Raw genomic sequence first — 112,062 nt, 5'->3', positions numbered from 1 at the left:
TCCCAGGAAGAGTTTTTCCACACCTTCAACGCCCTGCTTGAAGGTGGCCAGCAGGTCATTCTTACCAGTGACCGCTATCCGAAAGAAATCGAAGGCCTTGAAGAGCGCCTGAAGTCACGTTTCGGCTGGGGCCTGACGGTTGCCGTCGAGCCGCCGGAGCTGGAAACCCGCGTGGCGATCCTGATGAAAAAGGCCGACCAGGCCAAAGTCGATCTGCCACACGACGCGGCGTTCTTCATTGCCCAGCGTATTCGCTCCAACGTCCGCGAACTGGAAGGCGCGCTCAAACGCGTGATCGCCCACTCGCACTTCATGGGCCGCGATATCACCATCGAGCTGATTCGCGAATCCCTGAAAGACTTGTTGGCGCTGCAAGACAAACTGGTGTCTGTGGATAACATTCAGCGCACCGTCGCCGAGTATTACAAGATCAAGATCTCCGACCTGCTGTCCAAGCGTCGTTCACGCTCGGTAGCACGTCCGCGTCAGGTCGCCATGGCGTTGTCCAAGGAATTGACCAACCACAGCCTGCCGGAAATCGGCGATGTGTTTGGCGGCCGCGATCACACGACTGTTTTGCACGCCTGCCGCAAGATCAACGAGCTTAAGGAATCCGACGCGGACATCCGCGAGGACTATAAGAACCTGCTGCGTACACTGACTACTTGATGAACACCAGCGCAGCTTATTAAGGCAAGGGACTAGACCATGCATTTCACCATTCAACGCGAAGCCCTGTTGAAACCCCTGCAACTGGTCGCAGGCGTCGTCGAGCGCCGACAGACCTTGCCGGTGCTCTCCAACGTGCTGCTGGTTGTCGAAGGCCAGCAATTGTCGCTGACCGGTACCGACCTGGAAGTCGAGCTGGTCGGTCGTGTGCAACTCGAAGAGCCTGCGGACCCGGGCTCCATCACTGTGCCTGCGCGCAAGCTGATGGACATCTGCAAGAGCTTGCCGAACGATGCGCTGATCGACATCAAGGTCGATGAGCAGAAGCTCGTGGTGAAGGCCGGCCGTAGCCGCTTCACCCTTTCGACCCTGCCGGCCAATGACTTCCCGACGGTGGAAGAAGGCCCGGGCTCGCTGACCTGCAGCCTTGAGCAAAGCAAACTGCGTCGTTTGATCGAACGCACCAGCTTCGCCATGGCGCAGCAGGACGTACGTTATTACCTCAACGGCATGCTGCTGGAAGTCTCGGCCGGGATCATCCGCGCCGTGGCCACCGACGGTCACCGTCTGGCCATGTGTTCGATGCAGGCCGATATCGGTCAGCCGGATCGTCATCAGGTGATCGTACCGCGCAAAGGTATTCTGGAACTGGCGCGTCTGCTGACCGAACCGGACGGCAACGTCAGCATTGTGCTGGGCCAGCACCACATCCGCGCCACCACCGGCGAGTTCACCTTCACCTCGAAACTGGTCGACGGTAAATTCCCTGACTACGAGCGTGTTCTGCCTAAAGGCGGCGACAAGCTGGTACTCGGCGATCGCCAAGCCTTGCGTGAAGCGTTCAGCCGTACCGCGATTCTGTCCAACGAGAAGTACCGTGGCATCCGTCTGCAACTGGCCAATGGTCAGCTGAAGATCCAGGCGAACAACCCGGAGCAGGAAGAAGCGGAAGAAGAAGTGGGCGTTGAGTACAACGGCGGCTCTCTGGAAATCGGCTTCAACGTGAGCTATCTGCTCGACGTACTGGGCGTGATGACCACCGAGCAGGTTCGCTTGATCCTGTCCGATTCCAACAGCAGTGCGCTGGTACAAGAGTCCGACAACGACGACTCGGCTTACGTTGTCATGCCGATGCGTCTGTAAACATGCTCAGCAGAACCTAGATGTCCTTAAGTCGCGTCTCGGTCACCGCGGTGCGCAATCTGCACCCGGTGACCTTCTCCCCTTCCCCCCGAATCAACATTCTTTACGGCGCCAACGGCAGCGGCAAAACCAGTGTTCTGGAAGCCATTCATCTGCTCGGGCTTGCCCGTTCGTTTCGTAGCAGCCGTCTATTACCCGTCATTCAATACGAGCAATTGGCGTGTACTGTGTTTGGCCAGGTCGAACTGGCCGAGGGTGGACACAGCGCGTTGGGGATATCTCGTGACCGGCAGGGTGAGTTCCAGATCCGCATCGATGGGCAGAACGCGCGAAGTGCTGCGCAACTGGCAGAGATCCTGCCGTTGCAGTTGATCAACCCGGACAGCTTCCGCCTGCTGGAAGGTGCGCCGAAGATTCGCCGACAGTTTCTCGACTGGGGTGTGTTCCACGTGGAACCCCGATTCATGTCCACGTGGCAGCGCTTGCAGAAGGCCTTGCGCCAGAGAAACTCTTGGCTGCGACATGGTACACTTGACGCCGTTTCGCAAGCGGTTTGGGACAGGGAACTGTGCCAGGCCAGCGCTGAAATAGATGAATACCGCCGCGCTTACATCAAAGCCTTGAAACCAGTCTTTGAACAGACCTTGAGCGAACTGGTTGAGCTTGAGGGCTTAACGCTCAGCTATTACCGAGGTTGGGACAAAGACCGTGAGTTGAGTGCAGTGCTCGCCGGGTCCCTTCAGCGGGATCAGCAAATGGGTCATACCCAAGCCGGACCACAACGCGCTGATTTGCGTCTTAGATTGGGCGCACATAACGCCGCGGACATCTTGTCTCGTGGCCAGCAGAAGTTGGTGGTCTGTGCATTGCGGATCGCCCAAGGGCACTTGGTTAGCCAGGCCCGTCGCGGCCAGTGTATTTATCTGGTGGATGACCTGCCGTCCGAACTGGACGAGCATCACCGTCGCGCGCTTTGCCGCTTGCTGGAAGACTTACGCTGCCAGGTCTTTATCACCTGTGTAGATCACGAATTATTGAGGGAAGGCTGGCAGACGGAAACGCCAGTCGCTCTGTTCCACGTGGAACAGGGCCGTATCACCCAGACCCACGACCATCGGGAGTGAAGGCATTGAGCGAAGAAAATACGTACGACTCAACGAGCATTAAAGTGCTGAAAGGCCTGGATGCCGTACGCAAACGTCCCGGTATGTACATTGGTGACACTGACGATGGCAGTGGTCTGCACCACATGGTGTTCGAGGTGGTCGATAACTCGATCGACGAAGCTTTGGCCGGCCATTGCGACGACATCAGCATCATCATCCACCCGGACGAATCCATCACCGTTCGCGACAACGGTCGTGGCATCCCGGTAGACGTGCACAAAGAAGAAGGCGTCTCGGCGGCCGAGGTCATCATGACCGTGCTGCACGCCGGCGGTAAGTTCGACGACAACTCCTACAAAGTATCCGGCGGTCTGCACGGTGTAGGTGTGTCGGTGGTGAACGCACTGTCCAAAGAACTGATCCTGACCGTTCGCCGCAGCGGAAAAATCTGGGAACAGACTTATGTCCACGGTGTTCCGCAAGAGCCGATGAAAATCGTTGGCGAAAGCGAAACCACTGGCACCCAGATCCACTTCAAGCCTTCGGCTGAAACCTTCAAGAACATCCACTTCAGCTGGGACATCCTGGCCAAGCGGATTCGCGAACTGTCCTTCCTCAACTCCGGTGTCGGCATCGTCCTCAAGGATGAGCGCAGCGGCAAGGAAGAGTTGTTCAAGTACGAAGGTGGTCTGCGTGCGTTCGTTGAATACCTGAACACCAACAAGACTGCGGTCAACCAGGTGTTCCACTTCAACATCCAGCGTGAAGACGGCATCGGCGTTGAAATCGCCCTGCAGTGGAACGACAGCTTCAACGAGAACCTGTTGTGCTTCACCAACAACATTCCACAGCGCGATGGCGGTACTCACCTGGTGGGTTTCCGTTCCGCACTGACGCGTAACCTGAACACCTACATCGAAGCTGAAGGTCTGGCGAAGAAGCACAAAGTTGCCACCACCGGTGACGATGCCCGCGAAGGCCTGACAGCGATCATTTCGGTAAAAGTGCCGGATCCGAAGTTCAGCTCCCAGACCAAAGACAAGCTGGTGTCTTCCGAAGTGAAGACCGCGGTTGAACAGGAAATGGGCAAGTACTTCTCTGACTTCCTGCTGGAGAACCCGAACGAAGCCAAGCTGGTCGTCGGCAAGATGATCGACGCGGCGCGTGCGCGTGAAGCAGCGCGTAAGGCCCGTGAGATGACCCGCCGCAAAGGCGCGTTGGACATCGCCGGCTTGCCGGGCAAACTGGCTGACTGCCAGGAAAAAGACCCTGCCCTTTCCGAACTGTACCTCGTGGAAGGTGACTCTGCTGGCGGCTCCGCCAAGCAGGGACGCAACCGTCGCACCCAGGCCATCCTGCCGCTCAAGGGCAAGATCCTGAACGTCGAGAAGGCACGCTTCGACAAGATGATCTCTTCGCAAGAAGTGGGCACCTTGATCACCGCGCTGGGCTGCGGCATTGGCCGCGACGAGTACAACATCGACAAGCTGCGTTATCACAACATCATCATCATGACCGATGCTGACGTCGACGGTTCGCACATCCGTACCCTGCTGCTGACCTTCTTCTTCCGTCAGTTGCCGGAGTTGATTGAGCGCGGTTACATCTACATCGCCCAGCCGCCGCTGTACAAGGTCAAGAAAGGCAAGCAAGAGCAATACATCAAAGACGACGACGCCATGGAAGAGTACATGACGCAGTCGGCCCTGGAAGACGCGAGCCTGCACCTGAACGAAGAAGCTCCGGGTATCTCCGGCGAAGCGCTTGAGCGTCTGGTGAATGACTTCCGTCTGGTGATGAAGACCCTCAAGCGTCTGTCGCGCCTGTACCCGCAGGAACTGACCGAGCACTTCATCTACCTGCCAGCGGTGAGCATGGAGCAACTGTCCGATCACGCAGCGATGCAGGATTGGATGGCTCAGTTCGAAGTTCGCCTGCGCACCGTCGAGAAATCCGGCCTGGTTTACAAAGCCAGCCTGCGTGAAGACCGTGAACGTAACGTCTGGCTGCCAGAGGTCGAGCTGATCTCCCACGGCCTGTCGAACTACATCACCTTCAACCGCGATTTCTTCGGCAGTAACGATTACAAGACTGTTGTGTCGTTGGGCGCTCAATTGAGCACCTTGCTGGACGACGGCGCGTACATCCAGCGAGGCGAGCGCAAGAAGCCGGTCACCGAATTCAAGGAAGCCCTTGAATGGCTGATGGCTGAAAGCACCAAGCGTCATACCATCCAGCGCTACAAAGGTCTGGGCGAAATGAACCCGGATCAGCTGTGGGAAACCACTATGGACCCGAGCCAGCGCCGGATGCTCAAAGTGACCATCGAAGACGCCATTGGCGCAGACCAGATCTTCAACACCCTGATGGGTGATGCGGTCGAACCTCGCCGTGACTTCATCGAAAGTAACGCCTTGGCGGTTTCCAACCTGGACTTCTGATCCGGCAGGACCGCTAAAATAAAAAAGGCCAACGCTTAGCGTTGGCCTTTTTTATTGATCGTCGAAAGGTCGTCATTCGCTAGCAGTGGCCACGCTCTCGAGCCGATACCCATACCCGTAAATCGTCAGCAGTTGCCAACCGCGATCGGCCGTCAGGCCCAGCTTGTTGCGCAGGCGATAAATATGAGTATCCAGCGGGCGGGAAGATACTATTTCTTCGTGGGTCCAAAAGCGCTCATACAAGTATTCGCGGGACAAAGGTCGGCCCAGATTGGCGAACAGGCAGCGAGCGAGCCGGTATTCCCGTTCGGTCAGGCTGATGGGGGTGGCGGCGCGGGTGACGGTGAGTTCGGCGTCGTCGAATTCAAGGTCATTGAAGGTCAGTATTTCGGTGGCCGCGGCGCGTTGCAGCCCATGCCGACGAAGCACCGCGCTGACCCGAGCCATCAGCTCATTGGGACGAAACGGTTTGCTCACGTAATCGTCGGCCCCGGCGTTCAACGCCTGGACGATATCGCTTTCGGTATCGCGACTGGTGAGCATGATCGCGGCCGGTGGCACATCCATGTGTTCACGGGTCCAACGCAACAAAGCCAGACCGCTGATATCGGGCAGTTGCCAATCGAGGATCAGCAAATCGAAGGTCTCCCGCCGGAGTTGCCGTCGCAAGTCCTCTCCCCGCTCGAAACAATGCAGCGTCCACGCCTGCTCACCCGTGACGGGGATCTGTCGCAGTGTCTGTTCAACCCGGCGCAGTTCAGCGGGCTCGTCATCCAGTATTGCGACACGCATGCCGAGTGTTTCCTTCATCTCGTTAGTGCAAAGTGAAAATTCCTACGGGAGTTTAGGCTGATTGATCGAATCTGAACAATTGTGGCGAATTGCTGCGAAGGTCATTTATGCCGGTAAATTCGTTGTCGCTGAGCGGCACAGGGGCATTGGGATGTGCTCCGGCGCAGGGAGCGCCAAGTCACTTTGCAGGCCCGTCGATTGCCGGTTTTCGGCGGTAGCCTGCTCAGGGGAAACACACGGAGTGCCTGCTCGGTTCCGACACAGGGATGTGTCATCTCCAATATCCTTTGCTCCCATGGCTATCTGCCAGAGCGTCCGCTCAGGTATCGTGCGTCAAATACTTGTGTGCGTTTCCCGGCATGATTTCCATAAGAGCATAAAAGCCAATCCATGAACCCCATGACCTTATTGCTCTCACGCCGTTCTGGCGTCTGTCTCTTACTGATGGTTGGCCTGATGGGATTGTTCGCCCAGAGTGCTGTCGCCTCGGCAAAACGTCTGTCTTATATCGATCAAAACCAACAATGCCGTGGTCAACCGCTGCCGGCGACTGTCGAGCATCTGACCGGCGAAGCCTGGAAGCTGGATGCCAAAGGCAAGCAGACGCCACTGCAGGAAGGTATGTCGATCGACGAGCAGGAAGGCGTCAAAACCTCGCCTTCGGCATTTGTCAGCCTGTCCCTGGGTGATGGCTCGCGGGTGGTGTTGCCCTCCAGTTCCCATATCACCCTGCATCTCAATGAAGAACATTCGATCCCTCAGGTCATTCTAGAGCAGGGCCAGGTTGAGTCGTATGTGATCAAACGTCCCAGCGACCATGATCGCTTTCAGATCGTCACGCCGGTCGGTGTACTGGGCGTACGAGGCACGCACTTTCGGGTGCGCAACGATGACGGTGGCGAGGCGCTGCTGGAGGTTCTGAACGGACACGTGGCGGTCAACCGTGATGAGGAAACGTCGGGCTCCCGCCCTGCCCGGTCGGCTGCCAAACGGACTCAGAGCCCTGAAGACGAGGTCCAGGTCATGGCCCGTCAGGGTTTACGTATTCAGAAACAAGGCACATTGACGCCGATCGACTTGCTACCTGCCCCACGTTTGTTGGGGCAAGCCGGTCAGACGGGTAATGTGCCTGTGTGGCAATTGATCATGAAACCCATCGAAGGGGCCACGCGTTATCGGGCGCAAGTGGCTACCGACGCAGCCTTTCTGGACATCAAGCAAGAGCAGTTTTCCAGTACGCCAGAGGTCAAATTCAGCGGGCTGAAAGCGTTTTTCTACCATGTTCGCCTGTCGGCCTATGACGCTCAGGGGTTAGAGGGAGAGACCGGGGTGTATGACATTTTCTATTACCCCAGGACCACGCGTGTCCAATAGCGCCCTGGCCGACGACCGATGAAGAGACGACCAAGGAAGGATGACCGCGAGCCGACCCAGGCTCAGCGGTTGTTTCAGCGGATGGTGCGCGAGTGGCTGTGGGTCTGTCTGATCCTGTTGCCGCTGACGGCGATGCTGTCCATGAATCAGGGGCTGGCCCTGAGCAATCTGCTGTATGACAACCTGCGCCGGCTGAGTCCGCTGCCGGTAGACCCACGAATACTCATCGTCACGATCGATGACTATAGCTTGCAGCAGCTTGGCCAATGGCCGTGGTCGCGGGCCATGCACGCGCAACTGCTGGATCGGCTCGGCGCCGCGAACGTTAAAGGCGTTCTATTCGACGTTATCTTCAGCGAGCCCGATAGCCATCCCGGCAACGATCAGCTTTTGGCCCAGGCGACCTGTCGAACCGGGAATGTTTTTGTGCCGTTGCTGCGCGAAGGCGTCGCACGTTATGGACAACCCTTGGGGGAAATTGAACCGGTGGCTGCGCTGAGCCATTGCGCCAAAGGCGTCGGGCACATCAATGCCGAAGCGGACGCTGACGGGATCGTGCGCAGCGTGTATTTAAGCGAAGGCCCGGCGCAAAAAGCACGCCCGCAACTGGCTTGGCTGCTGTACGAAGAATCCCTTACCGACAAGGGAAATGTACCGATGCCTGGTACCCCGGCCCTGCCATCGGCGCAAGGCTGGCAGCGAGCCCATGAAATACGGATTCCTTTCATCCATTCCGACGCGGGCTTTCCCAGTGTGCCCTACGTCAGCGTATTGCGCGGCGAAGTCCCGCCCGAGTTGTTGCGCGATCGCTTGATCCTGATCGGCTCGACCGCTCCAGGCCTGGGCGACCGCTACGTGACACCGCAATCGGCCAGCATCGGCACCACACCGGGCATCGAGATCCAGGCGAATATCCTCAATGGGCTGCTGCAACAGCGCAACATCGTGGTGCTTGATGAGCGCTTGGCGGCGTTGCTGTCGGTGATGATTGTCGGTGAGTTGCTGGGCCTGTTGCTGGTGCGTCCGCGTCGCGCCTTATGGCTGACTTTGGGTGCAATGGCGGCAGCTCTGCTGGGCTCGGGTGTACTGTTGCGGCTCGGCTGGTGGTGGTCACCAGCGGCGAGCCTGCTAGGGATGATGCTGGGCTACCTGATCTGGAATTGGCGAAGGCTGAACGCGGTGCTCGCCTATTTCGGCTGGGAACTGGCGCGCCTGGATGGCGAGCCAAAAGTCTTTCCCGAACGTCGTCGGACCCAGGCCCCGGCCGGCGATGTGCTGCAAGGGCAAATCGTCGCGCTGGAGCAGGCCATGAGCCGGACCCGCGACACCCGACGTTTCATCGCCGATGGACTTGAATACCTGCCGGTGGCGACGCTGATCAGCGATCCGCAAGGGCGCATTCTGCTGGCCAACCGCAAGGCTCGAGAAGTGTTTTGTCATGGCCTGGTGGGCGAGGACATGCTCGAGCAACTGAGCGACTTGGGTTACCCGGTGCCGTCCAACGGAATGCCATCTGCGTTGTCGACCCTGGAGCCGCTGGAGTTTCGTGACACCCAGGCACGCAGCTTGCGTCTGGACCTGGCGCCGCTGTTGCCGGCCGAGGGTGATTCCGTGATTGGCTGGCTACTAAGCCTCACTGACTTGAGCGTCGAGCGCGATGCCGAAGAACAGCGAGCCGTGTTGCTGCGTTTTTTGTCCCATGACCTCAGGGCTCCCCATTCGGCGATACTGGCCTTGCTCGATGTTCAGCGGCATCAGGTGTCCGGCGACACTCAAGTGTTCAGTCAGATCGAGTTACAAGTGCGCAAGGCGCTGAACCTGACCGAGGCTTTTGTGCAGTTGGCAAAAGCCGAGTCCGAGGCCTATCAGTTTCAGCCGAGCATGTTCGCGATGTTGTTACTCGATACCTTCGACCAGGCCTCGAGCATCGCTCATCTGAAGAACATTCAATTACTGCATGACCTCGACGAAGACGCTGAAGCGCTGGTCCTGGCCGATCAATCGCTACTGACACGGGCTCTGTTCAACCTGTTGGAAAACGCCATCAAGTACAGTCCGGCGGGCTCGCGGATCTCAGTGCGGGTGAGTTATGCCGAAGGTTGGCTACTGTGCGAGATCGCCGATCAGGGTCGAGGGATTGCTGTCGATGAACTTCCTGAGTTGTTCAGTCAGTATCGGCGTTTTACCTCGGCTCACGACAGTGACGGCCTGGGACTGGGTTTGTCCATGGTCAAGGCGGTGGTGGATCGTCATGGCGGGAGGATTTCCTGTCGTAGCGTGGTGGGGCAAGGCTCGACGTTCAGCATCCAGTTACCGCTATTGAGCGAGTAATCCAGACGTTTTCAGCGAGCATAAAAAAACCGGCTATATCAGCCGGTTTTTTTACGTCCGAAATAAACTTATGCACCTTTTTCGACATTTTATTTGCTTAAGAAATATGTATGTAAATCATAAGCTTAAAAACTAAAAACGACGTTTTTCAACAAAACGGTACACAGGTTATCCACAGAATCTCAGACAGTCACTTGATCGGTGGCGTTGGGTGCCGCCGGGGCTGCTGGCAGCGAACCCATCTCGCGCTGCATCTGTTCGTTCCAGGCCTGCACCCGATCATTCAGGTCGGCAATGGCTCGCGGCCCGTTACCCTCGGCGTACATCGGCGCGCCAATGATCACGGTGATCACGCCTTGCTTCTTTGCCCACCCGGTTTTTGGCCAGAACTTGCCGGCATTGTGCGCAATCGGCAGTACCGGTAATGACGCATTGACGGCCAACGCGGTGCCACCGCGGGAAAACTTGCCGATCGTGCCATAGGGAACGCGAGTCCCTTCCGGGAAGATCAGTACCCAGACCTTGTCCTTGAGCAGCTCATCGCCCTTCTTCGCCACATGCTTGAGCGCAGCTTTCGGATTGCCACGGTCAATGGCGATCGGTCGCAGCATGGCCATGGCCCAGCCGAAGAACGGAACATAGAGCAGTTCGCGCTTGAGCACCTGGCTCAGCGGCTCGAAGTAAGCCGAGAGAAAGAATGTCTCCCAGGTGCTCTGGTGGTTCGACTGAATCACGCAGGGCTGGTCAGGCACGTTCTCGGCACCCTTCACTTCGTAACGGATACCCAGAAAGACTTTGCTCAGCCATAAGGCGCAGCGGCACCAGTACACGTTGATAAAGCGATAGCGCGCCTTGAACGGCAGAAACGGCGCGATAAAAAAGCTCAGGGTGCACCAGAGCAAAGAGCTGGTGCCCAGCAGCAGGTAAAAGAGGAAAGTTCTGATGGCCTGCAGTATCGACATGGCGACATTTACCGTTGCGGGCATTGCCCGCCTATTCAAGCGCACTCCCGATCAGTCCTTGGCCAGGATGTCAGAAGAGCCTTAGTTGTGGATAAGTTCCGCGGCAATCGCCGCCAGATCGTCAAAAATCAAGGTGCCTGCCGGTAGGGTCTTGCCCTGAGTCTTTTCGCCTTTCCCGGTCTTTACCAAAACTGGCTGACAGTCGACGGCTTTGGCGGCTTCCAGGTCACCGAGAGTATCGCCGACGAACCATAGATTCGTCAGCGAAACGTTGTAATGCGCGGCGATGGTTTTCAACATCCCGGGTTTTGGCTTGCGGCAATCGCAGCCATCGTCTGGCCCGTGCGGGCAATAGACGATCAGCCCGACTTCACCGCCCTGCTCCGCCACCAGCTCGCGCAAGCGAGCGTGCATGGCATCCAGGGTGGCGATGTCGTAATAGCCGCGAGCGATGCCCGACTGGTTGGTAGCGACCGCCACCGTCCAGCCGGCCTTGCTCAACTGCGCGATCGCTTCGATCGAACCGGGCAGCGGAATCCACTCTTCCACCGACTTGATGTACGCATCGGAGTCGTAATTGATCACTCCGTCCCGATCGAGAATCAGCAGTTTCAACAGCAGCCCCTTAGCCCAGCAGCGAAATGTCGGCGACGCCGAGGAACAAGCCACGCAGACGCGCCAGCAGCGCATAGCGGTTGGCTCGCACCTTGGCATCTTCGGCGTTGACCATCACCGCTTCGAAGAACGCATCCACCGGCTCGCGCAAGGCGGCCAGACGTGCCAGCGATTCGCTGTACTGACGCGCAGCCGCCATTGGCTGAACAGCCTGGTCAGCCTGCTGGATCGCCGAATACAGGGAAAACTCGTTGGCGTTGTCGAAGTACTTGGCTTCAACGACCGAAGGAACGGTGCCTTCGACCTTGCTCAGCAAGTTCGAAACACGCTTGTTCACCGCGGCCAGCGCAGCGGCTTCCGGCAATTTGCGGAACGCTTCTACCGCTTGTACACGCTGATCGAAATCCAGCGCCGAACCCGGCTTCAGGGCACGGACCGACAGGTAAGTCCCGACATCAACGCCTTCGTCTTCATAACGGGCACGCAGACGATCGAAGATGAATTCCAGCACCGAGTCATTCAGGCCGGCAGCTTTGACCTTGGTACCGAACGCATTCACGGCAAACGCCACGGCGTCGTTCAGGTCGAGGTCGAGCTTCTTGTCGATCAGGATCCGCAACACACCCAGCGCAGCACGGCGCAGGGCGTACGGGTCTTTGCTCCCGGTTGGCAACATGCCGATACCGAAAATACCCACCAGCGTGTCGAGCTTGTCGGCGATGGCCACGGCCGCACCGGTCAGGGTGGTCGGCAGTTCAGCACCGGCACCGCGCGGCATGTACTGCTCGTTCAGCGCCAGGGCGACTTCTTCCGGCTCGCCGTCGTTGAGGGCGTAGTAGTAACCGGCGACACCTTGCATCTCCGGGAACTCGCCGACCATTTCGGTCGCCAGGTCGCACTTGGACAGCAGACCGGCACGGGAAGCCCATGCAGCGTTGCCGCCAATGCGTTGAGCAATGAATGCGGCAAGTCTGGAAACACGTTCGGCCTTGTCGTAGACGCTGCCGAGTTTTTCCTGGAACACCACATTCTGCAGGCGCAGATTGAACTCTTCGAGTTTTTGCTTCTTGTCTTGCTTGAAGAAGAACTCGGCGTCGGTCAGGCGTGGGCGAACCACTTTCTCGTTACCGGCGATGATCTGCTGCGGGTCTTTGCTTTCGATGTTGGCCACGGTAATGAAACGAGGCAGCAACTTGCCGTCGGCATCCAGCAGGCAGAAATACTTCTGGTTGTCCTGCATGGTGGTGATCAGCGCTTCTTGCGGCACGTCGAGGAAGCGTTCTTCGAACGAGCACACCAGCGGCACCGGCCATTCAACCAGCGCGGTCACTTCGTCGAGCAGGCCCGGTGGCACGATCGCCGTACCTTCCTGCAGCGTCGCCAGTTCTTCGGTGCGCTTGCTGATCAGCTCGCGACGTTCGTTGGCGTCGGCCAGCACATAAGCCGCACGCAGATCGCTCAGGTAGTTGGCCGGCGAGGTGATGCGCACGCTTTCAGGATGGTGGAAGCGGTGACCACGGGAATCGCGGCCGGACTTCTGGGCAAGGATGGTGCAGTCGATGACATGGTCACCAAGCAGCATCACCAGCCATTGGGTCGGGCGAACGAATTCTTCTTTGCGAGCACCCCAGCGCATGCGCTTGGGGATAGGCAGGTCGTTCAGGGAGTCTTCAACGATGGTCGGCATCAGGCTCGCGGTCGGCTTGCCGGCGATGCTTTGGCTGTAGCGCAGTTTTGGACCGCTCTGATCGATCTCGCTCAGGTCGACGCCGCACTTCTTGGCGAAGCCCAGGGCTGCTTGAGTCGGGTTGCCTTCGGCATCGAACGCGGCCTGACGTGGCGGGCCGTCGAGGTTGATGCTGCGATCCGGCTGCTGGGTCGCCAGCGCGGTGATCAGCACGGCCAGACGACGTGGCGCGGCGTAGACGGTTTTGGTTTCGTAGTTCAGGCCGGCAGCTTGCAGGCCTTTGTCGATACCGGCCATAAACGCTTCGGCCAGGGTATTCAGGGCTTTGGGTGGCAGTTCTTCGGTGCCCAGTTCAACCAGAAAATCTTGAGCACTCATTGTGCAGCCTCCAGCTTGGCCAGTACTTCATCACGCAGGTCCGGGGTCGCCATCGGGAAGCCCAGCTTGGCGCGAGCCAGCAGGTAGGCTTGCGCAACGGAACGCGCCAGGGTGCGTACACGCAGAATGTATTGCTGACGCGCGGTCACCGAGATCGCCCGGCGCGCATCCAGCAGGTTGAAGGTGTGGGAAGCCTTCAACACCATTTCGTAGCTCGGCAACGGCAATGGCTGATCAAGTTCGATCAGGCGCTTGGCTTCGCTTTCGTAGAAGTCGAACAACTCGAACAGCTTCTCGACGTTGGCGTGTTCGAAGTTGTAGGTCGACTGCTCCACTTCGTTCTGGTGGAACACGTCGCCGTAGGTCACCTTGCCGAACGGACCGTCAGCCCAGACCAGGTCGTAGACCGAGTCCACGCCTTGCAGGTACATGGCCAGACGCTCAAGACCGTAAGTGATCTCGCCGGTCACCGGGTAGCACTCGATGCCGCCCGCTTGCTGGAAGTAAGTGAACTGCGTCACTTCCATGCCGTTGAGCCAGACTTCCCAGCCCAGACCCCAGGCGCCCAGCGTTGGCGACTCCCAGTTGTCTTCGACGAAACGGATGTCGTGCACCAGCGGGTCGAGACCCACGTGCTTGAGGGAGCCCAGGTACAGTTCCTGGAAGTTGTCCGGGTTCGGCTTCAGGACTACCTGGAACTGGTAGTAGTGCTGCAGACGGTTCGGGTTTTCGCCGTAGCGGCCGTCAGTCGGGCGACGACTGGGCTGCACATAAGCGGCGTTCCAGGTTTCCGGGCCAATGGCGCGCAGGAACGTGGCAGTGTGGAAAGTGCCGGCGCCTACTTCCATATCGTAGGGCTGAAGTACCACACAACCTTGCTCGGCCCAGTATTGCTGGAGGGCGAGGATCAAGTCTTGGAAGGTACGCACGGCTGGCGTAGGCTGGCTCACGAAATTCACCTGTTTCTTGGGCTGCGATTTAAAGAGCGGGAGTATACCCGATTCGGTCCTGCGCACGCCCCCTGGAGCCTTATGCCACGCTGCTTTTGGTGTACCGAAGATCCGCTGTACATGGCTTATCACGATCAGGAGTGGGGCACGCCGCTACGCGATGCGCAGGGTTTGTTCGAGTTGCTTTTGCTCGAAGGGTTCCAGGCCGGGCTTTCCTGGATCACCGTGTTGCGCAAACGAGAGCGTTATCGCGAGGTGCTGTTTGGTTTCGACGTGCAGCGTGTGGCACAGATGAGCGACGCGGAAATCGATGAATTGATGCTCGATCCGGGGATCATCCGCAATCGCCTCAAACTCAACGCGGCCCGGCGTAATGCCCAGGCCTGGCTGGCGCTGGAGGACCCGGTGGCGTTTCTCTGGTCGTTCGTCGGTGGCACGCCTGTGATCAATCATCTCAAGGATCGCAGTGAAGTGCCGGCCGTGACACCGGTTGCCGTCGAGATGAGCAAAGGCCTGAAAAAAGCCGGATTCACGTTCGTCGGCCCGACCATTTGTTACGCGTTGATGCAGGCCTCGGGCATGGTCATGGACCACACCCGGGATTGCGATCGCTACGCCACCTTGGCGAACGGCGGTTAGAATAGCCGCCTCGCGCACAGCACAAGATCAGGAGTGACCTGTGGATAAGTTGAAAGGCGCCTTGCTGGTAGGCGCTCTGCGTCTGTTTGCCCTGCTTCCTTGGCGGGCAGTGCAGGCGGTGGGTTCAGCAATTGGCTGGATCATGTGGAAAACCCCCAACCGTTCCCGCGACGTGGTGCGGATCAACCTCGCCAAGTGCTTCCCGCAGATGGACCCGGCCGAACGCGAGCGTTTAGTCGGACAGAGCCTGAAAGACATCGGCAAGTCCCTGACCGAGAGCGCCTGCGCATGGATCTGGCCGGCCCAGCGTTCCATCGACCTGGTGCGCGAAGTCGAAGGTCTCGATGTGCTTAAAGACGCCCTCGCCTCCGGCAAAGGCGTGGTCGGCATCACCAGCCACCTGGGCAACTGGGAAGTGTTGAACCACTTCTATTGCAACCAGTGCAAACCGATCATTTTCTACCGTCCGCCCAAGCTCAAGGCGGTGGATGAGTTGCTGCGCAAGCAGCGGGTGCAATTGGGTAACCGAGTAGCCGCTTCCACCAAGGAAGGCATCCTCAGCGTGATCAAGGAAGTGCGCAAAGGGGGGGCAGTGGGCATTCCGGCTGACCCGGAACCGGCCGAATCCGCCGGGATCTTCGTGCCGTTCTTCGCCACTCAGGCCCTGACCAGTAAATTCGTGCCGAACATGCTGGCCGGCGGCAAAGCGGTCGGCGTGTTCCTGCATGCCCTGCGGCTACCGGACGGTTCGGGTTACAAAGTGATCCTCGAAGCCGCCCCGGAGGCTATGTACAGCACCGATACCGAAACCTCCTGCGCGGCGATGAGCCAAGTGGTCGAGCGCTATGTGCGGGCTTATCCGAGCCAGTACATGTGGAGCATGAAGCGCTTCAAGAAGCGTCCGCCAGGCGAAGAACGCTGGTACTGATGCTGCTGTGGATAATCCCCGGTAAAAATCAAAAGATCGCAAGCTCCTACAAAAGGCGCGGCGTACACCCAGTAGGAGCTGCCGCAGGCTGCGATCTTTTGATCTTTGGCCTGAGTTGCCTCTGATCAGTGCGCCTGACGCTCAAGCTTTTTCAAAAACACCGTCATTTCCTTCTCGGCCTGTTTGTCGCCATGGTTGCGGGCGGCTTCCAGGCCCTGTTCCCAGGCCTGACGTGCCGCCGCGTAATCCGCCAGCGCCAGATGGGCCTTGCCCAATAGCTTCCAGGCCGCCGAATACTTCGGATCGAACTCGACGCAGCGCTGGAAATGCTCTGCGGCCTTGGCATTTTCACCCAGATCCAGATAACCCTTGCCCAGGCCGAAGCGCAGCAGCGAGTTATCCACACCCTTGGCGAGCATTTTTTCCAGGGATTCGATCATGGTGCTTCCTCAGTCAGTGATCGTTCCCACGCTCCGCGTGGGAATGCAGCCCGGGACGCTCTGCGTCCCATTCAAAGCCGAACGCGGAGCGTCCGTTGAGGCATTCCCACGCAGAGCGTGGGAACGATCATCAGAAGAAGCTCAACCCCACATGAAACAGCTTCTCCACATCCCGAATATGCTTCTTATCCACAAGGAACAGAATCACATGGTCGCCAGCTTCGATCACTGTGTTGTCGTGGGCGATGATCACTTCTTCGTCGCGGATGATCGCGCCAATGGTGGTTCCTGGTGGCAGGCCGATGTTTTCAATGGCCTTGCCGATCACCTTGCTCGACTTCGAATCACCGTGGGCGATGGCCTCAATGGCTTCCGCCGCACCTCGACGCAATGAGTGCACGCTGACGATATCGCCGCGCCGCACGTGGGCCAGCAAGGTGCCGATGGTCGCCAATTGCGGGCTGATGGCGATGTCGATGTCGCCACCCTGGATCAGGTCGACGTAGGCCGGGTTGTTGATGATCGTCATCACCTTCTTCGCGCCCAGGCGCTTGGCCAGTAGCGACGACATGATGTTGGCTTCGTCGTCGTTGGTCAGCGCCAGGAAGATATCGGCGTCGGCGATGTTCTCCTCGATCAGCAGGTCGCGGTCGGAGGCACTGCCCTGCAACACCACGGTGCTGTCGAGGGTGTCCGAGAGATGGCGGCAGCGGGCCGGGTTCATCTCGATGATCTTCACCTGATAACGGCTTTCGATGGCCTCGGCCAAGCGCTCGCCAATCTGCCCGCCGCCAGCGATGACGATACGTTTGTAGCTCTCATCAAGGCGGCGCATTTCGCTCATCACCGCGCGAATGTTCGCTTTGGCGGCGATGAAAAATACTTCATCGTCGGCCTCGATCACCGTATCGCCCTGGGGCAGGATCGGCCGGTCACGACGGAAAATCGCCGCAACGCGGGTTTCGACGTTCGGCATGTGTTCACGCAACTGGCGCAATTGCTGACCCACCAACGGACCGCCGTAATAGGCTTTCACTGCCACCAGTTGCGCCTTGCCTTCGGCGAAGTCGATTACCTGCAACGCACCCGGATGCTGGATCAGGCGCTTGATGTAGTTGGTAACGACTTGCTCCGGACTGATCAGCACGTCGACCGGAATCGCTTCGTTATCGAACAGTTCGGCGCGGGTCAGGTACGCGGCTTCGCGGACCCGGGCGATCTTGGTCGGTGTGTGAAACAGAGTGTGAGCGACCTGACAGGCCACCATGTTGGTTTCGTCACTGTTGGTCACTGCAACCAACATGTCGGCGTCGTCGGCGCCGGCCTGACGCAGGATGGTCGGCAGCGAACCGCGACCCTGCACGGTGCGGATGTCCAGCCGATCGCCGAGGTCACGCAGGCGTTCGCCATCGGTGTCGACCACGGTGATGTCGTTGGCCTCGCTGGCCAAGTGTTCCGCCAGCGAACCGCCGACCTGCCCTGCGCCGAGGATGATGATTTTCATCCAGTCACTCCCTTAAAACCGGTTAACCGCGCGCGGCGGCAATCTTGATCAGCTTGGCGTAGTAGAACCCGTCGTGGCCGCCTTCCTGGGCCAGTAATTGGCGACCATGGGGCTGCTTGATGCCGGCCTGACTGGCGATGTCGAGTTCACGGGCACCCGGTGTGCGAGCGAGGAACGCTTCGATGACTTCGGTGTTCTCGGTTGGCAGCGTGGAGCAGGTGGCGTAAAGCAGAATGCCGCCCACTTCCAACGTTATCCACATGGCATCGAGTAGCTCGCCCTGAAGCACCGCCAGCGCGGCGATGTCATCGGGTTGGCGGGTCAGTTTGATGTCCGGGTGACGACGGATCACCCCGGTGGCCGAGCACGGCGCGTCCAGCAAAATGCGCTGGAACGGTTTGCCGTCCCACCAGGTCGCGGTGTCGCGGCCGTCGGCGGCGATCAGTTCGGCGCTCAGGCCCAGGCGTGCAAGGTTTTCCCGCACCCGCACCAGACGCTTGGCTTCCAGATCCACCGCCACCACGCCGGCCAGTTTGGGCTCGGCTTCAAGGATGTGGCAGGTCTTGCCGCCCGGTGCGCAGCAGGCGTCCAGCACCCGTTGGCCTGGCGCCAGGTCCAGCAGGTCGGCGGCCAGTTGCGCGGCTTCGTCCTGCACGCTGATCCAGCCTTCGGCGAAACCCGGGAGGCTGCGCACATCGGCGGCTGCGTCGAGGATGATGCCGTCCTGACTGTAAACGCAGGGCTTGGCAGCGATGCCAGTGTCAGTCAGCAACCCGAGATAAGCATCGCGGGTGTGATGGCGACGGTTGACCCGCAAAATCATCGGCGGGTGAGCGTTGTTCGCCGCGCAAATGGCTTCCCACTGCTCAGGCCAGAAGGCTTTGAGGGATTTTTGCAGCCAGCGCGGGTGAGCAGTGCGCACCACCGGGTCGTGTTCCAGCTCGGCCAGCAGCGCTTCGCTTTCCCGTTGGGCGCGGCGCAGTACGGCGTTGAGCAAGGCTTTGGCCCACGGCTTTTTCAGTTTGTCGGCGCAACCGACGGTTTCGCCGATGGCCGCGTGGGCCGGAACCCGGGTGTAGAGCAGTTGGTAGAGACCGACCAACAACAGCGCCTCGACATCGGCATCAGCTGCCTTGAACGGCTTTTGCAGCAACTTGGCCGCCAACGCCGACAAACGTGGCTGCCAGCGAGCCGTGCCGAACGCCAGGTCCTGGGTGAAGCCGCGATCGCGGTCTTCGACCTTGTCCATTTGCGTCGGCAGAGAACTGTTGAGTGAGGCTTTTCCGTTAAGAACAGCAGCAAGAGCCTTGGCGGCAGCCAGACGTGGATTCATTGAGCGTCCGCCGCTTGACCGAGAACGGTGCCGACGGCGAATTTCTCACGACGGCTGTTGAACAAGTCGCTGAAGTTCAGCGCCTTGCCGCCGGGCAATTGCAGACGGGTCAGGCACAGCGCCTGTTCACCGCAGGCGACGACCAAGCCGTCCTTGCTGGCACTGAGGATTTCACCCGGCGCGCCCTGCCCTTCGGCCAGGCTCGCAGCCAACACTTTCAGCGCTTCGCCGTTCAGCGTGCTGTGGGTGATCGGCCAAGGGTTGAAGGCGCGAACCAGACGCTCCAGCTCAACCGCCGGACGGCTCCAGTCAATGCGTGCTTCGTCCTTGTTCAATTTGTGTGCGTAGGTGGCGAGGCTGTCGTCCTGCACTTCGCCTTCCAGAGTGCCTGCAGCCAGGCCGGCAATCGCCTGCACCACGGCCGGTGGGCCCATCTCTGCGAGGCGATCATGGAGGCTGCCGCCGGTGTCTTCCGCGCTGATCGGCGTGGTGACTTTGAGCAACATCGGCCCGGTGTCGAGGCCCAGCTCCATGCGCATCACGGTCACGCCGCTTTCTCTGTCGCCCGCTTCGACGGCGCGCTGGATCGGCGCCGCACCGCGCCAGCGTGGCAACAATGAGGCGTGGCTGTTGATGCAACCCAGGCGCGGGATATCCAGCACCACTTGCGGCAGGATCAGGCCGTAGGCGACCACCACCAGCAAATCCGGTTTCAGTGCGGCCAGTTCAGCCTGAGCGTCTTCGTTGCGCAGGGTCGGTGGTTGCAACACCTGGATGTTGTGCTCCAGAGCCAACTGCTTGACCGGGCTCGGCATCAGCTTCTGCCCACGGCCTGCCGGACGGTCCGGTTGGGTGTAGACCGCAACGATCTCGTAAGGACTGTCGAGCAGAGCCTTGAGGTGTTCGGCGGCGAATTCCGGGGTACCGGCAAAGACAATGCGCAGTGGCTCAGTCATGGGAAGCTCTCAATTACAAAGCAGTCGCAAAAGAAAAAGGCTTGCCGCAGCAAGCCTTTGAAAGAAGGGCATCAAGCGTTCTGGCGATGGAGCTTTTCCAGTTTCTTCTTGATCCGGTCGCGTTTGAGCGTGGACAGGTAATCAACGAACAATTTGCCGTTGAGGTGGTCGCATTCATGCTGGATGCATACCGCAAGCAGGCCTTCGGCGATCAGTTCGTACGGTTGGCCGTCGCGGTCCTGGGCCTTGATCTTGACCTTTTGCGGGCGATCGACGTTTTCGTAGAAGCCCGGCACCGAGAGGCAGCCTTCCTGGTACTGGTCCACCTCGTCAGTCAGGACTTCGAACTCGGGGTTGATGAACACTCGCGGTTCGCTGCGGTCTTCGGAGAGGTCCATTACGACGATACGTTTGTGCACGTTGACCTGGGTCGCGGCGAGGCCGATGCCTGGCGCTTCATACATTGTTTCAAACATGTCATCGACCAACTGACGCACTTCGTCGTCCACTACAGCCACTGGTTTGGCGATAGTACGCAGGCGCGAGTCGGGGAATTCGAGGATGTCTAAAATGGCCATAAGCTCAATTGCTGCACGTGTGAGGTAAAGTCGGGTCGATGGCCTGGCGAGTCCGAGGATGCAGGCTACCGTTGTGAACGTAGCTTCCCGCTTTTCAATAATGAGCCGGAAGCGAGCCACGAGGGCTCTGGCGTTTCACGCGAACGTACATAATAAAGGGATTCACCGCATGAGGAAATCACTACTCGCCTTGCTCCTTCTGGCCTCGGCCGGTTTTGCGCATGGGCAAGTGCAACTCAGGGAAGGTTTTCCACAGCAATACACCGTGGTGGCAGGGGACACACTCTGGGACATTTCCGCCAAATACCTGCGTGAGCCATGGGAGTGGCCGCAGCTTTGGCAGGCCAATCCACAGATCGAAAACCCCAATCTCATCTATCCGGGCGATACGCTGTCGCTGGTCTACGTCAACGGTCAGCCACGCCTGACCCTCAATCGCGGCGCTTCCCGGGGCACCATCAAGCTTTCGCCACGAATCCGCAGCTCGCCGGTGGCCGATGCCATTCCGAGCATCCCGCTGAAATCGATCAACAGCTTTCTGCTGAGCAATCGCATCGTCGACAAGGCGGAGGATTTCGACAAGGCGCCCTACATCGTCGCCGGCGATGCCGAACGGGTGCTCAGTGGCACCGGTGATCGAATTTTCGCGCGTGGCCATTTCGACCCGGCACAACCGGTGTACGGCATCTTCCGTCAGGGCAAGGTCTACACCGATCCGCAGAGCAAGGAGTTTCTGGGGATCAACGCCGACGACATCGGTGGCGGCGAGATCATTGCCACTGAAGGCGACGTCGCCACCCTGGCCCTGCAACGCACCACTCAGGAAGTGCGACTCGGCGACCGCTTGTTCGGCGGCGAAGAACGCTCGATCAATTCGACCTTCATGCCCAGTGCCCCGACAACCGAAATCAACGGCTTGATTATTGATGTGCCGCGTGGGGTCACCCAGATCGGCGCGCTGGATGTCGTCACGCTGAACAAAGGGCAGCGCGATGGCCTGGCCGAAGGCAATGTGCTGGTGGTGATGAAAACCGGTGAAACCGTGCGTGACCGGATTACCGGTCAGCCATTGAAAATTCCCGACGAGCGGGCCGGGCTGCTGATGGTATTCCGCACCTACGACAAGCTCAGCTACGGGCTGGTCCTTAACGCATCGCGCTCCCTGGCGGTGATGGACAAGGTGCGAAATCCTTAAGCCTGCTAACAAGTTACCAACAGAGTTATCCACAGCTTATTCCCGATTCGACGGGACTATATAACGATCAAGGATGATCCATGTCGCTGTCTGCCTGTACGTCCATTTCCCCTGCGGAACTGGAAGCTCGTTTACGCCTGCACCGTTTGCCGGGACTCGGTCCTGCGCGTTTCAAGAAGTTGCTAGAGGCCTTCGGCTCTGCCTCCAAAGCCATCAGCGCACCGGCTAGCGCCTGGCGTGCATTGGGCCTGCCACTCGCCTGCGCGGAAGCCCGGCGCTCCAGCGAAATTCGTGACGGCGCCAGTCACGCATTAGCCTGGTTAGAGCGCCCGGGCCAGCATTTACTGATGTGGGACCAACCTGACTACCCCGCGTTGCTGGCGCAAATAAGTGATGCGCCGCCGCTGTTATTCGCCGCAGGCGATCCGGGAATACTGGAAAAACCACAGCTGGCGATGGTCGGCAGCCGTCGTGCTTCGCGACCGGGCATGGACACCGCCGCCGCGTTTTCCCGCACGCTGGCCGGCGCCGGTTTTGTCATCACCAGCGGTCTGGCCCTGGGCATCGATGCTGCGGCGCATCAGGCGGCTCTGGATGTTGGCGGGCAAACGGTCGGCGTACTTGGCACGGGGCTGGAAAATTTTTATCCACAGCGAAATCGGCGACTGGCGGATACCATGATCGCCTCGGGAAGCGCGGTCCTTTCGGAGTTCCCGCTGGACGCCGGCCCTTCCCCCAGCAACTTCCCCCGGCGCAATCGAATCATCAGCGGTTTGTCCCTCGGCGTGCTCGTGGTCGAGGCGAGTGTTGCCAGTGGTTCGTTGATCACCGCGAGGCTGGCGGCGGAACAGGGGCGTGAGGTGTATGCGATTCCAGGATCGATCCATCACCCTGGGGCAAAGGGTTGCCATCAACTGATCCGCGACGGTGCGGTGCTGGTGGAAACCATAGAACACATCCTTGAGGCCTTGCGCGGCTGGCAACGGCTGCCGTTATCCACAGAAACACCGACGGAAACTCACCCGCTGCTCATATTGCTCCATGCAGCGCCCCACACCAGTGAAGCCTTGGCGGTCACCAGTGGCTGGGCGTTGTCAAAAGTGCTGGCAGCGCTGACGGAACTGGAAATGGACGGCCGGGCGGTCTGCGAAAGCGGCCGATGGTTTGCGCGGGTAAACTAGGTTTTATAAGCAAGATCGGTAAACTGCGCAGAGTCTTATTCCGGAGAGTCTTTCATGGTCAACAGTTGGCGTGTGCAACAAGCCGCACGAGCCATTCGCGCAGGCGCGGTGATTGCCTACCCAACCGAAGCGGTCTGGGGCCTGGGTTGCGACCCATGGGACGAAGAGGCGGTCTATCGTCTGCTGGCGATCAAGGGGCGGTCGGTGGAAAAAGGGTTGATTCTGGTGGCCGACAATATTCGCCAGTTCGACTTCCTCTTCGAAGACTTCCCTGAATTGTGGATGGACCGCATGGCCAGCACTTGGCCGGGCCCGAACACCTGGCTGGTGCCGCATCAGAATATGTTGCCCCAGTGGATTACCGGTGTGCATGAAACGGTGGCGTTGCGGGTTAGCGATCACCCATTGGTGCGGGATTTGTGTGCGTTGGTCGGGCCGTTGGTTTCAACCTCGGCCAACCCTCAGGGACGACCGGCGGCGCGGACGCGGATTCGCGTGGAGCAGTATTTCCGCGGGCAGGTTGATTGGGTGCTGGGTGGCAATCTGGGTGGGCGCAAGAATCCGAGCGTGATTCGCGATCTGGCGACCGGCCACGTGGTGCGCCCGGATTAATGTGGCGAGGGGGCTTGCCCCCGTTCGGGTGCGAAGCACCCGCCAATGAGCGCTGTGTTCTAGCTGACAGACCGCATTATCACGTTGGGGACTGCTACGCAGTCCAACGGGGGCAAGCCCCCTCGCCACAGTCTGGTGTCAAGGCAATAGAATCGTCGAGCCAGTCGTACGCCGCGCCGACAATTCGATCTGCGCTTTGGCCGCTTCAGCCAATGGATACCGCTGGCTGATGTCCACCGTAAGCTTCCCGCTGATGATCATCTCGAACAGCTCATCGGCCATGCTTTGCAGGTTTTCAGCGTTGTTGGCGTAGGTCGCCAGGGTCGGCCGGGTCACGTACAGCGAACCCTTCCCCGCGAGAATCCCCAGGTTCACTCCGTCTACTGCGCCCGAAGCATTACCGAAACTCACCACCAGCCCCCGAGGCGCGACGCTGTCGAGCGACGTCAGCCAGGTATCTTTGCCTACGCCGTCGTACACCACCGGCACTTTTTTACCGTCAGTCAATTCCAGCACGCGTTGTGCGACGTTTTCATGGCTGTAATCGATGGTCGCCCAGGCACCATTGGCTTTCGCCAGGGTGGCTTTCTCTGCTGAACTGACCGTGCCAATCAGCTTCACGCCCAAGGCCTTGGCCCATTGGCAGGCCAGGGAACCGACGCCCCCCGCCGCTGCGTGAAACAGGATGGTTTCGCCACCCTTGAGTTCATATGTCTGACGCAGCAGGTACTGCACGGTCAGGCCTTTGAGCATCACGCCGGCGGCTTGTTCGAAGCTGATGGCATCTGGCAGATGCACCAGATTGGCTTCCGGCAATACATGAACGTCGCTATAAGCGCCCAATGGCCCACTGCCGTACGCCACGCGATTGCCAATTTTGAAGCGGGTGACTTCGCTGCCGACTGCTTCGACCACGCCCGCGCCTTCAGCGCCCAGGCCTGACGGCAAGGCGGGTGGCGCATAGAGGCCACCGCGGTAATAGGTGTCAATGAAGTTCAGGCCGATAGCCTTGTTGGTCACGCGCACCTGCAGCGGGCCGGGTTCGGCGGGCTGGTAATCGACATGCTCAAGCACTTCGGGACCGCCATGGGCGCGGAACTGGATACGCTTTGCCATCTGCACTTTCCTTAAGTATTAGCTTCTAGAGTTGTAGCGCCAAGCGCCCTATCGGACTCTTAAAGCTTGACCTTCGTCAACTGCGACGGCACAAGGTGCAGTGTTATCCTACGCAGCAATTTGCCGCCGGCCTGTATGAGCGCCGCGTAGCTTTGCCCGATTCAAGGTGATGCCATGACTACCCGCACCGAGGCCGTAAAAGCCTACCTGCTCGACCTGCAAGACCGCATTTGCGCTGCCCTGGAAGCTGAAGACGGCGGAGCGCATTTCGTCGAAGACGCCTGGACCCGCCCTGCCGGCGGTGGCGGTCGCACCCGGGTGATCGAAAACGGTGCGGTCATCGAAAAGGGCGGCGTCAACTTTTCCCACGTCTTTGGCAGTGGACTCCCACCCTCCGCCAGCGCTCATCGGCCAGAACTGGCCGGCCGAGGCTTCGAAGCCCTGGGCGTGTCTTTGGTGATTCACCCGCACAATCCCCATGTACCGACGTCCCACGCCAATGTGCGCTTTTTCATCGCTGAAAAAGAAGGTGAAGAGCCGGTCTGGTGGTTCGGTGGCGGCTTCGACCTGACCCCTTATTACGGTAATGAGGAGGACTGTGTGCACTGGCACCGCGTCGCCGAACAGGCCTGCGCGCCGTTCGGGCCAGACGTCTACCCGCGCTACAAAGCCTGGTGCGACAGTTACTTCCACATCAAGCATCGCCACGAGCCGCGTGGCATCGGCGGCCTGTTTTTCGATGACTTGAACGAGTGGGACTTCGACACCAGCTTCGCCTTCATGCGCGCCATCGGCGATGCGTTTATCGACGCTTACCTGCCAATCGTGCAGCGCCGCAAGAACGATGCGTTCACGGCCAAACAGCGTGAATTCCAGGAGTTTCGCCGTGGTCGTTACGTCGAGTTCAACCTGGTCTATGACCGCGGCACGCTGTTCGGCCTGCAATCGGGCGGGCGTACCGAGTCGATCCTGATGTCGCTGCCACCGCAAGTGCGCTGGGCCTACGACTGGAAAGCCGAGCCGGGCAGTGAAGAAGCGCGCCTGACCGAGTACTTCCTGCAAGACCGCGATTGGTTGGCCAAGGCCTGATTCCAGGGTTTGAGTTTTTGCATCGTCGGGGCTGCAGTCAAGATCGCAGCCTTCGGCAGCTTCTACGGTTGAGGAATGTAGATGGATCGTTACGTCGTATTCGGTAATCCGATTGGCCACAGCAAGTCGCCGCTGATCCACCGTCTGTTCGCCGAGCAGACGGGGCAAAAACTGGACTACAGCACCTTGCTGGCGCCCCTCGATGATTTTTCCGGCTGTGCCCAGGCATTTTTCCGTGAAGGGCGTGGGGCGAATGTGACGGTGCCGTTCAAGGAAGACGCCTATCGTTTGGCGAACAGCTTGACCAAGCGAGCGCAGCGGGCCGGCGCGGTGAATACCCTGAGCAAACTGGCCGATGGCAGCCTGCTGGGCGACAACACCGATGGCGCCGGGCTGGTACGGGACCTGACGGTCAATGCCGGTTTCAGTCTCAAGGGCAAACGCATTCTGCTGCTCGGGGCCGGCGGTGCGGTGCGCGGGGCGCTGGAGCCGTTGCTGGCGGAGCAACCGGCGTCAGTGATCATCGCCAACCGCACGGTGGAAAAAGCCGAATTGCTGGCCGAATTGTTCGCGGATCTGGGGCCGGTATCGGCCAGTGGTTTCGATTGGTTGCAGGAGCCGGTGGACCTGATCATCAACGCTACGTCGGCGAGCCTGTCAGGCGATGTACCGCCGATTGCCAGCAGCTTGATCGAGCCGGGCAAGACGGTTTGCTACGACATGATGTACGGCAAGGACCCGACCTCCTTCTGCCGCTGGGCCAGCGAGCACGGCGCGGCGGTGGCGATGGATGGCTTGGGAATGTTGGCCGAGCAGGCGGCGGAAGCTTTCTTCCTGTGGCGCGGTGTGCGCCCGGATACAGCGCCAGTGCTGGCCGAACTCCGACGGCAATTGGCCGCTTAGTTCTCTGTGGCGAGGGAGCTTGCTCCCGTTGGGTTGCGAAGCGACCCTGAAATCTGCGGGCGCTTCGCACCCCAACGGGGGCAAGCCCCCTCGCCACAGGGCGGTGTTTATTCCAGGGTTGGGTGTTTCAATCCTCGAAGCGGATCGGGCATTTCTCCGTGCCTTCGAGCTTTCTCAATTCCTCCACCACTTGCGGTCGTGCCCGCCGCAGGGTCAGGCTGCGATCCTGGCGCAGCAGCCGTCGCGCTTCCTGGTGCAGCATTTCCACGCCCGAATAGTCGATGAAGTTGATCTGCTGCGCCTCGATCACTACCCGCGCGCCGTGCATCCGTTGCAAACGCACTTGCAGGTAATGGCTGGCGCCGAAAAAGATCGAACCGCCGACTCGCAGAATGTCTTCGTCGCCCTCACGCCAATGCTGCACCCGAGGTTGCGAGGTGCGTTTGAGGTAAAAGAACAACGACGCCAGCACTCCGGCGTAGATCGCCGTTTGCAACTCCAGCAACAGCGTCGCGACACAGGTCAGCGCCATGACCAGAAACTCGGCACGGCTGACCCGCAACAACGCGCGAATGCCGCGATGGTCGACCAATCCCCAAGCGATCAACAAAATGCTGCCGGCCATGGCCGGGATCGGAATGTGCGCGATCAATACCGCACCGAAGATAGCGAATAGGGCCACCCACACCGCGGAAAAGACCCCCGCCAACGGTGAGCAGGCACCGGCGTCATAGCTCAGGGCCGAGCGGGTGAAGGAACCGGCTGACAGCGACCCGGAAAAAAACGCACCGACCATGTTCGAAAAACCCTGCGCGCGGACTTCTTGATTGGCGTCGAGCAACTGTTGCGAACGCGCCGACAAGGAGCGGGCAATCGACAGGCTCGTCACCAGCCCGAGCATGCCGACCGCCACCGCGCTGGGCAGCAGGCGCAACACCAGATCCAGATCCAGCGGCAACGGGCTGAAGGGCGGCAGCCGTCCGACAAAGGCGCTCACCAACTGCACATGGCCGAACATCGCTGGCCACAGCCACACCAGCAATCCGCTCAAGGCCAGAGCGATCAACAACGTCGGCCAGCGCGGCACCAGCAGTTTCAGCGCGATGCCCACCCCGACCGTGGCCAGACCCAGTACCAGCGAGGGTTTGTCCACCTCACTGAGATGACTGAACAACAGCAGCAGGCTGTTCAGCGCCGTGGCCTGGTTGGGCACATCCAGCCCAAGCAAGTTCGGCAGTTGCCCAATGGCAATCACCACCGCTGCGCCGAGGGTGAAGCCCAGCACCACCGAGTGAGAGACGAAATTCACCAAGGCGCCGAAACGCAGCAAACCCAGGAGCCACTGGAATATGCCCGCCAGGAGTGTCAGAAGCAGGATCAGCGTGACGTAGTCCTGCGACGCGGGGACGGCCAGAGGACTGACGCTGGCGTACAGGACGATGGAAATGGCCGCCGTAGGACCGCAGATCAAATGCCACGACGAACCCCAGAGGCAGGCGATCAGCACCGGGATAATCGCGGCGTACAACCCGTATTCCGGTGGAAGACCGGCGATCAGGGCGTAGGCAATGGATTGTGGCAACGCGAGAATCGCACCGCTCAGGCCGACGATCAGGTCACGACCGACGCTGGCGCGGGTTTGCCGGGGCAACCAGGTCAGGAAGGGGAAGAGTGAATGACGGCTGGGGAAGGCCATGGGTCCTCTCGGGCGGGGTTTTGCGCAAGGGTAGCAGGACGAGACACCGATCGCTGATCGTTCCCACGCTCCGCGTGGGAATGCCGCCATGGACGCTCCGCGTCCGCTTCTGAATGTGACGCGGAGCGTCACGGGATGCATTCCCACGCGGAGCGTGGGAACGATCGGCGCAGGGAGTTACAGCTTCGCTTTCACGGCCGGCAATGCATCCTTCCCGTCAACGGTCTTCACACCGTCCAGCCACTTATCCAGCACCGCCGGGTTGGCCTTGATCCACGCCTTGGCCGCCGCGGCATTGCTGATCTTTTTATTCACCACCTCGGCCATGATGCTGTTCTCCATTTCCTGGGTAAAACTCAGGTTGGTGAGCAGTTTGCCGACATTCGGGCAGGCCTGTGCATAACCTTTGCGGGTCAGTGTATAAACGCTGCCGGTGTCGCCGAAGTACTTCTCGCCACCCTTCAGGTAATGCATTTTCAGTTGCACGTTCATCGGGTGGGGTGTCCAGCCGAGGAAGGTCACGAACTTCTGTTTCTTCACGGCGCGAGACACTTCGGCCAGCATCGCCTGCTCACTGGACTCAATCAGTTTCCACTGACCCATATCGAAATCGTTCTTCTTGATGATCTCTTGCAGCGAAATGTTCGCCGGGGCGCCTGAGCCGATGCCATAGATCTTCTTGTCAAACTTGTCGGCGAACTTGTTCAAGTCATTAAAGCTATGCACACCCGCGTCCCAAACGTAATCCGGAACCGCCAGCGTGAACTCGGTGCCGTCGAGGTTCTTCGCCAGTTGAGTAACGTCGCCATTGGCCACGAACTTGTCGTAGAAGCCCTGCTGCGCCGGCATCCAGTTACCCAAAAACAGGTCCACCTGGCCATCCTTCAGGCCGCCGAAGGTGATTGGCACCGCCAGCGTGTCGACCTTGGCCTTGTAGCCCATGCCGTCCAGCAGAAACCCGGTGATGGCGTTGGTTGCAGCGATGTCGCTCCAGCCAGGGTCGGCCATTTTCACCGTCTCGCAGCTTTGCTCGGCGTAGGCCGAGGCACTGCCCAGAGCCAGAAGCCCGACCGTCAGTACTGTGGATAACCTTTGCATGGACTTCCCCTTAACGTTATTGGTTTTGGCAGGGTTGTGGATAACGTGCTTTACGTTCCAGATCGTCGAGGTCGATGTGGTTGCGCATGTACTGCTGACTGGCGTCCACCAGAGGCTGGTGATCCCAGCTCTTCAGCTTGCCGATGGTCAGGGCGTCGGCGACGAAACGCCGGCGTCGCTGACTGGCGAGCACCTGTTGGTGGATCGACGGGATATCCCATTTGGCGCGCGCTTCGGCGATAAACTCATCGAAAAGCTGCCGATATTGCGGCGATTGGCTGAGTTCTTCCTGTTCCTTCGGGTCGTTATGTACATCGAAGAGTAGGCAAGGGTCGTCTTCGCTGTAGATGAATTTGTAGGCGCCACGGCGAATCATCATCAACGGGCTGATGGTGCCTTCGGCCATGTACTCACCAAACACTTCGTCGTGACCGCCCTGCCCTTGCAGATGCGAAACCAGAGAGCGGCCGTCCAACGGCAGACCAGGCTCCAGTGAGCCGCCGGCCATTTCCACAAACGTCGGCAGCAGGTCGGCAGTGGACACCGCTGCGCTGACCCGCCCAGCCCCGAATTGCCCCGGTGCACTGATCAACAGCGGTACACGGGCAGCCATTTCGTACCAGTGCATTTTGTACCAGAGGCCGCGCTCGCCGAGCATGTCGCCGTGGTCACCGGAGAATACGATGATGGTGTCATCGATCAGCCCGGTTTCCTCGAGTGTTTGCAGAAGTTTGCCGACGTTGCTGTCGATATAGCTGCACGCACCGAAGTAGGCGCGGCGCGCGTCGCGAATCTTATCCACAGGCAGCGGCTTGTCCCACAGGTCATAGACCTTGAGCAAACGCTGGGAGTGAGGATCGAGTCCGGTTTGGGCCGGGGTTTCCGGTAAAGGGATGTCGGCGTCGTCGTACAGATCCCAAAAAGCTTTGGGAATCGTGTACGGATCGTGTGGGTGAGTCATCGACACGGTCAGACAAAACGGCTGATCGCCCTCCTCGCGGATGTGGTCGAACAGGTATTGCTGGGCCTTGAATACAACCTCTTCGTCGAAATCCAGCTGATTGGTGCGCACGCACGGCCCGGCTTGCAGGACCGACGACATGTTGTGATACCAAGTTGGACGCACATCCGGCTCATCCCAGTTCACCGACCAACCGTAATCGGCCGGGTAGATGTCGCTGGTCAGGCGTTCTTCGTAGCCGTGCAACTGGTCCGGGCCGCAGAAATGCATCTTGCCCGACAGTGCGGTGCGATAACCAAGGCGCCGCAGGTAGTGGGCATAGGTCGGAACATCGGCGGGGAAGTCGGCCGCGTTATCGTAGGCGCCGATCTTGCTCGGCAGCTGACCACTGACCAGAGTAAAACGCGACGGCGCGCAAAGAGGGCTATTGCAATAAGCGGCGTCGAACACCACGCCTTCGGCGGCGAGGCGGCTGAGATTCGGCAGTTTGATCGGCGAAGGGCCGTAGAACGGCAACATTGGCGCGGCCATTTGATCGGCCATGATGAAAAGAATATTTTTGCGCTTCATGTGATCGCGGCATTCCATAGTGGATATTTATGCGAGAGTGCTGTGATCGAGCATGGAGTCCATAATCTTTGTGGTAAAGCCCATGCCAGGCAATGACTAGGATAAGCACAGCTTATGTATGACGCCCTCGGTGATTTGTCCCTGGACCTGCTGCGTGCCTTTGAAGCCGCAGCCCGGCAGCGCAGCTTCACCGCCGCCGCGGTGGAGCTCGGCACCACGCAACCGGCCATCAGTCAGCAGATCAAGCGATTGGAAGAACAGCTCGCTACACGGTTGTTCGATCGTATCTATCGCGGTATTGAGCTGACTGAGGCCGGCACCATTCTGTTCGAGCAAGTTCAGCTCGGTTTGCAGAATATCGAAGCAGGATTGAGCGCAATCAGCGCACAGCAACAGCACGAAGTGTTGCAAGTGGCCACTGACTTTGCCTTCGCCGCGTACTGGCTGATGCCGCGTCTGCACCGCTTCCATACCGCCAACCCTCAAGTGGACGTCAGCCTGGTTACCAGCGAACGCAGCCACAACATGCTGCGTACCGATATTGATGTGGCGGTGCTGTTCGGCGATGGCCGGTTCAAGCAGGGTGAGAGCCACTGGCTGTTCAGCGAAGAGGTGTTTCCGGTGTGCAGCCCGCTGCTATTGAAGGACCGTGCCCTGCCCTTGCCGGCCCAGTCATTGCTGGAGTTTCCGTTGTTGCACCTGCGAGGCGAACACAGCAGTAACTGGTTCGACTGGAGCGGCGTGTTTCGCGAGCTGGGGATCACATCGGCCCCGGCTCCGGGGCAACTGCGCTTCGACAATTACACCTTGCTGATTCAGGCGGCGATTGGCGGCCAGGGCGTTGCGATCGGTTGGCGGCACCTTGTGGATAACTTGCTGGCGCAAGGTCTGTTGTGTCGCCCGATTGCCGACACGGTGATTTCCAGGCTGGGGTATTACGTGGTCCTGCCCCAGCGCAAACGACGTGGGGCGTTGATTCAGCTGTTTGTGGATTGGTTGATGGCGGAACAGGCCTGCAGTGCGCAATCGCTCAATGGTCTTCCTTTACCTTCGATTGCGGTGTGAGTGCGAAAAGATCGCAGCCTTCGGCAGCTCCTACGCGCCTGTGGGCGCTGCCGAAGGCTGCGGTCTTTTACTATTCCGAAGTCCCAACAAAACTCACATACTCACCCACATGCAGGTTCAGGTGTAGCTCATCGGCAATCCCTACGGCTACCCTGTTCAGCCGTTCCAGCGCTGCGGCCAGACCAGGTTCCAGGCTACTGCTGACGTGGCTGAAATGCTCGATGGTCAGCCCGGGCACGCGCCGTGGTGCATTCACCAAGGTCCAGTGCAAAGAGCTGCTCTGCAGAGACTCGCGGATTTCTTCGGCGGCGTGGCGTTGCAACGGGTCTTCGATTTCCGGGTCGTCCAGCACCTCGAAATCGCCCACCACAAACAGCCGGGCAATGCCTGCGGCCTGCATGCCGTCGATCAGTGCATCCACCGCCAGCACCTCCTCGACCGGGCCGGGCACGATGGATTTTTCGATGTGTTCACTGTTCATCGGCAACCCTGGCGCATCGAGCAGGCAGATCACCGCCGAACAGCCGGCCACGCTCTGCTTGACCCGCTTGGCATCGAACAGATCGCCGGTCTTGGTACGCAAACCCGGGCGCGGCGCGAGCGCGTTCAGGTCATCGAGAATCGCGATCACTTCATGCTGGCGCCGCAGCATTTCAGCCATCAGCGCACTGCCCAGGCTACTCATGGCACCATAAAGCACCACCTTCACCACTGGGGTTTCGGCATTTTTCATGGATGTGCTCCGTACTTGCTGCCTATATAGCGTGTGACCTGCGGGAAGCGGGGTGGGTTCGACAAGTAGTTTTAGAGGGGGGTTGAGATGCAACAGATCAAGGGTTACCACGCCCATGTCTACTTCGATGCCAGCACCCTGCCACAGGCTCGGGCCTTGTGTGAGCAGGCAGCGCAATTGTTTCCACTGAAGATGGGGCGCGTGCACGAGCGCCCGGTCGGCCCGCACCCGGACTGGAGCTGCCAATTGGCTTTCGAGCCGCAATACATTGGCGAGGTGTTGCCGTGGCTGGCGCTCAACCGTAAGGGTTTGGTGGTGTTCCTGCACCCGGACACGGGCGACGATCTGCTCGACCACACCGAACATGCGATCTGGATGGGCGCGATCCGGCCGCTGAACTTGTCTATTTTCTAATCAGAGTTGTTCTTGGGCCTCACCGGGCAAGTGCTCGTCCAGATGCAGCCACGGCAAACGGCTGTCGGTCCAGATATGCCGCTCGGCCGGGGCTTGTTCGGGATGGTCAAGGGTGGCGATGGTCACGTCGATGCTCTCGGGGCTGAGCTTCGTCACCAACGCCAGTTGTGCCCCACAATTGCGGCAGAAATACCGCACGCAGGTGGACGAAGACTCATACCGGGACGGCGTACCCGCCATCCATTCAAATGCTGAGGCGGGCACGGTGATCCAGGTGGTCACGATTCCACCGCTGACCCGCCGGCAAATTGAGCAATGGCAGTGCGCGATATCGTGCAATGGCCCGCTGAATTGATAGCGCATTTGTCCGCAGTGGCAGCCGCCGGTGTGAAGTTTGCCCATGTCTTTTGCTCCTGACCCGTGTTTACGGACTCTCAACCCGGCCGACGACCGGTCGTACATTCGGTCAATGCTTTCACTCGCGAAAGCTGGCTGAAAGCTTCCCCGATTAGGATCGCCCTCACTGCCGGCAACAGACCGGTTGGCCAATGCGAGTGTTTTATCGCCCGCCCGGTCCATTAAACAACAACAATGGTGATTCTGATGTCCGCTACTACCCGCCTCTTCGCTGTCACTCCGCCCGTACGTCTCGTGCTTCCCGTTCTGCGCTGACCCCATCCGGTTCGCCATTCCCTAGCCGCGCTACGCCTGGAGTATTCCTATGCTGACTTTCCTTGGCTTCGCCATGGTCATCACGTTCATGTTCCTGATCATGACCAAGCGCCTGTCCGCGCTGATCGCTCTGATCATCATCCCGATTATCTTCGCCCTGTTTGGCGGTTTCTCGCCGAAGATCGGTCCGATGATGCTTGAAGGCATCACCAAGCTCGCGCCGACCGGCGTGATGCTGATGTTCGCCATTCTCTACTTCGCCCTGATGATCGACTCCGGTCTGTTCGACCCGGCCGTGCGCAAGATCCTCAAACTGGTCAAGGGCGACCCGCTGAAAGTTTCGGTCGGTACCGCCGTACTGGCGCTGATCGTGTCCATGGACGGTGACGGCGCGACCACTTACATGATCTGCGTAGCCGCCATGCTGCCGCTCTACAGCCGCATCGGCATGAGCCCGCGGATCATGGCCGGTCTGATCATCCTCGCCGGCGGCGTGATGAACATGACCCCTTGGGGCGGCCCGACGGCTCGTGCGGCCAGTGCGCTGCATGTCGATCCGTCCGACATCTTTGTGCCAATGATTCCAGCAATGCTGGCCGGCGTGGTGGCTATCCTGGCGATTGCCTACTTCTACGGTAAACGCGAGCGTGCGCGTCTGGGTGAACTGCACCTGGTCGGTGATGAAGTCGATCACAGCGAAATCAGCGTTTCGCAGTTCCCGGATGCCCGTCGTCCAAAGCTGATCTGGTTCAACGGCGCCTTGACCCTGGGGCTGATGTGCACGCTGGTCGCCGGCCTGTTGCCGCTGCCAGTGCTGTTCATGGTGGCGTTCAGTATCGCGATGATCGTCAACTACCCTTGCCTGCAAATGCAGAAGGATCGCGTTGCGGCCCACGCCGGTAGCGTGCTGGCGGTGGTCGGGTTGATCTTTGCCGCGGGTATCTTCACCGGTATCCTGTCGGGCACCGGCATGGTCGATGCCATGTCGAAAAGCCTGCTGGCGGTTATCCCCGATTTCCTCGGCCCGTACCTGGCTGTGATTACCGCGCTGGTAAGCATGCCGTTCACGTTCTTCATGTCGAACGATGCATTTTATTATGGCGTGTTACCGGTACTTGCCGAAGCCGCCAGTCATTACGGTATAACCGCGGTGGAAATGGCACGTGCCTCGATCGTCGGTCAGCCCGTCCACTTGCTGAGCCCGCTGGTACCATCGACTTACCTGTTGGTGGCCCTGGCCGGTATCGAGTTCGGTGATCATCAGCGGTTCACCTTGAAGTGGGCAGTGCTGGTTTGCCTGTGCATACTGGTCGCTGCATTGCTGATGGGGATTTTCCCGCTGTTCAGCACTCTATAAGCCCAAGACTCACCATGACGGGTCCAGGCTTTGTTGTTTGAAGCCTGGGCCCTTTGTGGTTTAAACACTCGCTCAAAGGAATACACATGGAATGGCTGACCAACCCTGAAATCTGGGTTGCCTTCTTCACCCTGACTGCCCTGGAGATCGTCCTGGGCATCGACAACATCATCATGATCTCGATCCTGGTCAGCCGCATGCCCAAGCACATGCAGGCGCGCACCCGGATTTTCGGCCTGGCGTTGGCCATGATCACGCGGATCCTGTTGCTGCTGTCGATCACCTGGGTCATGCGCCTCACCGCCGACCTGTTCGAAGTGTTCGGCCAGGGTATTTCCGGGCGTGACCTGATCCTGTTCTTCGGTGGTCTGTTCCTGCTGTGGAAGAGCTCGCAAGAGATGTACCACGCGCTGGAAGGTGAAGATGAAGTCGGCGACGAGCCTTCGGGCAAGGGCGGCAATTTCCTGTACACCATCATCCAGATCGCGATCATCGACATCGTGTTCTCGCTGGACTCGGTGATCACCGCGGTGGGCATGGTGTCCCACGTACCGGTCATGGTCGCGGCGATTGTCGTTGCAGTACTGGTGATGATGTGGGCTTCTGGCACCATCAGCGAGTTCATCGACAAGCACCCGTCGCTGAAGATGCTGGCGTTGTCGTTCCTGTTGCTGGTCGGTACCGTGCTGATTGCCGAATCGCTCGATGTGCACTTGCCAAAAGGCTACGTCTACTTCGCCATGGCGTTCTCGTTGGCGGTGGAAGCGATCAACATCAAGATGCGCACCGCGATGATGAAAAAGAGGAAGCAGCAGGAGCCAGTGAAACTGCGCAAGGATGTTCCGGGGCAGTAACCGGTCCCAATGGGGTCTCTGTGGCGAGGGAGCTTGCTCCCGCTGGGCCGCGAAGCGGCCCTGAAACCAGTCACTGCGATTACTCAATAAAACCGCGGAGGCCTGTAATGCGGCTGCTTCGCAACCGAGCGGGAGCAAGCTCCCTCGCCACAAGAACAAAGGGCCTACGGCCCTTTGTTCGTTTCTGAAGCAAACTGTTTTCATGACAGTTTTGTTTCAATCGCCTCTTTAGCTATGCGATGCTGGCGCCCAGACCGTTAGCCAACTACAGCTTATGTAAAGAACGTAGAAAAACGCGCGGCACCGTCGACTTGCCCCACTGGGGCGCTACCACCACAGGGGGCCTGCATGCTCACCCTGCTCAATTTGTTATCGGCCGTGGCCCTTTTGATCTGGGGCACGCACATCGTTCGAACCGGCATCCTGCGGGTTTATGGCTCCAACTTGCGCCACGTGATCGCCCATAACATGTCCAGGCGCTGGCTGGCGTTTGTCGCCGGGATCATGGTGACCGCCATGGTCCAGAGCAGCAATGCCACCGCCATGCTCGTGACCTCGTTTGTCGGTCAGGGCCTGATGGCGCTGACTCCGGCTTTGGCGACCATGCTCGGTGCCGACGTGGGTACCGCGCTGATGGCGCGGGTACTGACTCTTGACTTGTCGTGGCTGTCGCCGCTGCTGATTTTCCTCGGGGTGATTTTCTTTCTGTCGCGCAAGCAAACCCGGGTCGGACAGATGGGCCGGGTCGGCATCGGTCTGGGGCTGATCATTCTGGCGCTGCAACTGATCGTCGAGGCCGCCGCGCCGATCACTCAGGCGCAAGGGGTGAAGGTCATCTTCGCCTCCCTGACCGGCGATATTCTGCTCGATGCCTTGGTCGGCGCGCTGTTTGCGATGATTTCCTACTCCAGCCTGGCCGCCGTTTTGCTGACCGCGACCCTCGCCGGTGCCAGCGTGATCAGCCTGCCAGTGGCCATCGGCCTGGTGATCGGCGCCAACATCGGCAGTGGCATTCTCGCCTTCCTCAGCACCAGCATGCAGAACGCGGCCGGCCGTCAGGTGGCGCTCGGCAGCCTCTTGTACAAACTGATCGGCCTGCTACTGATCATTCCGGTGCTCGACCCGTTGGTGCACTGGATCGACAGCCTCGACTTCAGCCCTCAGGAAATGGTCATCGGCTTCCACCTGCTCTACAACACCGTGCGTTGCCTGATCCTGTTGCCCAGCGTCGGGCCGATGGCCAAGCTCTGTGCGTGGTTGCTGCCAGAGCGGCCAGACATCAATGGCACGGCCAAACCACGGCATCTCGACCCGACCGCCTTGGTCACCCCGAGTCTGGCGCTGGCCAATGCTGCCCGAGAAACCCTGCGCATCGGCGATCTGGTCGACAGCATGCTCGAAGCCATGCTCGCCGTGCTGCGCGGCAAGCAGACCGCCGTCACCCAGGAAATTCGTCGCCTGACCGATGATGTCGAAGCGCTCTACAGCGCCATCAAACTCTATCTGGCACAAATGCCCCGCGAAGACCTCAGCGAGCAGGACAGCCGGCGCTGGGCGGAAACCATCGAGCTGGCGATCAATCTGAAACTCTCCAGCGACCTGATCGAACGTATGCTGCGCAAGGTTCAGCAGCAGAAAACCTCGCAACGCCGGTCTTTTTCCGAGGTGGGCCTGGAGGAGTTGGCGGGGCTGCACAGTCAGCTGATTGCCAACCTGCGTCTGGGGTTGTCGGTATTTCTCAGTGCCGACCCGGAAAGTGCTCGCCAGTTACTGCGTGAGAAACGTCGCTTTCGCGCACAGGAGCGCCGTCTGGCCCACGCTCATGTCAGCCGTTTAAACCGTAAGATCGTACAAAGTATCGAGACCAGTTCGCTGCACCTGGAACTGATTGCTGACATGAGACGCTTGAATTCGTTGTTCTGCAGCAGCGCCTATGCAGTGTTGGGTACTTCGGATACTGGCGCTCTGGCGGTCGACGATTTGACTGACATCACTCATTCACCCTGAACGTCCACAGTTGCCTGAAGTCTGTTGAACTTACGCGGGTCGTACGGAAATTCGTTATGCGTTGTCTGCTGTTCGCTTGTCTGCTGCTCGGCTCACTGCCTTCATTTGCCCTGGATCGCTTTCAGGTCGAGGGCTACACGTTGCGCAACGGCCTGCAATTGGTCCTCAAACCGGGCACCGAGCGCGGGCATGTGGCAATCCGGTTGGTGGTTGGCGTGGGCCGGGATGATTTCAGCTGTGCCGACAAGGAACTGCCGCATCTGCTCGAACATTTGCTGTTCAGCGGCATCGACGCCACCGGCGAAGGCGGCCTGGAAGAACGCATGCAGGCCCTGGGCGGTGAATGGAATGCCTACACCAGCAATGCCGACACGACCTTCGTCATCGAAGCCCCGGCGAAAAACCAGCGCAAGGTCCTCGACCTGTTGTTGGCGCTGCTGACCCAGACCCGTATCGACGACAATGCGATCAACGTCGCCAAGCAAGTGGTCGAGCGCGAAGACGGAGGTCATTACTCACACCTGCAACGTTGGCTGGATCGCCAGGATCTGGGGCACACCGCCAGTAATCAGTTGGCGGTGGAACTGGGCCTCAAATGCCCCGAGCGCGCGCAAGTCGATCACCTGACCCGCGAGCAACTGGAGAAGGTGCGCCAGGCCTGGTATGCGCCCAACAATATGACCCTGATCGTGGTCGGCGACCTGGACCGCCTCCTGCCGGCCTATCTGGAACGGGCCTATGGCGCACTCGAAGCGGTTGAGCCTAGCACTCACCTGCCGCTGCCAGACATTCAGGCCAGCGCGGCCCATGAGCGCAATTTGAGTAACGGTTTCGTCGGTGGCGGTGCCAAATTGCATTGGCTGGTGCCGGAACCGGTGCTGGAAGACCAGCACGACGAAACCTTCGACCTGCTCAAGGACTATCTGGATTGGGCGCTCTATCGCCAGTTGCGCCTGGTTCATGGATTGTCTTACGGGCCTTCGGCCGAGCGCGAGGTGTTTGGCGGGGTGGGTTTCATGAGCCTGAACGCCGACCTTGATCGCGGCGACGTGCTGGCAGCGGAACAGGTGCTGGATGAGCTTAAAGCCGATCTGCTCAAGAACGGCCTCGACGCCGCCACCTTCGCCCGTCTCAAGCAAGCCGCCATCGCTCGCCAGGCCTGGGCCGTGCAAGGCAACAGCGCCCTGGCGGACTATTACTGGAGCGCTCTTGGCGACTACGAGGACGGCCATTTCGTCAACCCGGCCAAGGCGCTGCAAGACGTGACACTGACCGAGGCGAACAAGGCAATGCGCGAGTTGCTGCTGCAGCCGGGGTATCTGCGGATCGAGAAGCCGCTGATGAGTTATGACCAGGTGATGTGGGCGATTGTCGGGGGATTTGGACTGATGGTGCTCGGGTTATTGGCTTGGCGCGTCCATCGCAGACGATAGCCAATCCCTGTGGCGAGGGAGCTTTGTGGCGAGGGGGCTTGCCCCCGTTCGGCTGCGCAGCAGTCGTAATATCGTTGATGCGGCGTGCCTCGTAAACCGGGGGAGGCTTTTTTCGGGGCCGCTTCGCAGCCCAACGGGGGCAAGCCCCCTCGCCACAGGGCCCCTCGGGCGGTACCCTGTCGAGGATTTTTCCCACGACTATTGTGAATCGCCGAATGCCGAACCTGACCCTGTACGTACAGCGCCTCCTGGAGTTGATGAAGCGCTATCCCGGGGTCATTGCGCTCGGCGGCTTCATTTCAGGGGTCGGCAGCTTCATGCTGGTGGATCGCCAACAAGGTCTGGCGACGTGGATCACCACCATCATGCTGATCAGCTGGGTCTGGTTGATGCTGGAAAACAGCCTCACCAAGCTGTTCGCCAGGGTCTTCAAGCGCGAAATACCCCAGCCACTGCTGCGTTACGCAACGCAGATGATCCATCAGGAAAGCCTGTTCTTCGTCCTGCCGTTCTTTTTAATCACCACCACCTGGAACAGCGGCCAGTTGTTCTTCACTGGATTACTGAGCATGGCGGCGCTGATTTCGATCATCGACCCGCTCTACTACAAATGGCTGGCACCGCGCCGCTGGGCGTTCCTGGCACTGCACACCCTGACCCTGTTTGCGGCCCTGTTGACCGCCCTGCCCGTCATTTTGCACCTGACCACCGCCCAGAGCTTCAAGCTGGCGCTGGGCATTGCCATGTTGCTGTCGTTCCCGAGCCTGGCCTCGATCTTCCCGATTCGCACTGTGCGCAATGCGCTGGCGATCCTCAGCATCACCGTCGGCATCGGCGCCGCTGGTTGGGTGCTGCGCTCCTGGGTTCCACCGGCGACGCTGTGGATGACCGATGTGGCGATCAGCACCCAAATGCAGGACCGCACCCCCGGCAAGAGCCTGGAGGAAGTCAGCGCCGAACAGATTCGCGGAGGTGGGCTGTACGCGTACACCGCGATCAACGCTCCGCGGGGTCTGGCCGAGCGGATTTATCACGTCTGGATATTCAACGGTAAAGAAGTCGACCGTATTCCCCTGGACATCCACGGCGGGCGCAAGGAAGGCTACCGCGCCTGGACCCACAAGCAGAACTTCCCCGGCAACCCCGCAGGTAAATGGCAGGTTCGGGTGCTGACTGAAGACGGTCAGTTGATTGGCGTGTTGCGCTTCAAAGTCATGGACAGCACACCCATCAAAGAAAAGTAACGCGGTTCGTGCTATTAGTCAGATCTGCGTAATAGCCGAACAAGCACGGAGCTTATGACTAGCAGCACAATGCCTGGCAGTGCCCGACTGGACACCTCGCACAGCCCTGCCCTGTTGCGGGTCACGGGTGACTGGACGCTCGCCCATTACGCCGATCTCAGCCGCCTGAGTGAAAAGCTCCGTGGCCAATACGACAACAACACCCACATCGATCTCAATGGCCTCGGCGCGCTCGATACGGCGGGTGCGTCATTGTTGGTGGAGCTGCTGGGGGCCGAGCGTCTGGGCAAATCTGCCGAACACCCCGATTGCACCCTTTCCTCCGCGGATCGCGCCTTGTTGCAGACGGTGTACTGCTCGCTGACCGATTTCTGCGTGCCGATCAAAGAACCGGAAATCAGCGTCGGCATTCAACTGCTGACCCGTATTGGCCGTGCGGTCGACGCGGTCTGGCAGGACACGTTGCAACTGTTGGGTTTCGTCGGCCTGATCCTGGAAACCATCGCTCGCGGGTTGTTTCGGCCCAAACGCTGGCGTCTCACACCGATGGTCGCTCACATTGAACAGACCGGCCTCGACGCCGCGCCCATCGTCGCCTTGCTGACGTTTTTGGTGGGGGCTGTGGTGGCGTTTCTCGGGGCGACGGTGCTGGCGAGTTTCGGTGCGAGTATTTTCACCGTGGACCTGGTGGCGTTCTCTTTTCTGCGGGAGTTCGGCGTGTTGCTCACGGCCATCTTGATGGCCGGCCGCACCGCCAGCGCGTTCACCGCGCAGATCGGTTCGATGAAGGCCAACGAAGAGATTGACGCGATCCGCACCCTTGGCCTCGACCCGATGGAGTTGCTGGTAGTACCCCGCGTCCTGGCGTTGCTGGTGGCGCTGCCGATGTTGACCTTTCTGGCGATGGTGTCAGGGATTGTCGGCGGTGGCGTGGTCTGCGCGCTGTCGCTGGATATCTCGCCGGCGATGTTTCTGTCACTGCTGCAATCGGACATCGGTGTTCAGCACTTTCTGGTGGGGATCGTCAAAGCGCCGATTTTTGCGTTCCTGATTGCCGCCATCGGCTGCCTCGAGGGCTTCAAGGTTAGCGGCAGCGCCGAGTCCGTCGGCGCGCACACCACGTCCAGTGTGGTGCAGTCGATTTTCGTGGTGATCGTGCTCGACGCCGTGGCTGCGTTGTTTTTCATGGAGATGGACTGGTGAGTCGTTTACCCCGAGCGCCTTCAGAGGCGGTGATCGAAGTCCGTGGGCTGTGCAATCGCTTCGGCCGCCAGAGCGTGCACGAGAACCTCGACCTGGACTTGTACAAGGGCGAGATTCTGGCGGTGGTCGGCGGTTCTGGCAGCGGCAAATCGGTGCTGCTGCGCAGCATTGTCGGCCTGCGTCAGCCCAGCGAAGGGCTGGTGAAGGTCTTCGGCAAGAACTTGCCGAGCCTGTCGGAACACGAGCGCTCGCTGGTTGAACGGCGGTTCGGTGTGTTGTTCCAGAAAGGCGCCTTGTTCTCTTCGCTCACCGTGACCGAGAACGTCGCCCTGCCCCTGATTGAACACGCCGGCCTGAGCCGTGCCGACGCCGAGCACCTGGCGGCAGTGAAAATGGCGTTGGCCGGGCTGCCGTTGTCGGCGGCCGACAAATACCCTGCTTCACTGTCCGGCGGCATGATCAAGCGCGCGGCCCTGGCCCGAGCGCTGGCGCTGGACCCGGACATCCTGTTCCTCGACGAGCCCACCGCCGGTCTAGACCCGATTGGCGCCGCAGGCTTCGATCAACTGATCCTGACTCTGCGCGATGCCTTGGGCCTGAGCGTGTTTCTGGTGACCCACGACCTCGACACGCTCTACACCATCACCGACCGGGTGGCAGTGCTGGCGCAGAAGAAAGTGCTGGTGGCGGACGCCATCGACAAGGTATCGGAAACCGATGATGCGTGGATTCACGAATACTTCCATGGCCCTCGCGGCCGCGCGGCGCTGACGGCCGCTAACCAGCTCAATGAGGTCTGACATGGAAACCCGAGCCCATCACGTATTGATTGGCCTGTTCACCGTCATAGTGGTGGCAGGCGCCCTGCTCTTCGGTCTGTGGCTGGCCAAATCCAGCGTCGATACCGAATTCAAGGATTACGAAATCGTCTTCAACGAGGCGGTCAGCGGCCTGTCCAAGGGCAGCGCCGTGCAGTACAGCGGGATAAAGGTCGGCGACGTGGTGATGCTACGCCTGGACCCGAACGATCCGCGCCGGGTGTTGGCGCGGATTCGCCTGGGCGGAGACACTCCGATCAAAGAAGACACTCAGGCCAAGCTGGCGCTGACCGGGATCACCGGGACCTCGATCATCCAGCTCAGCGGCGGCACGCCACAAAGTCCGACGCTCAAGGGCAAGGACGGCAATTTGCCGACAATCGTTGCATCGCCCTCGCCCATTGCCCGGTTGATGAATGACAGCAACGATCTGATGGCGGGCGTGAACGTGTTGATGCACAACGCCAATCAGTTGTTTTCCTCGGAGAACGTCGGGCGTATCAGCAGCACCCTGGAGCACCTGGAGCAAACCACCGGCACCATTGCCGATCAGCGCGGCGATATTCGTCAGGCGATGCAGCAACTGGCTTCGGTTGGCAAGCAGGCCAGCGCCACCCTGGAACAGACCACCGCGTTGATGCGCAACGCCAACGGCCTGCTCAACGATCAGGGCAAGCAGATGTTCGGCAGTGCCGAGCAAGCCATGAAGTCCCTGGAACAAAGCAGCGCGACCATCAACACGTTGCTCTCCGCCAATCAGGATTCCCTCAACAGCGGCATGCAGGGCCTCAATGGCCTGGCGCCGGCGGTGCGTGAGCTGCGCGATACCTTGAGTTCGTTGCGGACCATTTCCCAGCGGCTTGAGGCCAACCCCAGCGGTTACCTGCTGGGCAGCGACAAAAACAAGGAGTTCACGCCATGAAACTGGCTCATCTCGCCCTCCTCGCCGGTTTTGCGTTGATCGCTTCCTGTTCGATTTTCCCCAAGACCGAGCCGTCCGATGTCTATCGACTGCCGTCGGCACAGCGCGACGCGTCGGCCCAACACGGCACGCCGCAGCGCTGGTCGTTGCGGCTGGCCAAGCCTCAAACCAGCGAAGCCTTGAACAACCCGAAAATCGCCGTAATCCCTCAGGGTGATCTGATCAGCAGCTACAAGGCTTCACGCTGGAGCGATCCGGCACCGGTGCTGTTGCGCAATCGTCTGCTCGATGGTTTCCAGCGTGACGGTCGCGTGCCGTTGCTCAGCACCGATGACAGTAATTTCCAGGCAGACCTGGAACTGGGCGGCAACCTGCAAGCGTTCCAGACCGAGTACCAAGGTACGGCTGCGAGCGTGGTCGTGCGCCTGGATGCGTTGTTGGTGCGTGGGTATGACCAGCGAATCCTCGCCAGCCGACGCTTTGAAGTGCGTCAGCCGTTGAGCGATGTGAAGGTGCCGGCGGTGGTGACCGGTTTTGGTTTGGCCAGCGACCAGTTGACGGCGCAGGTAGTGGCCTGGACGGTGGAGCAAGGTCAGAATGTTGCGCCGCCGCTGAGGCCTTGAAGACCTACACACACATCAGTGTGGGAGCGAGCCTGCTCGCGATGAGGTCGGCACATTCAACAATTCTGTTGGCTGTTAAACCGCCATCGCGAGCAGGCTCGCTCCCACAGGGTTCTTTGGTTTAACCAAAGAACCAGTAGCACACCCCGATCGCGCCAAGCACCCCCGCCAACTCCGCCAGCAACGCACACCCCACGGCATGTCGTGCACGCTGAATGCCCACCGCGCCGAAGTACACCGCCAGTACATAAAAGGTTGTTTCAGTACTGCCCTGAATCGTCGCCGCCACCAGCGCCGGGAAGCTGTCGACTCCAGAGGTTTTCATGGTTTCGATCAGCATTGCCCGTGCGGCGCTGCCGGAGAAGGGTTTGACCATGGCCGTCGGCAGCGCGTCGACAAAGCGGGTGTCCCAACCGGCCCACTCCACCAGATGACGGATCCCGTCCAGACCGAAATCCAGTGCCCCGGATGCTCGCAGCACGCCCACGGCACAGAGCATCGCCACCAGATACGGCAGCAGGTTCTTGGCCACGTCGAAGCCTTCTTTGGCGCCTTCGATGAACGCCTCGTAGACCTTCACTTTGCGTAATGCGCCGATCACCAGAAACAGCATGATCAGCCCGAACAGCGTCACGTTGCCGAGGATCGATGACAGGCTCGCCAGAGCGGTCGCCGAGAGCGTCGCCAGCAGCGCCATGAACGCACCGAGGGCCAAGGCACCGGGAATGAAGTAGGCGAGCACCACCGGATCCCACAGGCGCAGACGCTGCATGAACGCCACCGACAACAAGCCCACCAGGGTCGAACAACTGGTGGCCAGCAGGATCGGCAGGAACACCAGGGTCGGATCGGGCGCACCTTGCTGGGCGCGGTACATGAAGATGGTCACCGGCAGCAGCGTCAGGGACGAGGCGTTGAGTACCAGGAAGAGGATCTGCGCGTTGCTGGCGATGGTGTCGCTGGGGTTGAGCTCTTGCAGCGCCTTCATGGCTTTGAGGCCGATCGGCGTGGCGGCGTTGTCCAGCCCCAGGCCGTTGGCGGCGAAGTTCAGCGTGATCAGGCCAATGGCCGGGTGACCGGCCGGCACTTCCGGCATCAGGCGCAGGAATAGCGGGCCCAGCGCCTTGGCCAGCCATTCGACGATCCCGGCCTTCTCGGCAATTCGCAGAAAGCCCAGCCAGAGAGTGAGGGTGCCGAACAACAGGACCATGACCTCGACCGACAATTTGGCCATGGCGAAAATGCTTTCCACCATCGCCGCGAAGATCCCGGCGTTACCGCCGATCAGCCATTGCGCTAGTGCCGAAACGGCAGCCACGATGAAGAAGCCAAGCCACAGGCCATTAAGCATCAGTCAAATCCCCCGGAAGATGCGGCGAATGATAGCGGGGTAGACAGAAACGACAAACCCCGGATTTCTCCGGGGTTTGTTTAGTACCGCTAGCAAAAGACCAATGTGGGAGCGGGCTTGCTCGCGAAGAGGCCGGAACATTCAACATCTTTGTTGACTGATCCACCGCTTTCGCGAGCAAGCCCGCTCCCACAGGTTTTGCATCAGTTGCTGGAAATTTCGCCAACCGGCAGCTTTTCCTTGCTGCGCCAGTGCGGCAGGGAGTTCCAGTAGCGCTGGCCCTTGGCGTCGTCGTACATGCCTTCCCAACGTGCGATGACGAGCACGGCGAGGGCGTTGCCGATCACGTTCAGTGCGGTACGGGCCATGTCCATGATGCGGTCGACACCGGCGATGAACGCCAGGCCTTCCAGCGGAATACCGACGCTGCCCAAGGTGGCCAGCAGCACCACGAAGGACACGCCCGGTACGCCGGCGATGCCTTTGGAGGTGACCATCAGTGTCAGCACCAGCAGCAACTGTTGGCTGATTGACAGGTCGATGCCGTAGAGCTGGGCAATGAAGATCGCCGCGATACTTTGGTACAGGGTCGAACCGTCGAGGTTGAACGAGTAGCCGGTCGGCACCACGAAACTGCAAATGGCTTTCGGCGCGCCGTAGGCTTCCATCTTCTCGATCACGCGCGGCAGCACGGTTTCGGAACTGGCGGTGGAGTAGGCCAGTACCAGCTCATCCTTGAAGATGCGCATCAGCTTGATCACCGAGAAACCGAACAGGCGAGCGATCAGGCCCAGCACCACAAAGGCGAAGAAGGCGACGGCGAAGTAAACCAGGACGACCAGTTTGGCCAGCGGCAGCAGAGAGGCGAAACCGAAGTTGGCCACGGTCACCGCGATCAATGCGAACACGCCGATCGGGGCGTAGTTCATGATCATGTGGGTGACTTTGAACATGCTTTCCGATACGCCCTGGAACATCTTCACCAGCGGTTCGCGCAGGTCCGATTGCAGGCTCGACAGACCGAGACCGAACAACACGGAGAAGAAGATGATCGGCAGCATCTCGCCCCGGGCCATGGCCGCAAAGATGTTCGACGGGATCAGGTTGAGGATGGTCTGGATGAACGCGTGTTCATGCTGCACCTCGGCGGCAGTGGCCTGGTACTTGGAAATATCCACCGTACCCAGGGTGCTCATGTCGATGCCGCTGCCCGGATGGACCACGTTGGCCAGCACCAGACCGACCAGAATGGCGATGGTGGTGACGATCTCGAAGTAAATGATGGTCTTCAGACCGATGCGACCGAGTTTCTTCGCGTCACCCACGCCAGCGATGCCGACGACCAGCGAGGACACCACGATCGGGATCACGATCATCTTGATCAGACGGATAAAGATATCGCCTGCCGGTTGCAGTACGTTGCTGATCCACCAGGCTTTTTCGGCACTGAAATGGTTGAGCAGTGCACCAATTGCTATCCCCAGAACCAGACCGATGAGGATCTGCCAGGCGAGGCTAAGCTTTGCCTTCTTCATATCTTTACCCTTACTTGCGTTTGACTCAGGCTGATGCATGAACTGAAACGCTCAATGGCGAACACGTCTTGCATCGGCCCCCGTATAAGGTCCCCGCGAGCGAGCATTTACAGCTCTCAGGCAGCGAAAAAGGCGCAACTATTCCGATGCAGGGAAGCGCCGTCTAATGCCGTAAACGCCTACCCTATGCCGAATCGGCATGAGATTTTCTAACTGAAACCCGCGTCCCAACCGGTTTGAATGCGACATTCAGGCGGGCATAAGTGCCGTATGCCGGCCATTTCAGCGCAGGACGAAGGTTTTTAAATAAGCGGAAATTTAGGAAAAAGCCTACGTTTGGCTGCGAATTCTCTTATCGGGAAAGTCGGAGCTTTCTCGATATACGGTCACGAAGAAACACCGCGAAACGGTTTTGCGGGGAATATGCACCAATAACAGATGAGCTGAATGCTCTAGATCAACGTTTTGCACGTTGAAGCTCCGCAAGTTCGTCGAGCCGTTCTGGCCCCGGCGAACTTGCGTCGCAGCTTTGCTTGACCCGGCCCTTGCGCAGGTACTCCCTGTACCCGTAGGTCACTCCGACCCTGAAACAATCAGAACGTCCCGACCCCTTGGTCATGCGTCTACCGTCCTCGGGTAGCGCAGTGGAAAAAGGCGCTGTGGCCTCTTTCGTGTTTCGAAACTCAGTACCCGTGGATCTTTTTTAATTGGCACTGCCGCCCAGAAGCAGGGCGGCTGCCAATGACTTTAACGAAATGCTCATGGTCAGCCTCGACCGCGGCGGCCAAAGAAGAAGGAGGCAATGAACATCACCAGGAATACGACAAAGAGAATCTTGGCGATACCCGTGGCGGTGCCCGCGATACCACCGAAGCCCAATACTGCAGCGATGATGGCAATGATCAGGAATGTGATTGCCCAGCTCAACATGGTGATTCTCCTTACGCTTCTATTTAAAGGTGTTGCTTGTGGTGCTTATCCCGGCGCGTTGAGCGCGCCAAGTTCGTTTATTTAAAACACCCAACGCTCCTGAGGCGTCTCGTCCACAGGCTGGGCCTGGTCGACGTCCATCATTCGCATCGAGTCGCTGTCAGCCAGGTTGCTGCTGACCGAGCTGAAATGGGTTTGGGGTGCGTGTGGAATCGACAGGTGCGGCGTCTCTGGCTGCTGGCTCTGTTCCCAGCGCAAGAACTGCTGGCCGCCAATCAAGGTGATCAACAATGCCAGCAGGGCGAACAATCCTTGCTGGATATGCAATGGCGAGATACGCAATTGGACGGCACCTTGGCGATTCATCCTGAAGTTCCTCCCTCTAGGGGTAGGTTGGCGGGCACTGATTTATTAAATGCCCTGATTACTCAGACACCTGCAGCCTGCATGCCACCTTTTTTGTCAGGTTTAATCTGATTTAAATCAATGAGTTACATGATTTGTGAGAATAGGTTTGGACGCATCCTGCACGATGGCCCATTCAAGGCCGTGCGTAATGCACGATGGATTCGCCAAAACGTTCAATATTTTTGGAATTGAAGGAAGGGCGCGGATGTCAGAAAGGGACGCAGGCAATTACCGAAGAACGGTTAATGAATAAAAAATTAAATAAATCAGTTGGTTATCTTGTTATGAAGTAGATAGCACCGCTGATATGGTCGAAATCGGCCACAATCAATCATGCAACTTGCCCGATTTTTCCGGGCCTAACCCATTTCAACAATTAAAGGAGCGCAGGAACATGGAATCAGCCACTGAGCATCAAGGCCGCATTCTGTTGGTAGACGACGAGTCCGCCATCCTTCGAACCTTTCGCTATTGCCTCGAAGACGAAGGCTATAGCGTGGCTACGGCGACCAGCGCGGCTCAGGCTGAAGCCTTGTTGCAGCGCCAGGTTTTTGATCTGTGCTTCCTCGATTTGCGTCTGGGCGAAGATAATGGCCTTGATGTGCTGGCTCAGATGCGCATCCAGGCGCCATGGATGCGGGTGGTGATCGTCACTGCTCACTCGGCCGTGGACACTGCCGTGGATGCGATTCAGGCCGGTGCCGCCGACTATCTGGTCAAACCTTGCAGCCCCGATCAGTTACGCCTGGCCACTGCCAAACAGCTGGAAGTTCGGCAACTCTCGGCGCGCCTGGAAGCCCTCGAAGGTGAAGTGCGCAAACCCAAGGAGGGCCTGGATTCCCACAGTCCGGCGATGAAAGTGGTGCTCGAAACAGCGCGCCAGGTCGCCAGTACTGACGCCAACATCCTGATTCTCGGCGAGTCCGGCACCGGTAAAGGTGAACTGTCACGGGCAATTCACGGCTGGAGCAAACGCCAGAAGAAGTCCTGCGTCACCATCAATTGCCCATCCCTGACTGCCGAATTAATGGACAGCGAGCTTTTCGGCCACAGCCGAGGAGCATTCACCGGTGCCAGCGAAAGCACGTTGGGTCGTGTCAATCAAGCCGACGGAGGGACACTTTTTCTCGACGAGATCGGCGATTTTCCCCTGACCTTGCAGCCAAAATTGCTGCGTTTCATTCAGGACAAGGAATACGAGCGCGTGGGCGACCCGGTGACCCGTCGCGCCGATGTGCGAATCCTCGCCGCCACGAACCTCAACCTGGAAGACATGGTTCGCGATGGTCGTTTTCGTGAGGACTTGCTCTATCGTCTCAACGTCATCACCTTGCACCTGCCGCCGCTTCGCGAGCGCCGAGAAGATATTTTGAACCTGGCTGACCGCTTCCTGGCGCGCTTCGTCAAGGAATACTCGCGTCCAGCCCGGTGTTTCAGCGACGAGGCGCGCGAAGCGCTGCTCAGCTACCGCTGGCCGGGCAACATTCGCGAGCTGCGCAACGTGGTGGAGCGCGCGAGCATTATTTGTCCGCAGGAGCGGGTAGAGCTCAGCCACTTGGGCATGGCCGAAACCCCGACCAACCACACGCCACGAATTGGTGCTGCGCTGAGCCTGGATGAATTGGAAAAAGCTCACATTGGCGCGGTTCTCGCCACGGCCGACACGCTGGATCAGGCGGCCAAAACCTTGGGTATCGATGCCTCGACCCTGTACCGCAAACGCAAGCAGTACAACTTGTGAGTCGTAACCGATGAAACTGGCGATGACGTTGCGCACCCGGCTGTTTCTGAGTATTTCCGCACTGATTACTGTGGCGCTGCTTGGGCTCTTGCTCGGGCTGGTCAGCGTGATGCAGATGGCAGGGACTCAGGAAGCCCTGATCCGTGACAACTTCGTCACGCTGGATCTGGGATTGAAGCTGCGTCAGACCCTGGGTGATCAACTGATCATCATGCTCGACGAGCAACCGGACCCTGCGGCGTTCGAGGCGTCCAAGCAGCATTCCCTTGAATTGTTTGACGAAGGCATTGCTCGCGAACCGTCCAGCGAGGGTGCCCAGTATGGTTTCAAAAAGGCCAAGGCTGACTATCAGAACCTACTGCGGTCCTTTGATCTTTCCAGTGCTCCTATCCAGGTCGTCGGTGGTGAAGGGGATCTCGCGGAAAAATTCAACGCGTTGCGTAACGGTTTGATCTTTGAACAAAAACGCGCACTGGATAACATCACTGAGATCGAACGCAAAGCCCGGGAGCGAGCACTGTTGATTGCCGGCCTGCTTGGGTTGGTCGGGGTGGGGGTGCTGTTCATCGGCTTCATTACCGCCCATGGGATCGCCCGGCGGTTCGGGGCTCCGATCGAGGCCTTGGCCGCAGCGGCTGACAACATCGGCCAGGGTAATTTCGAAGTGGCCCTGCCGATTTCTTCCGCGGTGGAAATCAACCAACTGACCCACCGCTTCGGCATCATGGCCGAGGCCTTGCGTGAGCACCAGGCTACCAATATCGACGAACTGCTCGCCGGTCAGCAACGCTTGCAAGCGGTGCTCGACAGCATCGACGACGGTTTGCTGATCATTGATCGTCAAGGTCATCTTGAGCACCTCAACCCGGTGGCTCAGCGTCAGTTAGGCTGGGACACCGATCGTCTCGGCCAAGGGCTGGGTACGGCGCTTGAGCGTCCCGAACTGGATGAACAACTGCAACTGGTATTACGCGGTGGCACCCTGGAACGAGCGCCGGACGACCTGAGCATCGAAGTCGATGGAGAGTCGCGATTGCTGACATACAGCCTGACGCCGGTCAGCCATACCCAGGGGCATATTCTCGGCGCTGTGATGGTGTTGCATGACGTTACCGAACAGCGGGCTTTTGAAAGAGTGCGCAGCGAGTTCGTCTTGCGCGCCTCCCATGAGTTGCGCACACCGGTTACCGGGATGCACATGGCATTCGGCCTGTTCCGCGAGCGGACGCATTTTGCCGAAGACTCCCGCGAAGCTGACCTGCTGGACACCGTCAACGAAGAAATGCAGCGCCTGATGCAGTTGATCAACGACTTGCTGAATTTCTCTCGCTATCAAAACGGCCTGCAAAAACTCACCCTGGCACCATGCTCCATCGAAGACTTGCTGGATCAGGCCCAGACACGTTTTGCCCGCTTGGCGCAGGAGAAGGGTATCGAGTTGCTGGTGGAAGTGCAGGGGCCGTTGCCGCGGTTGCAAGCCGATCAGGCGCAGCTGGAACGGGTGCTCGACAACCTGATCGACAACGCTTTGCGCCATACCGCCCACGACGGACTGATACGTTTGCAGGCCCGGCGCCATGGTGAACGGATGATTATCAGCGTCGAGGACAACGGCGAAGGCATTGCCTACGGCCAGCAGGGACGGATCTTCGAACCCTTCGTTCAGGTCGGTCGCAAAAAGGGCGGTGCCGGGCTGGGTCTGGCGCTGTGCAAGGAAATCGTGCAGTTGCACGGCGGACGGATGGGTGTCTATTCGCGGCCGGGGCAGGGGACGCAGTTCTACATGGCGCTGGCGATATAAGCCGGTGCCCTCTCAGGCTTCGTCATCCTGGCGTCGCGTAGTCAGTCGGCGGCCACGGGTAATCAGTTCGATGAACTGCACGGCGCTCAGGGCGTGGGCGAACAGCCAACCCTGACCGAATTTCACCCCTTCGCTGCTCAGAAACACCGCTTGGGCTTCATGTTCAATGCCTTCGGCAATCACCTTGAGTTGCAGCGCCTGAGCCATGCGAATGATGTGCGGTGCCACGCCGCTGCTGGCGGCGTCATGCCCCAGCGCGTCGATAAATGCCTTGTCGATTTTCAGGCAGTCCACCGGTAGGGTTTGCAGGTAGGCGAGGCTGCAATAGCCGGTGCCAAAATCGTCGATCAGCACTTGATGCCCGACATCCCGCAGGGCTTGCAGGTTTTCTCTGGCCACCACCACGTCCACCAATCCGCGCTCGGTCACTTCAAAGGCAATTTGCCTGGCCGCTACCCGGTGCATGCTCAGCAGACGCGCCATCACCTGACCGATACGCGGCACCATGACATCGCAGGCCGCCAGGTTGACCGAGATGTAAAGCTGCGGATTGGACCGCAACAGTTGCCCGAGCTGTTCCAGCAGGCGCTGTAACACGAAGTCGGTCATCTGGCGAATCTGGCCGGTATTCTCCGCCATCGGAATGAACAGATCGGGACTGGTCAGCGTGCCGTCCGGCCTGCGCCAGCGCAGCAGGGCTTCAGCGCCGACGCAGTTGCGGCTGTCGAGGTCGAAGATCGGTTGATACAACACCTGTAGCTCGCCTCGCCGCATGGCGCCTTGCAGTTCGGCATCCAGCGACTGACGCTGGCGTACCAGCAAAAACACCAGAATGCCTACACAGGCACTCAGCGCCAGGCTGGCCGGCAGTAGCCACCACCATACCGCTGGTACATGCATTCCGGTACGTGGGGTGATCAGTACCAGTTGGTATTCGGGGGTGTTAGTGGGCATTCGGTAAATCAGGCGGGTAGGGGTGACTTGCAGCGCATCGGGGCTTTTCGGGGGCCAGGGCTCCGCGGGGGGCCAGGCCTGAGCGACACCGAGCACCGGAATCGCCCGGGTGCCATGGTCGAGCACCACCAACAGGCTGCTCCCCGGAGACAGATCGACCATGTCGGTCAAATGCCCGCGGGACGTCGCAACCCGGAAATTGCCACGCCCAAGCATCAGTGCGGCGCGGTTCTCATCGGGTTCGGTGGTGGTGTTCAGCCAATAGCTGTAGGTGGGACCCTTGATGTCCGGCGGTCGGATCAGCGATACCCCTTCCTGGCGGGGGCGGTTGGAGCAGGTTCGAGCCGTGTCCATATAAGCGGCTTCATAAACGAAGCGGTAATTGAAGCTGACCTGCTGCAGGGTGGCGATCATTTCGTCATCGCAACCTCGCAGCGGTTGCGCTTCCAGGTCATCGAGGCTTTCGCGCAATTGCCCGAACAGCTGCTCCAGCCGGACCAGAAAGCGTTCTCCCTGGGCATTCATTTCCTGGCTTTCGTTTTGCTCAACCTGATGCATCGCCACGAACAAACTGCCGACCGTTAGAAGCGTTGCGCTCAAGGCAGTAGCCAGCATCGCCAAAAACCAAGGGCGATAGAACCAGCTATGCAGTCTCTCCCGAGCAGCAGGCATCATGGAATATCCGAAGAATTACCAATGAGTTATAGCTGCTGATTTGGAAAAAGCGCTGACCGTCGGGCGGGCGTCATTATTTTGTCTGATTCAACACCTGAAGAATCGCCGCGGTCTGGGCGTCCGGTGTCCCATCGAAACGGGAAGGGCGAAAATGCAGCTGGAAGGCCGCCAGCACATTGCGTGTCGCTACATCCAGTTCGCCGGTTTGCGGCGTGGCATAGCCCAAGCGGGCAAGCTGCGCCTGAAACCAACTGATGCTGGGTAATTGCACCGCGAACTGCGCTTGCTGTCGCGCCACGGCCTGCTCGTTCGGCCATATTCCCAGGCCTTCGGCGGCCAGGCGCTTCCAGGGGAACAGCGGGCCGGGGTCGAGCTTGCGCATCGGTGCGATGTCGCTATGGCCAATGATATGACGGGGGCTGATGCCTTGGCGCTTACTGATGTCTTTGAGCAGGAAGATCATCGACTGAATCTGGGCTTCGCTGTAGGGATACCAAAGACGCCCGTTCGGGGTGTCCTCAAAGCCCTGATTGACGATCTCGATACCAATGGAACTGGAGTTGAGCCAGGTCCGGCCTTGCCATTCGCTTTCGCCTGCGTGCCAGGCCCGGGAATTTTCATCCATCAGCTTATAAATAGTGGCGCGCTTGTCGTCGCTAATCAGGTAGTGGCTGCTGACCTCGCCATGGGTCAGCAATTGCAGCGAGGTTTCCAGGGATGCGGAGGTGTAATGCATCACCACGAACTGAATACGACTGTCGTAATTGGCTGAACGATGACTGGTATCGATTCGGGGGCCGCTGGCACAACCGGCCAATAGAAGCAGCGAGGCAATAAAAACAAGACATTTCATGGTGGGAGGCAGTACACGCAAGACAATAATGCAACAGTGTAACGGTATTGCCTTGCGCGTAGATGGCAAAAAATGCTGTTTTAAACAAAATGGAACAATTAGCTATCAGCCCGCTTCTACTCGATTCCGGCCATTGTTTTTCGCCCGATATAGCGCCTGATCGGCTCTTTTAAGTACCAGATCGCTGTGTTCGCCTGGTCTGAAGGCGGTCAATCCCATGGAAATGGTGATGGTGACTCGCTCGCCCTTGAAGTGGAACGGGCAGGCTTCGATCGATGCGCGCAAGGTTTCCAGTAGTTTCGCGCCGACCATAGGAAGTGTGGCAGGCATCAATAGCACAAACTCCTCACCGCCAAATCGGGCAATGAAATCAGTTCCACGCAGACGCTTGCGTAGCACGTTGGCGATGATTTTCAGCACCTTGTCGCCCGCCAGATGGCCATAGTTGTCGTTGATGCGTTTGAAATGGTCGAGGTCGAGCATTGCCAGCAACAGGGTAGTGCCATGTTGTTGCCATTGACCTATTTCGTGCTCCAGGCGTTCGCTCCAGGCTGCTCGATTGGGTAGACCCGTCAGTGGATCGATCAGCGCCTTCTGACGCTGTTCTTCGAGATGCTCACGGTAGCCCAGGGCTTCCTGCTCCATGTGGGCAACCCTTTCGGCCAGGCTTTGCAGGCGGGCCGCTACTTCCTGCTCACGCTCATCACGCTGCTTCTGGTGTTGGTCCATGGTGCCGAGCAGGCCTTCGAGATGGTTTTCCAGCACATGCTTGAGATCATCAAGGTCGGCCGCTTCCTGCATGCTGCTTTGCAAGCCGTCGACTTGCTCGCGAATCTGCGTGTCCATATCCCGCGCGGCTGAGCGGTTGTCGGCGTGGCCTTCGCTCGCGGCTTGCAGGTTGCTCTGGAAAGACTCGAGGCGTTCGTTGAGTTGCTTCAAATAGGCTTCGAATTCGTGCTGGCCGCTGTCGGTGATTGCCAGCATCAATGTGGCCAGGTCATCGAGAATTGGCAGCAGTTCGTACCAGTTCAAGCCATTTTGAAGACGATCGCGCATCGCCTCGGCTTGCGGACGATGGCGCTCAGGCAGCGCCAGGTCATCGAGAAGGCCCAGCAGGGTGTCTTCGATGTGCTTGGCGACAGAGCTATAGGACGGCTCCGGCGAGTCCGGCAGGGCATACAGAATATCGTGCCCGGACGGCTCTGGATCGATGGCCACCGGAATGAGCTCATCGGGATTGATTGCCGACAGAACCTGAGTGGCCGGTAGGGCGATCGCCGGAACCGGCTCTTGTGGTTGCTCGATATCGGGCCGGGTTTGTAGCTTCTTGACTTGGCTGCTCGTAGCTTCTGGCTCAAGGATGGGTGGCTCAAACGCCACGCCTTCAGCCGCAGGTGGCTCGGGGGGGGCAGCGGCGGGCATCGCGGCTTCGACGGTTGGCAATACCCCTTGCGGTTTATCGGCGGCTGGCGCGAGATTGACCGTCGCTTGTGGGGGCTCGGCCGGCGAGGCTGCAACCGGTTCGACAGGTTGCGGGGCAGGCATTTGCGATTCGGGCACGGCGAGCTGTGGCGCGGTCTCTTCCGTTTCCCTACTGAACAACCGCTGCAGAAAACCCGGGCGATCAGGTTCGGCAGGGTTCTCCAGCAGGTTCAAGGCTTTGCCTTGCAAGCTGCTCAGCTCGCTAAGCAGCAACGGGATTTCGCGAGCCTGGCTTACGCGTCCGTCCAGTTGCTTGGCGAAATTCTTCAGTGGCCGGCTCACTTCCCGGGGCAGCGGCAACGCTTGCAACTGAGAGACCAGCGCTGTCAGGGCGGCACTGACTTGATTGACCCGGGTTTCCCGGCGCTGCTCGGAGTCGAGCACGGCTCTTTCCAGGCGTGGCAGCAAGGCAGCCAGGCCGGCGTCCATGTCATCGGTGCGTACGACTTCGCGCATTTCCTTCATGCATTGGTCAACGGCGCGATCGGTACCTTCCGCGGCCAGGGTGCTGCGCACCAGCCCGCGACGCAGCAAGTCGAGCCGGGCGTCCCATCGACGTTCCAGTTTTTCTTGTTGTTCGATGCTTTTGAGGTATTTCTCTTTCCAGCGCTGTGCTTCGTCGCTCATTCAGGCAGGACTCAACGCGGGCAATGCATCGGCCGTGAGCGAACCCGGCAGACGAATCTCTACCGCGACCGGCAGGTGATCGGAAATGGGCTGTGCCAGCACTTCGACCTTTTCAAGGGTCAGGGTGGGGCTGAGCAGAATATGGTCCAGGCAACGCTGCGGGCGCCAGCTGGGAAAGGTCGCTTCCAGTTGCGGCGCGAGCAGGCCTAGATCACGCAACGGGGAGTTTTGCAGCAAGTCACTGGCATGGGTATTCATGTCGCCCATCAACACCTGGTGTTTATAACCGCCAATCAACTCGCGGATGTAGGCCAGTTGCAGGCTACGGGCGCGAGCGCCCAGTGCCAGGTGCATCATCACCACCACGAGTGCCTCCGGACCTTCGCCGAAGCGCACCAGAATGGCCCCGCGACCCTTGGGCCCCGGCAGCGGATGATCTTCAATCGCCCACGGGCGCAGGCGGCTGAGCACACCATTGCTGTGCTGGCCGAGATGACCGAGGTTGCGATTGAGTTGTTGATACCAATAGGGGAAGGCGCCGAGCTGCGCCAGGTGTTCGACCTGATTGACGTAACCTGATCGCAGACTGCCGCCATCGGCTTCCTGCAAGGCGACCAGATCGAAGTCGCCCAGCAGATTACCGATTTTTTGCAGATTGTCGGCACGCCCGGTGTGCGGCAACAGATGCTGCCAGCCGCGGGTCAGATAGTGCCGATAGCGCTCGGTACTGATACCAACCTGGATATTGAAACTGAGCAAACGCAGACGGCTGTCCACGGGCAACCCCGTCGATTCCAGGTGATGCTCGTTGACCCGCGGATGATGCAGGCCAACGATGCGTTCAGTTCCCCAGCGGCGCATGGCAGGTGCCGCGCTTAGTTGGCGACGGCCTTGGTTGCCGCTCGCTCTTTGGCAACCAGTTGGTCGGCCAGTTTCAACGCTTGTTCGGCACCGCCAGCAGAGCCGATGTCAAAGCGATACTTGCCGTTGACGATCATGGTAGGCACGCCGGAGATTTCATATTTCTTTGCAAGCTCTTTGGCTTTGTTGATTTGGCCCTTGATGGCGAAGGAGTCGAAGGTGGCCAGGAACTTGTCCTTGTCTACACCTTGGGTCGCCAGGAAGTCCGCCATGTCTTCTTTGTCGGTCAGTTTCTTGTGTTCTTTCTGAATCGCTTCGAAAACTGCCGCGTGAACCTTGCTTTCGACGCCCATGGCTTCAAGGGTCAGGAACATCTGGCCGTGTGCGTCCCAAGGGCCGCCAAACATGGCCGGAATGCGCACGAAGTTCACGTCGGAAGGCAGTTTTTCAACCCATGGGTTAATGACGGGTTCGAAGGCATAGCAATGCGGGCAGCCGTACCAGAACAGCTCCACGACTTCGATCTTGCCAGGCGCGGCCACCGGGACCGGATTGCTCAGTTCGACATAGGGCGCTTCAGGTTTTTCGGCGGCTTGGGCAGTCATGCCGAACAGGCTGGCAGCGACGAGCGCGGCGCTGATGATCAGATTACGCATGCTTTACTCCTGGACAATTGGGTCGCCTCGCGCGACCTGTTTTCAGACAGATCCTGGCGGGCTTGAGTTTGTAGTGTAACGGCAGCGGCCATAAAAAAGGGCAGCCAAAGCTACCCTTTTTATGTTTGCATCGACGGATTAATCGAGTGTTAACGTTGCTAGAGATGTACATCTCTAGCAACGCTTGTTCGATCGATCTCAGTGCAAGCCTTGAATATAGCTGGAGACTGCGGCGATATCTTCGTCGCTCAGCTTTTTGGCGATGCTCTGCATCGGTTTGGTATCGCCGTCGTTGGTGCGGCCACCTTCTTCTTTTCTGAAGTCGGTCAGTTGCTTGCCGACGTACTGGGCATGCTGGCCGCCCAGATGCGGGAAGCCTGCAGCGGCGTTACCGGTACCGTTAGGTGAGTGGCAACCAGTGCAGGCGGGCAGCCCCTTGGCCAGGTCGCCACCACGGAACAGTGCTTCACCGCGAGCCACGACTTTCGGGTCGGCGGCGCCAACGCTGCCTTTCTGGCTGGCGAAGTAGGCGGAGATATCAGCCAGGTCCTGATCGCTCAGGTTGGTCAGCAGGCCGGTCATTTCCAGTACCGTGCGTTTGCCGGACTTGATGTCGTGCAGCTGCTTGTTCAGATAACGCTCGCCCTGACCTGCCAGTTTCGGAAAGTTAGGCGCCATGCTATTGCCATCCGGGCCATGACAGGCGCCACATACTGCGGCTTTCGCCTGACCAGCAGTCGCATCACCTGCAGCATGGGCAATACCGGAGATCCCCACGGTCAACAGCAGACTCACGATCAATTTGTTCATCAGCTAATCCAACTACGGCTAAGGGTTAAAGAGTTATGGACCGGGTTTACTCGCTCATCCACTGGATGATGGCTCGGTAATCCTCGGCACTGCAGTCCATGCACAAACCACGCGGCGGCATCGCCTTGAAACCCTGGGTCACGTGTTGCACCAGCGTCTCCATACCTTTCGCCAACCTCGGCGTCCAAGCTTCCTGATCGCCCTTGCGGGGCGCCATGGGTAGTTGGCCGGAATGACAGGCACCACAAACACGGTTGTACACAGCTTCCGGATCCTGTGTAGCCTGAGCGCTGTAAAGCGGCATCAAGACACCGGCAGCTAGCAGCCATTTCGTCATAAAACGACCTTTTCAGGGTTGAGAGCGTGCTGCGTTCTAATGCGCAATCAAGGTTAATCGCTCTCGTGAACTTCATCCTACGCTGGGACAAAGCGCACACAAAATCTGCGGCATTATATACTGGCGTCACTGAAACGGAAACGACACTGCTTGCCGCGTCCATTCCCGGCGCCGCCCACATCGGAAATCCCATGCAACTCAAGAACCCCATCCTCGGTCTGTGCCAACAGTCCACATTCATGCTCAGCGCCGCCAAAGTCGATCAATGCCCCGACGACGAAGGCTTTGAAGTGGCCTTCGCCGGGCGTTCCAACGCCGGCAAGTCCAGCGCATTGAACACCCTGACACACGCCAGCCTGGCGCGGACCTCGAAAACTCCGGGTCGCACGCAGCTGTTGAACTTCTTCAAGCTAGACGATGAACGCCGTCTGGTCGACCTGCCGGGTTACGGTTATGCGAAAGTACCGATCCCGTTGAAGCTGCACTGGCAGCGTCACCTGGAAGCCTATCTGGGCGGTCGCGAGAGTTTGAAAGGTTTGATTCTGATGATGGACATCCGTCATCCAATGACCGATTTCGACCTGCTGATGCTCGATTGGGCCGTCGCCAGCGGCATGCCGATGCATATTTTGCTGACCAAGGCAGACAAGCTGACCTATGGCGCGGCGAAAAACGCGCTGCTCAAGGTTCAGGCGCAAATCCGCAAGGGCTGGGGCGATACGATCACAATCCAGCTGTTTTCGGCACCCAAACGCATGGGGCTGGAAGACGCCTACACTGTACTGGCGGGCTGGATGGAGTTGGCGGACAAGGGCAGCGAGGCTGCCGAGTAAGGCTTTACAGGTGAAAAGCCAGGCAAAAAAAACCCCGGACTTCATATGGGGAGGGAGAAGTTCCGGGGTTCAAGTTCCGGACCGCTAGGGCGGGGTCCAGATATCTGCCAACACTTAACACAACATAGGAGCATCGAAGGGCTTCACCAGCCATTCAGTATCTCTGAGTGGCGGTTCACGGATTTAGTTCAGACTATTTTCAAAAACCATTGGAAATAATCGATGTCATTTTCCGCACTATAGCCCTTCGTTATTTTGTGCTGCGGCATAAGGCCGCAGCACAGGCGTCGTTCAGGCCGATCAGTGCGCTTCATCCCAGTTATTGCCTACGCCTACCTCGACCAGAAGCGGTACATCCAGTTGGGCGGCGCTGCTCATGTGCATGCGAATGTCCTCACGCACCTGATCGATCAGATCCTCACGTACCTCAAGCACCAATTCATCGTGTACCTGCAAGATGACTTTGGCGTCCAGGCCTGACGAAGTCAGCCAGTTATCCACTGTTACCATGGCTTTCTTGATGATGTCCGCCGCGGTGCCTTGCATTGGGGCATTGATTGCCGTGCGCTCGGCAGCTTTGCGCAGAGCCTGGTTTTTCGCGTTGATTTCCGGCAGGTAGAGACGACGGCCGAAGATGGTTTCGACGAAACCTTGCTCGGCGGCCTGGGCGCGCGTGCGCTCCATGTATTCCAGTACGCCGGGATAACGGGCGAAGTAGCGGTCGATGTAGGCCTGGGACTGTTTACGGTCCACGCCGATCTGCTTGGCCAGGCCAAACGCGCTCATGCCGTAGATCAAACCGAAGTTGATGGCTTTCGCGCTGCGACGCTGATCGTTGGTGACTGCGTCCAGCTCGACGCCAAACACCTCTGCGGCCGTTGCCCGGTGTACATCGAGGTTGTTGCGGAAGGCGTGCAGCAAACCTTCGTCCTTGGCCAGATGCGCCATGATCCGCAGTTCGATTTGCGAGTAGTCCGCGGCCAGCAGCTTGTAGCCTTTCGGCGCGACGAACGCCTGACGAATCCGACGACCTTCGGCAGTGCGAATCGGAATGTTCTGCAGGTTCGGGTCGATGGACGACAAACGTCCGGTGGCGGCGACGGCTTGCTGGTAAGACGTATGAATGCGCCCGGTGCGAGTGTTGATCTGCTCTGGCAAACGGTCGGTGTAGGTGCTTTTGAGCTTGCTCAGCGAGCGGTATTGCATCAGCACCTTGGGCAGCGGGTAGTCCTGTTCGGCCAATTCGGCCAACACCGCTTCGGCGGTCGAGGCCTGGCCCTTGGCGGTTTTGCTGAGTACGGGCAAGCCGAGCTTTTCGTAGAGGATCACGCCCAGTTGCTTTGGCGAGCCCAGGTTGAATTCTTCACCGGCAATGGCAAAGGCCTCGCGCTCAAGGGCGACCAGTTTCTCGCCCAGTTCGACACTCTGGATGCCCAGCAGGTTGGCATCCACGAGCGCGCCCTGGCGTTCGATTCGGGCCAGAACCGGCATCAGCGGCATTTCAATCTCGTTGAGCACTTTGCCCAGGCTTGGCGTTGCTGCCAGTTTTTCCTGCAATGCCAGATGCAGACGGAAGGTGACGTCAGCGTCTTCGGCGGCATAGGGGCCTGCCAGCTCAAGAGAGATCTGGTCGAAAGTCAGCTGTTTGACGCCTTTGCCCGCGATCCCTTGAATGTCGCTCTTGCTTTGGCCCAGGTACTTGAGCGCCAGGCTGTCCATGTCGTGGCGGGTGGCCGTCGAGTCCAGGACGTAAGACTCGAGCATGGTGTCGTAGGCAATGCCCTGAACAATAATCCCGTTGCTCTGATCGCCACCGATGGCGCAGTTGGCGAGGATATTGGTTTCGAACTTGGCGTGTTGGCCGACTTTCAGCTTATTCGGGTTCTCCAGCAGCGGCTTCAGCGCCAGCAGCACAGTGTCGCGATCCAGTTGCTCCGGCACACCCATGTAGGAATGGGTCAGCGGAATGTAGGCCGCTTCGTTGGCCGCGACGGAAAACGACAGGCCCACCAGTTGTGCATGCTGGGCATCGCTGCCGTTGGTTTCGGTGACGAAGGCAATCAACGGCGCCTTGTCGAGCTTGTCCAGCCAGGCCTCGAAGTGCTTTTTGTCGAGGATGGTTTCGTACTTCGCCTCGGCGGCGCCCGGCTGTTCCTGGGTGACCTCGACAATTTCCTGACCCGAGCGCTTCGCGTCGCGCTGGTTTTCTTCGAACCAGCTTTTGAATTCCAGCAGGGTGTAGAGCTCGGCGAGTTTGTCGTGATCCGGCTGGCCCATTTGCAGGTCATCGAGACCGATGTCCAGCGGTACGTCGATCTTGATGGTTGCCAGTTGATAGGAGAGGAACGCCATCTCCTTATGCTCTTCGAGCTTGGCCGGCAAGGTTTTGGCGCCGCGAATCGGCAGGGTCGGGACGATGTCGAGCTGTGCATAGAGCTCGGTCAGGCCGCCATTCACGCCGACCAGCAGGCCGGAAGCGGTCTTGGGACCGATACCCGGAACGCCCGGGATGTTGTCGGACGAATCGCCCATCAGTGCCAGATAATCGATGATCTGCTCGGGAGCGACGCCGAATTTCTCCTTCACGCCTTCCACGTCCAGCGCGCTACCGGTCATCGTATTGACCAAGGTAATGTGCCCGTCGACCAGTTGCGCCATGTCCTTGTCGCCGGTGGAGATCACCACCGGACGGTCGGCGGCCGCACTGCTGCGGGCCAGGGTGCCGATCACGTCATCGGCTTCGACGTTGTCCACGCACAGCAATGGAAAGCCGAGGGCCTTGACGCTGGCGTGCAGCGGCTCGATCTGGACCCGCATGTCGTCGGGCATGCTTGGGCGATTGGCCTTGTATTCGGCGAACATCTCGTCGCGGAACGTCCCGCCCTTGGCGTCGAATACCACGGCGAACGGGCTGTCCGGGTACTGCTTGCGCAGACTCTTGAGCATGTTCAATACGCCCTTGACCGCTCCGGTCGGCAGGCCTTTGGACGTGGTCAGCGGTGGCAGCGCATGAAAAGCGCGGTACAGATAAGAAGAACCGTCCACCAGGACGAGGGGGGCTTGGCTCATGAGCAGGATCAACCTTTTCGGCGGGTCCGGCGCTAGAATAGCGGGACCGTTGACGACAAAGGGACAAGGTTATCATGCGCACACTAAATCGCTTGTTGCTGGCTGGCTTGTTTGCAATCACTCCATTGGCTGTCATGGCGGCGGACGATGCGCCCTCGGCAGACCCGGATGTAACAATCCGCACGGAAGGCGATAAAACCATTCAGGAGTATCGGCAAAATGGTTTTTTGTATGCCATCAAGGTGACCCCGAAAGTCGGCAAACCGTATTTCCTGGTGCGCGCTGATGGCTCCGACGGTAACTTCATCCGCTCGGACCAGCCGGATATGCTGATTCCGTCGTGGAAAATATTCGAGTGGTAAACCGCTCCTAACTTAAATCGGCGCCGGCAGTCGCGGCGCCCGTACTGGCAGTTTTAACCATGTCTGTGTTCACCCCCCTGGCTCGGCCCGAGCTGGAAACCTTTCTCGCCCCTTACGGGCTTGGCCGCCTGCTTGATTTCCAGGGGATCGCCGCCGGTAGCGAAAACACCAATTTTTTTATCAGCCTGGAGCAGGGTGAGTTTGTCCTCACTCTGGTCGAGCGCGGTCCGGTGCAGGAGATGCCGTTCTTCATCGAGCTGCTCGACGTGCTGCACGACGCCAACCTGCCGGTGCCTTATGCCCTGCGCACCACCGACGGCGTCGCGTTGCGCGAACTGGCCGGTAAACCTGCGCTGCTGCAGCCCCGTCTGGCGGGCAAGCACATCAAGGACGCCAACGCGCAGCATTGCGCTCAGGTCGGCGAGCTGCTGGCTCATCTGCACCTGGCGACCCAAGCCAACATGATCAAACGCAAAACCGATCGCGGCCTGGACTGGATGCTGGAAGAGGGCACGCAGTTGCTTTCGCACCTGAATGCCGAGCAAAGCGATTTGCTGCAACGGGCGCTGGATGAAATCACACAGCAGAAGACGAAAATTCTGGCGCTGCCGCGGGCCAACATCCACGCCGACCTGTTCCGCGATAACGCGATGTTCGAAGGCACGCACCTGACCGGGTTGATCGACTTCTACAACGCCTGTTCCGGGCCGATGCTCTATGACGTGGCGATTGCCTTGAACGATTGGTGTTCGGACGAGCAAGGGCAGCTTGATGGTGCTCGGGCGCGGGCATTGCTGGGCGCTTATGCTGCGCTAAGACCGTTTACTGCTGCCGAGGCCGAGCTATGGCCGACCATGCTGCGCGTGGCGTGCGTACGGTTCTGGTTGTCGCGGTTGATCGCCGCGGAGTCTTTCGCCGGGCAGGACGTGTTGATTCACGATCCGATGGAATTTCAGTTGCGGCTGATGCAGCGGCAGAAGGTCCACACACCGCTGCCTTTCGCCCTCTAAATTGTGGCGAGGGGGCTTGCCCCCGTTGGAGTGCGAAGCGCTCCCCAGCAATTCATTGGGGGGCTCATGTGGGGCTGCTTCGCAGCCCGACGGGGGCAAGCCCCCTCGCCACAGTTCTACGGGACGCTTACAACGACTCCAAACACCCCGCCAAATCATTCCCCAGCTTTTCCAACACCTGCTCATACCCTTGAGCGGTCGCTGGCGTGTACCCGCCGAGCGCATCCAGTTCCGCCAGTTTCACCGGCAGCCCGGCCACCAGGGTTTCTGCCAGGCGCGGGCGCAGCGGTGGTTCGCTGAACACGCAAGTCTTGCCGACTTCCTGCAACCGAGTGCGCATCGCCGCGACGTGCTGGGCACCGGGTTGTACTTCGGCTGCGACACTGAATACGCCAGTGTGCTTGAGGCCGTAAGCGTCTTCGAAGTAGTCGAAGGCTTCGTGAAACACGAAGTAAGGCTTGCCCGCGATTCCCGCCAGACGAGCCTTCAGGCGCAGGTCCAAAGCATCCAGACGCTCATCGAACACCTTGAGATTGCTCTGGTAGCGCGCTGCGTTGGCCGGATCGGCGGCACTCAGATCGGCGGCCATTTTGGTAGCGATCACGCGGGCGTTGATCGGTGACAACCACAAATGCGCATCCAGGCTGCCGGGGCGGTGATCGTGGTCATGCTCATCGGCCTCTTCGGCGTGGGAATGGTTATCTTCGGCGAAATGTCGCAGTTTCAGGCCAGGCAAATCCTGTACCGCGATGCTGGGCAACGTACGACCTTTCAGCACACGGGGCAGGAAACCTTCCATGTCCGGACCGATCCAGTAGACCAGATCCACCGATTGCACTTTCCGTACATCGGATGGGCGCAAGGCATAGTTATGGGGCGAGGCGCCGGGCGGCAGCAAAACTTCCGGAACCGCTACGCCGTCTTGCACCGCCGCGGCTATCAGCTGCAGAGGCTTGACGCTGGTGAGGACTTTAACCTCGGCTTGAGCTGAGCCGATCAGCAGAAAACTTGCGACAAATGCGACAAAGATAGAAAAAAGTCGGGACACGATGACCACTCGAAGAGGCGAGAACGGGTAACATAATAACGTCTCTCACAAAACTCGTCGCCGCTCATGCCTAAAACACCGATTGCCAGCCGTCCCCACGACCACTCTCATTGCGTGCATAGCGCATTGTCTGAGGCCGATGTCTTGTGCGCACGTCAGGGGCTGCGTCTGACCGCTTTGCGCCGGCGAGTGCTGGAACTGGTGTGGCAAAGCCACAAACCGTTGGGTGCCTATGACATTCTGGCGGTGCTCAGCGAGCAGGACGGCCGTCGCGCCGCGCCTCCTACCGTGTACCGAGCGCTGGATTTCCTGCTGGAAAACGGCTTGGTACATCGCATCTCCTCGTTGAACGCCTTCGTCGGCTGCAATCACCCGGAACACGCCCACCAGGGGCAGTTTCTGATTTGCCGCGAATGCCACGCCGCCATCGAACTCGAACAGAAATCCATCAGCGACGCGATTATCGATAGCGCCAAAGATGTCGGATTTATCGTCGAAGCCCAGACCGTTGAAGTCATCGGTCTCTGCTCGGGTTGCCAGGGGGCTTGATGAGCAACGCGCTGATTCGCCTCGAGCAGGTGGCCGTCACCTTTGCCGGGCAAAACGTGCTGGACAACATCGAGCTGAGTGTCGAGCCGGGGCAGATCGTTACCTTGATCGGCCCTAACGGTGCCGGCAAAACCACGCTGGTGCGCGCGGTGCTCGGCCTGTTGAAACCGGACAGCGGCAGCGTCTGGCGCAAGCCGAAGTTGCGCGTCGGTTACATGCCGCAAAAACTCCATGTCGACCCAACCCTGCCGCTTTCGGTGCTGCGCTTCTTGCGTCTGGTGCCGGGCGTGGACCGGGCTCGGGCGTTGGCCGCCCTCAAGGAAGTCGGTGCCGAACAGGTCATCGACAGCCCGGTGCAAAGTGTTTCCGGTGGCGAAATGCAGCGGGTGCTGCTGGCGCGGGCATTGCTGCGCGAGCCAGAATTGCTGGTGCTTGATGAGCCGGTACAAGGCGTCGACGTGGCCGGTCAAGCCGAGCTCTACAGCCTGATCACACGCTTGCGTGATCGTCATGGTTGCGGCGTTTTGATGGTCTCTCACGATTTGCATCTGGTGATGAGCACCACCGACCAAGTGGTGTGCCTGAATCGCCACGTTTGCTGTTCCGGACATCCCGAGCAGGTCAGCGGCGATCCGGCATTCGTCGAGCTGTTCGGAAAAAACGCACAAAGCCTGGCGATTTATCACCACCATCACGACCACGCCCACGACCTGCATGGCTCGGTGGTCAGCGCGGTCCCGTCCACTCACGTTCATGGAGATAGCTGCAAGCATGGCTGATTTTCTGCTCTTTGCCCTGCTTGCAGGTCTGGCCCTGGCGCTGGTCGCGGGGCCGTTGGGTTCGTTCGTGGTCTGGCGGCGCATGGCCTATTTCGGCGACACCCTGTCCCACGCGGCGCTACTCGGCGTGGCGCTGGGTTTCCTGCTGGATGTCAGCCCGACCGTTGCCGTCACGGTAGGCTGCTTGTTGCTGGCGGTATTGCTGGTGACGTTGCAACAACGGCAACCGTTGGCGTCCGACACGCTGTTGGGAATTCTCGCACCGAGTACGCTCTCGCTTGGCTTGGTGGTACTAAGCTTCATGCATGAAGTGCGGATCGACCTGATGGCCTATCTGTTCGGCGATTTGCTGGCGATCAGCCCGACCGATCTGGCCTGGATCCTCGGCGGCAGCGCGGCGGTGCTGGTATTACTTGTAACGCTATGGCGACCCTTGCTGGCGATCACGGTGCATGAAGAGCTGGCCAAGGTGGAAGGTTTGCCGGTGGCGGCGTTGCGTCTGGCCCTGATGTTGCTGATCGCCGTGGTGATCGCCGTGGCGATGAAAATCGTCGGCGTGTTGCTGATTACTTCGTTACTGATTATTCCGGCGGCTGCGGCACAGCGTCACGCCCGCTCGCCGGAGCAGATGGCACTGGGCGCGAGCCTGCTGGGCATGCTCGCGGTGTGTGGCGGGCTGGCGTTGTCCTGGTTCAAGGACACCCCGGCCGGCCCGTCGATTGTGGTGGCGGCCGCTGCGCTGTTTCTGCTGAGTTTTGTCCTGCCCCGTCGAGGGGTGTAGACTTGCTCGTTTTTTGCGCAAATAGAGAGTCGCAGGAATGAAGCCGTTCGCCTCCCGTTATCTGCTCCTTGTCGCATTTTCGCTGCTGCTGGGCGCTTGCCAAAGCACGTCACCGGCGGCCACCGAGGCCCCCGATGCGCGGGCCACGGCGATCGCACAGCTGGAACAAAGCCTGGCCAGCAGCGAACTGGCCACCGCCGAAGGACAATTGGCGGCTTTGCAGGCCGAGTCGCCCAACGATCAATCCCTCGAGCAGTACCAGCGGCAATTGGCCGAAGCTTATTTGCTGCGTAGCCAGATCGTGTTGCAAAAAGGTGATGTGAATGCAGCCGCCACCGCCCTCAGCCGTGCCCGGGTATTGATGCCCAAGGCCCCGGCGCTGACCGGTGGTGTCAACAGCGCCATAGTCCATGCCCGCAAGGCAGAACTGGATAAAGCCGAAGCGGCTCTCAAGGCTGCCGAAGCCAAACCTCAGGCCAAAGTCATCGACCCAACGGCTGAAAGCACTACGGTGGCGTTGAACCTCACCGATATGAGCAAGCTTCGTCGTCAACTGGATGCCATCGCCGCCGATGTGGTGAATTACCAGTGCGACGTGAGCATTCAGGCACCGCGCACTCAGGATTACCCATGGCTGGCCACGCTGCTGACCAAACGGGTGAAGAAGCTGGATTCGGAGTTTGATCTGAAGCTGGAGAAGCAGATTCTGCGCAACATTCCGGCGCAGATGGTTTTGAGTCCGCGCAAGCCATAAAAGCTTCGCGGGCAAGCCTCGCTCCTACAGGTTGGTATCGTTTCCGTAATCAACGAACGACACTAAACCTGTAGGAGCGAGGCTTGCCCGCGAAGGCGTCCTCCTATTCGATAAAAATCCTTAAGCCGGAACCGCCTTGGCCTTTGGCTCCCTACCTTTGATCGCGTTATTGCCAAATGGAAGGTTGAATGCGGAATAAATGCTAATAACCTCTATACGGACAGGCTAAAATGCCCGCCCGGCTAACCGCTGATCCTTTTCTAACGCGCCCCACAAGGTTCGCTACGTGATCGAGTTTCAAAACGTCCACAAAACTTACCGCGTCGCCGGTAAGGATATTCCCGCCCTGCATCCGACCAGTCTGACGATTGAGAACGGTCAGGTCTTTGGCCTGATCGGCCATTCCGGCGCGGGAAAAAGTACCCTGCTGCGTCTGATCAACCGCCTGGAGAACGCCAGTGGCGGCAAGATCATCGTCGATGGTGAAGAAGTCACCGCGCTGGACGCCAATAGCCTGCGGCGCTTCCGTCAGCAGGTCGGGATGATTTTCCAGCACTTCAACCTGCTGGCGTCCAAAACCGTGGCCGACAATGTCGCGCTGCCGCTGACCCTCGCCGGTGAACTGTCCCGTAGCGAAATCGACCGGCGTGTGGCGGAGTTGCTGGCGCGGGTCGGCCTGGCTGACCATGCGAAAAAGTACCCGGCGCAATTGTCCGGTGGTCAGAAGCAGCGTGTCGGCATCGCCCGCGCCCTGGCGACCAAACCGAAAATCCTGCTGTGCGATGAAGCCACCAGTGCCCTGGACCCGCAAACCACGGCGTCGGTCCTGCAACTGCTGGCCGAGATCAACCGCGAGCTGAAACTGACCATCGTCTTGATCACCCACGAAATGGATGTAATCCGTCGGGTCTGCGATGAGGTGGCGGTGATGGACGCCGGCAAGATCGTCGAACAGGGCCCGGTGGCAGAGGTGTTCCTGCATCCCAAGCACCCGACCACCAAGCGCTTCGTGCAGGAAGACGAGCAAATCGACGAAAGCGAACAGCGCGACGACTTCGCTCACGTACCTGGGCGTATCGTGCGTCTGACCTTCCAGGGCGAAGCGACCTACGCGCCGTTGCTGGGGACCGTTGCTCGGGAAACGGGCGTGGACTACAGCATCCTGGCCGGTCGCATCGATCGCATCAAAGACGTCCCTTATGGGCAATTGACCCTGGCCGTCACCGGTGGCGACATGGAAGCGGCGTTTGCTCACTTCACCGCAGCTGACGTCCACATGGAGGTGCTGCGCTGATGGAAGTCCTGATGAGTTTCTTTTCCAATATCGACTGGTACGAAATCTGGCTGGCTACCGGCGATACCCTGCTGATGCTCGGCGGTTCGCTGCTATTCACCGTGCTGTTGGGCCTGCCGCTGGGCGTGCTGTTGTTCCTGTGCAGTCCGCGCCAGTTGCTGGAAGCCAAAGGCGTGTACGCGATGCTGTCGCTGCTGGTGAACATTCTGCGTTCGCTGCCGTTCATCATTCTGCTGATCGTGATGATTCCGTTCACCGTGTTGATCACAGGTACCTCCCTGGGTGTCGCCGGCGCCATTCCACCCTTGGTGGTGGGCGCCACGCCGTTCTTCGCACGACTGGTGGAAACCGCCTTGCGTGAAGTGGATCGCGGCATCATCGAGGCGACCCAGGCCATGGGCGCGACGACACGTCAGATCATCATCAATGCCTTGCTGCCGGAAGCCCGCCCGGGCATCTTCGCGGCGATTACGGTGACAGCGATTACACTGGTGTCCTACACGGCAATGGCCGGTGTGGTCGGCGCTGGCGGCTTGGGCGACCTGGCGATCCGTTTCGGTTACCAGCGTTTCCAGACCGATGTGATGGTTGTGACGGTGGTGTTGCTGCTGATGCTGGTTCAAGTGCTGCAAACCGTTGGCGACAAATTGGTTGTCCACTTCTCACGTAAGTAAGTCATGAGCCGGCCATTCGCTGGCAGGCGCCAAACGGGCGCCTCACAAGGAGTTAGCTGAATGAAAAAACTACTCGTCGCGTTCGCTGCCGTTGCAGCCTTTTCCGCACACGCTGCCGACACCCTGACCGTCGCGGCCACCCCGGTGCCTCACGCGGAAATCCTCGAGTTCGTTAAACCGGCCCTGGCCAAAGAAGGCGTGGACCTGAAGGTCAAAGTCTTCACCGACTACATCCAGCCGAACGTGCAGGTGGCCGAGAAGCGTCTGGACGCCAACTTCTTCCAGCACCAGCCGTACCTGGATGAGTTCAACAAGGCCAAGGGCACCAACCTCGTCAGCGTTGCCGGTGTACACCTGGAGCCGCTGGGCGCTTACTCCAGCAAGTACAAAGCGCTGACCGAGCTGCCGGGCGGCGCCAACGTGGTGATTCCGAACGACGCCACCAACGGCGGTCGTGCGCTGTTGCTGCTGGCGAAGGCTGGCCTGATCAAGTTGAAGGATTCGAACAACATCCTGTCGACCGTGAAGGACATCACCGAGAACACCAAGGACCTGAAATTCCGTGAACTGGAAGCCGCGACCATCCCACGCGTGCTGACTCAGGTCGACCTGGCGCTGATCAACACCAACTACGCGCTGGAAGCCAAGCTTGATCCGTCCAAGGACGCACTGGTTATCGAAGGCAGCGACTCGCCGTACGTGAACATCCTCGTTGCCCGTCCGGACGACAAGGACAGCGCCGCGATGCAGAAACTGGTTGCTGCCCTGCACAGCCCGGAAGTGAAAGCCTTCATTCTCGAGAAGTACAAAGGCGCGGTATTGCCGGCGTTCTGATGTTGAAGGGGACGCAGAGCGTCCCTGGCTGCATTCCCACGCGGAGCGTGGGAACGATCAAAAACGGGGACGCATTGATTGCGTCCCCGTTTTTTTATGCCTGAAACACCAATCCTGTAGGAGCCAGGCTTGCCGGCGAAGGCGCCCGTGAGATCGCCTTCGCCGGCAAGCCTGGCTCCTACAGAGGGTGGTGTTGGTTACTCGCGCTTGAGCATCACCGGCAACTGCGCCACCAGTTTCTGGTTGTTCAACGGTGCACGAATGAAGCCGCGCTGAGTCCCGTCCGGCCCGATCACTGCGAGGTTGCCGCTATGGTCGACGGTGTAGTTCGGCTTACTGGTGTCCGCAGGAATAAACGGAATGCTCACCGCATTGGCCAGCTTCTGAAGGTCTTCGACCGAGGACGCAGTCAGCCCGATGAACTGTGGATCGAAGTAGCCCAGGTATTGCTTGAGTTGCTTGGGCGTGTCGCGGTTCGGGTCGACGCTGACCAAAACGACCTGCAACTTGTCCACAGCATCCGCCGGCAGTTCACTCTTGATCTGCCGCAGTTGGGCGAGGGTGGTCGGGCAGATGTCCGGGCAGAAGGTGTAGCCGAAGAACAACACACTCCATTTGCCTTTCAGCTCGTTGATCGCTACCGGCTTACCGTCCTGATCGGTCATCTTCACGTCCGGCAGGTTACGGCTTTGGGGTAACAGGATGATCCCCGCATCGATCAGTGCCGTCGGGTCGCCCTGGTTTTTTCCGGTCAGTACTTTGTTGATGGTCAGGCCCAGGATCAGCGCGATCAAGGCGACGAGAATGAAGACGGTTTTCTGGGTTCGAGTCATAGGTTCAACAGTAAGTAGTGGTCTACGAGCAGCGCGATAAACAGCAGGAACAAGTAGTAAATAGAGTACTTGAACGTGTTGATCGCCGCGTGCGGCCGAGTGCCACGGTACAGCACCACGGCCCATTGCAGAAACCTCGCGCCCAGTGCGAGGGCACAAATCAGGTAGAGCACGCCGCTCATGTGGATCACGTAGGGCATCAGGCTGACAGCCAGTAGCGCAAAGGTATAAAGCAGGATGTGAACTTTGGTGTAGTGCTCGCCATGGGTCACCGGCAGCATCGGAATGTCAGCCTTGGCGTATTCCTCTTTGCGGTGAATCGCCAGCGCCCAGAAATGCGGTGGAGTCCAGGCGAAGATAATCAGCACCAACAGCAATGGTTCGGCGCTGACATGGCCGGTGGCGGCGGTCCAGCCGAGCAGCGGCGGGGCCGCACCGGCAAGGCCGCCGATGACGATGTTCTGCGGCGTCGCGCGTTTCAGGAAGCCGGTGTAAACCACCGCATAACCGAGCAAGGAGGCGAGGGTCAGCCATGCCGTCAACGGGTTGGTGAAAGCTAGCAGCAGAGCTTGGCCGAGCACCGCCAGCACCAGCGCGAAAGTCAGCGCAGCGGTTGGAGAAACCCGGCCTTCGGCCAAGGGGCGCTTGTGGGTCCGGGCCATGACGGCGTCGATGCGCCGATCCACCACATGGTTGACCGCCGCCGCACCGCCGGCACACAAGGCGATCCCCAGATTGCCGAACACCAGCACCGTCCACGGCACCCCGGCGCGGGTCGCGAGAAACATGCCGACCAGCGAGGTGATGAGCATCAGCACCACCACTTTCGGCTTGGTCAGCTCCAGGTAATCGCGCCAGATTGCCTGACTGTGACGTTCGCCGATCAGGGTCGCCATGGCATTTCTCCTTTTATTGTTATGGGCCCGGCCGAGTGTTTACGCAGACTGAGACGCCAGCGCACAGCGGGCTGATGCTTGACCCGAACCAGGCTGGTTCGCGCGTGATAATTGACCAGCACCATCGTCAGCAACAGCGCTGCGCCCCCGGCGTTGTGGGCGACGGCCACCGGCAGCGGTAAGTGAAACACCACGTTGCTGATACCCAGGGTGATTTGTGCGGCAAGGGCGATCAGCACCATGGCGGCCAGGCGCGTCATGCCGACGACCTTCAGTTGCCAGGCCAGACCGAGCAGAACGAGGGTGACCAGTAGCGCGCCAATACGGTGAGTCAGGTGAATCGCGGTGCGGGCATCGCTGTCCAGTTGCCCGCCCAGGTAATTGGGGCCGATGTGTTGGGTCAGGTGAAAGCCGTTGGCGAAATCAGTCGGTGGCAGCCATTGCCCGTGGCAGGTTGGAAAGTCGATGCAGGCCACCGCCGCGTAATTGGAGCTGACCCAGCCACCAAGGGCAATTTGCAGGATCACCAGCAACAAGCCGGCGGTCGCCCAGTGCTGCAAACGCCGTGGCACGGTTAGCGCCGGCAACACGCCGGACAGTCGCAAGGTCAGCAGAAACAATAGGCTCAAGGTCGCAAAGCCGCCAAGTAAATGCCCGGTGACCACTTGCGGCCAGAGCTTGAGCGTCACCGTCCACATGCCGAATGCCGCTTGGGCGAACACCACCGCCAGCACAAACAACGGCAGTTTCACGGGCTGCCCCGGGTGATGACGATGGGTCCAGGCGCGGCCCGCCAGCACCGCGATCAACAGCCCTAATGTGCCGGCGAAGTAGCGATGAAGCATCTCGTTCCAGCCTTTGTTGGCTTCCACCGGCGCGTCGGGGAAGTGCAGTTCGGCATGGGCCAGTTGGGCTTCGCTGTTCGGCACGCTGATAAAGCTGTAGCAGCCGGGCCAGTCCGGACAACCAAGACCCGCATGGGTCAGGCGGGTGTAGGCGCCGAGCAACACCACAATCAGTGCCAGCAAGGTGGCAAACAGCGCGAGGCGAAATCCAGGTTTGGCCATGACGATGCCCTTATCCGATGTTCGACAGTTTCAGCAAATGGCGCAGGTCGTTGAGCAGGTCCTTGCCCTTCACCGTCGGGTCGTAGCGCAGCACCAGGTTGCCGTGAGGGTCGATGATCCACAGGTGCGGCGTGTCATTGCTCTGAGCGCCTTTGCTGTAGGTCGGCGGGTCCAGGGAATAACGTTGCAGCTGCGGGTACTCACGTTGAAGTTTAGTCTCGTAATCGCTGTTCAGCGGCTGCGCGATGGCCAGCGCATGGCTGGCGCGGGAGGCATCGCGACCGAGGCCGATCTGGATCTGGCGCGCCAGATACACCAGCTGCTGGCAGTCCACCGAACAGTCCTTGGGCGCTGTCACCAGTAACTGCCAGCGGTCCTCTTGCGCCGGTACGCCGATGTCGGCGCGGGTCTGGCCGTTGCCGATCAGTTCACCGTGATAACTGCGGCCCTCCGGCACCCAGAACTGCAATTTGTACATGCCGGTGGCGAGGATCATCGGACCCACCACTCCCAACAGGATCAGTAACAACTGCAAGCGCCCGCGCCGACGATTTACCGGTGCTTTCGCTTCAGACATGCCGGGTGGATTCATGGCCGCTCCCATTATTGTTCTCCTTTGCGTTGTGCCATCCGAGATAGAGGTAAAGGCCGAGCAGGGCTATCGACAGGGCGAACCACTGCACGGCATAAGCCAAGTGTTTTTCCGGCCCCATGGCCACCACCGGCCAATCGGCCTGGTAGGTCGCGGGGCCGCTTTGTGCGCGTAATTCGTAGGCGAAACCGTCACGGTCAAGCGCCGTCCAGAGCCTGGCCGGTTCAATGGCGGTGACCAGTTGTGGCCAGGTCGTGGCGTCTGGGTCGGTATGCAACTGGAACGTTGCGCCGGGGGAAACGTAAACCGAGGCGTCGAGGCTCAATGCCTGAGTCGGTGTGGTGAATGACGGCGGTGTGCGCCGATCCGGCCACGGCAACCAGCCGCGATTGACCAGCAGCCAGAGCCCGGTTGCCCGATCCTGAAACGGTTGCAGCAGCTCGACCCCGACCTTGCCGTCGCGCTGACGGTTGTCCAGCAGCAGGCTGTGTTCGGCATCGAACTGGCCGTGCAGGCGAACCCGGCGGAAGGCCGGATCTTCGGTGTGTTGCAGTTCCGTGCTGGCCATCGGTTCGGCCGCCCGGCGCTCGGCGTAGCTTTGCAGCAGCGCGCTTTTCTCCGCGGCCCGGCTCAACTGCCAGAACCCGAGTGACACCAGCAAAGGCAGCAGCATCGCAACCACCAGGGTTGGCAGGAGGCCCGGCCGGAAGCGTTTCATGGCGTTGCCAGAAAGTCGGTAATCGCGATAGCTATACTCAAATGCATCGCCTGTCCCCCGGAGTGTCACCATGCTCAAAGCAGCCATCGTCCTGATGCTGATTGCCACGGTTGTCAGCCTGTTCAGCGGCCTGTTTTTTCTGGTCAAGGACGACAGCCACTCGAATCGCCTGGTCATCGCCTTGAGTGTTCGTGTTGCGCTGGCCGCCACCACTGTCGGCTTGATCGCCTGGGGTTTTTTCAGCGGCCAGTTGGTGTCTCACGTGCCTTGGTAGTCATGAAAGCCAAGGTTCAGAGCACGTAGACGAAAACGAACAGACCGATCCACACCACGTCCACGAAGTGCCAGTACCAGCTCGCCGCCTCGAAGGCGAATTGATGGTCGGCATCGAAGTGCCCGCGCATGATCCGCATCAGCATGACGAACAGAATGATGGTGCCAATGGTCACGTGGGCGCCGTGGAAACCGGTGAGCATGAAGAAGGTCGCGCCGTAGATGCCGGAGCCCAGAGTCAGGCCCAGTTCGTGGTAGGCGTGCAGGTATTCTTCGGCCTGGAAACCGAGGAACGCGCAGCCGAGCAACACGGTCAGCGCCAGCCAGATTTTCAGTGCGCCGCGATGGCCTTTCTTCAAGGCGTGGTGAGCAATGGTCACGGTGACGCTGGAGCTCACCAGCAGCACGGTATTGAGCAGCGGCAGGCCCCAGGGGCTGATGACTTCCTTGGGGGGAGGAAAGAGTTTCGAGTCCGGGTTGTTCAGCAGCGGCCAGGTGAATTCAAACGTCGGCCACAGCATGTGAGCGAGGCCTTTGGTGCCTTCACCGCCCAGTGCCGGGCCCGTGATGTTGCGCACATAAAACAGCGCACCGAAAAAGGCGATGAAGAACATCACCTCCGAGAAAATGAACCAGCTCATGCCCCAGCGGAACGAGCGGTCCATCTGTGCACTGTACAACCCTGCGCGACTTTCCTTGATCACCGTACCGAACCAGCCGAACAGCATGTAGGCCAACAGCAGTCCGCCGACGAAAAAGATCAGCGGGCCGTGGGATTCCGGCCGCGCAGCCTTCAGGTCGTTGAACCAGGTGGCCAGGCCGAACACCGTGACGAACATGCCGACCGTGGCGATAATCGGCCATTTGCTCTGGGCCGGAACGTAATAATGTTCATGAGTTGCCATTTATTGTTCTCCTTATCGGGCACGCTTTAACGTCTAGCCGCCGGTGCTTGCTGCAACAGCCACGGGCGGATGACGTGCGGTGATATCGAACAGCGTGTAGGACAGCGTCAGGTGCTTCACTTCCTTGGGCATGTCGCGGTCAACAATGAACCGTACCGGCATCTCGATTCGCTGACCGGGCTGCAGCACTTGCTGGGTAAAGCAGAAACATTCGGTCTTGTGGAAGTACGCGGCTGCGTTACTGGGCGCGATGCTCGGCACTGCCTGAGCACTCATCGGGCGATCAGTCGGGTTATGGGCGATAAAAATCATCTCGTTCACCGCCCCGGGATGCGCGACCAGTTCATCGCCCTTGGGATAGAAATCCCAGGCCATGTCGGCGGCGTTGGTCGACAGAAACTGCACGCGAACCTGCCGCGAAACGTCGACCGTTTGCTCGCCTTCATACTGCCCGGAGGTTTTGCCATTGATGCCGAACGCCTTGCACATCACGTCGTAGATCGGCACCAGGGCAAAGCCGAAGACAAACATCGCTACCACCACCAGCAACAGGCGGGTGACCAGTTTCTTCATCGAGATCGAATCAGCCATGGTGCTCAACCTCTACCGGGAACCCTGTGGGAGCGGGCCTGTGGCGAGGGGGCTTGCCCCCGTTTGAGTGCGTAGCACTCACAAAATCCTGGAACATCAGAGATTTTGGGGCTGCTTCGCAGCCCAACGGGGGCAAGCCCCCTCGCCACGAGCAAGCTCCTACAAGGCCGAGGTGTTTCATTTCACTTCCGGCGGTGTGGTGAAGGTGTGATACGGCGCCGGCGATGGAATGCTCCACTCCAGGCCTTCGGCCCCATCCCACGGTTTGGCCGGTGCCGGCTCGCCGCCACGAATGGTCTTGATCACGATGAACAGGAAGAAGATCTGCGTGGCGCCAAACATGAACGCGCCGATCGACGACACCATGTTGAAGTCGGCGAATTGCAGGTTGTAGTCCGGAATCCGCCGCGGCATGCCCGCCAGGCCCACGAAGTGCATCGGGAAGAACGCCAGGTTCATGCCGATGAATGACAGCCAGAAGTGCAGCTTGCCAAGGGTCTCGTCGTACATGTGGCCGGTCCATTTCGGCATCCAGTAGTAGGCCGAGGCGAAGATCCCGAAAATCGCCCCGGGCACCAGCACGTAGTGGAAATGCGCGACCACGAAATAGGTGTCCTGGTACTGGAAGTCCGCCGGGGCGATGGCCAGCATCAACCCGGAGAACCCGCCAATGGAGAACAGGATGACGAACGCCACGGCGAACAGCATCGGCGTCTCGAAGGTCAGCGAGCCTTGCCACATGGTGCTGGCCCAGTTGAACACCTTGACTCCGGTGGGCACCGCGATCAGCAGCGTGGCGTACATGAAGAACAACTCGCCCACCAGCGGAATGCCGACCACGAACATGTGGTGCGCCCAGACGATGAACGACAGGAACGCAATACTCGCCGTGGCGTAGACCATCGAGGTGTAGCCAAACAGCGGCTTGCGCGAGAAGGCCGGAATGATCGAGCTGACGGCACCAAAGGCCGGCAGGATCATGATGTACACCTCGGGGTGACCGAAGAACCAGAACACATGCTGGAACAACACCGGGTCTCCGCCACCGGCGGCACTGAAGAAACTGGTGCCGAAGTGGATGTCCATCAGCATCATGGTCACGCAGCCGGCCAGCACTGGCATCACTGCAATCAGCAGGAACGCGGTGATCAGCCAGGTCCAGACGAACAGTGGCATTTTCATCAGCGTCATGCCGGGGGCACGCAGGTTGAGGATGGTCGCGATCACGTTGATCGCCCCCATGATCGAACTGATCCCCATCAAGTGGATGGCGAAAATGAAGAACGTCACGCTTTCCGGCGCGTAGGTCGTCGACAGCGGGGCATAGAAGGTCCAGCCGAAATTCGGCCCGCCGCCAGGGGTGAAGAGGGTCGATACCAGTAGCAGGAATGCTGCCGGCAACAGCCAGAAGCTGAAGTTGTTCATTCGCGGCAAGGCCATGTCCGGCGCGCCGATCATCAACGGGATCATCCAGTTGGCGAGGCCTACGAAAGCCGGCATCACCGCACCGAACACCATCACCAGACCGTGCATGGTGGTCATCTGGTTAAAGAATTCCGGCTGGACGATTTGCAGTCCCGGCTGGAACAGTTCGGCACGGATTACCATGGCGAACGAGCCACCCAGCAGGAACATGGAGAACGCAAACCACAGGTACAGCGTGCCGATATCCTTGTGGTTGGTGGTCAGCACCCAGCGCATCAGGCCTTTGGCGGGGCCGTGGGCGTGGGCGGTGCCGGTATGAACATGGTCATCGACTACAGCAGTCATGTCCTGTCTCCTGCAAACGGATGGGCTGGGCGGGCCGGGGCGTCATGCCCCGAGCGGTTCCTTACATGCGCAATTAACCGGGTCATTTGCTTTCCGCCTGTTTCAGCTCCAGCACTTCTTTAGGGGTGACCATGTCGCCTTTGTTGTTGCCCCAGGCGTTACGTTCGTAGGTCACGACCGCTGCGATATCGACTTCCGAGAGTTGCTTGCCGAAGGCCGCCATGGCGGTACCGGGCTTGCCGTGGAAGACAATGCTCAGGTGATCCTTGATCGGTCCGGTGGCGATTTTCGAGCCCTTGAGTGCCGGGAACATCGGCGGCAGGCCCTGGCCTTCAGCCTGGTGACAGGCCACACAGGTGGTGTGATAGACCTTGTCACCGCGCTCCTTGAGCTCGTCGAGGGTCCATTCCTTGCTGGTCAGCTCTTTGAGCTGCGCAGCTTCCGCCTTGCGCTCGCCCAGCCAGGTTTCGTAATCGGCCTTTTCCTTGACCTCGACCACGATCGGCATGAAGCCGTGATCCTTGCCGCACAGTTCGGCGCATTGGCCACGGTAGATGCCGGGCTTTTCGACACGGGTCCAGGATTCATTGACGAAGCCCGGGATCGCATCGCGCTTGACCGCGAAGGCCGGCACCCACCAGGAGTGGATGACGTCGGCGGAAGTCACCAGGAAGCGCACCTTGGCACCGATCGGCAACACCAGCGGCTTGTCGACCTCCAGCAGGTAATGCTCGCCCTTGGTTTCCTTGTTGTGGATCTGATCGGCGGGAGTGGTCAGGTTGCTGAAGAATTCGACGTCCTGACCCAGGTATTTGTAGTGCCACTTCCACTGGTAACCGGTGACCTGGATATCGATATCCGGCTCAGTGTTGTCGTACATCTGGATCAGGGTGGCGGTTGCGGGGACCGCCATGGCCACCAGAATGAGCAGGGGCACGATGGTCCAGAGAATTTCGACGGTGGTGCTTTCATGAAATTTTGCGGCCACCTGCCCCGTAGAGCGGCGGTGGACCATCATCGACCAGAACATGGCGCCGAAGACGATGATGCCGATCACTACACAGATCCAGAAAATGGTCATGTGCAGGTCGAATACTGCGTGACTGATTTCAGTCGCTCCAGGCGCCATATTCACAGTCCAGGCCGCTTGTGCCTGACTGAAAATCGACCACAACAGGAGGCCCATCCAGACATGTGGATGTCGCATCATTGCGGGTTCCCCTTATAGTTCTTTTTATCCCGCCGGCTTTCACCTGCGGCAAGGGAGCGGCTTTTTCAGACTACGAACTTGAATCGCCGAGCCTTGCTGCATATGCAGTCGGGCGTCATCAGCTAACTCCATTCAGATCCGAGTATAGACAGCGACTGCCACCTCGCAATGCGATGACGTAAATCGGCTGAAACAGGTTGGACTTGCGTTCCATGTCACGAATGGAGAAGGATGCAGACGAGTGGTGGCAAATCGATATAACGTAGACGTCTCAAGGATGAAATAATTATGACAAATGCGTCTTAGGCTTTTTCATAAGCCAGCTAAGTTATGTCTTCCCTATTTCATTGCCTTGTTTCCTGGAGTTTTCATGAACACCGCCGCATTGCGCGAGCAGATCCAAAAAGCCCAACAACACGAGGCCGAGACCGGCCTGTTAACTCGACAACTGGAAACCCAACTGCCGCACCTTCATTCCGCCATCCAATTGCCGGATGTCGACGCCAAGGGCGTCATGACGCGTTTTGTGGCCGCGTATATAGAACAAGTGCCGGACCTGCTGGACGCAGCCAATGAAGTCGCCAGGGAAGCGGGCATCGAGTCGCAGATCAAGCCGGTGCTGACAATCGCGGAGCAGTTTTTCCTCCAGCCGCCGGCAATCATGGCCGGTCACGTCGGCCTGGACAGCCTGCTGGACGAAGCCTATCTGGCGCATCGGTTGGTCGAAGAGGTCAACGATCTGTACATCAAGCATTTTGGTCAGCCATTGATCCCCTTGGACATGACAGTTGCCAACCTGATTGCCCACCAACTGATCGGCGAGGAATTTGCCAATCAACTGGATGAGGCGGTGCATCACGCTGTGGACGAGATGCTTAACGATGAAAGTTTTGCGCTGGAGTCAGTAGAGGCCTACCGCGAGAAACTCAACAGCCCGGACACCGGCGCTGCGTGGAAGCGCTGGCCGTGCCTGTCGCGCCAATTGGGCGTGGGCCTTGAGCTGGATCAGCCAGCGGCGTAAGCCAACGGGAAGAACCAACACCTGTGGGGGCGGGCTTCTGTGGCGAGGGGGCTTGCCCCCGTTGGGTCGCGAAGCGGCCCCAAAAGCTTTGCGACTGCTTCGCAGCCGAACGGGGGCAAGCCCCCTCGCCACAGAAGTCCGCCCCTCAAGGTTACTCAGCCGGTGGAACCTACTCCGGTTGTGGTACGTAACCGTCCTTCAAGCCTGCGCTTCAATCCCCGCGCTTCAATTAACAGCTTCGAGCCCTTGGCCGCATTGGCCCGGCCCCACTCCTCAAGCAATTCCAGACACGAGTGATCGATATAGCTCAGGTTGTTGAGCGGCACATGCACCGTTGCACCTGCCGGAATGCTCCCCAGCACTTGGGTCAGCGCCGGTACCTTGAGGAAGGTCGCCGCCCCCACCAGTCGCAGCTCCATCTCGCCGTCTGCCGGCAGATCGATCAGGCTGATTTTCAGGCGCGAAGCCTTCCAGGCCAGTTTGGCCAGTGTCAGGCCAAAGCCGATCAGCACGCCGGTCAGCAGGTCGGTGAAGATGATTGCCAGTGCGGTCGCCGCATAGGTGAACATCGGCATCCGGCCATAACGGCCCAGACCGCGAAAGGCCTTGAGATCTACCAATTTGAAACCGGTGTAAACCAGAACCCCCGCCAGACTCGCCACCGGAATGCTTTGCAGCACGCTCGACAGCAGCAGCACGAAAGCCAGCAACCATAGGCCATGAAACACCGTCGACAGTCGGGTGGTGGCGCCGGCCTGAACGTTGGCCGAACTACGCACGATCACCCCGGTCATCGGCAGCGCGCCGAGCAACCCGCAGAGCATGTTACCTACACCTTGCGCCGACAATTCGCGGTCAAAGTCCGAGCGCTGGCCGCTGTGCATACGGTCCACGGCTGCGGCCGAGAGCAGGGTTTCGGCGCTGGCGATAAAGGCCACGGCGAAGGCAGCGATCAGCAAGGCCGGGTCTGCGAGATTGAGCAAGTCTGCCGGGCGCAGCCAATCGATGGCTTCCGCCAGGTTGGCCGGAACTTCCACACGTTTGACTTGCAATGCGAGCACCAGGCTGGCGACCGTTGCCAGACCAACCCCCAGTAAGGCTCCAGGAACGAAACGCAGGGAGTGCGGGCGGAATTTTTCCCACAGCCACATCACGGCAATGGTCGACAGTCCGAGCAAACCCGCCTGCCAGCCAAACGACGGCAAAGCCTGAATCACCGCAGTGGGGAAGGCTGCCAGGTTATCCAGCCCCGAAGGCTTGGGCACGGCATCGAGCATCACATGCACCTGTGACAACACGATCAGCACCCCAATCCCGGCGAGCATGCCGTACACCACCGCTGGAGCGGTGACCCGAAACCAGCAACCCAGTTTCAAACGCCCGGCCACCAATTGCAGAAAACCCGCCAGCAGCAGGATCGGCCCGAGCATGGCAATGCCATGTTGGCGCACCAGTTCGAACACCAACACCGCCAGACCCGCTGCCGGGCCGCTGACTTGCAGCGGCGAACCGGCAAGCCAGCCGACCACCAGGCCCCCGATAATGCCGGTGATCAGGCCTTTGGACGGCGGCAGCCCCGAGGCGATGGCGATGCCCATGCACAAGGGCAGGGCGACCAGAAATACAACCACCGAAGCCAGCAGCTCCCGTGGCAGAACAGCTTTTAGTTGAGCGGCACGCATTGTGACTCTCCCGGAGTTTTTTTCAGGCGTGGCAAAGCCGTGCCGCCAGATCGGCAGCCTCGGCTAAACCATACTTAGGAGGATTTAGAAGCGCGCTTTGGGCGTCGCCACCGGAATGGGATGGCTGCCATCGAGCGGCAGGAAACAACCCTGATCCGCATCGTAAGCCTGGATTTCGCTGGTTTCGATGTTGTAGACCCAACCATGGATAAACAGCTGACCGTTTGCCATGCGCGAGGCCACCGATGGGTGCGTTCGCAAATGTTGCAACTGAGCAATCACATTCTCTTCGGTGAGGATGTGCATGCTCTCGTTTTCATCCGTGCAATGGCAGTTGTCCTGGACCATGGTTTTTGCCACTTCGGCATGACGCAGCCAGGCTTTGACCGTCGGCATCTTTTCCAGGCTCTGCGGGTTGAGCACCGCGCGCATGGCGCCACAGTCGGAGTGCCCACAGATGATGATGTGCTGTACGCCGAGAGCCAGCACCGCGTATTCGATGGCCGTGGAAACACCGCCGTTCATTTGCCCATAGGGCGGCACGACGTTGCCGACGTTGCGGGTCACGAACAAATCGCCGGGAGCGCTTTGGGTAATCAGTTCGGGAACGATGCGTGAATCGGCACACGCGATGAACATCGCCCGAGGCCGCTGGGCCGTGGCGAGTTTTTTGAAGAGTTCTTCCTGCTGCGGAAAGATCTCGTGATGAAAGTGCAAAAAGCCGTCAACGATATGCTGCAGCGCTGCATCGGCGGTTTCCGCCTCCGGTTGGGCTGAAGCCGACGCAGCCAACGGCTGTTTATCCTTGTCACTCATGATTCATCCTCTTTGGCGGAGTCAGGGAATTTTCCCGTTTTGTCCGGTATGAAGCCAGTGGCTGTTTAAAAAACATCCAGGTCGAAGAGTCAGACCCGTCAGTCACTCGATGAACAAGGTAGCCGTTGAAACTTAACTCAAACTGAATAAAAACGCTCTAGAACGAGTATTCCAAGTCACAAAAAACGTGACCGGCGCGAAAAGCGGTGTCGTGTTCACTACTCAACCATAGGGCCAATTGTCCTTAAATCAACGACATTTGGCGGCCCGGCGGACAAAAGGATTCGCAATCCAGATTGAAACCTTCCCGACGATTGAGCCCCAGGCGCTTGATGGTTTTGGCAAAGCGTTGTGCCAGCAGGTCGGCAAACGGCCCTTCACCGCGCATTCTGGCACCGAATCGGCTGTCATAGAGCTCATCCCCACGGCTTTGGCGGATCAGGCTCAACACATGAGCTGCACGCTGAGGATAGTGGGCGGCCAGCCACTCTTCGAATAGCGGCGCCACTTCCAGCGGCAAGCGCAACATCATGTAGGCCGCACTCTGGGCACCCGCAGCATGAGCTTCGGCCAGCAGGCTTTCGAGTTCGCTGTCGTTGATCATCGGAATCATGGGTGAACACAAGACACCCACCGGAATCCCGGCTTCGCGCATCACCCGGATCGCCCGCAGCCGTGCCTTGGGTGCCGCGGCGCGCGGTTCGAGGATACGTTTGAGTTCATCATCCAGCGTGGTCAGGCTGATCATTACCGCCACCAGCCTTTGCTCGGCGAGTTCAGCCAGCAGGTCCAGATCGCGAAGAATCAGCGAGCCTTTAGTGATGATGGTCACCGGGTGGCGGTAACGCAGCAGCACTTCCAGGGTTTTACGGGTGATTTTGTGTTCGCGCTCGATCGGCTGATAAGGGTCGGTATTGGAGCCAAGGTTGATCGGCGCGCATTGATAGCCGCGTTTGGACAGTTGTTCTTCCAGCACGTCGGCGGCGTTGGTCTTGGCGATCAGTCTGGTTTCGAAATCCAGCCCCGGTGACAGATCCCAATAGGCGTGACTGGGCCGTGCATAGCAATAGATGCAGCCATGCTCGCAGCCGCGATAGGGGTTGATCGAGCGATCGAACGGCAGGTCTGGCGAGTTATTGCGGGTGATGATGGTTTTTGCCGTCTCGATGCGCACCTCGGTGCCTTGGGTGATTGGCGCTTCCTGATACCAGCCGTCATCCTCGGCCACGGAACGGTTAGGCGCGAAGCGGTTGTGCGGGTTGGTGGCGGTGCCGCGACTGCGGGGTGGCAAGGGAGTGTTCATCGATTAATGCTCTTCACTGTATGTGCATACAGTAAACGAGGCGGGGAAAAGCGGCCAGTGCCGTTCGGCACCTGAGCATTTGATCAGCGTCGAGCGCCTGTATTAACTGTTCAATAATGCATCTTGCTGCAACTCGATGAAATATATAACGGATAGTCTGAAATTAATAAGCTCAGTATTATCGACTGCACACGAAGTCTTCGTGGATACTTATTAAAAGGAATTAATCTATGTCGTTTTTTAATCAGCGTGGTATCTTTTTGCAATTGCTGGCCCCCAGTGTTGTCAATCCAAATGAAGCGCGAGTATCGATGCAACTTGCCCGTAAAGAGTTGGGTTGGGATGAGGTCAACGAGGTACAGACAGAGGCCCTGGTCGATTCCGTCTACGTAGAGGCCGTCTCCAGCGATGGCGGCGGGTCGTTCAGCATAAAGTCGGTCAACAGCGATGTGGACGGCGATGGTGATATCGACAGCGACGACAAGGCAAAACTGTTGGCTTTGGCCAAGGCTTATTCCAGTATTGTAAATCCTTGACTTTATAGTGCCAGGCCTGCATGAAAGTTCATGCAGGATTGGTTTGTTTTATTTAACGCTTAGAGGCGTGATTGCAAGGTGCAATTGGTTAAGTACTGAAGATAAACCGAGCTGGCGGATAAAACCTGGATTTCCCGTCAACGCAGCTTCAAAAGACTGATTCACATTTCTTTGACGGTCAGCTCACAGACCTTTGACCGTTCAGGACTGAAGCTGGGTGCCATCTTCCCACCTCTTCCTGAACAGTTACCCAAACATGCCTCTAGCGCGTTATATATCTGCGATGTGTTTGTCGCTGGTCTCATTGTTCAACCTGACGTTGGCCCTCGCTGACGACAGCTCCTCGCCCCGTCCTGCGGAGTGGGCTCAACCAGTGGAGAGGCAACACAATCTCTTTGAGATGTCCCCGATGCTCTATCGCAGCGCATTGCCTGACGCTGGCTCGGTGCAATTGCTGGAAAAACTCAACGTCGGGACTGTAATCAACTTCCTGTCCGAACCGGACTCAAGCTGGTTGTCCGCACCCGGTATCACTCAAGTACACCTGCCTTATCGCACCAATCATGTGGATGATGCGGATGTACTCAAGGTGCTGCGTGCGATTCAAACTGCCGAATCAAAAGGGCCGGTGCTTATGCACTGCAAACACGGCTCGGACCGCACAGGCCTGATGGCCGCGATGTACCGGGTGGTGGTGCAAGGCTGGAGCAAGGAAGATGCCCTGAGCGAAATGACCCAAGGCGGCTTTGGTGACAGCACGCATTTCAAGGATGGTGTGCGTTACATGATGCAGGCCGATATCGACAAACTTCGTACGGCGCTGGCCAATGGTGATTGCAGCACCAGTCCGTTTGCCAGTTGCTCGATGAAAAACTGGTTCAAATCGGCCCATGTCGAGTAAGTAATACCTCCCACTGCATTGCGCAGTGGAAGGTGATTTTCGGTACTCAGTGTTGCTCGTCTGGTTTCTTCTTCAACTTCGGGTTCGGGAAAAACTGCACGGCCTGAACCTTGGCGTCCGGCACCTTGAGTGCCGAAGTATTGACCCGCGTGCCCAATTCCTTGGGCACCGACAGACCTTGTTCATTCAGCGTATCGGAATAACCGCAGGCCACGCACTCGCGATGCGGAACTGTGTTTTCGCTCCACATCATCAACTTGTCCGGCTCGCTGCAGGCCGGGCAGACCGCGCCGGCGATAAAGCGTTTTTTGGTGATCACAGATTCCTCACTCATGCTGCCGCGTCCTCACTCAGGCCGCTATGGCGCAAGAGTGCGTCAATCGATGGCGCACGGCCACGGAAGTCGACGAACAGCACCATTGGTTCCTGAGAACCGCCCCGCGCCAGGATCGCTTCACGGAAGGCGCGACCGGTTTCGGCATTGAGCACGCCGTCTTCTTCGAATTTCGAGAAGGCATCGGCCGACAATACTTCAGCCCACTTATAACTGTAGTAACCCGCCGCGTAACCGCCGGCGAAGATGTGGGCAAAGCTGTTGGGGAAGCGGTTGTAGGCCGGCGGACGCATGACCGAGACTTCGTCGCGCACGCCTTCGAGCACTTGCAGCACGCTGCGGCCGTCGCCGTGGGTGGCGTGCAGTTCGAAGTCGAACAGCGAGAATTCCAGTTGGCGGACCATCATCAGGCCGGACTGGAAGTTCTTCGCCGCGAGCATTTTCTCCAGCAGGTCCTGAGGCAACGGCTCGCCGGTTTCGTAGTGACCGGAAATCAGCGCCAGACCTTCCGGCTCCCAGCACCAGTTTTCCATGAACTGGCTTGGCAGCTCGACCGCATCCCAGGCGACGCCGTTGATGCCAGACACGCCTGCATGCTCGACGCGGGTCAGCAGATGATGCAGGCCATGACCGAATTCGTGGAACAGGGTGGTCACTTCATCGTGAGTCAGCAGGGCCGGTTTACCGCTGTCGGCCGGGGTGAAATTGCACACCAGGTTCGCCACCGGGCTTTGCAGCACGCCATTGATCGTGCGGCGATGATCGCGGGCGCCGTCCATCCAGGCGCCGCCGCGCTTGTTGGCGCGGGCATACAGGTCGAAGAAGAATCGGCCGACGTGCTGGCCGTTTTCCTTGATTTCGAACAGGCGAACGTCCGGATGCCAGGTGTCGAAGCCTTTCAGCTCGGCGATCTCGATGCCGTACAGGCGCTGGACGATGCTGAACAAACCACCCAGAACCTTGTCGATCGGGAAGTACGCGCGAAGGGTTTCCTGGGCGACGCTATAGCGCTGTTCGCGAAGTTTTTCACCGTAGAAACCGCTGTCCCAGCTTTGCAGGTCCGGGCAACCTTGTTCGGCGGCGTAGGCCTTGAGCTGTTGCAGATCCTGGGCGGCGAACGGCTTGCTGCGTTTGGCCAGGTCGCGCAGAAAACTCAGCACCTGATCGTTGGACTCGGCCATTTTGGTGGCCAGGCTCAGCTCCGAGAAGCTGGTGAAGCCCAATAGTTTTGCCAGTTCCTGACGCAGGTCGAGAATTTCTTCCATGACCGGGCCGTTGTCATTCTGACCGGCATTCGGGCCTTGGTCCGACGCACGGGTGCAGTAGGCGGCATAGACTTCTTCACGCAGGGCGCGGTCCTGGGCGTAGGTCATCACCGCGTAGTAACTCGGGAATTCCAGGGTGATCAACCAGCCATCCAGCTCTTTGGCTTGCGCGGCGGCGGCCATTTGCGCCTTGGCCGACTCGGTCAGACCGGCGAGGGCGGCTTCGTCGGTGACGTGCTTGGTCCAGGCCTGGGTGGCGTCGAGCAACTGGTTGGAGAAGCGGCTGCCCAGCTCCGACAGTTTGCTCTGCACGTCGGCATAACGCTTTTGTTCGGCTTCAGGCAGGTCGATACCCGACAGACGGAAGTCGCGCAAAGCGTGTTCCAGGATGGTTTTCTGCGCCACATCGAAACCGGCGGCCTCAGGGCTGTTGGCCAGCGCTTCATAGGCTTGAAACAGTTCACGGTTCTGGCCCAGCTCGGTGGCGTAGGCGCTCAGGGCCGGCAGGCAGGACTCGTAGGCTTCGCGCAACTCGGCGCTGTTGCACACGGCATTGAGGTGGCTGACCGGGCTCCAGGCGGCGCCCAGACGATCGTTGAGCTCATCCATCGCCAGCACCAGGCCGGCCCAGGTCGGTTGTTTACCCTGGGTTTTGAGGATGTCGACGATGGCAGCGCGGTTGTCAGCCAGGATCTTTTCAATGGCCGGTTGCACGTGTTCGGCACGGATCGCCGAGAACGGCGGCAGGTCGTAGGACTGCAAAAGAGGGTTGTTCACGCTCACGGTTGGCACCTTGGCTGGAAAACATGCGGGAAGAAACATGGCCCCATCTTAATTACAATCGACGCTCACCGCAGCTATCAGCAAAAGAGAGAGAGCCTATCGTGACCCTTCGCAAGTATCAGAACCACACGCCGCTGCTGGGTAAAGGCGCCTTTGTCGACGGCTCGGCGGTGGTGATCGGCGACGTCGAAATCGGCGAAGACAGCTCCGTCTGGCCGCTGACAGTGATCCGCGGCGACATGCACCGCATCCGAATCGGTGCGCGCACCAGCGTGCAGGACGGCTGCGTGTTGCACATTACCCACGCCGGACCATTCAATCCCGATGGCTTCCCGCTGCTGATCGGTGACGATGTGACCATCGCGCATAAAGTCATGCTTCATGGTTGCGCCGTGGGGAACCGGATTCTGATCGGCATGGGCAGCATCGTCATGGACGGTGCGGTGGTCGAGGACGATGTGATCATCGGTGCCGGCAGTCTGGTCCCCCCGGGCAAGCGCCTGGAAAGCGGGTTTCTCTATGTCGGTAGCCCGGTGAAACAGATCCGACCGCTGACTGACAAGGAAAAAGCCTTTTTCACCTACAGTGCGGCGAACTACGTGAAGCTCAAGAATCTGCATCTGGCCGAAGGCTACGACCAGCTCTAAGCCGCTTGATAATGGAAAGTGTCTCGCTATTGCTCAGGAATTTTCATGCATTACCAAACCGTACTGTTCGACCTTGATGGCACGCTGACCGACCCGCGCGAAGGCATTACCCGCTCCATCCAGTTCGCCTTGGGCAAACTGGGGATCGATGAGCCGGACCTGACCAGGCTCGAGCACTTCATCGGTCCGCCGTTGTTGCAGGCGTTCATGCAGTTCTACGACTTCGACGAGCCCAAGGCCTGGGAAGCGGTGAGTTTCTATCGCGAGCGCTTCAAGGTCACCGGTCTGTATGAAAACCGCGTGTTCGACGGCGTCACGCCACTGCTGGAAACCCTGGTTGGGCAAGGGCGACAGCTGTACATCGCGACCTCCAAACCATGGGTTTTCGCCCAGGAAATCGCCCGGCACTTCGACTTCGCCAGGCATTTCAAAGTGATTTACGGCAGTGAGCTGGATGGCACGCGGACCAACAAGGTCGAGCTGATTGCGCACTTGATGAGTGAAGAAGGCCTGGACCCGGCCAATACCCTGATGATTGGCGACCGTAAACACGATCTGATCGGCGCTCGGAGCAATGGACTGGACGCGGCAGCGGTGGGTTATGGGTTTGGCAGCCGGGAAGAGTTGAGCGCCGAAGCACCGGCGTATCACTTCGAGACGCTGGAGCAGATGCATCAGGCGTTTTTGCAGCGTTAGTTGAATTGCCTTCGCGGGCAAGCCTCGCTCCCACAGGGTTTTATGTCTGGCCAAAGGGCATTGGCATACTCCGATCTAATGTGGGAGCGGGCTTGCCCGCGAAGAGGCCCGCTCAGCCACCGGGACTCGCTGATCCGGCCAACACGTTCAACGCCGCCTTACGCTCCCCAACCGGTAACGCGCCCAATTTCTCCACCGCCGCATAAAACCTCATCCAATCCCCATCGACCTGTTTAAACAATGCGGCAAACGCCGGTACCCATTGGTCATACAAACCAAACGGGAGCAGCCGGGCGTTGTTCATCGGGGTGTTGATCCAGGCATCGTAGCGTTTGTTCCCGGCCCATTGGCTGTCGCGTAGCGTCCGGTATTCACGGCGCAATTGTTCGAACTCTGCTGCTTTGCGCTCGCGCATTTGCTCGGCAGGCAGTGGCAAGGCGTATAGCTGCTCCAGCCTCTTGCGGGTGTCCAGAACCAATTGGATGAACTGATCGCGTTGCTGCTCCAACGCTCGGTTATCCGGTGGCAGGCCACGGAATGCACGCCATTGACGAGTGCCCTCCTGCTCGACGAAGGTGGCGAAGGACTCGTTGAACTCGGTGTCGTCTTTCACATAAAAACGTTGATGGGCGAGTTCGTGGAAAATCAGCGTGGCCAACCGTTCGTCGCCCCAACCCATCATTGAGCTCATGATCGGGTCGTTGAACCAACCGAGCGTCGAATAGGCCTCGACGCCGCCAATCGACACGTCCATACCTTGCAATCGTTGCAAAGCGGCCTCACCGCGGGCAGCACTCTGTCTGTAATACCCGCGATAGGCGACGCAGCCAGCGATGGGGAAGCAATGGTTGTGCGGCTTCAGCGAAAACTCCGGCGTGGCAAAGACGTTCCAGACTACAAACGGTCGGCCGATGTCGGCGTATAGGCGATAGCTCTGGTTGTCCGGCAGGTGCAAGCGCTGGCTGGCGAATGTCCGGGCCTTTTGTGATTGGGCCAGATGGGCGCGCAATTGCTGATCGCGACCGGGATCGGCAATCACACTGGAAACCGGCTCCCGTGCCCGCAGCAAGTGCAGCTGACCACTGGCCAATTGGCCGTAATAGCTGATGCTGGTGCAGCCGTTCAATAACAAAAGAAACATCCCCGGAAACAAAATGCGTAAAACGCGATCAAGTAACCCAAGGCTTGGACGCGGCCTGATCAAAATAAAAACATCCCTGGAAAGTCTGCCCGCAAGACTATCCCGCCTATTGGAGCTCCGCTATGCGCAAGTTGATGCTGACGGGAGGCCTGCTGATGCTGGCCGGTTGTGCTGGACTACCCACCCCTGATCCTTCACAGGCATGGATCGATCTGGATACACGGCAGGAAGACACCGCGCTGCAAGCGGTGGAAGTCGATGACAAGGCTTCCATCGATAAGCGCTACTTCGAGGTGCAGCCGGGTAGCCATGAGCTGACGGTTCGCTACTTGTTCGCAGTCCAGCCGACCAACATTGGCCCTGACGCCGAGCCGCTGTGGCGCGACTGCCAGTTGAATGTGAAATTCAAGGACTTCAACGCCGGTCAGCGATATCAGCTGCAAGCGGGGTATATCGGCTTTCGGCCGTGGGCGAAGCTCTATGATCAACAGCGAAAAGTGATTGGACAGGGCACACCGGCAGGCTGCCAACGTACTTGATCGACGCTATGCTGAATTATCAGTCCTTGGGAAATTCATCATGCGCAGGTTGTTGCTGTTGCTCGCTGCAGGCGCCTTTGTCGGTTGCACGAGTCCGTTGCCGGCGGTCGATCCGCAGATGGCCTGGGTCGACTTCGCTACGCCGAGCCCCGGCGGGAAACTGCTGATGGCCGATCGGCTGGACAACCAGCGGCTGAGCGATGGGCGCTACTTTCAGGTCACCCCGGGTAGCCATGAACTGAGAGTGCGTTTCGATTTTGAAGTGTTTGGTGGTGGCTCAGGCTTGATGAATGCTCCGCTGGAGCGGCTGTGCTACCTGACCATCAATTACGACCATTTCGAGGCCGGCCAGCGTTACCTGCTGGAAGCGCGTTCTATAGCGTTCACCCCCAGCGCCCGGCTCTACAATGCCAAGCGGGAAATTGTCGCCGAAGATCGGCTGGCCAACTGCGTCATGTGAGACGAATCAACGGTCATTTTTTTGGTAGATGATTTTCTTGGTTCCGCCTTCGCATGAACCGACGACCATGTTCTGATCGTGCACTTCGTCGTTGGTGACGATTTCCAGGGTGTAGGACGAGACGTTATTGGCCTGGATCTTGGCTTCGATCTCGGCCTTGAGTTCCTCACAGGATTTCGGTGCCGCGAGGGCCGATGTGGCCAGCGTGCAACAGATAACCGCCAAGGCAAAACGTTTCATGGTTGAAGCTCCCTTAAGGCAGCGCGCATGGTGATGCGCTGAAGCTGCTGTCATTTATTCGACCACAGTTTTGTCTGTCAGGTTATGTTTCAGGACAAAAAAAGACCGCAACCTGCGCAAGGGAGCCCGCGAAGGCTGCGATCTCAGCTAGCGTATCAACCCATTGTTATCAGCTGACCAACGTCGCATCCAGACTGATTTTCGCATTCAACACTTTGGACACCGGGCAGCCTTCTTTGGCTTTATTGCTCAGTTCCTCGAATTGCGCCTGGGTCGCCCCGGGGATTTTCGCCTTGAGAATCAGCTTTACCGCGGTGATTGCAAAGCCACCGTCTACCTGGTCCAGGGTCACTTCGGCGTTGGTGTCGATGCTGTCGGCCTTGAGGCCGGCATCGCCGAGAATCATTGAAAACGCCATGGAGAAACAGCCCGCGTGAGCCGCGCCGATCAGCTCTTCCGGATTGGTGCCTTTACCCCCTTCGAAACGGGCCTTGAAGCCGTAGGGGGCTTCTCTGAGGACGCCGGTTTCCGTGGAAATCGAGCCGATACCGGTTTTCAGATCACCTTCCCAATGAGCCGATGCTTTCTTTGTGATAGCCATGTCTGCCTCCTCAAGATCCGGCGCGAAACGTCGCGCCTTCGTGGTTTTCGGTTACCAGGGTTCTGAGGATAGACCGTCAGGCAAAGTTCACCTCATCTGATCGGTCCTCTAATCGCGTAGGATTTTTGTCTCTCCTATTGAAACTCGGGTATATGCCCTCATTGCATAGAACACGCTTATAGACTCGGCAGGTTTTCGTTCGTGAAAAAACCTGCTTACCCATTGGAGAAGCAGGTTCATGAAACGACTATCCGATATCAAGTTCTCGACCCTGGATCTGGTGCCCGTGCGGGAGAACGGCAGTGCGGCCCAGTCCCTGCACAATTCTTTGGATCTGGCGCGGCACGTCGAAAAATTCGGCTACAACCGCTTCTGGGTCGCCGAGCACCACAACATGGACGGGATCGCCAGTTCGGCGACCTCGGTCCTGCTGGGCTATCTGGCTGGCGGCACTTCGACCATTCGTGTCGGGTCGGGGGGCGTGATGCTGCCCAACCACGCGCCACTGGTGATCGCCGAGCAGTTCGGCACCCTTGAAAGTCTGTACCCGGGACGGATCGATCTGGGCCTGGGTCGCGCGCCTGGATCCGATCAAATGACCGCTCGCGCCTTGCGCCGTGAGCGCTCCGGCAGTGCCGATGACTTCCCGCAAGACGTGACTGAACTGATGCGCTACCTCGGCCCACGTACGCCAGACCAGCGGATCATTGCCATGCCGGGTACCGGCACGAATGTCCCGATCTGGTTGTTGGGTTCGAGCCTGTTCAGTGCGCAGTTGGCGGGTGAGCGCGGTTTGCCCTACGCCTTCGCTTCACATTTCGCACCGCGTTTCATGCATGAGGCGATTCGCGTCTACCGCAACCACTTCAAGCCTTCAGCGGTTTTGGATAAGCCTTACGTGATGCTCGGCGTGCCACTGGTGGCTGCAGACACTGATGAGCAGGCCGATTACCTGGCCACTTCGGTCTACCAGCGGATTCTCGCGTTGATGCGTGGCCAGAGCCTGGTGCAACGTCCGCCAGTGAAGACCATGGACGGTCTGTGGCTGCCTCATGAGAAAGAAGCGGTCGGTGATTTCCTTGGCCTTGCCATGGTCGGCAGCCCGCAGAAAATTCGCGCCAAGCTGGAAGTGCTGATCGAACAGACGCAGGCCGATGAGCTGATTTTTACCTGTGACCTGTACGAACATGCCGATCGCGTGCATTCCTATGAGTTGTTGGCGCAGGTCATGAAGGGCTGAGGCGCAAACTGCAGCCACAAAAAAGCCGACGCCATTGCGTCGGCTTTTTCATTTTCGAGGGCGGTCAGCCCTGTTTGTAGACGATTTGCCTGGAGCCTTTTTCACAGGTGCCAACGACTTTCCCGTCAGCAGCAGCGCCTTTATCGACGATCTCCAGTGTGTAATTGGAAACACCTTTGGCATCCAGTTTCGCTGAGATTTCGGCTTTCAGCTCGTCGCACGACTTGCCTTGGGCAAAGGCTGTGCCCGCAAGGCTCAACAAACCTATCGCCAAAATAAACTTCTTCATGGGTTGCACTCCCTGGTCGGATCAATAGGGGGAGCGCATCCAGCTATCGGCCGGACGCACTCACCACGTAGCGCTTTGCCATTCCCTATGGCATTCGGCCGGCGCGCAAGTTCAGAAGACTGGCTTAAGCTCAGCTACTGGCAATCCGGAATCCGACTTTAAGCGTCACCTGGAAGTGTGCCGCTTTGCCGTCCTTGATGTGCCCGCGGGTTTCGGTCACTTCGAACCATTCCATGTACTTCAGACTCTTGTTGGCTTCGGCCAGGGCATTGTTGATGGCGTCTTCAATGCTGGTGGTGGATGAGCCAACCAGCTCGACTTTCTTGTAGGTGTGATGGTCAGTCATGGCGTTCTCCTAAGGGTGTGAATTACAGCCTAGCAGTGATTTTTCTTATTTCTTCTGTCGACCAATCCGAGGGGGATTTCAGATTTACTGCACTTTCTCAAACCCCTGAAGTCCCAACCAACACACGCAACTCAAACAATGCAGGAGATTCACCATGGCCAACACCTCGTTACGTAAAGCCTCATTGCAAAGCATGGAAGCCGAGATCGAGAGTCTGCTGAAATCGTTGGAAAGCCTGAAGGACGACGCCTCGGACGAATCGCGTAAAACCCTTAAAACGCTGAAAATCAACGCCGAAAACGCGCTGAAGCATTCGCGTCATCTGCTCTCCGATGCCTATGAAGAGGTCAAGGTCAAAACCCGTGAAACCGGGATCGCGACACGTGACTACGCCCAGGAACACCCTTGGGCTACAGCCGGTGTCGCAGTCGGTGCGCTGGGTCTTCTGGCGGCCTATCTGCTGTGCAAGCGCGGTAATTAAGGTGCCTGACGCAGTTCGTTTTTAAGCCACTGCGCCAATTGCCGAGCGCGCCCGTCCGCGGCGCGCTTGGGTAGCCACAACGCCAGTTGCGCCGGGGTTTCACAGAAACCCCATGGCGCAACCAGGCGACCGGCTTTCAAATCCTCGGCCACCAGCGGCTCGGGCGCGATGGCTACACCCAGCCCGGCCACTGCCGCCTCCAGCAAATAATACAAATGCTCGAACCCCTGACCATACTTCAGCGCCTTGCCGTCGAGGCCGCTTTGCTGTGCCCAACTCGGCCAGGCTTGCGGACGTGAGGTGGTATGCAGCAAGGGTTCGGTCAGCAGGGCGTTTGCCGGTGCGCTCTGCAGCCTTTCGTAGCCGACGAATCGTGGGCTCATGACCGGGCCGATGCGTTCGCTGGCCAGTTCATAAACTTGCATGTCCGCCGGCCATGGCGGCTCGGCAAACACCAGCAAAGCGTCCAGGCCGGGCCGCCGTGGATCGAGATCGCCTTCGCCAGCCGACAGGTGCAAACGCAGATCCGGCAGATCCGCATTGAGCCGCCCCAAACGCGGAATGAACCAGCGCGCCAGCAGGCTGCCCGAGCAGCCGAGCACGAACGGTGCATCGGCGGTGCTTTGGGTCAGTTCGGCGCAAACGCTGCGCAATCGCTCGAAGGCTTCACCGCTGACATCGCGCAAACGGACACCGGCATCTGTGAGTTTCAGGCCGCGCCCATCCTTGATGAACAGGCTCACGCCGAGGTGTTCTTCCAGTACCTTGAGCTGTCGGCTGACCGCACCATGAGTGACGTGCAGCTGTTCGGCGGCCTGACTGACGCTGTTCAGGCGGGCAGTGGCTTCGAAGGCGCGAAGGGCGTTCAGCGGAGGAAGGTCGTGGCTCATGGTATCTGTGAGTTTTTCTGACAGGTTGCGGCGATCTTATCGGTTTTCAGTGCGGGATGTCAGGGGTAGAGTGAACCCCATCGTCACCTCTCGAATACAACTGGAGCGACCCATGACCCAGACTAACCTGCGCAACGGCCCCGACGCCAACGGCCTGTTCGGCGCGTTCGGTGGCCGTTACGTCGCCGAAACCCTGATGCCGTTGATCCTCGATCTGGCCCGCGAATACGAAGCGGCCAAGGAAGATCCGGCGTTCAAAGAAGAATTGGCCTACTTCCAGCGTGATTACGTCGGACGTCCAAGCCCACTGTATTTCGCCGAGCGTCTGACAGAGTTCTGCGGCGGCGCGAAGATTTACCTCAAGCGCGAAGAGCTGAACCACACCGGCGCGCACAAGATCAACAACTGCATCGGCCAGATCCTGCTGGCGCGGCGCATGGGCAAGAAACGCATCATTGCCGAGACCGGCGCTGGCATGCACGGCGTGGCGACCGCTACCGTGGCTGCGCGTTTCGGCCTCGATTGCGTGATCTACATGGGCACCACTGACATCGAACGTCAGCAAGCCAACGTGTTTCGCATGAAGCTGCTGGGCGCTGAAGTGATCCCGGTGGTCGCCGGCACCGGCACCCTCAAAGATGCGATGAACGAAGCCCTGCGTGACTGGGTCACCAACGTCGATAGCACCTTTTACCTGATCGGCACCGTCGCCGGCCCGCACCCGTATCCCGCCATGGTACGTGACTTCCAGGCTGTGATCGGCAAGGAAACCCGCGAGCAGTTGCAAGCCCAGGAAGGCCGTCTGCCCGACAGCCTGGTGGCGTGCATCGGTGGTGGTTCCAACGCCATGGGCCTGTTCCACCCGTTCCTCGATGACAAGAGCGTCGAGATCATCGGCGTTGAAGCCGCCGGTTACGGCATCGAAACCGGCAAGCACGCGGCCAGCCTGAACGGCGGCGTACCGGGTGTACTGCACGGCAACCGTACCTTCCTGTTGCAGGACGACGACGGCCAGATCATCGACGCTCATTCGATCTCCGCCGGTCTCGACTATCCAGGCATTGGCCCGGAACACGCCTGGTTGCATGACATCGGCCGCGTCCAGTACACCTCGGTGACCGACGACGAAGCCCTCGACGCATTCCACAAATGCTGCCGCCTGGAAGGGATTATTCCTGCACTGGAAAGCGCCCATGCCCTGGCCGAAGTGTTCAAACGCGCACCGACGCTGCCGAAAGATCACCTGATGGTGGTCAACCTGTCCGGGCGTGGCGACAAAGACATGCAGACTGTGATGCACCACATGGAACACTCTCAACAAGAGCAATCCAAGCAGGAGAAACACTGATGAGCCGCCTGCAAACGCGTTTTGCCGAACTCAAGGAACAGAACCGCGCCGCCCTGGTGACCTTTGTGACCGCCGGCGATCCGAGCTACGACACGTCTCTGGCGATCCTCAAAGGCTTGCCGGGAGCGGGTGCCGACGTGATCGAGTTGGGCATGCCCTTCACCGATCCAATGGCCGATGGCCCGGCGATTCAACTGGCCAACATTCGTGCCTTGGGCGCCAAACAAAACCTGGCGAAAACCCTGCAAATGGTTCGCGAGTTCCGCGAAGGCAATAGCGAGACTCCGCTGGTGCTGATGGGTTACTTCAACCCGATTCACATGTACGGCGTGCCACGTTTCATCGCTGAAGCCAAAGAGGCCGGTGTCGATGGCCTGATCGTGGTCGACTTGCCGCCCGAGCATAATGGCGAGCTGTGCGACCCGGCACAGGCGGCGGGCCTGGACTTCATTCGCCTGACCACTCCGACGACTGATGACGTGCGCTTGCCGACTGTATTGAACGGCAGTTCCGGCTTTGTTTACTACGTGTCGGTGGCGGGTGTGACCGGTGCGGGTGCGGCGACTCTGGAACATGTCGAAGAAGCGGTCACCCGTCTGCGTCGCCATACTGATCTGCCGATCAGCATCGGTTTTGGTATCCGTACTCCAGAGCAAGCGGCGTCCATCGCGCGTCTGGCCGACGGTGTGGTGGTGGGGTCGGCATTGATCGATCACATCGCCAATGCCTCGACGCCGGATCAGGCTGTGGAGGGCGTACTCAGCTTGTGCGCAGCCTTGTCCGAAGGCGTGCGTAAAGCACGGGTCAGCTGAAGGTAAAGTTCCTCATACAGCGGAATTAGAGTCTCGCGGCACAGACTAAACAGTAAGACCGAGGGCTTCAGAACTACGTTCTGGAGCCCACAAAAAGATCGCAGCCTTCGGCAGCTCCTACAGAGGTATCGCATTCCCCTGTAGGAGCTGCCGAAGGCTGCGATCTTTTGCTTTCAGGGCAACTCCAACCCACCCGCGGCCTTGTGCAGCTTGCGCAAATGTTCGCCAACCTGCTTCAGGTTGGCTTCGTTGGCGGCCATTTCGGCGGCACGACTCGGCTCGAGCAACGCTCTCACTTCCTTGTCGAGATCCCCGGTCAGCGCTTGCAGCTGCTTCTGGCGCAGGTTGCTTTCCGACTCCAGACGCGTCCACTCGTTCGCTTGCGGCAAACCATAACCACCGGTGCCGAGCAGTTCGGCCGGACGGCTGAGGAAGCCGCTGTTGGCGAGAATCTCCTGCAAGGTCGCATTGGCCTTATCCATGCCGCCATTCTTCAGTTCCCGAGCACCCAGATAACGTTGCTTCACTTCGTCCTGGGCCAGCACCATCTGCTGACGGAAACTGGCCTGCTCCAGCAGCAGTAACGCCGCACTGGTGCGCAAATCAGCCTGATCAATCCATTTGCGGCGCTCTTCAGCTTTCAAGGACAGCCAGTCCTCGACCTTGTCCTGCTTGATCGGCAAATGCTTTTTCAGCACTTCGAACATCGCTTGATAACGCTCGCGGAAGGAGTCAAAGCGATAGCCCAGGCGCAGTGCTTCGCGGGGATCATCCAGCACGCTGGTGTTTGCCAATCCACGGCCCTTGAGCACTTCCAGCAAGCCGTTGGGCATGATGCTGTCGAGGCCGACCAGTTGCGCATTGTTGGTGCTGCTGCGCAGTAATTTCAGGCCTTCTACTGCGCAGTTGTTGGACAGGAAAAAATAGTTGCCATCGTAACTCCAGTGCATCTCCGCAGCGTGTTCCACCACGTCTTCGATCTCGCTGTGCGACAGGTTCAGCGGCACCGATGCCAGGCTGCGCAGTTCGGTCTTGGTGTATTCGTCGATCACCTGGGCCAGCGGCAAGACAAACAGGCGCGATGGGTATTTACCCACCAGCCCATCCCAGCTCGACAGCTGTAAGTCACCGACGAAGGCGCGGTAGGACAGCACCAGATGCTGATCCAGATCCAGTCGACAATCCGGCCCGCGAGGCCGACCCGGTGCGCAGATCACCAGTCGCAGCATGCTGTGACCCCAGCGGCTGACCCAGTTCTGGTTGGCTTCGGCCAGTAGATAGTCAACCGCGTAAACCCGCTCCGGATCGACCTGACCCAGAGGCTGCTTGGCGAAGTCGTTACCCGCATTGAGAAAGGCAAATGATTGGGCGCACGTATCTTTTGCGGCAGGAGCCCAGCCGAAATGCTCTTTGTAGTAGCGATACAGCGCAGGGCGACGGCAGGCGTAACTTGGGTCGAGGAGGAAGTACTCCATGTTGACCGCGACGAACTCCTTCGGGCTGCTCGTCTCGTAGATGTCCGGGCTGCGCGCAATCTGTCGGTTGTACTGTTCGCGCTCGCCGCGCCGACCGACGTATTGCGGCCAGCCGGCCAAATCCAGCAGACGAGGGTCATCGCTGAGGGTCCAGCGTCTCTCCGTCTGCCCACGGCATTGATCGGGGATGCCGATCAGCCCGGAGCTGCTGTTACGTTGCGTGCAACGCTGGATCAGCGTGCGCTCGGCGGCTGGCCACAGGCGCGCACGGTCATAAATGTGGGTGAGTTCGTGCAACACCGTGGCGAGCATTTCCCGGCGCACGGTACCGTGGGGACGATACGTTTTTTGGGTCGCGGCGCTGCCGTTGGTGAGGCTGGCGAGCAGATTGCGATTAAGGTCCAGCTCGGACACCAGCGACGCCTGGCCGTAGGCATCGCTCGGCATGTCGTCGGTCCAGCCGACATCAATGCGCCGGTCCAGTTGCTCGATGAAGCGCGGCGGTAACGCCTGCATGGCTTCGTCAAGCAGCGCCTGACTGGCCTGCTGTTGTGCGGGGCTCAGACCGTCGGTCTTGAGCCGTAATTGCAGGCTGGCCTGAGCTGTGTTGCCAAGCAGCAACACAACCCCGGCCAGCAGCCAGGCGCCGAGTGACTTCACAGTGCGAGAATGGCTTCGGCGAGAACCTGATCACTGGCGTCGCGGGCTTCCGGCACGCGAGTGCGCAAGGTGTCGAAGGCCGCTTCCAGGTGCGCACCACGGATTTCACCCTCGCTGGCGACGAAACTGGCTGCATCGTCGTGGGCTTCACGGACGATCTTCGAATCGCGGATGGACGTGGTGGTGTCGGAAGTGAAATCAAGCGTGCGTTCGGATGCACGAATGATGATGTTACTGGTGGCTACCAGGGTTTGCGCCTGGGCCACATTGGCCAACAACAGCAGGCCAAGGGTGGCAGCAATCAGCGGGCTACGCATGGAACGACTCCGGAGGAACAAGGGATAACTATTGGACGAGAATTGCTTGCGCCAGTTCAAGGTCGCTGGCGTGAAGTTTTGGCTGGGTCCGGCGCAGGTAAATCAACGCGGCCTCCAGTTGTGATCCTCGCAGTTGACCGTCACTGGCAATGAACGCGGCAGCGTCATCCCGGGCGGCGATCAGCAGTTTATGGTCGAAGGGCGCGGAGGTCACCATGCTGGTGGCATAACCACTGGCCACGGTGCCTTGCGTAGACAGGTTGAAAGCATCGAAGGCATGGGCCGAACCCGACCAGCAAGCCGCAAGAAAAACCGTAGTGATCGAAATACTTGAAAGAAAACGCATGAGACTCGATAGCTAAAAGCGAGTCCCAAGGCTAGCGCAATGCCCGGGCTAGAGCCAGCGCCGAAACATTGGGACACCTGTAGGAGCGGGCTTGCTCGCGAAAGCGGTCTGTCAGGCGACATCAATGTTGGATGTGCGACGCCTTCGCGAGCAAGCCCGCTCCCACACGGGTTGCGTTTAACTGATCAGCATTAGGGCGTGCCCCGCATCAGAGCTGTCGCTTAGATCGTCAGGATGGCCTGGGCCAGCTGTGCGTCGGTCGCATTCAGTTGTGGAGCCTGTTGGCGGATATGGTCGAGAGCACTTTCCAGTTTCACACCACGAATGGCGCCTTCACTGGCGACGAAGCTAGCGGCATCGTCACGGGCTGCACGGACGATTTTGTCGTCGCGAAAGGAGGACGAGACATCCGACGTTGCGTCAGAGGACGCCTTCAGTCCACCGACAATGGAATCGGTGGTCACGATAAAGCTGGTGGCGTGGGAATTGGCAGCAACGGCAAGCAGGGCGGCAGCGCTGAGCAAACGAAGACGGGACATGGGGTAGCTCCTTTGGATAGACCGATTTAGAAGTGGCTCAGGATCAGACGCCTGTCGTAAAGCGATCGCCACGTTCTATCTGGATATTAGGCCTGTGCACCTCGGTTAGAACAGTCCCGTCTGTTAATGGAGAACGCTAGCGCCAGAACGGTTTGTCCACTTCATGGATGCGGTCTGCATGGCTGATGCCCAAGTCCGAGAGCTGTTGATCATTGAGTTGGCCCAGTAACCGTCGGGTGCGAGCCCTTTCCAGGCTGTCGGCGAACGCTCTCAGCAATCCTCGAAGCCTGGCCAAGCGGGGCTTCGCTTGCGGTGTGACGATGGAAACATTTAGTAAGTTATTCATGGACGCGGTCCTTTTGCCAACTTGTCGGGATTCAATGGTGACCCCCGTACGCCTGCGGGCACAGACACACTCCGATGAAATTGTACTGGTTCAATTTGTTAAATGTATAAACTGTACCTGTTTAGGGTTATCTCTTCTGTACGGCCCAATGTGAACGCACCAAAACGACAAAACCCGTCGTGGTTTCCCACGACGGGTTTTGTTTGTTCAATTCGGGGTGCTGGCGGTGGATCCGGAGGATCAGAGCCAGCGACGCTAACTTAGCGCCAGAACGGCTTGCTCAGCTCTTCGTAGCGTTGTGCTTCGCTAATCCCGGCGTCAGCCAGCAGACGCGAATCCAGACGAGCCAGTTGATGGCGGCTGGAGATGCGGCGCTGCCACAGCATCAGGTTGGCGATAACGCGCAGAGGCATGGAAGCCTGGGTTTTTGCAGCAGTATCTTCGAAGAACAGTTCGGAACTGAGTGTACGTTCCATGGTTGACATCCTTCCGCTTATGGCGGGATTAGGTAGTGGTTTAACTGATGCCAATGATCCTCTCGTTTGGCCAGTCTCTGTAGATACAGTTCACCTGTATTGTGAGAGACCAGTTAACTGTTAAACGGCAGTGTACTGGTCTAAATTGAGGCAACTGTACTTGTCCGCACCAATATGATGCATTTTTGATCCTTTCTTAGTAAAAGGTAGGCAAATGCCGTAGGAAAAGACCGGTACAGCAGTACAGTTTTTGACGATGCTGAGTGTTATCACCGCGAGCTAACGAAACTGTGTTTGCGTCAGCTGCAATCTGTATCAATTACACCGCTAGCATGCGCCCGGTTTCTTCCAGGTTTATGTGCCAACTCAGGGCATCACGCAGGATGTGCGGGGTATGCCCGCCGACTGCGCAAGCGGCAGTGAAGTAGTCATTCAAGGCTGGTCGATAGTCCGGGTGAACGCAGTTGTCGATGATGACACGGGCGCGCTCACGCGGGGCCAGGCCACGCAAGTCGGCCAGGCCTATCTCGGTCACGAGAATGTCGACGTCATGTTCTGTGTGGTCGACGTGGCTGACCATGGGGACCACGCTGGAAATCGCGCCACCCTTGGCAATCGACTTGGTGACAAAGATCGCCAAGTGCGCATTGCGCGCGAAATCGCCGGAGCCGCCGATGCCATTCATCATCCGCGTGCCGCAGACGTGGGTGGAGTTGACATTACCGTACAGGTCGAACTCCAGCGCGGTGTTGATGCCAATGATGCCCAGGCGTCGCACCACTTCGGGATGGTTCGAGATTTCCTGAGGGCGTAGCACCAGCTTGTCCTTATAGTGCTCCAGATTCCCGAACACATCGGCATTGCGCCGGCTCGACAGAGTGATCGAGCTGCCCGACGCAAAGCTCAGCTTGCCGGCGTCGATCAGATCGAAAGTCGAATCCTGCAGCACTTCGGAGTACATGGTCAGGTCTTCAAACGGCGAGTCGATCAAGCCGCACATCACCGAATTGGCGATAGTGCCGATACCGGCTTGCAACGGTCCGAGCTTGTTGGTCATGCGACCGGCAGCCACTTCTTGTTTGAAGAAATCGATCAGGTGGTCAGCGATGGCCTGTGTGTCGCTGTCCGGCGGCAAGACAGTGGACGGCGAGTCGGACTGGTTGGTGATCACGATTGCGACGATTTTTTCTGGCGGTATCGGGATGGCGGTACTGCCGATGCGGTCGTCGACCTTCACCAGCGGAATCGGGGTGCGGGTCGGCCGGTAGGTCGGGATATAGATGTCGTGCAGGCCTTCGAGATTCGGGTTGTGAGCCAGGTTGATCTCGACGATTACGTGCTTGGCGAAAATCGCGAAACTGGCCGAGTTGCCTACCGAGGTGGTCGGCACGATATGGCCCTGCTCGGTGATTGCCACGGCTTCGATCACCGCGATGTCCGGTAGCTTGAGTTGTTGGTTACGCAGTAGCTCTACGGTTTCCGACAGGTGCTGGTCGATGAACATGACTTCGCCGGCATTGATCGCCTTGCGCAGGGTGCTGTCCACCTGGAACGGCATGCGTCGCGACAGTACGCCGGCTTCAGTCAGTTGTTTGTCGAGGTCGTTGCCCAGGCTGGCACCGGTCATCAGGGTGATTTTCAGTGGCGTGACCTTGGCGCGCTCGGCCAGGGCATGAGGCACAGCCTTGGCTTCGCCGGCTCGGGTAAAGCCGCTCATGCCGACGGTCATGCCGTCCTGAATCAGAGCGGCAGCGTCGGCGGCGCTCATCACCTTGTCCAACAACGAAGGCAAGCGAATACGGTCACGGTACATAATTATTTTCTCGGGGCAACGGAAGCAAGGTGTGCAGTCTAGTGAATTTGATGAGCCTGCGTCCCGCTACCAAGGTCGCATTCGAGGCGTCTATTCTGGGTCTTTCAGACAAAACACCGTTACAGGATCGGTAACAGCCACAAACAAAAACGCCCCGACGAGTCGGGGCGTTTCAGGTTGCCGAAGGGGATTACTCGACGGCTTTGACCATGTCTTCGATGACTTTCTTGGCGTCGCCGAAAACCATCATGGTCTTGTCCAGGTAGAACAGTTCGTTGTCCAGACCGGCATAGCCGCTGGCCATCGAACGCTTGTTGACGATGATGGTCTTGGCTTTGAACGCTTCGAGAATCGGCATGCCGGCAATCGGCGATTTCGGATCGTTCTTGGCCGCCGGGTTAACCACGTCGTTGGCACCCAGTACCAGCACCACGTCGGCCTGACCGAACTCGGAGTTGATGTCTTCCATCTCGAACACCTGGTCGTAAGGCACTTCGGCCTCGGCCAGCAATACGTTCATGTGCCCAGGCATCCGACCGGCAACCGGGTGAATCGCATACTTCACGGTCACGCCGCGGTGAGTCAGTTTCTCGGTCAGTTCTTTCAGCGCGTGCTGCGCGCGAGCCACCGCCAGGCCATAGCCCGGAACGATGATCACGGTGTCGGCGTTGGTCAGCAGGAAGGTAGCGTCGTCAGCCGAACCGGATTTCACCGGGCGGGCTTCTTTCGAGCCTGCCGGGCCAGCGGCATCTGCTGTGTTGCCGAAACCGCCGAGCAGCACGTTGAAGAACGAACGGTTCATCGCCTTGCACATAATGTACGAGAGGATCGCACCGCTTGAGCCCACCAGCGAGCCGGCAATAATCAGCATCGAGTTGTTCAGCGAAAAGCCGATACCCGCTGCTGCCCAGCCGGAGTAACTGTTGAGCATCGACACCACGACGGGCATGTCTGCACCGCCAATCGGGATGATGATCAGCACGCCCATCACGAAGGCCAGGGCCAGCATCAGAGCAAACGCGCTTAGATTGCCGGTCAGCATGAAGGTGATGCCCAGTGCCAGCGTTGCCAGACCCAGCAGCAGGTTCAGCTTGTGCTGACCGCTGAACTGTACTGGTGCGCCCTGGAACAGGCGGAACTTGTACTTGCCCGACAGCTTGCCAAACGCGATCACCGAACCAGAGAAGGTGATTGCACCGATGGCAGCGCCGAGAAACAGCTCCAAGCGGTTACCGGCAGGAATCGAATCCCCCAGTTCCTTGACGATGCCCAACGATTGCGGCTCGACCACCGCCGCGATGGCGATGAACACTGCGGCCATACCGATCATGCTGTGCATGAAGGCGACCAGTTCCGGCATCTTGGTCATTTCAACGCGCTTGGCCATGATCGAACCGGCGGTGCCGCCGACCAGCAGACCGACGATGACGTAACCGATGCCCGCAGTAGCAAGCTCTGCACCCAGCTTATAAATGAGGCCGACCGTGGTGAGGATCGCCAACGCCATGCCGAGCATGCCGTAGACATTGCCGCGCCGCGATGTGGTTGGGTGCGACAGGCCTTTGAGGGCCTGGATGAAGCAGATCGACGCGATCAGGTAGAGCGTCGTTACCAGATTCATGCTCATTACTTGGGCGCCTCTTCTTTTACGGCTTTCGGGGCTTTTTTCTTGAACATCTCAAGCATGCGACGCGTTACCAGGAAGCCACCGAACACGTTCACTGCCGCCAGAGCCACCGCCAGGGTGCCCATGGTCTTGCCCAGTGGGGTTACGGTCAAAGCTGCCGCCAGCATGGCGCCGACGATCACAATCGCCGAAATGGCGTTGGTCACCGCCATCAACGGCGTATGCAGTGCAGGTGTAACGTTCCATACCACGTGATAACCGACATAAATCGCCAGCACGAAGATGATCAGGTTGTAGATACCGGGGGAGATAAGCTCTTCCATCGTCTGAATCCCTGCTTAGGCGTTTTTGCGGATGACTTGGCCGTCGCGGCACATCAGGCACGCGGCGACGATGTCGTCTTCGAGGTTCACTTCAAACTGGCCTTCTTTGTTGAAGACCAGCTTCAGGAAGTCCAGCAGGTTGCGCGCGTACAGCGCCGAAGCGTCGGCCGCGACGGCGCCGGCCAGATTGGTCGGGCCGCAAATGGTCACGCCATTCTCGACGACCACCTGATCAGCCACGGTCAGCGGGCAGTTACCGCCCTGAGCGGCCGCGAGGTCGATGACCACGGAGCCTGGCTTCATCTGCGCCACGGTTTCCGCGCTCAATAGCGTCGGCGCCTTGCGGCCCGGGATCAGTGCAGTAGTAATGACGATGTCAGCCTGCTTGGCGCGTTCGTGCACGGCCAAGGCCTGGCGCTGCATCCAGCTGGCCGGCATGGGGCGTGCGTAACCGCCGACACCGACGGCGCATTCGCGCTCTTCATCGGTTTCGTACGGCACATCGACGAATTTCGCACCCAGAGATTCGATCTGTTCCTTCACGGCAGGACGCACGTCGGACGCTTCGATGACTGCACCCAGACGTTTCGCCGTGGCAATCGCCTGCAAACCGGCTACGCCAGCGCCAAGAATCAACACGCGCGCCGCTTTCACGGTGCCCGCAGCGGTCATCAGCATCGGCATGAAGCGTGGATAGTAGTGAGCAGCCAGCAACACGGCTTTATAGCCGGCGATGTTCGCCTGGGAGGACAACACATCCAGGCTCTGAGCGCGGGAGGTGCGCGGCGCGGCCTCCAGTGCGAAAGCGGTAATGCCGCACTCAGCCAGCTTGGCAATGGTTTCATTGCTGAACGGATTGAGCATGCCCACCACAACGGTGCCGCTTTTTATCAGCGTCAGTTCGCTGTCGCTGGGGGCGACCACCTTGAGAATCAGCTCGGCGCCAAATGCATCATTGGCGCTGCCAATGGTTGCGCCTGCCGCTTCATAAGCACTGTCGACAACGCTGGCATTGATGCCGGCGCCGCTTTGCACAGTGACTTTATGACCCTGGCCGATCAGCTTTTTGATGGTTTCCGGGGTTGCAGCAACCCGTGTTTCACCCGTCTGGGTTTCGAGAGGAACACCAATGTGCACGTCAAATCTCCTGCGTGATCTTATTGAGTAAACCCAGGCACTTCGGATGGTGCGGCTGGGGCGGCCGATCAGCACGATCCCGCTAAATCAGGGCGGGGCGCGGCATTTTGCAGGCGAACTTTGTGCCCTTCAAGGGATTATGACGGGTGACGGAAAATTAACTACAAGTCACCCCGTGACCGAATGTCGCACTGGTCGGTGCAATCCCTTGCAGGCCGTGGCTTGTGAGGATTCTGTCCAAAATTCAAGAATTTACACATCGGCACGGTGAATGAGGTGTCATTGCCTTCCAATGGAGGCTCAAGGCCACGTATTCAGGCCTTTGTAGGACGTTTGTGCTACTCCTCAGTACAGTCTGCCAATATGCGACAAATACTTATATCTGTAGTGCTTTTGTTTTCCTGACTACGGGGTCAGCTAATAAGTGTGAGCCTTTATCCTTCTAGGCTGTAGCTTTGTGCCTGATTCACCAGCCAATCGCGAAATGCCTTTAAAGAGGCTGATTCGACCTTTCGCTCGGGAATCATCAGGTAGTAGGCCTTAATGCTCGATAGTGCCTGGGCGTTGGCAATCACCAGGCGCTTCTCTGCTAATTCGCGCTGAATCAGGAACGGTGGAATCAGCGCGATCCCCATATCGTGCATCGCAGCTTGAGCAAGCATGGAGAATAGCTCGTAACGCGGCCCTGTCATGTCTCGCGGGATATTCAGGTTTTGAGAGTTGAACCACTGGCGCCAGGCATAAGGGCGGGTGGTCTGTTGTAGCAGGGGCAGTTCGGCGATTTCACTGGGGGTCAGATTGGTTTTTTTTCCCAGTAACGTGGGGCTGCACACCGGCATCGGATTTTCGCCCATTAGCCTGTGGGACTCGGTACCCGGCCAGTCGGCGTCGCCGAAATAGATCGCGGCGTCGAAGTCGGTGTCGGCAAACAGGAAGGGGCGCGTGCGATTGGTGAGGTTGACCGTCACTTCCGGGTGTTTGTGCTGAAAATCCTTGAGTCGAGGCAGCAGCCATTGAGTGCCGAAGGTTGGCACCACCGCCAGTTCGATCATGTTGGCGCCTTGCTGGCCCATCACTGACAAAGTATCGCGTTCAACCGCGTCGAGTTGGGTGGCCACTCGGCGGCTGTAGGAAAGCCCGGCCTCCGTCAGCTTCACTCCGCGCCGCGAGCGTCGGAACAGTTCGACGCTGAGGAACTCCTCAAGGCTGGCGATCTGTCGGCAAATCGCTCCCTGCGTGAGGGAAAGTTCCTGGGCGGCCTTGGTAAAGCTCTCGTGGCGCGCTGCAGCTTCAAAACTGATCAGGGCGGTTGTACTGGGGATCTTCCTGCGCATGTACGTCAACCTCACTAATACATCGCATATAGGCTATTTTTGCGACGTTACGGAGTGAGAAATTAGCACAACAGTATGCAAAATCCTCGTTTGTCGTGAAGCCAAACCCGGCCTAGGATCACTCCACGTTATTTGACCCGATTCGAGAGGACTCACTCATGGGCGGTAAAGCTAGCTTCAACTGGATCGATCCCCTGCTGCTGGATCAACAGCTCACTGAAGAAGAACGCATGATTCGCGACACCGCTCAGCAGTTCGCTCAGCAGAAGCTCGCGCCGCGCGTTCTCGAAGCTTTCCGTCATGAGAAGACCGACCCGGCGATCTTCCGCGAGATGGGTGAAGTGGGTCTGTTGGGTGCGACCATTCCTGAGCAATACGGTGGCAGCGGCCTGAATTACGTCAGCTACGGTCTGATTGCTCGCGAGGTTGAGCGTGTCGACTCCGGCTATCGCTCGATGATGAGCGTGCAGTCGTCGCTGGTCATGGTGCCGATCAACGAATTCGGTACCGAAGCACAGAAGCAGAAGTACCTGCCGAAGCTGGCCTCGGGTGAATGGATCGGTTGCTTCGGTCTGACCGAGCCTGACCACGGTTCCGACCCGGGCGCGATGATTACTCGTGCACGCAAAGTGGAAGGCGGCTACAGCCTCACCGGCAGCAAAATGTGGATCACCAACAGCCCGATCGCCGATGTGTTCGTGGTTTGGGGCAAGGACGACGCGGGCGACATTCGTGGTTTTGTTCTGGAGAAGGGCTGGAAAGGTCTGAGCGCTCCAGCGATTCACGGCAAGGTTGGCCTGCGTGCATCCATCACCGGCGAGATCGTCATGGACAACGTGTTTGTCCCTGAAGAGAACATCTTCCCGGATGTCCGTGGTTTGAAAGGTCCTTTTACCTGCCTTAACTCGGCGCGTTACGGCATTTCCTGGGGCGCACTGGGCGCTGCCGAGTTCTGCTGGCACACCGCTCGCCAGTACACCCTGGATCGTAAGCAGTTTGGTCGTCCATTGGCGGCCACACAGTTGATCCAGAAGAAGCTGGCTGACATGCAGACCGAAATCACCATGGCGCTGCAAGGCTGCCTGCGTCTGGGTCGTATGAAGGATGAAGGCACTGCTGCCGTCGAGATTACTTCGATGATGAAGCGCAACTCCTGTGGTAAATCCCTCGATATCGCCCGCATGGCGCGCGACATGCTGGGTGGCAACGGCATATCCGATGAGTTCGGTGTCGCTCGGCACCTGGTCAACCTGGAAGTGGTGAATACCTATGAAGGTACGCATGACGTCCATGCGCTGATCCTCGGTCGCGCGCAGACCGGCATCCAGGCGTTCTATTAATAGGAGAACGGTCATGGGCGCGATTTCGCATCTACGGGTACTGGATTTATCGCGGGTGCTTGCCGGGCCCTGGGCCGGGCAGATCCTGGCGGACCTTGGCGCCGAAGTCATCAAGGTCGAGCGCCCGGGCAATGGCGATGACACGCGCGCCTGGGGGCCTCCGTTTCTTAAAGATGCCTATGGCGAGAACACCAGCGAGGCGGCCTATTACTTGGCCGCCAATCGCAATAAGCAATCAGTGACCATCGACTTCACGCGGCCAGAGGGGCAGCAGCTCGTGCGTGAGCTGGCGGCGAAGTCGGACATCCTCATTGAAAATTTCAAGGTCGGTGGCCTGGCGGCTTATGGGCTGGACTATGAGTCGCTCAAGGCGATTAATCCGAAGCTGATCTATTGCTCGATCACTGGATTCGGTCAGACAGGTCCGTATGCCAAGCGCGCGGGTTACGACTTCATGATCCAGGGCTTGGGCGGTCTGATGAGTTTGACCGGTCGTCCCGAAGGCGATGAAGGCGCGGGCCCGGTGAAAGTCGGTGTGGCGCTGACAGATATTTTGACCGGGCTCTATTCAACGGTGGCGATCCTGGCGGCCTTGGCTCATCGGGATCAGGGCGGTGGCGGTCAGCATATAGACATGGCATTGCTGGATGTTCAGGTGGCTTGTCTGGCCAATCAGGCGATGAATTACCTGACTACAGGCGTTGCGCCTAAACGCCTGGGCAACGCTCACCCGAATATCGTGCCTTATCAGGACTTTCCTACAGCCGATGGCGACTTCATCCTCACTGTGGGTAATGATGGGCAGTTCCGCAAGTTTGCGCAGGTGGCTGGTCAGCCGCAGTGGGCGGATGATCCGCGTTTTGCGACCAACAAATTGCGGGTGGCTAACCGAGCAGTATTGATTCCGCTGATTCGCCAGGCGACCGTGTTCAAGACTACTGCTGAGTGGGTGGTGCAGCTGGAGCAGGCAGGCGTGCCATGCGGACCGATCAATGATCTCGCTCAGATGTTTGCCGATCCTCAGGTTCAGGCGCGGGGGTTGGCCATTGAGCTGCCCCATGCTTTGGCCGGGATGGTGCCGCAGGTTGCGAGCCCGATACGTCTGTCCGAGACTCCGGTGGAGTACCGTAGTGCGCCTCCTTTGTTGGGTGAACACACGCTGGAGGTTCTGCAGCGGGTGTTGGGTCTGGATGCCGGAGTCGTTGCTGGGTTCAAGGCGTCTGGAGTGCTCTGAGCATTCCTTCTATATAGCAGGGCTGGTTTTGCTCTCCTATATAGAGGGGAATGCGCAGTTTTCCGGCGTTCCGCAAGTTATTGATAGAAAAGCGTAATTAGAGGTTGACGGCAGATTCTGGACGTCTATAATTCGTCCCACTTCCGGCGCAGTCGAAACGGAAAACTCCTTGGCAAACAAAGAGTTACGCAGTTTTCGGCAGCGGTTACGCTTCAGTTCATCGAAGCCAGAAGGAGTTGGTAAGGCAGTGTGTTTTCGCCTTATTGACG

General features: G+C 59.0%; 110 protein-coding genes (1 of these 110 only partly in view). 50 read left to right on the top strand and 60 right to left on the bottom strand.

The window, feature by feature from the left end:
* The 4 genes in view from dnaA to gyrB are tightly spaced (at most 39 nt apart) and all read left to right on the top strand, a layout consistent with a single transcriptional unit that may run on beyond the window.
* Positions 1–669, top strand: the 3' end of a protein-coding gene (dnaA, locus tag ACZ9IM_RS18800; protein ID WP_008007897.1) for a chromosomal replication initiator protein DnaA. It extends 852 nt beyond the left edge of the window; 669 of the gene's 1,521 nt are visible here — the last part of the coding sequence; its start codon lies beyond the left edge, outside the window; it ends in the stop codon at positions 667–669.
* Between the two features lie 39 nt (positions 670–708).
* Complete coding sequence (dnaN, locus tag ACZ9IM_RS18795) at positions 709–1,812, top strand: DNA polymerase III subunit beta (RefSeq protein ID WP_007903001.1); 1,104 nt, start codon at positions 709–711, stop codon at positions 1,810–1,812.
* 20 nt (positions 1,813–1,832) lie between these two features.
* Positions 1,833–2,936 (top strand): DNA replication/repair protein RecF, encoded by a 1,104-nt coding sequence (gene recF, locus ACZ9IM_RS18790; RefSeq protein ID WP_008007898.1) that lies wholly within the window; start codon positions 1,833–1,835, stop codon positions 2,934–2,936.
* A gap of 5 nt (positions 2,937–2,941) precedes the next feature.
* Complete coding sequence (gene gyrB / locus ACZ9IM_RS18785; RefSeq protein ID WP_007902994.1) at positions 2,942–5,359, top strand: DNA topoisomerase (ATP-hydrolyzing) subunit B; 2,418 nt, start codon at positions 2,942–2,944, stop codon at positions 5,357–5,359.
* Positions 5,360–5,431: 72 nt separating this feature from the next.
* On the opposite strand, the gene ACZ9IM_RS18780 is transcribed toward gyrB, so the two are convergent.
* Entirely contained in the window at positions 5,432–6,151 is a 720-nt protein-coding gene (locus tag ACZ9IM_RS18780; protein WP_427626046.1) for a response regulator transcription factor, read from the bottom strand.
* 456 nt (positions 6,152–6,607) lie between these two features.
* Between ACZ9IM_RS18780 and ACZ9IM_RS18775 the strand changes: the two genes are divergently transcribed.
* Positions 6,608–7,525 carry a FecR family protein gene (locus ACZ9IM_RS18775; protein WP_427626047.1) on the top strand — a complete coding sequence of 306 codons (918 nt, stop codon included), beginning with the start codon at positions 6,608–6,610 and terminating at the stop codon, positions 7,523–7,525.
* A gap of 18 nt (positions 7,526–7,543) precedes the next feature.
* Positions 7,544–9,856 carry a CHASE2 domain-containing protein gene (locus ACZ9IM_RS18770; protein WP_476224676.1) on the top strand — a complete coding sequence of 771 codons (2,313 nt, stop codon included), beginning with the start codon at positions 7,544–7,546 and terminating at the stop codon, positions 9,854–9,856.
* A 182-nt stretch (positions 9,857–10,038) separates the two neighbouring features.
* Here ACZ9IM_RS18770 and ACZ9IM_RS18765 read toward each other — a convergent pair whose 3' ends face one another.
* From ACZ9IM_RS18765 to glyQ, 4 genes are all read right to left on the bottom strand, one after another.
* Positions 10,039–10,818 carry a lysophospholipid acyltransferase family protein gene (locus tag ACZ9IM_RS18765; RefSeq protein WP_427626049.1) on the bottom strand — a complete coding sequence of 260 codons (780 nt, stop codon included), beginning with the start codon at positions 10,816–10,818 and terminating at the stop codon, positions 10,039–10,041.
* A gap of 81 nt (positions 10,819–10,899) precedes the next feature.
* Positions 10,900–11,439 (bottom strand): D-glycero-beta-D-manno-heptose 1,7-bisphosphate 7-phosphatase, encoded by a 540-nt coding sequence (gene gmhB, locus ACZ9IM_RS18760; protein WP_162830932.1) that lies wholly within the window; start codon positions 11,437–11,439, stop codon positions 10,900–10,902.
* Positions 11,440–11,443: 4 nt separating this feature from the next.
* Positions 11,444–13,498 carry a glycine--tRNA ligase subunit beta gene (gene glyS, locus ACZ9IM_RS18755; RefSeq protein ID WP_476224675.1) on the bottom strand — a complete coding sequence of 685 codons (2,055 nt, stop codon included), beginning with the start codon at positions 13,496–13,498 and terminating at the stop codon, positions 11,444–11,446.
* Entirely contained in the window at positions 13,495–14,448 is a 954-nt protein-coding gene (gene glyQ / locus ACZ9IM_RS18750; protein ID WP_003213601.1) for a glycine--tRNA ligase subunit alpha, read from the bottom strand. Before glyQ ends, glyS begins: the two co-directional genes overlap by 4 nt.
* Positions 14,449–14,529: 81 nt before the next feature.
* Here glyQ and tag point away from each other — a divergent pair, with 81 nt between their 5' ends.
* On the top strand, positions 14,530–15,087 hold the full coding sequence (gene tag, locus ACZ9IM_RS18745) for a DNA-3-methyladenine glycosylase I (RefSeq protein ID WP_476224672.1): 558 nt from the start codon (positions 14,530–14,532) through the stop codon (positions 15,085–15,087).
* 40 nt (positions 15,088–15,127) lie between these two features.
* A complete protein-coding gene (locus ACZ9IM_RS18740; protein ID WP_008007909.1) occupies positions 15,128–16,015 on the top strand; it encodes a lysophospholipid acyltransferase in 888 nt (295 codons plus the stop codon).
* Between the two features lie 125 nt (positions 16,016–16,140).
* Here the strand turns inward: ACZ9IM_RS18740 and ACZ9IM_RS18735 are convergent, their stop codons facing one another.
* From ACZ9IM_RS18735 to def, 5 genes are all read right to left on the bottom strand, one after another.
* On the bottom strand, positions 16,141–16,455 hold the full coding sequence (locus ACZ9IM_RS18735; protein ID WP_008007911.1) for a tetratricopeptide repeat protein: 315 nt from the start codon (positions 16,453–16,455) through the stop codon (positions 16,141–16,143).
* Positions 16,456–16,585: 130 nt separating this feature from the next.
* Entirely contained in the window at positions 16,586–17,959 is a 1,374-nt protein-coding gene (gene trkA / locus ACZ9IM_RS18730) for a Trk system potassium transporter TrkA (RefSeq protein ID WP_008076315.1), read from the bottom strand.
* Between the two features lie 22 nt (positions 17,960–17,981).
* Positions 17,982–19,292, bottom strand: coding sequence for a 16S rRNA (cytosine(967)-C(5))-methyltransferase RsmB (gene rsmB / locus ACZ9IM_RS18725; protein ID WP_427626051.1), 1,311 nt, complete (start codon positions 19,290–19,292; stop codon positions 17,982–17,984).
* Entirely contained in the window at positions 19,289–20,248 is a 960-nt protein-coding gene (gene fmt / locus ACZ9IM_RS18720) for a methionyl-tRNA formyltransferase (RefSeq protein ID WP_427626052.1), read from the bottom strand. The genes rsmB and fmt overlap by 4 nt, the downstream gene beginning before the upstream one ends.
* A gap of 71 nt (positions 20,249–20,319) precedes the next feature.
* The gene (def, locus tag ACZ9IM_RS18715; RefSeq protein ID WP_007902944.1) at positions 20,320–20,826 is read right to left on the bottom strand and encodes a peptide deformylase; all 507 of its coding nucleotides are present in this window, start codon (positions 20,824–20,826) and stop codon (positions 20,320–20,322) included.
* Positions 20,827–20,995: 169 nt separating this feature from the next.
* On the opposite strand from def, the gene ACZ9IM_RS18710 reads away from it, so the two are divergent.
* The 3 genes from ACZ9IM_RS18710 to tsaC all read left to right on the top strand — a co-directional run bounded on the left by ACZ9IM_RS18710 (position 20,996) and on the right by tsaC (position 23,814).
* Positions 20,996–22,021: a LysM peptidoglycan-binding domain-containing protein gene (locus ACZ9IM_RS18710; protein ID WP_063342017.1), complete on the top strand. Its 1,026-nt coding sequence runs from the start codon at positions 20,996–20,998 to the stop codon at positions 22,019–22,021.
* A gap of 80 nt (positions 22,022–22,101) precedes the next feature.
* Entirely contained in the window at positions 22,102–23,202 is a 1,101-nt protein-coding gene (gene dprA, locus ACZ9IM_RS18705) for a DNA-processing protein DprA (protein WP_427626054.1), read from the top strand.
* 54 nt (positions 23,203–23,256) lie between these two features.
* A complete protein-coding gene (tsaC, locus tag ACZ9IM_RS18700; RefSeq protein WP_008007923.1) occupies positions 23,257–23,814 on the top strand; it encodes an L-threonylcarbamoyladenylate synthase type 1 TsaC in 558 nt (185 codons plus the stop codon).
* 138 nt (positions 23,815–23,952) lie between these two features.
* Here tsaC and ACZ9IM_RS18695 read toward each other — a convergent pair whose 3' ends face one another.
* Positions 23,953–24,930 carry an NADPH:quinone reductase gene (locus ACZ9IM_RS18695; protein ID WP_427626055.1) on the bottom strand — a complete coding sequence of 326 codons (978 nt, stop codon included), beginning with the start codon at positions 24,928–24,930 and terminating at the stop codon, positions 23,953–23,955.
* A gap of 174 nt (positions 24,931–25,104) precedes the next feature.
* Between ACZ9IM_RS18695 and hemF the strand changes: the two genes are divergently transcribed.
* Together hemF and aroE are read left to right on the top strand one after the other, a co-directional pair.
* The gene (gene hemF / locus ACZ9IM_RS18690; RefSeq protein ID WP_008076302.1) at positions 25,105–26,019 is read left to right on the top strand and encodes an oxygen-dependent coproporphyrinogen oxidase; all 915 of its coding nucleotides are present in this window, start codon (positions 25,105–25,107) and stop codon (positions 26,017–26,019) included.
* 81 nt (positions 26,020–26,100) lie between these two features.
* Complete coding sequence (gene aroE / locus ACZ9IM_RS18685; RefSeq protein ID WP_427626056.1) at positions 26,101–26,922, top strand: shikimate dehydrogenase; 822 nt, start codon at positions 26,101–26,103, stop codon at positions 26,920–26,922.
* A gap of 127 nt (positions 26,923–27,049) precedes the next feature.
* On the opposite strand, the gene ACZ9IM_RS18680 is transcribed toward aroE, so the two are convergent.
* The 3 genes from ACZ9IM_RS18680 to betC all read right to left on the bottom strand — a co-directional run bounded on the left by ACZ9IM_RS18680 (position 27,050) and on the right by betC (position 31,247).
* Positions 27,050–28,618 carry a SulP family inorganic anion transporter gene (locus tag ACZ9IM_RS18680; RefSeq protein ID WP_476224671.1) on the bottom strand — a complete coding sequence of 523 codons (1,569 nt, stop codon included), beginning with the start codon at positions 28,616–28,618 and terminating at the stop codon, positions 27,050–27,052.
* Between the two features lie 177 nt (positions 28,619–28,795).
* Positions 28,796–29,716, bottom strand: coding sequence for a choline ABC transporter substrate-binding protein (gene choX, locus ACZ9IM_RS18675; protein WP_476224670.1), 921 nt, complete (start codon positions 29,714–29,716; stop codon positions 28,796–28,798).
* Positions 29,717–29,732: 16 nt separating this feature from the next.
* Complete coding sequence (betC, locus tag ACZ9IM_RS18670; RefSeq protein WP_427626059.1) at positions 29,733–31,247, bottom strand: choline-sulfatase; 1,515 nt, start codon at positions 31,245–31,247, stop codon at positions 29,733–29,735.
* 114 nt (positions 31,248–31,361) lie between these two features.
* On the opposite strand from betC, the gene ACZ9IM_RS18665 reads away from it, so the two are divergent.
* Positions 31,362–32,312, top strand: a complete 951-nt coding sequence (locus tag ACZ9IM_RS18665; protein ID WP_427626060.1) for a choline sulfate utilization transcriptional regulator — start codon at positions 31,362–31,364, stop codon at positions 32,310–32,312.
* 70 nt (positions 32,313–32,382) lie between these two features.
* On the opposite strand, the gene ACZ9IM_RS18660 is transcribed toward ACZ9IM_RS18665, so the two are convergent.
* A complete protein-coding gene (locus ACZ9IM_RS18660; RefSeq protein ID WP_476224669.1) occupies positions 32,383–33,045 on the bottom strand; it encodes an NAD(P)-dependent oxidoreductase in 663 nt (220 codons plus the stop codon).
* Between the two features lie 87 nt (positions 33,046–33,132).
* Here ACZ9IM_RS18660 and ACZ9IM_RS18655 point away from each other — a divergent pair, with 87 nt between their 5' ends.
* Positions 33,133–33,459, top strand: a complete 327-nt coding sequence (locus ACZ9IM_RS18655; RefSeq protein ID WP_427626062.1) for a DOPA 4,5-dioxygenase family protein — start codon at positions 33,133–33,135, stop codon at positions 33,457–33,459.
* Here the strand turns inward: ACZ9IM_RS18655 and ACZ9IM_RS18650 are convergent, their stop codons facing one another.
* A complete protein-coding gene (locus tag ACZ9IM_RS18650) occupies positions 33,460–33,861 on the bottom strand; it encodes a GFA family protein (RefSeq protein WP_427626063.1) in 402 nt (133 codons plus the stop codon). It abuts the gene before it with no gap.
* Positions 33,862–34,180: 319 nt separating this feature from the next.
* Between ACZ9IM_RS18650 and ACZ9IM_RS18645 the strand changes: the two genes are divergently transcribed.
* The 9 genes from ACZ9IM_RS18645 to ACZ9IM_RS18605 all read left to right on the top strand — a co-directional run bounded on the left by ACZ9IM_RS18645 (position 34,181) and on the right by ACZ9IM_RS18605 (position 44,592).
* The gene (locus ACZ9IM_RS18645; protein WP_427626064.1) at positions 34,181–35,488 is read left to right on the top strand and encodes a CitMHS family transporter; all 1,308 of its coding nucleotides are present in this window, start codon (positions 34,181–34,183) and stop codon (positions 35,486–35,488) included.
* An 86-nt stretch (positions 35,489–35,574) separates the two neighbouring features.
* Positions 35,575–36,342 (top strand): TerC family protein, encoded by a 768-nt coding sequence (locus tag ACZ9IM_RS18640; RefSeq protein ID WP_008076283.1) that lies wholly within the window; start codon positions 35,575–35,577, stop codon positions 36,340–36,342.
* 348 nt (positions 36,343–36,690) lie between these two features.
* On the top strand, positions 36,691–38,349 hold the full coding sequence (locus ACZ9IM_RS18635) for a Na/Pi cotransporter family protein (RefSeq protein WP_008076282.1): 1,659 nt from the start codon (positions 36,691–36,693) through the stop codon (positions 38,347–38,349).
* A gap of 56 nt (positions 38,350–38,405) precedes the next feature.
* Complete coding sequence (locus tag ACZ9IM_RS18630) at positions 38,406–39,782, top strand: M16 family metallopeptidase (RefSeq protein WP_427626066.1); 1,377 nt, start codon at positions 38,406–38,408, stop codon at positions 39,780–39,782.
* 215 nt (positions 39,783–39,997) lie between these two features.
* Entirely contained in the window at positions 39,998–41,026 is a 1,029-nt protein-coding gene (locus ACZ9IM_RS18625; RefSeq protein WP_123495538.1) for a DUF5924 family protein, read from the top strand.
* A 54-nt stretch (positions 41,027–41,080) separates the two neighbouring features.
* Positions 41,081–42,229: an ABC transporter permease gene (locus tag ACZ9IM_RS18620; RefSeq protein ID WP_032830765.1), complete on the top strand. Its 1,149-nt coding sequence runs from the start codon at positions 41,081–41,083 to the stop codon at positions 42,227–42,229.
* Positions 42,226–43,029, top strand: a complete 804-nt coding sequence (locus ACZ9IM_RS18615) for an ABC transporter ATP-binding protein (protein WP_063342006.1) — start codon at positions 42,226–42,228, stop codon at positions 43,027–43,029. The genes ACZ9IM_RS18620 and ACZ9IM_RS18615 overlap by 4 nt, the downstream gene beginning before the upstream one ends.
* 1 nt (position 43,030) lies before the next feature.
* Positions 43,031–43,969: an MlaD family protein gene (locus tag ACZ9IM_RS18610; protein WP_063342005.1), complete on the top strand. Its 939-nt coding sequence runs from the start codon at positions 43,031–43,033 to the stop codon at positions 43,967–43,969.
* Positions 43,966–44,592, top strand: coding sequence for an ABC-type transport auxiliary lipoprotein family protein (locus ACZ9IM_RS18605; protein WP_476224668.1), 627 nt, complete (start codon positions 43,966–43,968; stop codon positions 44,590–44,592). Before ACZ9IM_RS18610 ends, ACZ9IM_RS18605 begins: the two co-directional genes overlap by 4 nt.
* A gap of 121 nt (positions 44,593–44,713) precedes the next feature.
* Here ACZ9IM_RS18605 and ACZ9IM_RS18600 read toward each other — a convergent pair whose 3' ends face one another.
* From ACZ9IM_RS18600 to ACZ9IM_RS18585, 4 genes are all read right to left on the bottom strand, one after another.
* Entirely contained in the window at positions 44,714–45,943 is a 1,230-nt protein-coding gene (locus ACZ9IM_RS18600) for a nucleoside recognition domain-containing protein (RefSeq protein ID WP_427626071.1), read from the bottom strand.
* A 203-nt stretch (positions 45,944–46,146) separates the two neighbouring features.
* Positions 46,147–47,478 carry a glutamate/aspartate:proton symporter GltP gene (gltP, locus tag ACZ9IM_RS18595; RefSeq protein WP_427626072.1) on the bottom strand — a complete coding sequence of 444 codons (1,332 nt, stop codon included), beginning with the start codon at positions 47,476–47,478 and terminating at the stop codon, positions 46,147–46,149.
* A 765-nt stretch (positions 47,479–48,243) separates the two neighbouring features.
* Positions 48,244–48,408 (bottom strand): DUF1328 domain-containing protein, encoded by a 165-nt coding sequence (locus ACZ9IM_RS18590; protein WP_003177151.1) that lies wholly within the window; start codon positions 48,406–48,408, stop codon positions 48,244–48,246.
* An 81-nt stretch (positions 48,409–48,489) separates the two neighbouring features.
* Positions 48,490–48,774 (bottom strand): hypothetical protein, encoded by a 285-nt coding sequence (locus tag ACZ9IM_RS18585; protein WP_427626073.1) that lies wholly within the window; start codon positions 48,772–48,774, stop codon positions 48,490–48,492.
* 436 nt (positions 48,775–49,210) lie between these two features.
* Between ACZ9IM_RS18585 and algB the strand changes: the two genes are divergently transcribed.
* Both algB and ACZ9IM_RS18575 read left to right on the top strand, forming a co-directional pair.
* Positions 49,211–50,557, top strand: coding sequence for a sigma-54-dependent response regulator transcription factor AlgB (gene algB, locus ACZ9IM_RS18580; RefSeq protein ID WP_063342002.1), 1,347 nt, complete (start codon positions 49,211–49,213; stop codon positions 50,555–50,557).
* Positions 50,558–50,567: 10 nt separating this feature from the next.
* Complete coding sequence (locus ACZ9IM_RS18575) at positions 50,568–52,358, top strand: ATP-binding protein (protein WP_427626074.1); 1,791 nt, start codon at positions 50,568–50,570, stop codon at positions 52,356–52,358.
* A gap of 12 nt (positions 52,359–52,370) precedes the next feature.
* On the opposite strand, the gene ACZ9IM_RS18570 is transcribed toward ACZ9IM_RS18575, so the two are convergent.
* The 7 genes from ACZ9IM_RS18570 to ACZ9IM_RS18540 form a co-directional block, all read right to left on the bottom strand.
* Positions 52,371–53,987, bottom strand: coding sequence for an EAL domain-containing protein (locus ACZ9IM_RS18570; RefSeq protein WP_427626075.1), 1,617 nt, complete (start codon positions 53,985–53,987; stop codon positions 52,371–52,373).
* Positions 53,988–54,060: 73 nt separating this feature from the next.
* Positions 54,061–54,840, bottom strand: a complete 780-nt coding sequence (locus ACZ9IM_RS18565) for an N-acetylmuramoyl-L-alanine amidase (protein ID WP_008076261.1) — start codon at positions 54,838–54,840, stop codon at positions 54,061–54,063.
* Between the two features lie 105 nt (positions 54,841–54,945).
* Positions 54,946–56,949, bottom strand: a complete 2,004-nt coding sequence (locus tag ACZ9IM_RS18560) for a GGDEF domain-containing protein (RefSeq protein ID WP_476224667.1) — start codon at positions 56,947–56,949, stop codon at positions 54,946–54,948.
* A complete protein-coding gene (locus ACZ9IM_RS18555; protein ID WP_123500509.1) occupies positions 56,950–57,810 on the bottom strand; it encodes an endonuclease/exonuclease/phosphatase family protein in 861 nt (286 codons plus the stop codon).
* A gap of 14 nt (positions 57,811–57,824) precedes the next feature.
* On the bottom strand, positions 57,825–58,466 hold the full coding sequence (locus ACZ9IM_RS18550) for a thiol:disulfide interchange protein DsbA/DsbL (RefSeq protein ID WP_427626077.1): 642 nt from the start codon (positions 58,464–58,466) through the stop codon (positions 57,825–57,827).
* Between the two features lie 198 nt (positions 58,467–58,664).
* A complete protein-coding gene (locus tag ACZ9IM_RS18545) occupies positions 58,665–59,276 on the bottom strand; it encodes a c-type cytochrome (RefSeq protein WP_008076257.1) in 612 nt (203 codons plus the stop codon).
* Positions 59,277–59,322: 46 nt separating this feature from the next.
* Positions 59,323–59,613 (bottom strand): c-type cytochrome, encoded by a 291-nt coding sequence (locus ACZ9IM_RS18540; protein WP_003196231.1) that lies wholly within the window; start codon positions 59,611–59,613, stop codon positions 59,323–59,325.
* 191 nt (positions 59,614–59,804) lie between these two features.
* Between ACZ9IM_RS18540 and yihA the strand changes: the two genes are divergently transcribed.
* Complete coding sequence (gene yihA, locus ACZ9IM_RS18535) at positions 59,805–60,446, top strand: ribosome biogenesis GTP-binding protein YihA/YsxC (protein ID WP_123500515.1); 642 nt, start codon at positions 59,805–59,807, stop codon at positions 60,444–60,446.
* Between the two features lie 300 nt (positions 60,447–60,746).
* Here the strand turns inward: yihA and polA are convergent, their stop codons facing one another.
* The gene (gene polA, locus ACZ9IM_RS18530) at positions 60,747–63,515 is read right to left on the bottom strand and encodes a DNA polymerase I (RefSeq protein ID WP_427626079.1); all 2,769 of its coding nucleotides are present in this window, start codon (positions 63,513–63,515) and stop codon (positions 60,747–60,749) included.
* 74 nt (positions 63,516–63,589) lie between these two features.
* On the opposite strand from polA, the gene ACZ9IM_RS18525 reads away from it, so the two are divergent.
* A complete protein-coding gene (locus ACZ9IM_RS18525) occupies positions 63,590–63,877 on the top strand; it encodes a DUF2782 domain-containing protein (protein WP_008076254.1) in 288 nt (95 codons plus the stop codon).
* A 59-nt stretch (positions 63,878–63,936) separates the two neighbouring features.
* Positions 63,937–64,887, top strand: a complete 951-nt coding sequence (locus tag ACZ9IM_RS18520) for a homoserine kinase (protein ID WP_008076252.1) — start codon at positions 63,937–63,939, stop codon at positions 64,885–64,887.
* Positions 64,888–65,014: 127 nt separating this feature from the next.
* Here ACZ9IM_RS18520 and znuA read toward each other — a convergent pair whose 3' ends face one another.
* A complete protein-coding gene (znuA, locus tag ACZ9IM_RS18515) occupies positions 65,015–65,935 on the bottom strand; it encodes a zinc ABC transporter substrate-binding protein ZnuA (RefSeq protein WP_427626081.1) in 921 nt (306 codons plus the stop codon).
* Between the two features lie 66 nt (positions 65,936–66,001).
* Between znuA and zur the strand changes: the two genes are divergently transcribed.
* From zur to ACZ9IM_RS18480, 7 genes are all read left to right on the top strand, one after another.
* A complete protein-coding gene (gene zur / locus ACZ9IM_RS18510) occupies positions 66,002–66,484 on the top strand; it encodes a zinc uptake transcriptional repressor Zur (protein WP_008076248.1) in 483 nt (160 codons plus the stop codon).
* Entirely contained in the window at positions 66,484–67,263 is a 780-nt protein-coding gene (znuC, locus tag ACZ9IM_RS18505) for a zinc ABC transporter ATP-binding protein ZnuC (RefSeq protein WP_008076246.1), read from the top strand. Before zur ends, znuC begins: the two co-directional genes overlap by 1 nt.
* The gene (gene znuB / locus ACZ9IM_RS18500; RefSeq protein ID WP_063341995.1) at positions 67,256–68,044 is read left to right on the top strand and encodes a zinc ABC transporter permease subunit ZnuB; all 789 of its coding nucleotides are present in this window, start codon (positions 67,256–67,258) and stop codon (positions 68,042–68,044) included. The genes znuC and znuB overlap by 8 nt, the downstream gene beginning before the upstream one ends.
* Positions 68,045–68,081: 37 nt before the next feature.
* Positions 68,082–68,798 (top strand): PA5502 family lipoprotein, encoded by a 717-nt coding sequence (locus ACZ9IM_RS18495; protein WP_008076242.1) that lies wholly within the window; start codon positions 68,082–68,084, stop codon positions 68,796–68,798.
* Between the two features lie 286 nt (positions 68,799–69,084).
* Positions 69,085–70,092, top strand: coding sequence for a methionine ABC transporter ATP-binding protein (locus ACZ9IM_RS18490; RefSeq protein WP_476224666.1), 1,008 nt, complete (start codon positions 69,085–69,087; stop codon positions 70,090–70,092).
* The gene (locus ACZ9IM_RS18485) at positions 70,092–70,766 is read left to right on the top strand and encodes a methionine ABC transporter permease (protein WP_427626083.1); all 675 of its coding nucleotides are present in this window, start codon (positions 70,092–70,094) and stop codon (positions 70,764–70,766) included. Before ACZ9IM_RS18490 ends, ACZ9IM_RS18485 begins: the two co-directional genes overlap by 1 nt.
* Before the next feature lie 60 nt (positions 70,767–70,826).
* Positions 70,827–71,600, top strand: a complete 774-nt coding sequence (locus ACZ9IM_RS18480) for a MetQ/NlpA family ABC transporter substrate-binding protein (protein WP_008076235.1) — start codon at positions 70,827–70,829, stop codon at positions 71,598–71,600.
* A gap of 197 nt (positions 71,601–71,797) precedes the next feature.
* Here the strand turns inward: ACZ9IM_RS18480 and ACZ9IM_RS18475 are convergent, their stop codons facing one another.
* Genes ACZ9IM_RS18475 through ACZ9IM_RS18455 form a run of 5 tightly spaced genes read right to left on the bottom strand, consistent with a single transcriptional unit; the run spans position 71,798 to position 75,706 of the window.
* The gene (locus tag ACZ9IM_RS18475) at positions 71,798–72,433 is read right to left on the bottom strand and encodes an SCO family protein (protein ID WP_063341991.1); all 636 of its coding nucleotides are present in this window, start codon (positions 72,431–72,433) and stop codon (positions 71,798–71,800) included.
* Complete coding sequence (gene cyoE, locus ACZ9IM_RS18470; protein ID WP_007902827.1) at positions 72,430–73,329, bottom strand: heme o synthase; 900 nt, start codon at positions 73,327–73,329, stop codon at positions 72,430–72,432. Before cyoE ends, ACZ9IM_RS18475 begins: the two co-directional genes overlap by 4 nt.
* Positions 73,317–74,396: a COX15/CtaA family protein gene (locus ACZ9IM_RS18465; protein ID WP_476224665.1), complete on the bottom strand. Its 1,080-nt coding sequence runs from the start codon at positions 74,394–74,396 to the stop codon at positions 73,317–73,319. Before ACZ9IM_RS18465 ends, cyoE begins: the two co-directional genes overlap by 13 nt.
* A 10-nt stretch (positions 74,397–74,406) precedes the next feature.
* Positions 74,407–75,000 (bottom strand): hypothetical protein, encoded by a 594-nt coding sequence (locus ACZ9IM_RS18460; RefSeq protein WP_427626084.1) that lies wholly within the window; start codon positions 74,998–75,000, stop codon positions 74,407–74,409.
* Entirely contained in the window at positions 74,966–75,706 is a 741-nt protein-coding gene (locus ACZ9IM_RS18455) for an SURF1 family protein (RefSeq protein WP_476224664.1), read from the bottom strand. Before ACZ9IM_RS18455 ends, ACZ9IM_RS18460 begins: the two co-directional genes overlap by 35 nt.
* 70 nt (positions 75,707–75,776) lie before the next feature.
* Here ACZ9IM_RS18455 and ACZ9IM_RS18450 point away from each other — a divergent pair, with 70 nt between their 5' ends.
* Positions 75,777–75,980 carry a twin transmembrane helix small protein gene (locus tag ACZ9IM_RS18450; protein WP_030129650.1) on the top strand — a complete coding sequence of 68 codons (204 nt, stop codon included), beginning with the start codon at positions 75,777–75,779 and terminating at the stop codon, positions 75,978–75,980.
* A gap of 16 nt (positions 75,981–75,996) precedes the next feature.
* On the opposite strand, the gene ACZ9IM_RS18445 is transcribed toward ACZ9IM_RS18450, so the two are convergent.
* The 4 genes from ACZ9IM_RS18445 to coxB all read right to left on the bottom strand — a co-directional run bounded on the left by ACZ9IM_RS18445 (position 75,997) and on the right by coxB (position 80,455).
* Entirely contained in the window at positions 75,997–76,884 is an 888-nt protein-coding gene (locus tag ACZ9IM_RS18445; protein ID WP_427626086.1) for a cytochrome c oxidase subunit 3, read from the bottom strand.
* A 33-nt stretch (positions 76,885–76,917) separates the two neighbouring features.
* Positions 76,918–77,475 carry a cytochrome c oxidase assembly protein gene (locus tag ACZ9IM_RS18440; RefSeq protein WP_008076221.1) on the bottom strand — a complete coding sequence of 186 codons (558 nt, stop codon included), beginning with the start codon at positions 77,473–77,475 and terminating at the stop codon, positions 76,918–76,920.
* A gap of 177 nt (positions 77,476–77,652) precedes the next feature.
* Complete coding sequence (ctaD, locus tag ACZ9IM_RS18435) at positions 77,653–79,245, bottom strand: cytochrome c oxidase subunit I (RefSeq protein WP_008076217.1); 1,593 nt, start codon at positions 79,243–79,245, stop codon at positions 77,653–77,655.
* An 82-nt stretch (positions 79,246–79,327) separates the two neighbouring features.
* Positions 79,328–80,455 (bottom strand): cytochrome c oxidase subunit II, encoded by a 1,128-nt coding sequence (gene coxB, locus ACZ9IM_RS18430; RefSeq protein WP_192345236.1) that lies wholly within the window; start codon positions 80,453–80,455, stop codon positions 79,328–79,330.
* A 370-nt stretch (positions 80,456–80,825) separates the two neighbouring features.
* Between coxB and ACZ9IM_RS18425 the strand changes: the two genes are divergently transcribed.
* The gene (locus tag ACZ9IM_RS18425; RefSeq protein WP_476224663.1) at positions 80,826–81,476 is read left to right on the top strand and encodes a hypothetical protein; all 651 of its coding nucleotides are present in this window, start codon (positions 80,826–80,828) and stop codon (positions 81,474–81,476) included.
* A 155-nt stretch (positions 81,477–81,631) separates the two neighbouring features.
* Here the strand turns inward: ACZ9IM_RS18425 and ACZ9IM_RS18420 are convergent, their stop codons facing one another.
* From ACZ9IM_RS18420 to ACZ9IM_RS18410, 3 genes are all read right to left on the bottom strand, one after another.
* Positions 81,632–83,158 carry a SulP family inorganic anion transporter gene (locus ACZ9IM_RS18420; RefSeq protein WP_427627824.1) on the bottom strand — a complete coding sequence of 509 codons (1,527 nt, stop codon included), beginning with the start codon at positions 83,156–83,158 and terminating at the stop codon, positions 81,632–81,634.
* Positions 83,159–83,242: 84 nt separating this feature from the next.
* Positions 83,243–83,974, bottom strand: a complete 732-nt coding sequence (locus ACZ9IM_RS18415; RefSeq protein WP_008076209.1) for a carbonic anhydrase — start codon at positions 83,972–83,974, stop codon at positions 83,243–83,245.
* Positions 83,975–84,218: 244 nt separating this feature from the next.
* Complete coding sequence (locus tag ACZ9IM_RS18410) at positions 84,219–85,277, bottom strand: PA0069 family radical SAM protein (RefSeq protein ID WP_476224662.1); 1,059 nt, start codon at positions 85,275–85,277, stop codon at positions 84,219–84,221.
* A 230-nt stretch (positions 85,278–85,507) separates the two neighbouring features.
* Between ACZ9IM_RS18410 and ACZ9IM_RS18405 the strand changes: the two genes are divergently transcribed.
* Both ACZ9IM_RS18405 and ACZ9IM_RS18400 read left to right on the top strand, forming a co-directional pair.
* The gene (locus ACZ9IM_RS18405) at positions 85,508–85,813 is read left to right on the top strand and encodes a hypothetical protein (protein WP_008076205.1); all 306 of its coding nucleotides are present in this window, start codon (positions 85,508–85,510) and stop codon (positions 85,811–85,813) included.
* Between the two features lie 256 nt (positions 85,814–86,069).
* A complete protein-coding gene (locus ACZ9IM_RS18400) occupies positions 86,070–86,714 on the top strand; it encodes a dual specificity protein phosphatase family protein (protein ID WP_476224661.1) in 645 nt (214 codons plus the stop codon).
* A 46-nt stretch (positions 86,715–86,760) separates the two neighbouring features.
* Here the strand turns inward: ACZ9IM_RS18400 and ACZ9IM_RS18395 are convergent, their stop codons facing one another.
* Complete coding sequence (locus ACZ9IM_RS18395) at positions 86,761–87,048, bottom strand: YheV family putative zinc ribbon protein (protein WP_192345242.1); 288 nt, start codon at positions 87,046–87,048, stop codon at positions 86,761–86,763.
* A complete protein-coding gene (prlC, locus tag ACZ9IM_RS18390; protein ID WP_476224660.1) occupies positions 87,045–89,135 on the bottom strand; it encodes an oligopeptidase A in 2,091 nt (696 codons plus the stop codon). The genes ACZ9IM_RS18395 and prlC overlap by 4 nt, the downstream gene beginning before the upstream one ends.
* A gap of 62 nt (positions 89,136–89,197) precedes the next feature.
* Here prlC and ACZ9IM_RS18385 point away from each other — a divergent pair, with 62 nt between their 5' ends.
* Together ACZ9IM_RS18385 and ACZ9IM_RS18380 are read left to right on the top strand one after the other, a co-directional pair.
* The gene (locus ACZ9IM_RS18385; RefSeq protein WP_462000363.1) at positions 89,198–89,743 is read left to right on the top strand and encodes a gamma carbonic anhydrase family protein; all 546 of its coding nucleotides are present in this window, start codon (positions 89,198–89,200) and stop codon (positions 89,741–89,743) included.
* Positions 89,744–89,788: 45 nt separating this feature from the next.
* A complete protein-coding gene (locus ACZ9IM_RS18380) occupies positions 89,789–90,439 on the top strand; it encodes an HAD family hydrolase (protein ID WP_476224659.1) in 651 nt (216 codons plus the stop codon).
* A 112-nt stretch (positions 90,440–90,551) separates the two neighbouring features.
* On the opposite strand, the gene ACZ9IM_RS18375 is transcribed toward ACZ9IM_RS18380, so the two are convergent.
* Positions 90,552–91,643, bottom strand: a complete 1,092-nt coding sequence (locus ACZ9IM_RS18375; RefSeq protein ID WP_476224658.1) for an aminopeptidase — start codon at positions 91,641–91,643, stop codon at positions 90,552–90,554.
* Between the two features lie 59 nt (positions 91,644–91,702).
* Here ACZ9IM_RS18375 and ACZ9IM_RS18370 point away from each other — a divergent pair, with 59 nt between their 5' ends.
* Together ACZ9IM_RS18370 and ACZ9IM_RS18365 are read left to right on the top strand one after the other, a co-directional pair.
* The gene (locus tag ACZ9IM_RS18370) at positions 91,703–92,119 is read left to right on the top strand and encodes a PA0061/PA0062 family lipoprotein (protein ID WP_427627812.1); all 417 of its coding nucleotides are present in this window, start codon (positions 91,703–91,705) and stop codon (positions 92,117–92,119) included.
* A 40-nt stretch (positions 92,120–92,159) separates the two neighbouring features.
* The gene (locus ACZ9IM_RS18365; protein ID WP_218395806.1) at positions 92,160–92,579 is read left to right on the top strand and encodes a PA0061/PA0062 family lipoprotein; all 420 of its coding nucleotides are present in this window, start codon (positions 92,160–92,162) and stop codon (positions 92,577–92,579) included.
* Positions 92,580–92,585: 6 nt separating this feature from the next.
* Here the strand turns inward: ACZ9IM_RS18365 and ACZ9IM_RS18360 are convergent, their stop codons facing one another.
* Together ACZ9IM_RS18360 and ACZ9IM_RS18355 are read right to left on the bottom strand one after the other, a co-directional pair.
* Positions 92,586–92,819: a DUF1161 domain-containing protein gene (locus ACZ9IM_RS18360; RefSeq protein WP_048397315.1), complete on the bottom strand. Its 234-nt coding sequence runs from the start codon at positions 92,817–92,819 to the stop codon at positions 92,586–92,588.
* Between the two features lie 169 nt (positions 92,820–92,988).
* A complete protein-coding gene (locus ACZ9IM_RS18355; RefSeq protein ID WP_008152515.1) occupies positions 92,989–93,420 on the bottom strand; it encodes an OsmC family protein in 432 nt (143 codons plus the stop codon).
* A gap of 238 nt (positions 93,421–93,658) precedes the next feature.
* On the opposite strand from ACZ9IM_RS18355, the gene ACZ9IM_RS18350 reads away from it, so the two are divergent.
* Positions 93,659–94,660: an LLM class flavin-dependent oxidoreductase gene (locus ACZ9IM_RS18350; protein WP_427627810.1), complete on the top strand. Its 1,002-nt coding sequence runs from the start codon at positions 93,659–93,661 to the stop codon at positions 94,658–94,660.
* A gap of 64 nt (positions 94,661–94,724) precedes the next feature.
* Here ACZ9IM_RS18350 and ACZ9IM_RS18345 read toward each other — a convergent pair whose 3' ends face one another.
* Both ACZ9IM_RS18345 and ACZ9IM_RS18340 read right to left on the bottom strand, forming a co-directional pair.
* Positions 94,725–94,949, bottom strand: a complete 225-nt coding sequence (locus ACZ9IM_RS18345; protein ID WP_030129628.1) for a DUF1161 domain-containing protein — start codon at positions 94,947–94,949, stop codon at positions 94,725–94,727.
* Positions 94,950–95,079: 130 nt separating this feature from the next.
* Positions 95,080–95,295, bottom strand: coding sequence for a dodecin (locus ACZ9IM_RS18340; protein ID WP_007902773.1), 216 nt, complete (start codon positions 95,293–95,295; stop codon positions 95,080–95,082).
* Positions 95,296–95,449: 154 nt separating this feature from the next.
* On the opposite strand from ACZ9IM_RS18340, the gene ACZ9IM_RS18335 reads away from it, so the two are divergent.
* Complete coding sequence (locus tag ACZ9IM_RS18335) at positions 95,450–95,776, top strand: ElaB/YgaM/YqjD family protein (protein ID WP_427627808.1); 327 nt, start codon at positions 95,450–95,452, stop codon at positions 95,774–95,776.
* On the opposite strand, the gene ACZ9IM_RS18330 is transcribed toward ACZ9IM_RS18335, so the two are convergent.
* Complete coding sequence (locus ACZ9IM_RS18330; protein ID WP_427627806.1) at positions 95,773–96,666, bottom strand: LysR family transcriptional regulator; 894 nt, start codon at positions 96,664–96,666, stop codon at positions 95,773–95,775. The two genes, ACZ9IM_RS18335 and ACZ9IM_RS18330, sit on opposite strands and share 4 nt — an antisense overlap.
* A gap of 112 nt (positions 96,667–96,778) precedes the next feature.
* Here ACZ9IM_RS18330 and trpB point away from each other — a divergent pair, with 112 nt between their 5' ends.
* Positions 96,779–98,014, top strand: a complete 1,236-nt coding sequence (trpB, locus tag ACZ9IM_RS18325; protein WP_007902766.1) for a tryptophan synthase subunit beta — start codon at positions 96,779–96,781, stop codon at positions 98,012–98,014.
* Positions 98,014–98,826, top strand: a complete 813-nt coding sequence (trpA, locus tag ACZ9IM_RS18320) for a tryptophan synthase subunit alpha (protein ID WP_192345250.1) — start codon at positions 98,014–98,016, stop codon at positions 98,824–98,826. Before trpB ends, trpA begins: the two co-directional genes overlap by 1 nt.
* A 173-nt stretch (positions 98,827–98,999) precedes the next feature.
* Here trpA and ACZ9IM_RS18315 read toward each other — a convergent pair whose 3' ends face one another.
* The 11 genes from ACZ9IM_RS18315 to ACZ9IM_RS18265 all read right to left on the bottom strand — a co-directional run bounded on the left by ACZ9IM_RS18315 (position 99,000) and on the right by ACZ9IM_RS18265 (position 109,219).
* Positions 99,000–100,961 (bottom strand): DUF7844 domain-containing protein, encoded by a 1,962-nt coding sequence (locus ACZ9IM_RS18315; protein WP_476224656.1) that lies wholly within the window; start codon positions 100,959–100,961, stop codon positions 99,000–99,002.
* Complete coding sequence (locus ACZ9IM_RS18310; protein ID WP_007902760.1) at positions 100,958–101,278, bottom strand: DUF2388 domain-containing protein; 321 nt, start codon at positions 101,276–101,278, stop codon at positions 100,958–100,960. The genes ACZ9IM_RS18315 and ACZ9IM_RS18310 overlap by 4 nt, the downstream gene beginning before the upstream one ends.
* Before the next feature lie 28 nt (positions 101,279–101,306).
* Positions 101,307–101,624 (bottom strand): DUF2388 domain-containing protein, encoded by a 318-nt coding sequence (locus ACZ9IM_RS18305; protein ID WP_476224655.1) that lies wholly within the window; start codon positions 101,622–101,624, stop codon positions 101,307–101,309.
* Positions 101,625–101,845: 221 nt separating this feature from the next.
* Complete coding sequence (locus ACZ9IM_RS18300) at positions 101,846–102,163, bottom strand: DUF2388 domain-containing protein (protein ID WP_008067730.1); 318 nt, start codon at positions 102,161–102,163, stop codon at positions 101,846–101,848.
* Between the two features lie 136 nt (positions 102,164–102,299).
* Positions 102,300–102,509, bottom strand: coding sequence for a DUF1127 domain-containing protein (locus ACZ9IM_RS18295; protein ID WP_427627801.1), 210 nt, complete (start codon positions 102,507–102,509; stop codon positions 102,300–102,302).
* Between the two features lie 260 nt (positions 102,510–102,769).
* On the bottom strand, positions 102,770–102,985 hold the full coding sequence (locus ACZ9IM_RS18290; protein ID WP_007902752.1) for a DUF1127 domain-containing protein: 216 nt from the start codon (positions 102,983–102,985) through the stop codon (positions 102,770–102,772).
* A gap of 319 nt (positions 102,986–103,304) precedes the next feature.
* A complete protein-coding gene (locus ACZ9IM_RS18285) occupies positions 103,305–104,798 on the bottom strand; it encodes an acetyl-CoA hydrolase/transferase family protein (protein WP_007902745.1) in 1,494 nt (497 codons plus the stop codon).
* Positions 104,799–104,988: 190 nt separating this feature from the next.
* The gene (locus tag ACZ9IM_RS18280) at positions 104,989–106,425 is read right to left on the bottom strand and encodes an NAD(P)(+) transhydrogenase (Re/Si-specific) subunit beta (RefSeq protein WP_123720033.1); all 1,437 of its coding nucleotides are present in this window, start codon (positions 106,423–106,425) and stop codon (positions 104,989–104,991) included.
* Entirely contained in the window at positions 106,425–106,748 is a 324-nt protein-coding gene (locus ACZ9IM_RS18275) for an NAD(P) transhydrogenase subunit alpha part 2 (RefSeq protein ID WP_003187010.1), read from the bottom strand. Before ACZ9IM_RS18275 ends, ACZ9IM_RS18280 begins: the two co-directional genes overlap by 1 nt.
* Positions 106,749–106,763: 15 nt before the next feature.
* A complete protein-coding gene (locus ACZ9IM_RS18270; protein WP_123358427.1) occupies positions 106,764–107,885 on the bottom strand; it encodes a Re/Si-specific NAD(P)(+) transhydrogenase subunit alpha in 1,122 nt (373 codons plus the stop codon).
* 434 nt (positions 107,886–108,319) lie between these two features.
* On the bottom strand, positions 108,320–109,219 hold the full coding sequence (locus ACZ9IM_RS18265; protein ID WP_427627797.1) for a LysR family transcriptional regulator: 900 nt from the start codon (positions 109,217–109,219) through the stop codon (positions 108,320–108,322).
* Positions 109,220–109,377: 158 nt separating this feature from the next.
* On the opposite strand from ACZ9IM_RS18265, the gene ACZ9IM_RS18260 reads away from it, so the two are divergent.
* Entirely contained in the window at positions 109,378–110,559 is a 1,182-nt protein-coding gene (locus ACZ9IM_RS18260; protein ID WP_007897013.1) for an acyl-CoA dehydrogenase, read from the top strand.
* Positions 110,560–110,572: 13 nt separating this feature from the next.
* Positions 110,573–111,793 (top strand): CaiB/BaiF CoA transferase family protein, encoded by a 1,221-nt coding sequence (locus tag ACZ9IM_RS18255; RefSeq protein WP_476224653.1) that lies wholly within the window; start codon positions 110,573–110,575, stop codon positions 111,791–111,793.
* Positions 111,794–112,062: the final 269 nt, after the last annotated feature.

The organism is Pseudomonas sp. TE12508, assembly GCF_056279485.1.
The sequence above is the reverse complement of the archived record's forward strand: the minus strand, read 5'-3'. Positions and strand labels throughout refer to the sequence as shown.

Coding starts and splice junctions, on each gene's coding strand:
- ACZ9IM_RS18710 (WP_063342017.1), top strand. CDS start 20,996: ATGAGGAAATCACTACTCGCCTTGCTCCTTCTGGCCTCGGCCGGTTTT.
- ACZ9IM_RS18555 (WP_123500509.1), bottom strand. CDS start 57,810: ATGCGCCGCTGGGGAACTGAACGCATCGTTGGCCTGCATCATCCGCGG.
- ACZ9IM_RS18695 (WP_427626055.1), bottom strand. CDS start 24,930: ATGGCAAAGCGTATCCAGTTCCGCGCCCATGGCGGTCCCGAAGTGCTT.
- ACZ9IM_RS18330 (WP_427627806.1), bottom strand. CDS start 96,666: ATGAGCCACGACCTTCCTCCGCTGAACGCCCTTCGCGCCTTCGAAGCC.
- zur (WP_008076248.1), top strand. CDS start 66,002: ATGCCTAAAACACCGATTGCCAGCCGTCCCCACGACCACTCTCATTGC.
- aroE (WP_427626056.1), top strand. CDS start 26,101: ATGGATCGTTACGTCGTATTCGGTAATCCGATTGGCCACAGCAAGTCG.
- ACZ9IM_RS18420 (WP_427627824.1), bottom strand. CDS start 83,158: ATGCGTGCCGCTCAACTAAAAGCTGTTCTGCCACGGGAGCTGCTGGCT.
- polA (WP_427626079.1), bottom strand. CDS start 63,515: ATGAGCCAAGCCCCCCTCGTCCTGGTGGACGGTTCTTCTTATCTGTAC.
- ACZ9IM_RS18480 (WP_008076235.1), top strand. CDS start 70,827: ATGAAAAAACTACTCGTCGCGTTCGCTGCCGTTGCAGCCTTTTCCGCA.
- ACZ9IM_RS18770 (WP_476224676.1), top strand. CDS start 7,544: ATGAAGAGACGACCAAGGAAGGATGACCGCGAGCCGACCCAGGCTCAG.
- ACZ9IM_RS18255 (WP_476224653.1), top strand. CDS start 110,573: ATGGGCGCGATTTCGCATCTACGGGTACTGGATTTATCGCGGGTGCTT.
- ACZ9IM_RS18265 (WP_427627797.1), bottom strand. CDS start 109,219: ATGCGCAGGAAGATCCCCAGTACAACCGCCCTGATCAGTTTTGAAGCT.
- ACZ9IM_RS18455 (WP_476224664.1), bottom strand. CDS start 75,706: ATGAAACGCTTCCGGCCGGGCCTCCTGCCAACCCTGGTGGTTGCGATG.
- ACZ9IM_RS18305 (WP_476224655.1), bottom strand. CDS start 101,624: ATGCGTTTTCTTTCAAGTATTTCGATCACTACGGTTTTTCTTGCGGCT.
- ACZ9IM_RS18585 (WP_427626073.1), bottom strand. CDS start 48,774: ATGAATCGCCAAGGTGCCGTCCAATTGCGTATCTCGCCATTGCATATC.
- ACZ9IM_RS18425 (WP_476224663.1), top strand. CDS start 80,826: ATGAACACCGCCGCATTGCGCGAGCAGATCCAAAAAGCCCAACAACAC.
- ACZ9IM_RS18645 (WP_427626064.1), top strand. CDS start 34,181: ATGCTGACTTTCCTTGGCTTCGCCATGGTCATCACGTTCATGTTCCTG.
- ACZ9IM_RS18365 (WP_218395806.1), top strand. CDS start 92,160: ATGCGCAGGTTGTTGCTGTTGCTCGCTGCAGGCGCCTTTGTCGGTTGC.
- ACZ9IM_RS18445 (WP_427626086.1), bottom strand. CDS start 76,884: ATGGCAACTCATGAACATTATTACGTTCCGGCCCAGAGCAAATGGCCG.
- ACZ9IM_RS18460 (WP_427626084.1), bottom strand. CDS start 75,000: ATGGGAGCGGCCATGAATCCACCCGGCATGTCTGAAGCGAAAGCACCG.
- ACZ9IM_RS18370 (WP_427627812.1), top strand. CDS start 91,703: ATGCGCAAGTTGATGCTGACGGGAGGCCTGCTGATGCTGGCCGGTTGT.
- ACZ9IM_RS18440 (WP_008076221.1), bottom strand. CDS start 77,475: ATGGCTGATTCGATCTCGATGAAGAAACTGGTCACCCGCCTGTTGCTG.
- dprA (WP_427626054.1), top strand. CDS start 22,102: ATGTCGCTGTCTGCCTGTACGTCCATTTCCCCTGCGGAACTGGAAGCT.
- ACZ9IM_RS18295 (WP_427627801.1), bottom strand. CDS start 102,509: ATGAATAACTTACTAAATGTTTCCATCGTCACACCGCAAGCGAAGCCC.
- ACZ9IM_RS18485 (WP_427626083.1), top strand. CDS start 70,092: ATGGAAGTCCTGATGAGTTTCTTTTCCAATATCGACTGGTACGAAATC.
- ACZ9IM_RS18310 (WP_007902760.1), bottom strand. CDS start 101,278: ATGCGTAGCCCGCTGATTGCTGCCACCCTTGGCCTGCTGTTGTTGGCC.
- glyS (WP_476224675.1), bottom strand. CDS start 13,498: ATGAGTGCTCAAGATTTTCTGGTTGAACTGGGCACCGAAGAACTGCCA.
- ACZ9IM_RS18525 (WP_008076254.1), top strand. CDS start 63,590: ATGCGCACACTAAATCGCTTGTTGCTGGCTGGCTTGTTTGCAATCACT.
- fmt (WP_427626052.1), bottom strand. CDS start 20,248: ATGACTGAGCCACTGCGCATTGTCTTTGCCGGTACCCCGGAATTCGCC.
- hemF (WP_008076302.1), top strand. CDS start 25,105: ATGACTACCCGCACCGAGGCCGTAAAAGCCTACCTGCTCGACCTGCAA.
- ACZ9IM_RS18275 (WP_003187010.1), bottom strand. CDS start 106,748: ATGGAAGAGCTTATCTCCCCCGGTATCTACAACCTGATCATCTTCGTG.
- trpA (WP_192345250.1), top strand. CDS start 98,014: ATGAGCCGCCTGCAAACGCGTTTTGCCGAACTCAAGGAACAGAACCGC.
- ACZ9IM_RS18765 (WP_427626049.1), bottom strand. CDS start 10,818: ATGTCGATACTGCAGGCCATCAGAACTTTCCTCTTTTACCTGCTGCTG.
- tsaC (WP_008007923.1), top strand. CDS start 23,257: ATGGTCAACAGTTGGCGTGTGCAACAAGCCGCACGAGCCATTCGCGCA.
- ACZ9IM_RS18560 (WP_476224667.1), bottom strand. CDS start 56,949: ATGAGCGACGAAGCACAGCGCTGGAAAGAGAAATACCTCAAAAGCATC.
- ACZ9IM_RS18600 (WP_427626071.1), bottom strand. CDS start 45,943: ATGCTTAATGGCCTGTGGCTTGGCTTCTTCATCGTGGCTGCCGTTTCG.
- trkA (WP_008076315.1), bottom strand. CDS start 17,959: ATGAAAATCATCATCCTCGGCGCAGGGCAGGTCGGCGGTTCGCTGGCG.
- ACZ9IM_RS18395 (WP_192345242.1), bottom strand. CDS start 87,048: ATGAGTGAGGAATCTGTGATCACCAAAAAACGCTTTATCGCCGGCGCG.
- ACZ9IM_RS18285 (WP_007902745.1), bottom strand. CDS start 104,798: ATGTACCGTGACCGTATTCGCTTGCCTTCGTTGTTGGACAAGGTGATG.
- znuC (WP_008076246.1), top strand. CDS start 66,484: ATGAGCAACGCGCTGATTCGCCTCGAGCAGGTGGCCGTCACCTTTGCC.
- ACZ9IM_RS18550 (WP_427626077.1), bottom strand. CDS start 58,466: ATGCGTAATCTGATCATCAGCGCCGCGCTCGTCGCTGCCAGCCTGTTC.
- ACZ9IM_RS18405 (WP_008076205.1), top strand. CDS start 85,508: ATGTCGTTTTTTAATCAGCGTGGTATCTTTTTGCAATTGCTGGCCCCC.
- ACZ9IM_RS18780 (WP_427626046.1), bottom strand. CDS start 6,151: ATGCGTGTCGCAATACTGGATGACGAGCCCGCTGAACTGCGCCGGGTT.
- ACZ9IM_RS18410 (WP_476224662.1), bottom strand. CDS start 85,277: ATGAACACTCCCTTGCCACCCCGCAGTCGCGGCACCGCCACCAACCCG.
- ACZ9IM_RS18355 (WP_008152515.1), bottom strand. CDS start 93,420: ATGGCTATCACAAAGAAAGCATCGGCTCATTGGGAAGGTGATCTGAAA.
- ACZ9IM_RS18450 (WP_030129650.1), top strand. CDS start 75,777: ATGCTCAAAGCAGCCATCGTCCTGATGCTGATTGCCACGGTTGTCAGC.
- ACZ9IM_RS18350 (WP_427627810.1), top strand. CDS start 93,659: ATGAAACGACTATCCGATATCAAGTTCTCGACCCTGGATCTGGTGCCC.
- tag (WP_476224672.1), top strand. CDS start 14,530: ATGCCACGCTGCTTTTGGTGTACCGAAGATCCGCTGTACATGGCTTAT.
- rsmB (WP_427626051.1), bottom strand. CDS start 19,292: ATGAATCCACGTCTGGCTGCCGCCAAGGCTCTTGCTGCTGTTCTTAAC.
- ACZ9IM_RS18605 (WP_476224668.1), top strand. CDS start 43,966: ATGAAACTGGCTCATCTCGCCCTCCTCGCCGGTTTTGCGTTGATCGCT.
- ACZ9IM_RS18570 (WP_427626075.1), bottom strand. CDS start 53,987: ATGATGCCTGCTGCTCGGGAGAGACTGCATAGCTGGTTCTATCGCCCT.
- ACZ9IM_RS18280 (WP_123720033.1), bottom strand. CDS start 106,425: ATGAGCATGAATCTGGTAACGACGCTCTACCTGATCGCGTCGATCTGC.
- ACZ9IM_RS18475 (WP_063341991.1), bottom strand. CDS start 72,433: ATGACTCGAACCCAGAAAACCGTCTTCATTCTCGTCGCCTTGATCGCG.
- cyoE (WP_007902827.1), bottom strand. CDS start 73,329: ATGGCGACCCTGATCGGCGAACGTCACAGTCAGGCAATCTGGCGCGAT.
- ACZ9IM_RS18335 (WP_427627808.1), top strand. CDS start 95,450: ATGGCCAACACCTCGTTACGTAAAGCCTCATTGCAAAGCATGGAAGCC.
- gltP (WP_427626072.1), bottom strand. CDS start 47,478: ATGAAGAAGGCAAAGCTTAGCCTCGCCTGGCAGATCCTCATCGGTCTG.
- choX (WP_476224670.1), bottom strand. CDS start 29,716: ATGCAAAGGTTATCCACAGTACTGACGGTCGGGCTTCTGGCTCTGGGC.
- ACZ9IM_RS18290 (WP_007902752.1), bottom strand. CDS start 102,985: ATGGAACGTACACTCAGTTCCGAACTGTTCTTCGAAGATACTGCTGCA.
- ACZ9IM_RS18775 (WP_427626047.1), top strand. CDS start 6,608: ATGGGATTGTTCGCCCAGAGTGCTGTCGCCTCGGCAAAACGTCTGTCT.
- ACZ9IM_RS18630 (WP_427626066.1), top strand. CDS start 38,406: ATGCGTTGTCTGCTGTTCGCTTGTCTGCTGCTCGGCTCACTGCCTTCA.
- coxB (WP_192345236.1), bottom strand. CDS start 80,455: ATGATGCGACATCCACATGTCTGGATGGGCCTCCTGTTGTGGTCGATT.
- ACZ9IM_RS18540 (WP_003196231.1), bottom strand. CDS start 59,613: ATGACGAAATGGCTGCTAGCTGCCGGTGTCTTGATGCCGCTTTACAGC.
- ctaD (WP_008076217.1), bottom strand. CDS start 79,245: ATGACTGCTGTAGTCGATGACCATGTTCATACCGGCACCGCCCACGCC.
- ACZ9IM_RS18650 (WP_427626063.1), bottom strand. CDS start 33,861: ATGGGCAAACTTCACACCGGCGGCTGCCACTGCGGACAAATGCGCTAT.
- ACZ9IM_RS18620 (WP_032830765.1), top strand. CDS start 41,081: ATGACTAGCAGCACAATGCCTGGCAGTGCCCGACTGGACACCTCGCAC.
- ACZ9IM_RS18340 (WP_007902773.1), bottom strand. CDS start 95,295: ATGACTGACCATCACACCTACAAGAAAGTCGAGCTGGTTGGCTCATCC.
- ACZ9IM_RS18400 (WP_476224661.1), top strand. CDS start 86,070: ATGCCTCTAGCGCGTTATATATCTGCGATGTGTTTGTCGCTGGTCTCA.
- algB (WP_063342002.1), top strand. CDS start 49,211: ATGGAATCAGCCACTGAGCATCAAGGCCGCATTCTGTTGGTAGACGAC.
- ACZ9IM_RS18680 (WP_476224671.1), bottom strand. CDS start 28,618: ATGGCCTTCCCCAGCCGTCATTCACTCTTCCCCTTCCTGACCTGGTTG.
- ACZ9IM_RS18545 (WP_008076257.1), bottom strand. CDS start 59,276: ATGAACAAATTGATCGTGAGTCTGCTGTTGACCGTGGGGATCTCCGGT.
- ACZ9IM_RS18520 (WP_008076252.1), top strand. CDS start 63,937: ATGTCTGTGTTCACCCCCCTGGCTCGGCCCGAGCTGGAAACCTTTCTC.
- betC (WP_427626059.1), bottom strand. CDS start 31,247: ATGAAGCGCAAAAATATTCTTTTCATCATGGCCGATCAAATGGCCGCG.
- dnaN (WP_007903001.1), top strand. CDS start 709: ATGCATTTCACCATTCAACGCGAAGCCCTGTTGAAACCCCTGCAACTG.
- ACZ9IM_RS18465 (WP_476224665.1), bottom strand. CDS start 74,396: ATGGCCAAACCTGGATTTCGCCTCGCGCTGTTTGCCACCTTGCTGGCA.
- ACZ9IM_RS18655 (WP_427626062.1), top strand. CDS start 33,133: ATGCAACAGATCAAGGGTTACCACGCCCATGTCTACTTCGATGCCAGC.
- trpB (WP_007902766.1), top strand. CDS start 96,779: ATGACCCAGACTAACCTGCGCAACGGCCCCGACGCCAACGGCCTGTTC.
- ACZ9IM_RS18575 (WP_427626074.1), top strand. CDS start 50,568: ATGAAACTGGCGATGACGTTGCGCACCCGGCTGTTTCTGAGTATTTCC.
- ACZ9IM_RS18660 (WP_476224669.1), bottom strand. CDS start 33,045: ATGAAAAATGCCGAAACCCCAGTGGTGAAGGTGGTGCTTTATGGTGCC.
- def (WP_007902944.1), bottom strand. CDS start 20,826: ATGGCCATTTTAGACATCCTCGAATTCCCCGACTCGCGCCTGCGTACT.
- ACZ9IM_RS18640 (WP_008076283.1), top strand. CDS start 35,575: ATGGAATGGCTGACCAACCCTGAAATCTGGGTTGCCTTCTTCACCCTG.
- ACZ9IM_RS18360 (WP_048397315.1), bottom strand. CDS start 92,819: ATGAAACGTTTTGCCTTGGCGGTTATCTGTTGCACGCTGGCCACATCG.
- ACZ9IM_RS18735 (WP_008007911.1), bottom strand. CDS start 16,455: ATGATCGAATCCCTGGAAAAAATGCTCGCCAAGGGTGTGGATAACTCG.
- ACZ9IM_RS18415 (WP_008076209.1), bottom strand. CDS start 83,974: ATGAGTGACAAGGATAAACAGCCGTTGGCTGCGTCGGCTTCAGCCCAA.
- ACZ9IM_RS18260 (WP_007897013.1), top strand. CDS start 109,378: ATGGGCGGTAAAGCTAGCTTCAACTGGATCGATCCCCTGCTGCTGGAT.
- ACZ9IM_RS18380 (WP_476224659.1), top strand. CDS start 89,789: ATGCATTACCAAACCGTACTGTTCGACCTTGATGGCACGCTGACCGAC.
- ACZ9IM_RS18635 (WP_008076282.1), top strand. CDS start 36,691: ATGCTCACCCTGCTCAATTTGTTATCGGCCGTGGCCCTTTTGATCTGG.
- yihA (WP_123500515.1), top strand. CDS start 59,805: ATGCAACTCAAGAACCCCATCCTCGGTCTGTGCCAACAGTCCACATTC.
- ACZ9IM_RS18625 (WP_123495538.1), top strand. CDS start 39,998: ATGCCGAACCTGACCCTGTACGTACAGCGCCTCCTGGAGTTGATGAAG.
- ACZ9IM_RS18300 (WP_008067730.1), bottom strand. CDS start 102,163: ATGTCCCGTCTTCGTTTGCTCAGCGCTGCCGCCCTGCTTGCCGTTGCT.
- recF (WP_008007898.1), top strand. CDS start 1,833: ATGTCCTTAAGTCGCGTCTCGGTCACCGCGGTGCGCAATCTGCACCCG.
- ACZ9IM_RS18345 (WP_030129628.1), bottom strand. CDS start 94,949: ATGAAGAAGTTTATTTTGGCGATAGGTTTGTTGAGCCTTGCGGGCACA.
- ACZ9IM_RS18495 (WP_008076242.1), top strand. CDS start 68,082: ATGAAGCCGTTCGCCTCCCGTTATCTGCTCCTTGTCGCATTTTCGCTG.
- ACZ9IM_RS18665 (WP_427626060.1), top strand. CDS start 31,362: ATGTATGACGCCCTCGGTGATTTGTCCCTGGACCTGCTGCGTGCCTTT.
- znuB (WP_063341995.1), top strand. CDS start 67,256: ATGGCTGATTTTCTGCTCTTTGCCCTGCTTGCAGGTCTGGCCCTGGCG.
- ACZ9IM_RS18610 (WP_063342005.1), top strand. CDS start 43,031: ATGGAAACCCGAGCCCATCACGTATTGATTGGCCTGTTCACCGTCATA.
- ACZ9IM_RS18565 (WP_008076261.1), bottom strand. CDS start 54,840: ATGAAATGTCTTGTTTTTATTGCCTCGCTGCTTCTATTGGCCGGTTGT.
- prlC (WP_476224660.1), bottom strand. CDS start 89,135: ATGTTTCTTCCCGCATGTTTTCCAGCCAAGGTGCCAACCGTGAGCGTG.
- ACZ9IM_RS18590 (WP_003177151.1), bottom strand. CDS start 48,408: ATGTTGAGCTGGGCAATCACATTCCTGATCATTGCCATCATCGCTGCA.